This window comes from Microbacterium sp. M28 (genome assembly GCF_025836995.1).
GTDB lineage: Bacteria > Actinomycetota > Actinomycetes > Actinomycetales > Microbacteriaceae > Microbacterium.
In genome coordinates this window covers 394,579-509,921 of record NZ_CP107546.1, presented here as the reverse complement: position 1 = coordinate 509,921, position 115,343 = coordinate 394,579, and the positions used below count along the sequence as shown (strand labels likewise).

Here is a 115,343-nt window from a genome sequence, read left to right as displayed (position 1 = left end):
GTCTTCGATGACTCAGCGCACCCCGCAGATAATCTGTGAGTGTTGCTGTATATTTTTTATAGACCGATTCGAGATGATCTGCAAGCGCGAGTGAGGAAATTCTCAGCATGGACCAGCGAGACTCGAGCACCCCGCTGTACGGCATCGCCGTCGCGGCACAGCTGTCCGGCGTGCCGGAGGCCTCGCTCCGACTCTTCGAGGCCAAGGGACTGCTCACACCGTCCCGCAGCGACGGTGGCACCCGCCGGTACAGCGACGACGACGTCGAGCGGCTCCGCCGCGTCACCGACCTGCGCAGCGAGGGCGTCAACCTCGCCGGCATCCGTCGCGTGCTCGAACTCGAGGACGAGAACGCCAGTCTTCGGGACGAGCTCGACAGCGAACAGGACTCCGCACCGGGGGCTTGACCCGCCCTGCACTCCGGCGTAAGCCGGAAGCAGGAGAGACGGATGGAGAGGTTCACGGATCGGAAGGATGCCGGGCGGCGCCTGGCCGCGCGGCTGGCCGAGCACGACGGGGAAGACCCGATCGTCCTGGCGCTCCCCCGCGGCGGCGTCCCGGTCGCCGTCGAGATCGCCCGCGCACTGGACGCCGACCTGGACGTCCTCGTCGTGCGCAAGCTCGGGGTGCCCGGTCACGAGGAGGTCGCCATGGGCGCGGTCGGCGAGGACGGCACCTCCGTGCTCAATGAGGACGTGATCGGGATGGGCGCCATCCCCGCATCCGCCGTCACCGCTGCCCGCGAGCGGGAGGGTGCCGAGGTGACCCATCGCGTCGACCTGCTGCGCGAAGGACGTCCGGCTCCGGCGCTCGCCGGGAGGACGGCGATCATCGTCGATGACGGGATCGCGACCGGCGCGACGGCCAGAGCAGGATGCGCGATCGCGCGAGCGAGGGGCGCCGCCCGCGTCGTCCTCGCCGTGCCCGTCGCCCCGCCGGATGCCGTCACGCACGTCCCGGAGGCGGACGAGGTCATCTGCGTCCTCACGCCGGAATCGTTCATGGCCGTCGGCATGCACTACCTCGACTTCGCCCAGGTCTCCGACGAAGAGGTGATCGAACAGCTGCGGGCGTTCCGCGCCTGATCCCGGGAATATCCGCCCGCGGGCTCCGGTTGCATCCGGGGATGTCTGCTCACGCCGCCCCCGCCCTGTCCGTCCTCGACCTCGTGCCGGTGCGCACCGGGCAGACCAGCACGGAGGCGATCAGCGCCTCCCTCGATCTCGTCGGGATCGCCGACCGCCTCGGGTACCGCCGGTACTGGTTCGCCGAGCACCACAACATGCCGGCTGTGGCATCCACCACCCCACCGGTGCTGATCGCGGCGGCGGCCTCGCGTACGAAGACGCTGCGCCTCGGATCCGGCGGCGTCATGCTGCCGAACCACGCACCGCTGATCGTCGCGGAGCAGTTCGCTGCCCTCGAGGCCATCGCGCCGGGACGCATCGACCTCGGGCTCGGTCGCGCGCCGGGTAGCGACCCGGTGATCACGCAGCTGCTGCGCGGGTCGGGCACCACGAGCGACGTCGAGCAGTTCCCCCGGCACGTGCAGGACATCACGCTGCTGCTGTCCGGCGAGGGCGCGCAGGTGCAGTTCACCTCCGGCGGCGAGTACACCGTCCGCTCGACACCGGCCGCCACCGGTGTGCCCGAGGTCTGGCTGCTGGGCTCCAGCGACTACTCCGCGCAGCTTGCCGCCGCCCAGGGGCTCCCCTACGTGTTCGCCAACCATTTCTCCGGACAGGGTCTGGAGCGTGCACTCGACCTCTACCGTTCGGGATATCAGCCGAGCGAGGCCCACCCCGAGCCGCGGACGTTCCTCACCGTCAACGTGGTCGCCTCCCCGACGCAGGACGAGGCCGAAGCGCGCGCACTGCCGCAGCTGCGCATGATGTCGAGGCTGCGCCTGAACAAGCCGCTGACCGCGCTCGAGACGGTCGAGGAGGCGCTCGCCGCGGCATCCGACCCTGCGACCGAGCAGATCGTCCGGGCCGCCCGCGAGCGCTGGTTCGTCGGCACCGGCGAGTCCGTCGCATCCGAGATCGCCGCCTTCGCCTCGGCGCACGGCGTGGACGAGGTCATGCTCTCGCCCGTCGCCGGCGCCTACGACGCCGAGCCGAAGGATGCCGCCGCCGGCCGCGCCCAGACGCTCGAGCTCATCGCCGCCGCGCAGTAGCTCCGGTTCCGCAACCCCTGGCGCGCCTGCGAGACGAGGCGTACGGTCAGGAGCATCGGAAGAAGGGAGCGCCATGAGCACCACGAAGACACGCGCACTGTGGGTCGCCTACGGGACGAACGGCGTGTGCGGGAGCATCCGGCACGAGGACGAGGGATATGTCGTCGTGATGGCCGGAGCGGATGCCGTCACAGGGACGTACCCGAGCCTGGAATCCGCCAAGGGGGCGCTGCACTCGCACATGTCTCCTGGCAGCGCGTGGCCGCGCTTTCAGGAGCACTGAGTCGCAGCGAGAGGCAGGGCGTCGCGCGCCAGGGCGCGTGACCCCTACGCCTCCGGTTCGCCCGAGAGCAGTCCGCGCAGCCAGTCCCTGGCTTCGACGAAGATGTCGTCGGCGTAGCGGTTCGGGTACTGCACGATCTGCCGATCCGCGCGCGGATACGAGCCGAGGAACACCACGCGCGGACTGAACCGACGGATGCCGAGCAGGGCGTCGGCCATGCGCTCGTCCTGCACGTGACCGTCGGCGTCGATGACGAACCGGTAGCGGCCGAGTTCATCGCCGATCGGACGCGACTCGATCAGCGAGAGGTTGATGCCCCGGGTGGAGAACTGCTCGAGCATCTCCAGCAGCGATCCGGGGTGATCGTGCGGCAGCTCCACGATCAGCGAGGTCTTGTCGGCGCCGGTCGGGGAAGGAGGCGTCGTCGTCCGCGTCACGAGCACGAAGCGGGTGACCGCCTGGGTGTTGTCGCCGATCTCGGACGCCAGCACCTCGACGTCGTAGTGCTGCACGATGCCGGGGGCGGCGATCGCGGCCTGCGCCGGACTGGTCCCGTCGAGCACGCCGATCGCGGATGCCACGTTGCTGGCCGCGGGGACGTGCGAGTGACTCGGCAGATTCGCGCTCAGCCACCCGTGGCACTGCGCGTACGCGACCGGATGCGCGGCGATCACCTGCACGTCCTCCAGCTTCGTGCCGGGGGGAGCGACGAGGACGAAGTTCACCTTGACGAGGTACTCGCCGATGATGCGCAGGCCGGGGAGGGTGGCGAGGGCGTCCTGCGTCGTCGAGACGCCGCCCTCGATCGAGTTCTCGATCGCGATCATCGCGGCGTGACTGCGTCCCTCGAGCACATCCGCGAGGGCCTCTCCGACGTTGTGCACCGGTCGCCAGTGCTGTCCTCTGGCCTCGGCGACCTGGTCGAGAGCCGCCTCCGTGAAGGTGCCGGCAGGGCCGAGATAGCTGTAGGTGCGCCGTTCAGTCACGCGTTTCACCTTAGCCCTCCCCACTTCGCCGCGAAGGTGCACGCGCATCCGTTTTGGGGGCAGACTGGACATATGACGAGCCGTGCCGGCCTCCCCGCGGAGGAAAGTGACCTCATCGATGTCGACGCGCTGATCGCCGCGTACTACGACCGCCACCCGGATCCGTCCGATCCGGCGCAGCGCGTCGCCTTCGGCACGAGCGGGCACCGCGGGTCAGCGCTGACCGGCAGCTTCAACGAGAACCACATCCTGGCCACCACCCAGGCGATCGTCGACTACCGCACCGCTCAGGGGATCACCGGTCCGCTGTTCCTCGGCCGGGACACGCACGCCCTCTCGCTCCCCGCCGAACGCAGCGCGATCGAGGTGCTCGTCGCGAACGGCGTCGACGTCCGCGTGGATTCGCGCGACTCCTGGGTACCGACCCCCGCGCTCAGCCACGCGATCCTGACCCACAACCGCTCCCTGCTCGCGGACGACCCGGGACGCGCGGACGGCATCGTCGTCACTCCTTCGCACAACCCGCCGCGCGATGGCGGATTCAAGTACAACCCCCCGCATGGCGGCCCGGCGGACACGGACGCCACGGGGTGGATCGCCGATCGTGCGAACGCCCTGCTCGAGGCCGGCCTGGAGGGCGTGAAGTTCGAGCGGTTCGCCGACATCGACTGGGACGCCCTGCCCGGCTACGACTTCCGCGACGCGTACGTGCGCGACCTCGGCTCGATCATCGACGTCGACGCGATCAAGCGCGCCGGCGTCCGGATCGGCGCCGACCCGCTGGGCGGCGCCTCGGTGGACTACTGGGCGCACATCAAGGAGGTCTACGACCTCGACCTCACGGTCGTGAACCCCGAGGTCGACCCGACCTGGCGCTTCATGACCCTCGACTGGGACGAGAAGATCCGCATGGATCCGTCCTCGCCGTCCGCCATGGCGTCGCTGGTCGCTCGACGCGCGGACTTCGACGTGCTCACCGGGAACGACGCGGATGCCGATCGCCACGGCGTCGTGACGCCGGACGCTGGTCTGATGAACCCGAACCACTACCTCGCCGTCGCGATCGACTACCTGTTCTCGCACCGCGCCGAGTGGCCCAGGGACGCCGCGATCGGCAAGACGCTCGTGTCGTCCATGATCATCGACCGCGTCGCCGAGTCGCTCGGCCGCCGCCTGCTCGAGGTCCCGGTCGGCTTCAAGTGGTTCGTCCCCGGTCTGCTCGACGGCACCGTCGCGTTCGGCGGCGAGGAGTCCGCCGGAGCGTCGTTCCTGCGCAAGGACGGTTCGGTCTGGTCGACGGACAAGGATGGCATCCTGCTCTGCCTGCTCGCCGCCGAGATCATCGCCGTCACGGGCAAGAGCCCCTCGGAGCGCTACCGCGAGCTGGAGGAGGCGTTCGGTTCCTCCGCATACCAGCGCGTGGATGCCCCGGCGACGCCCGAGCAGAAGGCCGCGCTGGGCAAGCTGGCTCCGGATGCCGTGGCCACCGGGTCGCTCGCGGGCGAGCCGATCACGGCCAAGCTGTCGCACGCACCGGGCAACGGTGCCGCGATCGGCGGGCTGAAGGTGCAGACGGAGCATGCCTGGTTCGCGGCTCGCCCCTCAGGCACCGAGGACGTCTACAAGCTGTATGCCGAGAGCCTGCTCGGGCCGGAGCACCTCGCCCAGGTGCAGGAGGAGGCGCGCACTGTCGTGAGCGCGGCCCTGGAGGGCTGACGCCGCTCATTCGCGAGACGTGGGTTGTGGGGTGAGACTTACTTCGCCTGGCCAAGTCTCACCCCGCAAAGCGGGTCTCGCCGGCGCAGACGAACGAAGCGGGCGCGGGCAGCTCAGCGAACGTGGGCGCGGGCGAGCGCAGCTCCCGCGGCGCGCAGCCACGCGGCGGCGTCGGCCTGCGCGGCCTCGCCCGAGCCCGCGAGTTCTGTCAGCGACGCGGATGCCGCGAACGCGCCTGTGTCGGCATCCGAGGTGATACGGCCGGCGGCGAGCATGGCCGTGACCCCGGCATCAGCTGCGAGATCCGCGACGAACGACGGGACCTTGCCGTCACCGGACTGGCCGTCGAACGACCCCTCGCCGGTGATGACGACGTCCGCCTCGGCGATCGCGTCGGCCAGACCGATCAGCTCCGCCACAGCTCCGGCGCCGGGCGTCAGCGTCGCACCCCAGGCGACCAACGCGGCCCCGGCGCCCCCCGCGGCGCCCGCGCCCGGGTGCGCGGGGTCCAGTCGCAGCAACTCGGCCAGGCGCGCCAAAGCGGCATCCACGGTCCGGATGTCCTCCGGATCCGTCAGCCCCTTCTGCGGTCCGAACACCGCCGCAGCGCCTCTGTCACCGGTGAGCGGATTGGTCACGTCCGTGAGTACACGCACCTCCGGTGCACCCCAGAGACCGACCCTGTCGACCGAGACGACATCGCACAGCCCGGCGGCCCCCGGCGCGACGGGCTCGCCGTGCGCATCGAGGAAACGGGCGCCGAGCGCCGTGAGCAGTCCGATCCCGCCGTCGGTCGACGCGCTGGACCCGATGCCGAGCACGAGGCGCGAGACACCGGAATCCAGGGCTGCGGCGATCGCCTGCCCGAACCCGGTCGTGTCGGCATCCCACGGACGCAGTTCGTCAAGCAGCTCGATGCCCGACGTCGACGCCAGATCGACGACCGCGCTGCCTCGCGGGGCATCCGGTGTCGGAGGCAGCCACAGCCAGCTGCTCGTGATCGGCTCTCCGGCCGGGCCGTCGACGATCACCATGTGGCGTTCGGCCCCGTCGACGGCGGCCTCGAAGGCCGCGACAGTCCCCTCGCCGCCGTCGGCCATCGGCCGCAGCAGGAACTCTGCGTCGTGCTCGACCTCGGCCCACCCCTGCGCGAGGGATGCCGCGGCATCCGCCGCCGAGATGGAGCCCTTGAAGCTGTCAGGGGCGATGACGATGCGGCGGTTCATTTCTGGTCTCCCCAGGTGAGAGTGTCGTTCGCCACGACGGTGACGCTGTCAGGGTCGAGGTCGGATTCGTGCAAGGCCATGAGGAACTCGGCGGCGTAGCCCGCCGCGCGACTGGCCGTGAGGTATTCGGCCTCGTGCGCGGTCATGTCGTCCAGCGACCAGTCGTTCACGGTCAGCCGGACGACCGCGTGGGTCTGCCCGTCCGCCGTCGTCAGATCGACCTTCACCGAGTACAGGGTGTCGTCCAGGTCGGCGACACCGTCTCCTCCGGTGTCGTCCTGCGTGATGCGATCGATGAGCGGCACGAGGTCATCGAGCGCGTCCGCCACCGCGACCGGAGGTGTCACGTCCGAGACGACGCTGATCGAGTGGGGCACTGGATCGGCGTCCGACGGCGACCAGTGCACGTCCCAGCTCGTCGGCCCGAGCACGGGTTCCAGCGGCGGGCCGGCGATGACTTCGCGGATGCCGGTGACGCCCTCGGCCGTCGTCCCGTGCAGCAGGGGCGCGTCGAGGATCCAGTCGGCCTCGGCATCCTCATCCTCGGCCCGGAAGATCGAGATCCACCGGTCGCGCAGCATCCGCTCGGCCAGCACCGCCCAGCCCTGCGCGCTCACGCCGCTCCAGTCCTCGGCGTGGAGCGATGTCGGATGAACTGTTCGCACCTCCGTGATCGCGCAGCGCTCGCCGGTATCGGTCGTGTCTACCCGCGTGAGCACGTCGGTCAGTTCGTCGACGGAGATGTCCTCGCGCATCTGCAACCGCAGATCGCACTGCGGCGAGACGTTGATGTTCGGCTCTCTGACGTAGACGGTGACCTCACCGCTGTCGCCGACCAGGGCCTCGGCCTGCGGCACCGCCGACCAGGTGGCGATCCTCATCGGCGCGCAGGCGTTCGCCACGAGCACGATCGCTCCTGCGATGACGACCGCCGTGGTCGCGCCCACGATGGTCCGGCGCGTCCGTCGCCGGTACGCAGCAACGCCGCTCACGGCGTGCTCGCACGCACGACGACCTCCAGGTCGAGGGGCGGCTGCGTCCAGTCCTCATCCACCGTGGCGCGGAAGGCCTGATAGCCGACCTCGGTCAGCGGCACCCGCACGGTCGTGAGCGCAGGGCTCACATCGAGACTGACCGGCACGTCGTCGAAACCGCAGACGGCGATGTCGGCGCCGACCTCACGGCCCGCCGCGCGGATCGCCGACATCGCTCCGATCGCGACCACGTCGCTCATGCCGAACACCAGCGTCCCGGCATCGATGCCGTCGGCCAGGGCCTCGGCCATCGCCGTCGCGCCCGATTCGCGCGCGAAGCCCGAACGGTAGATGCGGTCTGCTGCTCCGCCGCCGGCCACGAATCCGGCCTGGAAACCCGCGATGCGATCGTCGGAGGTGCGGATGCCCTCGGCGCCCGCCAGCACCACGGCCCGGCGGTACCCGCGAGCGGCCATCGCCTCGCCGAGCATCCGGGCTCCCGCGACGTTGTCGATCTCCACGATCCGCTCGTCGGCGACGCTGCCGCCGAACGACACGACGCGGCCGCCGAGACGGGTGAATGCCTCGACCTCGTCGTGCATGGCGGTGTCCTCGGCGCCTCGCGACGCGGCGAGGATGAGGCCCTGCGGCCGCTGTCCCCTCAGCGCCCGGACGAGCCGCAGCTCGCGCTGGGCGTCGCGCTCGGTGACCGCGATCGTGACGATGAGCCCCTGCTCGTCTGCGCCGCGTGCGACGCCGGACGCGATGAGCCCGAAGTAGGGGTCGGCGATGTCCGCGACCAGCAACGCGATGACCGACGACGTCCCGCGGACGGTCGCCTGCGCGAGGATGTTCGTCGTGTAGCCGAGTTTCTCGGCCGCCAGACGCACCCGCTCGCGGTTCTCCTCCTTGACGTTGCGGATGGAGCCGTTCAGCGCGCGGGATGCCGTGGCCAGCGAGACGCCCGCCTCGCGGGCGACGTCATGCAGCGTGGCAGTGGCCCCGCGGCCCGGGCGCGCGGCCGGAGCGTCCTGAGCTGAGGTCATGACGTCGAGCCTAGTGTCCGCCGCGCGTTCACGACCCCGCAGAGAACGGCCGTTTCGGCCGAGGATCCGCCGCTCAGCACGCATGAGCGCGCTATCCATGAGGAGCCTCGAACCGGCCGCTCAGACGTCGTCACGGTAGCCTCTCAGCGCCGCGGCCTCACGCGCGAGCACGGCGGGGTCGTCGTCCGGCACGAACTCCAGCAACGCGTCCTGCGGCGGCGTCGGCGTCGCAGCTGCCGCGGCGAAGAGTTCTCGCCAGAGGCCGTCGCGCTCCGTCAGCGCCATCCGTTCCGTGCGCGGCCACCAGGAGAACACGTGCACGGCGCTCACCCGATCGGCGACCCTGCGGTACTCGGCGACCGCGACCTCGTCGGATGCCCCGACGGTCGGCTGCCAGTACGTCCGCAGCGCAGGGTGGCGCACGTCGTCGAGCACACTCAGAGTCGCCTCCGGGGTGTCGGCGAGAGTGCCGCCGTGGAACTCGAGCGCGAGTTCGAGCCGCCGTTCGGATGCCGCGATCGCCGCGTCGCGCAGTCGATCGATCGTGCGGGCCCTGTCGGTCGCGTCCGCCTCCGCTGAGCCGACGGACCCCGCCCAGACCCGGATGCGGCGGGCTCCGAGCTCGGCCGCGCTGTCCAGCGCCGGGCCGATGTCCTCGCCTTCGCCGGCGCGGAAGTAGGACCCGTACGAGGCGACGGCGAGTCCGGCATCCGCCGTCAGCGCCGCCACGTTCCGCGCCGCCACCGTATCGCCGGCCGGCACGTGGATGTCACCGCCCCACTCGATCGACTCGAGGCGCGCCTCGGCGGCGAGCGTCACGATCTGTGCGGCGCTCAGCCCGCGGAAGGTCACCGAGCACAGTCCGATTCGGATGGTCATGTCTCCAGCATCACAGGTGCGGGACGACGACGTCTTCGAAGGCCGCGGCGGTGCGCCGCACGACCTCGACCGGGTCCGTCGCCCAGACCTCCTCGTTGAAGATCTCCACCTCGATGTCCCCGGTGTACCCGGCATCCACGACGGCACGGGTCAACGAGCCGAAGTCGATCACACCGTCGCCCATGTAGTGCCGGCTCAGCAGCACATCGGCGGCGAGCGGGGTCTTCCAATCGCACACCTGGTACGTCGCGATTCGACCCTCGCGGCCCGCGCGCGCGATCTGGTCCAGCACCTGCGGGTCCCAGAAGATGTGGAACGTGTCGACCGTCGCACCGACCACGGCCGGGTCGAAGTCCGACGCGATGTCCAGCGCCTGACCCAGCGTCGACACCACGCACCGGTCGGTCGCATACATCGGATGCAGCGGCTCGATGGCGAGCGTCACTCCGGCGGCCGCGGCATCCGGAACCAGCTCGCCGATCGCGTCGCGCACCCGCTCACGAGCGCCGATGATGTCGCGCGACCCCTCCGGCAGACCGCCGGCGACGAGCACGAGGATCGAGGTCGACCCCTCAGCGCCGGCGGCGGCCAGCGTCGCGGTCTCCTCGATCGCACGGCGGTTGTCGTCCAGCGCCTGCGTGCGGGCAGGGCCGTCCGGCAGCGTGAAGAAGCCACCGCGGCAGTGCGTCGTGAACCGCAGACCCGAGTCGGTGAGCATCTCGGCGGCGGTCGCGAGACCGACCTCGGTCACCGGTTCGCGCCACAGACCGATCGCCTCGACACCGCCGGCGACCGTGGCGCTCAGCGCATCGGCCAGGTTCGCGTACTTGATCGTGGCCTGGTTGATCGACAGCTTCGGATGACTCATGCTTCCACCCCGTTCAGCCGCAGCATCCCGTGCCAGCGCTCGAGAGCGAGCTCGGGCTGCTCCAGCGCGAGCGACGCGTTGGCGAGTTCGACGATCCGCGAGAGGTGCGGAAGGCTTCGCGCCGAGTGCAGCCCGCCGACCATCTGGAACGCCGGCTGGTGGCCGTTGAGCCAGGAGAGGAAGGCGACACCCGTCTTGTAGTAGAACGTCGGCGCGGCGAACACCTGACGGCTGAGCTCCTCCGTGGGCCCGAGGATGCGCTCGTACGCGGCGCCGTCTCCGGCATCCAGTGCCTGGATGGCCGCCGACGCGACCGGCGTGATCGCGGCGAAGGCGCCCAGCAGGGCGTCCGAGTACGGCCGCTCGCCGACGCCCGAGTCTCCGATCAGCCCGACGTAGTTGAAGTCGTCGCCCGTGAACATCCGGACACCCTCCGGGAGCCGCTCGCGCACCGAGATCTCGCTCTCCGCATTGAGCAGGCTCATCTTGACGCCCGCGACCTTGCCCGGGTTCTCGGCGATGATGTCGAGCAGCGTCGACGACGCCGTCTGCCAGTCGTCGGCACCGAAGTAGCCGGCGAGCTCAGGGTCGAAGGCGGTGCCCAGCCAGTGCAGCACGACGGGAACCGTCGCGGACTGCAGCACCGACCGGTACACGCGACGGTAGTCCTCGGCCGACGTGGCGACCCGTGCGAGATGACGCGACGCCATCAGCACGGGGCCGGCACCCTGCTCCTCCGTGAAGTGCAGCTGCTCCTTGTACGCGTCGGTCACCTGATCGAGCGAGATGTGCGACTCGAGGATGTGGTCGGTGTTGACGCCGACCACGACCGAGCCGCCCTCCTCGCGGGCGACCTGGGCGCTGCGCGAGATGAGCTCACGGGTGGCCGCGGCATCCAGCCCCATGTTGCGCTGGGCCGTGTCCATCGCGTCCGCGACGCCGAGACCCCACGAGTACACGTTGCGGCGGAACGCCAGTGTGGAGTCCCAGTCGATGTCGGCCGGCTGGCCGGGGGTGTTGTCCCCCCAGACCACCGGGACGACGTGCGCAGCGGCATACGCGACGCGCGAGCGGAGCGGCGAGCCCGGACGCGTGTACGCGCCGGAGTCGTTCAGCGCGGCATCCGAGAGCTCTCCGGATGCCGAAAGCAGGCGAAGCGTCGACATCAGAGGGACAGGGGCTCGATGGCGATCTTGCGACCCTCGGCGCTGGACGCGAGGCCGGCCTCGGCGAACTGCACACCACGGGCGCCGGCGAGGAGGTCGTACTCGTACTCGGTGCCGAACACGTACGACTCCAGGTACTCCTCCCACTGCTGGCGGAAGCCGTTGAGGAACACGTCGTTCGTCGGCACGTTCTGCCAGTCGGCGTCGTAGTCGTGGCTGTCCTCGAGGTCGGGGTTCCAGACCGGCTTCGGTGTGGCGTTGCGCGGCTGGATCTTCGCCCCGAACAGGCCGACCACCGCCGAGCCGTGCGTGCCGTCGACCTGGAACTCGACCAATTCGTCGCGGTTCACCCGGACGGTCCACGACGAGTTGATCTCGGCGATGATGCCGCCCTCGAGCTCGAAGATGCCGTACGCGGCGTCCTCGGCCGTGGCGGTGTAGTGCTCGCCCTTCTCGTCCCAGCGGTCGGCGATGTGCACGGCCGCCTGCGCATAGACGCTCTTGACGTCGCCGAACAGGTTCTCGAGCACGTAGTTCCAGTGCGGGAACATGTCGGTGATGATGCCGCCGCCGTCCTCGGTGCGGTAGTTCCAGCTCGGACGCTGCGCCGGCTGCCAGTCGCCCTCGAAGACCCAGTAGCCGAACTCGCCGCGGACCGACAGGATGCGGCCGAAGAAGCCGGAGTCGATCAGACGCTTCAGCTTCTGCAGGCCGGGGAGGTAGAGCTTGTCGTGCACGACACCGGTCTTGACGCCGGCGGCCTGTGCGAGGCGGGCCAGCTCGAGCGCCTCCTCCAGCGACTCGGCGGTCGGCTTCTCGGTGTAGATGGCCTTGCCGGCGGCGATCGCCTTGCGGATGGCGGTGGCACGTGCCTTCGTGACGAGGAAGTCGGCGTAGATCTCCCACCGCGGGTCCGCCAGGGCCGCGTCGAGGTCGGTGGTGTAGTCCTCGATGCCGTGCTTGGCGGCGAGCTCGGCGAGCTTCTGCTCGCTGCGGCCGACGAGCATCGGCTTCACGGTGACGCGCGTGCCGTCGGACAGCTCGATGCCGCCCTGGTCGCGGATCGCGAGGATGGAGCGCACCAGGTGCTGCCGGTAGCCCATGCGTCCGGAGACGCCGTTCATGATGATCCCGATCTCGCGGGTCGTCGCCTGTGACATTGCTTTCCGTTCGTGAGGTCGGCATCCGAATCCGGATGCTGGGGTAAACGCTTTCCGTTAGTGTGCCATGCGACTCGCTTCCAACGCAAGCAGCGCACCGCCCCACCCGGGAACGGGTGGGGCGGTGCGCCTGTCCGACCGGAACTGTCGTCAGTGTTGGTGACCGATGTCGGGCGTCACCACGTTCTCACCGGGTGGGGCGAGGTGTCCGGCCTCGACCGAGGCGAGCGCCGGCGTCACGAGCGCCGAGGCCAGGATCGCGCCGACGATGATCTCCGCGACGCGCAGTCGACGAGGTCCTCCGGATCCCGCGTACGGTCCCCCGCCGGCCGGGCCCCGCAACCGGAGCGCGCAGGCCACAGCCGTCACGACGAGCAGCGCCACCGCCGGCGCCACCGCGAGGATTCCCATCCGGACCGGGTCCTGCGCGAACGCGGCGATCGCGAGCGCGGCACTCGCCATCGCGCCCGCGATACCGGCCTTCGGAACCACGACTCGTGCCCGGATCAGCGTCACGGTCCCCCAGGCGATGACCGCGGCCCCTGCCACGAGCAGCAGGATGGCCGTCGTCGCGAGCGCGGGGCCGCCGTCCGCCGCGGTCAGCGCTCCGGCCCCGAGCGCGACGAGGATCAGTCCACCACCCCACGCGGCGATGGAGGGCCAGACCGCCACCGCGTCACGGTGCGCATCGGCCTCCACCGCCGTGGGAGGGGTCATCGTCGAGTGATTCATGACGGGCCCGGTCAGGCGGCCCAGCCTGCCGAGGCCCGGTCGACCGAACGATCGGCGGCGATCCCGACGCCCAGCAGCACGATCGCGCTCGCGAGGTGCAGGAAGTGGTCGAACGTGTTCAGCGCCAGGATGTTGAGAGCCGTGCCGACGAGGAAGAACCCGACGATTCCGAGCAGCAGGTACGCCGCACCGATGATGATGTTCACGGTCTTGGCCGCCCGGACGGACACGAGCCCCGCGATCAGCAGCGCCCCGCCGATCAGCAGATGCGCCACGTTGTGCAGCGGGTTGACCATGAAGATCCCGAGGAGCATGCCTCCCTCGGTCGCGAGGAAACCCACACCTCCGGTGACGGCGAAGCCGAGGAGCCCGACGAGGATGTACACCGCGCCGAACACCGTGGCGACAAGACGGTTCGGGGACGAGCGCATGATTGACCTCCTTGTTCCTGTGCGGCCCGATGCCGCATCTACAGGATCTTCGGAGGCATCCGTCGAACGGATTGCCCGCCGTCCCCGCCGCCGTCTACCGCACGGTCACCGTGATCTCCTTCGAACTCGTCGTCCCGGCCGCGTTGGAGAACTCGGCGACGTAGGTGTGGGTCCCCGGCGCCCGTCCGGTCACGTGCGTGACGGCACGCTGCGCGTTCGGGGATGCCGCGGCGAGCGCCTGCTCGTCGATCATCACACCGTTCTCGAACAGTCGGTACGCCGTGGCGTTCGTGCCCCACCACAGGTTCGCGGTGACGGTGTAGTCGCCGTCCCTGTCGCGGTTGTCGTGCGACAGGACCGGCGTGGCCGGAGCGGCATCCCTCACCTTCACCGTGACCGATGTCGTGGCGGTCGTCCCGGCCGCGTTGACGAGCTCGCCGGTGTACACGTAGGTGCCGTTCTCCTTGCCCGCGACGTCGACCGTCGCCAGCTGCGCAGTGGGCGAGTTCGCGTCGAGCAGCTTCGTCGAGATCAGCTCCCCGTTCTCGTAGAGCCGGAACACCGCGCCGTTGACGCCGTGCCACAGGTTCATCGAGACGGTGTACTCGCCGTCACGCAGGCCGTCCTCGTAGCCGGAGTCGCTGGAGAGCACCCCTCGGCCCGGGGCCTTGGACGCGCCTTCATCGTCGAACACCAGCAGCTGCACGGATGCCGAGGACACGAGGCCGTCGTGATTGACCGCGTTCACGGTGAACGTGTGCGGACCGACGAGATCCGCGAGGTCGATCTGCTCGCCAGCGGCGACGGGTCGCCCGTCGAAGGCGATGTCGAGGTTGCGGACACCGGACTCGCCATCCGCCGCCGTGACGTCGACCGTGAAGGTCGACGTGCTCGCGAGCAGCGTCCCGTCGGCGGGGATCCCTGCGAGGACCGGTGCCGTCGTGTCCGAGGCGCCGGAGGGGTCGCCGGTCACCGCGATCTTCGGCGCAGCGGGCTGCTCCATCCCGTCGCCGAGGAAGAAGCTCGTCTGCGTCGGCTGGTTGTACCCGGTGTTCTGCCACGCGACCGACAGACGGTAGACCGGGTCGTGCATCAGCGTGCGGATGCGCAGGTCGGTCTCGTCGGTGGTCGAGTAGATCCGCAGCTCACTGGAGTCGGCGGACCGCCACGCGATCTCCTCCCGCCAGTCGCCGAACAGATCGGCCTGGATGTTGGGGTTGCCCTTCGTGCCGTTGTTGGAGCGCGCCCCTTCATCGGCGAGGATCACCTCGGACTCCCCGGTCTCCCAGTTCCACTTCGACACGGTCGGGTACCCGCGGTAGGCCGCCTGGTCGAAGGTGTGGTCGACGATCTCGCGCAGGGGATCCCCGTCGAACCAGGCGAGGAAGTTGGCCGCGGGGATCTGCTCCCCGATCAGCTCGCCGTCCGCGGACATCAGCTGGCCCACGGGCGAGTTCCACGCGGCATCCCCGCCGATCGCCCAGCCCTCGGCGCCCGCGTAGCGCGGGTCGATGTCGCCGGCGGCGGCCCGCCCGGTGTCCTTCACCGCCGGGATCGACCACAGCACGTCACCGGTGCGGGCATCTCGCATGGTGGCGCCGGCGTTCTGCGACGCGCCCATGTCCTCGTGCGCGGCGAAGACCTCGAGTCCTGCGTTCGAGGGGACGAGGTCGGACACGTGGATCGCGTCACCGTGTCCGAGTCCGGTCGAGTACAGCAGCGAGCCGTCGTCGTCGATCGTCGCCGAACCGAAGACGATCTCGTCCTTGGCGTCGCCGTCGACGTCGGCCACCGACAGGTTGTGGTTGCCCTGACCGTACAGCGCCTCGGCGCCCGCGTCGTTCGAGTCGAGCACCCACCGCTGGGTCAGCTCGGTTCCGTCGAAGTCGTACGCGGCGACGACCGCACGCGTGTAGTACCCGCGGCTGAAGATCGCGCTGGGGTGCTCGCCGTCCAGGTACGCGGTACCGGCGAGGAACCGGTCGACGCGGTTGCCGTAGGTGTCGCCCCAGGCGCCGACGTCGCCGCGCGGCGGCGTGTAGTCGACCGTGTCGATCGCCGCGCCCGTGGCACCGTCGAAGGCGGTGAGGTACTCGGGTCCGGTGAGCACGTACCCCGAGCTGTTGCGATGGTCGGCGCCCGCGGTGCCGATCGGCTGTCCTGCGCCGTCGATCGCGCCGTCCGCGGTCTTCATGATCACCTCGGCACGGCCGTCGCCGTCGTAGTCGAAGACCTGGAACTGCGTGTAGTGCGCCCCGGCGCGGATGTTGACGCCGCCGTCGATGCGCCACAGTCGCGTGCCGTCCAGCTCGTACGCGTCCAGGTACACGTTGCCGGTGTACCCGCCCTTCGAGTTGTCCTGCGCGTTGGACGGGTCCCACTTGACGATCAGCTCGTACTGGCCGTCGCCGTCCACGTCGCCGACGCTCGTGTCGTTGGCGTTGTAGGTGTACGGCTGCCCGTCCTTCGTGTAGGCGTCGGCCGGCTTGTCCAGCGGCACCGAACGGTACGCGCCGTCCTGCACGCCGAACTCCTCGGTCTCGGTGGTCTCGACCCCGTTCAGCACCTTCGTCACGAAGTACGCGGATGCCGCGGTGCCTGCGGCGTCGACGAAGTTCGTCGAGTCGGCGATCGGCTCGGCGGTGATGCGCTTGCCGTCGCGGTAGACGTGGAAGGCCACGTCGTCCGGGTCGGTGCCGAGCATGCGCCAGGACACCAGGTTTCCGGCATCGGTCGCCACGACGGCAGGTGCGCGATCCAGGTACTCGGCCTGACGCTGCAGCACCGTGACCGCGTCGGTCGCGAGCTGCTCCGACGCGTCTCCCGCGCCAGCGGCGTTCACCGCGACGGTCGTGTAGTAGTAGGGGATCGTGGTGAGGACGCCGGTGTCGGTGTACCGGCTGGTGTCGGCGATGCCGATCAGCTCTCCGCGCTCGCCGTCGACCTCCGAGCGGAAGACGAGGTAGTACTGCGCGCCGAGGGGCTCGGCCCAGGAGAACTCGATCGAGCGCTTCTCGATCGACTCGACGACGAGGTCCGTCGGTGCGGACGGCGCTGTCGCCTCCGGGTCGACGAGGGATGCCGTCACCGTGGTCGAGGGGACCGACTCGAGCTTCGTCTGGTCGACGGCCGTGACGTGATAGTCGTAGTCCAGTCCGACGCGCGCCGTGGTGTCGACGTACGCCGGCTCCGTGGTCGTTCCGACGGCCACCGGCACGGCGTCGAACGGCGACTGGCGGTAGACGTTCCAGGTGAGGCCCGGCTCGGCATCCCAGATGAGCGAGACGGCCGGCGCGTTCGGGTCGGCATCCACGTCGGCGACCTCGAGTCCGGTCGGGCCGAGCAGGATCGGAGTGACCTCGAGGCCGTTCAACCGGGTGCCTGCGGCCGCGCCGTACACCTCGACGCTCAGTTGTCCGTCCGTGACGAGGAACGGGCCGCGCAGAGTCGAGTTCACGCTGCCTCGGCCGGCGTTGCCGCTGCCGGCGTCCTTGCCCTCGACCCGGAAGCTGGTGCGGGTCGAGCCGATCCAGTCGCCCGAGTAGGTCTTGACCGAGTACGTGCCGTCCGGCACGTCGAGCGCGAACGTCGCGCTGTCTCCGGGGAGGACGAAGTCGCGCACGAGATCGTCGGATCCCTCCGCCGCGCCGCGGTCACGACCGGCTGCGGCGCCGGGGGCGACGACGAAGCCGTACCCGCGCTCCTCGCTGTACGTCAGATCGGGGGTGACCTCGGTGTACCCGGCCATGACCGGGTTGCCGGCGAGCTGGAAATCGTACTTGTACAGGGCCTGCTTCGTGGTGAACGTCACCACCGCGCTCGGCTCGGATTCTCCTCGACCGTTGACGGCGACGACGCGGTAGCGATATGCGGTGCCTTCGGCCAGGCCCTGCACGATCGAGCTGGTCTGGGTCACCATGCCCACCAGCGACCAGGCGAGATCGGGGTCGGTGACCGCCTGCCGGTAGATCTTGTAGATGTCGGCGGTCGGCGATGCGTCCCACTGCAGGGTCGCGCCTCCGTTGCTGATGGCTCCGGCGACCACGTTCTGCGGAGCCGAGGGCACCTCGGCGGGCGGCTGGATGTCGGCGACCTTCTCCGCCAGCGGGTCATCGAGCTGCGCGACCCCCTGCGCCACGAGTCGCGCCATCTGGATCGCGCCGTACTCCTGGAAGTGCGTGTCGTCGACGGTACCGGCGGGCCGGTTCGGGAACACGCCAGGGTCGACGTGCAGGAAGACCGCCTTGGCGGCATCCGGTCCGATCTCGTTCAGGTACGCCCGGCTTGATGCCGAGAGGTCGACGAGCGGCACGTCCTCCTCGACGGCGAGCTCCGTCATCTTGGCGACGTACTCCGGGAAGCTGACGTTGAACTCCCCCGTCTCCGCGTTGAAGGAGCGCCGAGACACCGGCGTCACGAGGATCGGAGTGGCCCCGCGCTGACGCGCACCCTCGACGTAGACGCGCAGATACTCCTTGTAATCGGCCGGGCTCGCGTAGCGGTCATCCACTCCCTGCGTGGCGTCGTTGTGCCCGAACTGGACCATCAGGTAGTCACCGGGACGGATGCTGCGCAGCACCTCGTCCAACCGGCCCTGCGTGATGAAGTTCTTCGAGGACCGACCGCCGATCGCGTGGTTGGCGAACGCGATGTCGTCGGCGAAGAACCGGTCGATCATCTGCCCCCAGCCGGCCTGCGGCGCGTACGCGATGGGGTCGTAGGTCTGCACGGTCGAATCGCCCGTGATGTACGCGGTGCCGATGGCGCCGGCGACGCGCGCCGGCAGGCGGGTGATGGTGAGGGCGTTCAGCGCCGCGGCATCCCCCGCGATCTGCAGGGTCAGCCGCCCGTCGACCAGAGCGATCGGGAAGGCCATCTCGAGGTACGAACCGGCCGCCTGCGGATTGGCCTGGACCTTGGCGATGCTCTCGGCCGTGATGGTCGTCGTGCTCGCCGCTTCGGCGTCGCCGGCGACGACCTGGACCGAGTAGTCGCCTGCTCCCAGGTCGATCTCGAACGTCGCGCCGGCCGCCGCGACGAAATCGCTGCGCAGCGGGTCGTCGCCGCCGCGGTCGATGTCAGGGGTCGCGGATGCCGGTGCGGTGGAGAATCCGTAGCCCCACGCCGCGTCGTACGCGGTCGCGGAGGTGACGGCGAGCGCACCGTCGGCGACCTGGCCCGCGCCGAAGTCGAACGTGACGACGTCGCCGGCGGGGATCGGAGCCGGTGCCGTGTAGATCGTCGAGACCACCGCGTCGGATGCCGGGGACGAGCCGACCTGGTTGCGGGCGGTCACCCGGTACGACCACGGCTGCGTCGTGTCCACGGCATCTGTGTAGCCGGGGGTCTCCAGCACGGCGAGTTCGGTGAAGGCGCCATCTGCGCCGGCGCGCTCGAGGACGTACGCGTCACCGTTCGCGACCGGAGACCACGCCAGCACGACGGCGTCGGCGGTGACCTGAGCGATCGTCAGGTCGGTCGGTGCCTCCGGGGCGACGAGCTCCGGGATAACCCCGGAGCGGACCTCGGCCGAGGGCGAGGAGACGCGGTCGTAGGCGCTCGCGGCCACGATCGCATAGGCGTACGAACCGCCCTGCACCACGGATGCATCGGTGTAAGTCGGCTCGGCGGACTCGCCGATCTGCGCGAACTCGCCGGTGGTGTCACCCTCGACGTCGGCGCGAAGCACGCGGTACTCGGCGGCGCCCTCTGCTGCCGACCAGGTCAGGTCGACTCCGTTCCACGCCACCTTCGCCGCGACGAGATCAGCCGGGGCATCCGGCGTGACAGGTGCCACGACCAGACCGTTGATGTAGGCGCCGAGCCCGGATCCGGTCACGCCGATCGTGAGCTGCCCGTCCGTCACCGTCACCGGGAACGTCGTGGTCAGGTTGGTGCCGCGCTCGGATGCCAGGCGCGTCTGGGCGACGCCCTCGAGCGTGAGGGTCGCGTTGGTTCCGGATGCCGAGCTGAGCCCGTCGCCGATCGTGACCGTCACCTCGTAGTCGCCCTCGGGAACGCCGTCCAGGGCGAAGCCCCAGTTCGTGCCCGCGATGAAGTCGTCCTCCATCGCACCGGCGGGCGAACCGTCGGTACTGCGGTCGCGATCGAACAGCGAGGCGCCGTCGGGGAGTGTGACGCCCCAGCCGGCCTCCGGCGTGTACAGCGAGCTCGTCAGCACCTGCTGGTGCCCCTCCGCGACTGGACTCGACGCGGTGCCGAAGTCGAAGCGCCAGGCACCATCCTCGTTCGGTGCGAGCACCGCGGCGGCGGCTGGAGCCGTGATGAGGGATCCCACGACCACGGTGGCGGCGATGATCCCGCCGACGCGGAGTCGAGTGGTCTTCGTGGCTGTGCCGGAAGGTTGCGGGGCTCGATGGGCGGGGATGGCGAACTCGTGGGGCACAGTTCTCTCCTGTTGACGGCGGTGGCAAAGGAAAACGTTGGAGAGGCGGGGGATGAATGTGCGGAAAGCGCATTCCAGCCGCTCGTCCGGCAGTCTTGCACGTGCCGCATCACCGTGGCAAGCAAAAGTGCGAAACGTTTTTGTCCGCGCGTCACGGATGCGCCTCCCTCCGAGGAAAGCGCATACCATTGCCAGAAGTGCAGGCGTCTAAGGGAGGGCGATGTGAAACGCGTGGGCATCCGGGATGTCGCCGAGCTCGCCGGGGTATCGATCAGCACCGTTTCGAATGCGCTGAATCGACCTGGACGCGTCAGCGACGAGCTGGCCGAGCGGGTCCGCGCCGCGAGTGATCGGCTCGGCTACGTCCCACTGCAGGCGGCGCAGCAGCTGCGCGTCGGTCGGAGCGGGCTGCTCGGGATGACCGTCATCAACATCGCCAACCCCTTCTTCGCCGACATGGTCGCCGGCGCGGAGGATGCCGCGGCCGCCGCCGGCCTGCGGATCCTCGTCGGCAATGCGAGCGACGACATCGCCAAGGAGCTCGACCACCTCGAGCTGTTCGAGCGGGTGCAGGTGGAGGGCGCGCTGGTGAGCCCGTTCGGCCCCGTGGATGCGTGGCAGGAGCGACTGCGCCGGCGCGGGGTGCCCGTCGTTCTCGTGGACGCGGTCGACGATTCCGGAGAGATCCCCTCGGTGTCCCTCGACGACGTCGCCGGCGGCCGACTCGCAGCCGAGCATCTGATCGCCACCGGGCGACGCCGACTGGCGTTCGTCGGCGCCCGCGAGGAGGTGCGGCAGGTCCGTGAGCGTCTCGCCGGTGCTCGGCTCGCCGTCGCCGAGCACCCAGGAACGACCATCGAGCCGATCTGGGCGACCATCACCACCATGCAGCGGGGCCTCGCGTTCGGTGACGAGATCGCCGCGCGGCGACCGGAGGACCGTCCCGACGGCATCGTCACCTCGAACGACCATCTCGCGGTCGGTCTGGTGCACCGGCTGATCGCCTCCGGCGTGCGCGTTCCGGAGGACGTGGCCGTCGTGGGGTACGACGACATCGAGTTCGCCGCGATCGCCCAGGTACCACTGACGTCGGTGCGGCAGCCCGCGCGCGAGATGGGTCGCGCCGCCGCCGAACTGCTGATCGCCCGCGTCAACGGCACGGAGGCCCCCGACCTCATGAGCGTGGTCTATCAGCCCGAGCTCGTGGTCCGCGGCTCGACCGCTCTCACCTCCGCTCGTTGACCCTCACTCAACGATCGAGGGGGCCGAAGGCCTCGGCGAGTCGATCCCACTCACCGGGGCGCAGCGGCACCACGACGCCGTGCTTCGTGTTCGCAGGCAGCACGAACTCGTCGCGCGGCACCGGCTGCCAGTCCCCCGCCGCGAGGTCGGTCGAGCGCAGTGCGATGTACCCCTGCGGCCAGTCCGAGTACTGATCGACCCAGAGGTACCAGCACCCCGCCTTCGCATCGAAGAAGATCAGCGGCGCCTCGACGTGCTCGTACAGATCGTCGGCGATGCGCGACGCGACCATCGTGAAGTCGGACGACATCGGCGACGAGCCATCCTCCTGGAACAGCCGCCGCTCATCGGTCGATTTCAGGAAACGATGCGTCCGCCCCTCGTGCTCGACCATCGTCAGGTCGATCACGCCATGCCCCGGTCCGAAGTCCGCGAGCACGAACGGCTCCGAGAACGAACGGAAGTCCGTCGTCCTCGCCGCCAGGATCCGCGGATACGAATCACGGGCGTGCGCGGCATCCGCCTCGTCGTACAGCGAGCTCGACCAGTACACCAGGAACTCGCCCGTCGCCGCGTCGTAGAGCGCCTCCGGTGCCCAGGCCATCCCTGCGGTGGGCGGCGCGACCTCGATCAGCCAGGGTTCGGACCACGTGACGAGATCGGTCGAACGCCAGATGACGAGCGACCTGCTGCCGTGCCGGGTCCACCCGTCCCAGTCGTGCTCCGCGCCTGTCCACACCCGCAGATCGGTCGCGATGATGAACGCCTCATCCTCCCCGCGCACGAGGTACGGGTCGCGGACGCCCGTCGTGCCGAGCGTCGACTCCAGCACGGCCTCTCCGCCGTTCGCACGCGTCCAGCGCAGCGGATCGTCGCGGACGCTCAGCGAGAAGTAGATCTTCTCGCCGTGGCCCTCGTGGTCCTCGACGAAGTGCACGAGCAGATACCCGTCAGGCATCGATCAGACTCCCGGTCGCGTACGCCGCCAGCATCCGGTCGCGCTCGACCGCGGAGATCGGCACGACGGTGCCGTGCCGCGGGCTGCGCGGAAGCTCTGCCGGCACCGATTCGAGGGTCCCGGCATCCAGGTCCGTGATACGGAAGGCGAGATAGCCCGCACCGCCGTGGTAGCCGGGCTGGTCGATGAACAGGTACCAGCATCCGTCGCGCTCGGAGCGGAAGGCCGTCGGCCCCTCACCCTCGGTGAAGGTGCCGCCCCACGGGTTGGGCTGCCCGAGTCCGAGCCTGTCGGCGATGCGCACCCACTCCGGCGCGTGCAGGTCGCGGCTGCGGTCCAGCACGGGGAGCATCGTCGCCTCGTCCTTCGTGAAGCGGTAGTACGCGCCCGCGTCCCGGACGATCGTCGAATCGATGAACCCCCGACCGGGGCCTCGCCGCTCGTCGATCCATGGGTGCGGCTCGCCGACCGTCACGAAGTCGCTCGTCGTCGCGAAGAACATCCGCTGGTACGAATCCTGGATGCGCCGGTCGACCGGTGCCAGCTCCGGCGGGTACAGCGCGGATGCCCAGAACACGAAGAACTCCTCGCGCTCGGCATCCCACACCGCCTCCGGAGCCCAGGCGTTTCCGGCATCCGGCGGCGCGACAGTCAGCCGACGCTGTTCGGACCACGTGACGAGGTCGGCCGATTCCCACACCATGATGTCGCGCGAGCCGGTCTGCTGCGCCGCGGCGAAGCCCTCCGGCCTGCCCTGGATGCGCAGGTCGGTCGCCATCAGGTACCAGCGGCCCTGCTGCGGATGCCGGACGAGATGCGGGTCTCGCAGACCGCGCTCCCCCATCACAGAACGGATCAGCGGCTCGCCGTCGCCCAGTTCGATCCAGTCCGCCAGCGGGTCGTCCCCAGCGGTCACCGCGAACCGGATCGCCTCGTCGTCCGCACCCGTCTCGCCGGTGAAGTAGACGAACAGGTAGGCCTCCTGCGTCACGCCAGCTCCAGCGACACCGTCACGTAGGAGTGCGCCGGCAGGTCGACCTCGAGTCCTCGCTCGTGGCGACGGATGCCGTCGTGCGCCGCGGGAGCCACGGCATCCGGATTCTGCGGAGTGTTGTGCTCGGCCGTGGATGCCGCCGTCAGCACCCGTGCACTGAAGCCGGCGACGTCGGCGCCACGCAGATCGAGCACGACCGTCCTCGCCTGCTCGGCGTCGAGGTTCGACAGCGAGACGAGGGCCGCGCCGTCCTTCGTGGATGCGGAGGCCGACAGCAGCGGCAGGTCGCGACCGTCCGAGGCGCGCGTGTCCGCGTCGACGACGTGGGCGGCGAGCGCCTGCGCGTCGTGGTGGCCGGTGTTCATGGCGAACACGTGGAACGTCGGGGTCTTCACCAGGGCGCCGGTGTCCGGGTCGGTCAGCAGCATCGCCTGCAGCACGTTCACCGTCTGGGCGATGTTGGCCATCACCAGGCGATCGGCGTGGCGGTGGAAGGCGTCGAAGTGCACGCTGGCGACCAGCGCGTCCCTGAGCGTGTTCTGCTGGTACAGGAACCCGGGGTTCGTGCCGGGCTCGACATCCCACCACGTACCCCACTCGTCCAGGACGAGGCCGACGCGCCGCCGCGGGTCGTGCCGGTCCATGACCGTGCTGTGCCGGGTGAGCAGTTCCTCGATGCGGTACGCACGGGACAGCGTGAGGTACCACTCGTCCTGGTCGAACTCGGTGGCTGAGCCCTTGCTCTCCCACGAGCCGCTCATCGTGTAGTAGTGCAGCGAGAGCGCCTGGTAGGGCGAGGAGCCCTGGCCGTCGCAGCCGAGGCATCCGAGCGCCTTCATCAGCACGTCGGTCCACTCGTAGTCATCGACGTTCGCACCTGCGGCGATCCGGTAGACGGTGTTGTCGCCGTGGTTGCGGACGTAGGTCGCGTACTGACGGGCGAGGTCCGCGTAGGTCTCGGCGCGCATGTTGCCACCACATCCCCACGCCTCGTTGCCGATGCCGAAGAAGGGCACCTTCCACGGCTCATCGCGACCGTTCTGGCGGCGAAGCGATGCCATCGGCGAGTCATCGGCGCGCGTGAGGTACTCGATCCATTCGCTCATCTCACGGACCGTGCCGGAGCCGACGTTGCCGTTCACGTACGCGTCGGCACCGAGCATCTCGCACAGCTGCATGAACTCGTGCGTGCCGAAGGAGTTGTCCTCGACGACGTCGCCCCAGTGCGAGTTGACCATCCGGGGGCGCTCGTCGCGCGGGCCGATGCCGTCGCGCCAGTGGTAGTCGTCGGCGAAGCATCCACCCGGCCAGCGCAGGTTCGGGATCTTCAACTCGCGCAGCGCCTCGACGACGTCGAGGCGGATGCCGCCCTCGTTCGGGATGTCGGATCCCTCGCCGACGAAGAAGCCGCCGTAGATGCACCGTCCGAGGTGCTCGGCGAAGTGGCCGTACAGGTGACGGCTGATCGTCGCGCCGGGAAGGTCGAGGTCGATGACGACACGGGTGCTGGGCATGATGTCCTCTCCGAGGAGTGGTTTCGGGGTCGGTCCCACGTGGGGCTCGTCCGGAATTGTAGCGATACAATTCCGTCGTGGGCAAGACCCGAGGGAGGATGGACGGATGACGACGATCCAGGACGTGGCCAAGGCCGCCGGCGTCTCGCCGATGACCGTGTCCAACGTCCTGAACGCCCATCCGCATGTGCGCGAGTCGACGCGGCAGAAGGTCCTCGCGGCCGTCGAGGAGCTCGATTACCGCGTCAACGCCGCCGCCCGGAACCTCCGCACCGGCCGGACCGGCACCCTGGGCCTTGCCGTCCCGAACATCGGCGATCACTACTTCGCCCGCCTCGCCGCCCTGGTGGCCACGATCGCCGGCGAGGAAGGGTATCGCGTCGAGATCGAGCACACGGACGCCGTGCGCGAGCGCGAACTCGAGGCGATGACACTGTCGCAGAACCGCATGCACGACGGCCTGCTGCTGTCGACCGTCGGACTGGGCCCTGCGGACAAGGGCCTGCTGCGTGTGGACTATCCGGTAGTGCTGCTCGGCGAGGGGATCTTCGACGGGCCACTCGATCACATCGCCATGCCGAACGTCGACGGCTCCTACGCGGCGACCGCGCACCTGATCGCGCAGGGCTCGCGCACCGTCGCGATCTTCGACGTCCGCTTCACCCTGTCTGATTCGGTGCGCGACCTGCGGCTCGAGGGGTACCAGCAGGCGCTCCGGGATGCCGGGATCACCCCCGACCCCCGACTCTTCTTCGACGTCGCGGACTTCACCATGCAGGAGGGGTACCGTGCGGCGCAGCGCGTCGCCGAATCCGGCGTCCCCGTCGACGGCGTGTTCTGCCCCACGGACGGCGTCGCGATCGGTGCGCTGCGGGGCTTCGCGGATGCCGGCATCCGCGTGCCGGAGGATGTCCGCGTGATCGGATTCGACGACCTGCCCGAGAGCGACTTCCTCTCACCGCGGCTCAGTTCGGTGTCGCCGGCGCACGAGGTCACCGCCCGCACGGCTGTGACGTTCCTGCTGGAACGGATCCGCGGCACGGCCCCCGCCGAGGCCCGCGAGTTCGTCACGCCGTTCGAACTGCGCGCCAGAGCCTCGACCGCCTGATCGCCGCTCGGATCGGAAGACGATTCACGGACCTGGTGATTTTCACGGATCGATCGGCCGGATTCGTCCGTGATTCGTCATCGCGTCCGCGATCCGTCACGGCCACTCGGCTTTACAACGTTGAATACCGTTATACGATCGAGCCTTGCGAAACGTTTTTATCTGAGCTAGATTCTCGGTAAGCGCTTTCCCGCACCACGGAGCGCGTGCACCACACCACCCGAGACGCTGAGGTTCCGCGGTCCGAACAGAGGCGTTCACAGAGAGGACAAAGATGTTCAACAAGAAGCGTGTGCTCGCAGTCGGCGCGTTCGCCGCCAGCGCTGCCATCGTCCTGGCCGGCTGCTCCAGCAGCGAGCCGGAGGCGGCAGCGACCTACGACCCCGATGAGAAGGTCACCCTGGACCTGGCGTTCTGGGGCAACGACGTCCGCGCCGAGCTGTACAACGAGGCGATCGACGCGTTCAACGAGGAGTACCCGAACATCACGGTGAACGTCTCCTTCCTGGCGTTCCCGGAGTTCTGGGAGAAGCGTCAGACCGAGGCAGCGGGCAAGAATCTGCCCGACGTGATGCAGTTCGACTACTCCTACCTGCGCCAGTACTCGCAGAACGGGCTGCTGCTCGATCTCGACCCCTACCTCGGCGACATCATCGAGACCGACCCGCTGCCGCAGAACATCCTCGACATCGGCGTCGTCGACGACACGACCTACGGCATCGCGACGTCCACGAACGCGTGGGGCCTGTTCACGAACCCCGTCCTGCTCGAGACCGCAGGCGTCGAGAACTTCGGCGGCGGGTCCTGGACGGACTACATCGACTGGATGGGTGAGGTCACCGACGCCTCGGGCGGCGCGTTCTGGGGCGGCGGCGACTACACCGGCCGCATCCAGAACTTCGAACTCCAGCTGCGCGCCGAAGGCGGAGAGCTGTTCACCGAGGACAGCGAAGCAGGATTCGACGAGGACCGGCTCACGAAGTTCTGGGAAGAGGGCCAGCCGATCCGCGACGGCATCGGGGTTCCGCAGCAGCGCGTCGAGGAGGTCCTCCCGAAGGGCGGCTTCGACAGCGCGCTGACGGCGAGCGAGCTGACCTGGGACAACTTCGGCGCCGGCTACCTGGCCGGCCTGGGCGAGGGCTACACCGAGCTGAACCTCATCGCTCCTCCGGTCACGGAAGAGGACGCGAAGGATCTCTACCTGAAGCCCTCGATGCTGCACACGATCGCGGCCAACACCGAGCACCCCGAGGCTGCGGCCACGCTGGTCAACTTCCTCGTGAACTCGCCGGAGTCCGGTGAGATCTTCGGCACCAACCGCGGCCTGCCGGCCTCCGAGACCGCGCTGGATGCCGCGGAGCTCGACCCGATCAGCCAGCAGATCAAGGACTACGAGGAGTCGATCGCGGACCGCCTCGGTGACGCACCGCCGGCACCGATCGTCGGCTACGGAACGCTCGAGGAGAAGTTCCGTCAGCTCGGCACCGAGCTGAACTTCGGCACGATCACGGTGGACGAGGCTGTCACGCAGTTCTTCGCCGAGATGGACGTCGTCCTCAACCAGTGATGAGCAGCCGGGGCGGGCATCGCGCCCGCCCCGGCCTCCCTCGAACCCCGAACCGAACCCGCATCGGAGTACCCGTGAGCACCACAGCCACCCGAGTCATCGTGACCGGTGAGAAGTCGTCGAGCCGGACCCTGTTCCGGCGAAGCCGCCCGGAGGAGGGCGATCGTCCTGGGCTCCGCCGAAAGGCGATGCGCGAGACGCTGGCCGGGTACGGGTTCCTGATTCCGTGGCTGGTCGGGTTCTTCGGGCTCACGTTGATCCCGATGGCGTACTCGCTGTACCTGTCGTTCACGAGTTACAACATCTTCTCCCCGCCGAAGTGGATCGGCTTCGACAACTACGTGCGGATGTTCACCAGCGATCCCGCGTTCATGCAGTCGGCGCAGATCACGCTGATCTACGTGCTCGTCGGGACGCCGATCACGCTGGCCGCGGCACTCGCGGTCGCGATGCTGCTGAACTACCGCGACAAGGGTGCCGGGTTCTTCCGCTCCGCGTTCTACGCCCCGTCGCTGATCGGCGGGTCGGTGTCGGTGGCGATCGTGTGGCGGGCGATGTTCGCCAACGACGGCCCTGTCGACAACTCGCTGTCCCTGTTCGGCATCGATCTGGGCGGATGGATCGGCAACCCCGACCTGGTGCTGCCGGCGATGATCCTGCTGGCGGTGTGGCAGTTCGGCGCGACGATGGTCATCTTCCTCGCGGGCCTCAAGCAGATCCCGAAGGAGCTGTACGAGGCGGCCGAGATGGACGGCGCCGGTGCCTGGCACCGGTTCCGTGCCGTGACGATGCCGATGCTGTCGCCGGTGATCTTCTTCAACCTGCTGCTGGGTCTGATCGGTGCGTTCCAGGTGTTCAGCTCGGCCTACATCATCTCCAACGGTTCGGGCGGACCGGCCGGTATGACGAACTTCATCACCCTGTACCTCTACAAGCGCGGATTCTCCGATGGCCAGATGGGCTACGCCGCAGCGATCGCCTGGGTGCTGCTGATCGTCGTCGCCATCATCGCCTTCATCCTCTTCCGCACTCAGCGCAGCTGGGTCCACTACGCCGGAGACAACCGATGAGCACTTCCCACACTGCCACCACGTCGGGCGCCGCCTCGACCCCCGTGTTCGCACAGCAGCAGGCCGCCCCGGCCGCCCCGACCCGCCGCAAGGTCGGACGCAAGACCTGGCAGACGATCATCTGGTTCGTCGCCCTCATCGCCCTGACCGCGATCGTGCTGTATCCGCTGGTGTGGCTGCTGTTCTCCACGTTCAAGCCCAACAGCGAGTTCGGCTCCAACATGGGTCTGCTCCCGAACGCGCCCACGATCGAGAACTATGCGAAGGTCATGGAGGGCATCGCCGGCGTTCCGATGTGGCGGTTCTTCCTGAACTCGTTCATCCTCGCCGCCGGCGCCGTGATCGGCACCGTGCTCTCCAGCGCCCTCGCCGCCTACGCGTTCGCCCGCATCCAGTTCAAGGGCCTCGGCATCCTGTTCGCCGCGATGATCGGCACCCTGCTGCTGCCGTTCCACGTCGTGATCATCCCGCAGTACATCATCTTCAACGAGCTCGACCTCGTCGACACGTTCTGGCCGCTGCTGCTGCCGAAGTTCCTCGCCACCGAGGCCTTCTTCGTGTTCCTGCTCGTCCAGTTCATGCGCCAGATGCCCCGCGACATGGATGAGGCAGCTCGCATCGACGGCGCCGGCCACATCCGCATCTTCTGGGCCATCATCCTCCCGCTGATCAAGCCCGCACTCATCACCTGCTCGATCTTCGCGTTCATCTGGGCCTGGAACGACTTCCTCGGCCCGCTGCTGTACCTGACCAGCCCCGAGAACTACCCCCTGCCCATCGCGCTGCGCCTGTACAACGACCAGACCTCCTCCAGCGACTACGGCGCCACCGTCACAGCATCATTCGTCGCCCTCCTCCCCGTCCTGGCGTTCTTCCTCGTCTTCCAGCGCTTCCTCGTCGACGGCGTCGCCACACAGGGCCTGAAGGGCTGACCCATGAACCGTTCGCAACTCCGCGCCGCACGACAGGCCGACGCCTCCGGCAGCGGCCCCACGCTCGACGACCGAGCCCCGGCCCGCTATCCGGGAGCGAAAGGCGCCTTCGCCCTGTTCGGCGAGGTGCTGTGGACCGGCCTGCTCATCACGATCGCCGGCCTGCCTGTCATCACCCTCCCCGCAGCCCTGGCCGCCGGCATCCGGCACCTGCGCCGCTACGTCAACGCCGAGGAATCGCACACGCGGACCTTCTGGCACGATTGGCGGCAGGCGCTCCTGCCCGGCGGACTCGTCGTCGGGGCGATCACCGGCGCCGCTGCGATCGTCCTCGCCGTCGACATCCTCGTCGCACAGTCCGGCATCCTCCCCGGCGGACAGGCCATCGCCCTCATCGGCTGGGCAGGGCTCCTCATCGGAGCCACCGCGCTGCTGATCACCGCGAGCGCCTGGACGCCCGAGACCGGATGGCGCACCGCCGCCAGCGGCATCCTGCGCACCGCCGCAGCCGACCCGGTCGGCGCCGTCTACCTCGCCGTCGCCGCCGTCCTCGCCGGCGTCCTGACCTGGATGCTCGTGCCGCTCATCCTCGCCGGCCTCGGCTGCGCCGCGTTCGCCGCCGTCGCGGTCCCCGCACGCCAGCGCCGCCACGCCTGATCCCCGACCTCACCGCAAGAACTGGAGCCGCTCGACGTGCTGTACGGAGCCGACTACAACCCCGACCAGTGGCCGGAACACGTCTGGGACGATGACGTCCGCCTCATGCAGGAGGCCGGCGTCAACATCGTGAGCCTCGGCATCTTCGCCTGGTCGCGCATCCAGCCGGCCGAGGGCGTGTGGGACTTCGCGTGGCTGGACACGGTGATCGACAAGCTGCACGCCGGCGGCATCAGGGTGAACCTGGCGACCGCCACCGCATCCCCTCCCCCGTGGGTGAGCGCGACCTACCCCGAGACCCTTCCGGTCGACGAGAACGGGGCGTCGTACTGGCCGGGCAGCCGACAGCACTTCGCGCCATCGTCGCCGACCTATCGGCGCCTGGCCGGCGAGCTCGTCCGGCGGCTCGCCGAGCGCTATGCGCAGCATCCGGCTGTCGTGATGTGGCACGTCGGCAACGAGTTCGGCTGCCACCTGTGGATGGACTTCTCGGATGCCGCGCGCGACGCGTACCGCGTCTGGCTGACCGCCCGGTACGGCACGATCGACGCACTGAACGCGGCCTGGGGCACGAGCTTCTGGTCGCAGGCGTACGGATCGTTCCACGAGATCTTCCCCCCTCGACTGGCGCCGTACAGCCACAATCCGTCGTCGATGCTGGACTGGCGCCGCTTCACCAGCGACATGCTGCTGGAGTGCTATCTCGCCGAGCGGGAGATCCTGCTCGCCGCCGGCGTCACCCAGCCGATCACGACGAACTTCATGGGTCCGTTCAAGCCGGCCGATTACCGTCGCTGGGCTCCGCACATGGACGTGATCGCCGACGACTGCTATCCCGATCCCGCCAATCCGAACCGCATCCGCGACGCCGCCTTCCAGCGGGACCTCGTCCGTTCGCTCAAGCCCGGTGTGCCGTGGATGCTCTGGGAGCAGGCGACGGATGCCGTCAGCTGGCGCCCGGGGAATCCGGGCAAGCGCGACGGAGCGCTCATGGCGGAGACCGCGCAGTCGATCGCCCGCGGCGCCGACGCGATCATGTTCTTCCAGTGGCGGCAGTCCCGCGCAGGCAGCGAGAAGTTCCACTCCGCGATGCTGCCTCACGCCGGAACGCAGACCCGCACCTGGAACGCCGTCACCGAGCTCGGTGCGCGGCTCGCCGCGCTCGGTGACCTGCCCGCACCAGGACGGGACGCGCAGGTCGCCCTCGTGTTCGACTGGGAGAACTGGTGGGCCGTCGAGGAGCGCGATCACCCGACCGAGATCGACTACCTCGCGCTGACGCTCGAGTGGTACGGCGCGTTCCACGACCGCGGCATCCAGGTCGACATCATCGCGCCGGAGGATGCCGGTGTCGGATACGACCTCGTGGTCGCCCCCGTGCTGTACCTGCTGCGCGAAGAGGGGGCGTCGGCGATCGCCCGCTTCGTCGAGGACGGGGGCACGCTCGTGACCGGGCCGTTCACCGACATCGTCGACGAGCACGACCAGTTCCGCGACGGTGGATTCCTGACGCTGCTCGGCGATGTCGTGGGGCTGCGCTTCGAGGACTTCGGCGCGCTGGCGGGCGAGTCGACCGGCGGGAACGGCGTCGGCGCGCTGAGCGCGGCGGCGACCCAGGCCGCACGTGCGGCTGCGGCCCGCGGCACGGTCCCGTTCTCGTTCGACGGCGCGACGTACGGCGGACGGCTGGTGGCCGAGGCGGTCCGACCGGCAGGCGCGTCGGTGCTCGGCACGTTCGAGTCCGGCCTGCAGTCCGGATCGGCCGCCCTCACCCGCAACCGGTTCGGTGCCGGCGAGGCCTGGTACCTGGCGACCCAGCCGGATGCCGAAGGCCTCGCCGCCGTCGTCGATGCTCTCGTGGCGGCATCCGGCGTCCGTCCGGTCGTCCCCGACGTGCCGGCCGGTGTGGAGGTCGCCAGGCGCGGCGAGCTCGTGACGATCATCAACCACGGCGATGACCCGGTCGAGGTCGCCGTCCGCGGCACGGATGCCGAGACCGGCGCCGCAGTCGAACGCGTGGCCCTCGACTCCCAGGGCGTCGCGTTCGTCCTCGTACCGATCGATGCGCCTGCCGCGCACACGGCCCCGCTCGCGGACGCCGTCGCCCTCTGATCCCCTCCGAAACACGACAGGAGCATTCCATGCCCGCACCCCGCCGTCTTCTCACCGCTGCCGCGCTGGCCACCGGCGCCGCGCTCGTCCTCGCCGGCTGCGGCAGCGGCGACTCCGGCTCGTCGGACGCGTATGACCCCGATGAGAAGGTCACGATCAACTACGCCTTCTGGGGCAACGACGACCGCGCGACCCGATACAACGACCTCATCGAGGCGTTCAACGAGGAGCACCCGAACATCACGGTGAACGTGTCGTTCACGGACTTCCCGAGCTTCTGGGAGAAGCGTCAGACCGAGGCCGCCGGCGGCGGCCTGCCGGATGTGTTCCAGTTCTCGGACAGCTACCTGCGCCAGTACGGCGAATCGGGCAACCTGCTCGACCTCGCCGAGGTGTCGGACTACATCGACATGTCCACGTTCGACGAGTCCCTGCTCGGCACCGGTGCCCTCGGCGACGTGCAGTACTCGCTGCCCACCGGATACAGCCTGTGGGCGAACTTCATCAACGACGACCTGCTGGCGTCCGCCGGTGTCGAGGCCCCGGAGCCAGGCACATCGTTCGAGGAGTTCGACGAGTGGATGGCGTCGGTCACCGACGCCACAGGCGGCACCGTCTACGGCGGCACGGACTACACGCAGCGCATCCAGCTGTTCGAGCTGCAGCTGCGCGCGAACGGCGAGAACCTGTACACCGAGGACGGTGAACTCGGATTCACCGAGGACGACCTCCGCGAGTTCTGGGAATCGGGCGACGCGATCCGCGAGGGCGTCACGGTTCCGCAGCAGCGCCTCGAGGAGCTCTCGCCGAAGTCCGGCTTCGGCGCCGCGATCACCGCGAGCGAGATGAGCTGGAGCAACTTCCTCGGCGGCTATCTCGCCGACTCCGGCTCCTCATCGATCTCGATGATCGCGCCGCCCACCGCGAAGGAGGGCTCGAAGGACCTGTATCGCCAGGCCGGGCTCCAGGTCGCGATCGCGGAGAACACCGAGCACCCCGAGGCGGCCGCGATCTTCCTGGACTTCGTGGTGAACAGCCCGGAGGCGGGCGAGATCTTCGGCACGACCCTCGGCTTCCCCGCTTCGTCGTCGAAGCTCGAGGGCACCGTCCTCGAAGGGGCGGACAAGCAGGTCGCCGACTACATCGAGGCCGCCGCCGACCGCATCGGCGACGCTCCGCCCGTCCCGGTCGTCGGCTACGGCTCGCTGGAGCAGACCTTCTGGGATCTCGGCAAGTCGATCGGCCTGGGCGCCATCTCGATCGATGACGCGGTGAAGCAGTTCTTCGCCGAGGCCGACGTCATCCTCGGGAGCTGAGCACCGCCACCCCTGTGATCGCGAGGGCAGTGACGCCGGGCCGCCGCGTGCGACCGTGCGTCACTGCCCTCTCGGCATCCCGCCCCGCGGAGAAGGAGCCCGTCATGACCGAACCGCTGCGCCTCGACGCCACCGGCCGAGCCCGCGACGAGCGGCGCCCTCGGATGGCGAACGCCGTCGACCATCGCGAAGGTCTCGGCCTGACCAGCCGTGCACTGCTGCGCGACGGCATACCGTGGATGCCGGTGTCCGGCGAGATGCACTACAGCCGAGTGCCGCGCGAGCGATGGACCGAACGGCTGCGACTCATGCGCGCCGGCGGTATCACGGTCGTGTCGACGTACGTGCTGTGGCTGCACCACGAACCCGTACGAGGCGAGGCGTCGTTCGACGGGAACCTCGACGTCGGCGCGTTCCTCGATGCGGCACGCGACGAGGGCCTCGAGGTCGTGCTGCGCATCGGCCCGTGGGCGCACGGCGAGGCGCGCAACGGCGGCTTCCCCGACTGGGTGCAGGCGGCGGATGTGCGCCACCGCACGGACGACCCCGCGTATCTCGCGCTCGTGGCTGAGTGGTTCCGGCGGCTCGGTGCTGCGCTGGACGGGAGGGCGAGACCCGACCGCCTGCTCGGCATCCAGCTCGACAACGAGCTCTACGACCAACCGGGACACCTGGTGACGCTCAAGCGCCTCGCGCGCGAAGCCGGCCTGTCCGCGCCGCTGTGGACGGCGACCGCATGGGGCGGCGCTCAGCTGCCGGACGACGAGGTGCTCCCGCTCTGGGGCGGATACGGCGACGGGTTCTGGGTGGACCCCGGCGAACCGTGGGATGACACCTTCCGTGCGCACTACTTCTTCTCCGATGAGTGGGACGACCCCGGTATCGGCGTCGACGTCCGCGGCGAGCAGGCGTCGCGCCGATCCGACGTGTCGCCGTGGTTCCCCGTCGCGACGTGCGAGCTGGCCGGCGGCATGGCCACGGCTTATCACCGCCGCCCGAAGCCCGCGGCGCTCGATGTGGCGGCCATCGCGCACGCCAAGCTCGGCAGCGGCTCGTCGTGGCAGGGCTACTACATGTACACCGGCGGCACGAACCCAGGACCCGGGCTCGAGGAGACCCAGGCGACCGGGTATCCGAACGACATGACGCGGATGAGTTACGACTTCCACGCCCCGATCGGTGAGGCGGGTCGCACCTCACCCAGCCACGCGGCGCTGCGCCTGCAGCACGCGTTCGCCGCCGCGTTCGGCGATCGATTGGCGACCGCCGAGGCCCATCTGCCCGACGTGCGCCCCGCCGACGTGCACGATGCCGAGACGCTGCGGTGGGCGGTGCGGGGCGGCTTCGTGTTCATCGGGTGGCACCAGCCGCACGTCCCGCTCGCGACGTCCGAGAGCGCGCGCTTCCAGGTCGAGACGGATGCCGGCACCATCGTCTTCCCCCGCACTCCCGTCGACGTGCCCGCAGGGACGCTCGCCCGCTGGCCGCTGGGTCTCGACGTCTCCGGGACCGAGATCGCATGGGCGACGGCATCCGCGCTGACCGTGCTGCCCGGAGACGTGCCCACGCTCGTCCTCGTCGAGGACGCCGGCATCCCGGTCGAGATCGCTCACGCCGGGACCGTGCATGCGATATCGCCAGGCGGTCCGGCGCTGCACGTCGGCGGGATCGACGTGCTCGTGCTGCCCGCCGCGGATGCCGCGCGCAGCTGGGTCGTCGAAGCCGGTGGTCGGCGCCTCCTGGTATCGGACGACGAACTCACCTGGGATGCGGCAGGCGACCTCTCGTCACGGACCGCGGACGCGGTTCCGGATGTCCGCGAATACGCGCGCGGCGGCTGGCGGACGCTCCAGTGGCAGCATGTCGAAGGAACGCCGGCGCGAGCATCGGTGTCGGTGCGCGAACGACGACCGTCCTCCATCCCGCCCGGCGACTACGGATCGCGCGCGGGTCGACAGGCGGCGCCGTCGGATGCCGAGTTCGATGCGCATGCCGCCGTGCATGCGGTCGACCTCCCTGCACAACTCGACGGCGACGCCGTGCTCACGGTGCGCTGGGCGGGCGACGTCGCCCAGGTGCGGGTGGACGGCAGAACCGCGACCGACCGGTTCTGGGACGAATCCGACCTGGTCGTCAACCTGCACGACGCCGGTGTCCGTCCATGGTCCACTGTCGAGCTGCACGTGCTCCCGCTGCGCCAGGACGCCGGTGTGCATCTGCCCGTCGACGCGGCCGATCGGCTCGCCGCGGCATCCGGGGCACTGTGCGCGGTCGACGCCGTGGAGCTGTCGCAACGGGCGCTGTGGCGCGAGATCCGCAGCTGAGCGGGTCGGTGGTGTCGGCCGCCTCAGCGCGGCGCGTGGCTCGCGCGCTCGATGAGAGCGGTCGGGATCACGCCGCCGGCGCCGGCATCCGCATCGCCCTCGATGTCCGCGACCAGCGCCTCGACGGCGCGGTGCGCGAGCGCCGTGAAGTCCTGCCGGATCGTCGTGAGCGGGGGGCGGTAGTTCGCGGCATCCGGCACGTCGTCGAACCCGATCACGGCGACGTCCTCGGGAACCCGCCTGCCGCCATCCGCGAGCGCACGCAGCAGTCCGAGTGCCATCTGGTCGTTCGCGCAGAAGATCGCGGATGCCGCGTCAAGCGCCCCGGCCGCCGCGTACCCCGAGTCGGCGGACCAGTCGCCGCGGACGACGCGCGACGGCCGGATGCCGGCAACGTCGAGCGTCTCGCGCCACCCGCGCTCGCGTTCGGCCGCCGCGAAGGAGTCCTCGGGGCCGGCCAGATGGTGCACGGTCGCGTGACCGAGTTCGAGCAGCCGCGTCGTCGCCAGCGCCGCGCCCCCGGCGTGGTCGCTGTGCACGACCCGCAGTTCCGTGTCGTCGGCCGCGTCGACGACGACCAGTCGTAGTGCCGTCGGACGTTCGGAGGCCGGCACGAGAGCGGATGCCTCGTTGAGCACGACCGCGCCGTCGACGCCCTGATCGGCGAGCCGCTGGAAGGCGCGGCTGACGCCGTCGGTGCCAGCGGCGGTGACGACGGTGAGCGCGTATCCGCGTTCCTCTGCCGCCTCGGCCGTCGCCTGCAGCATCCGGGAGTTGCCGACGGTGGCGAGCGTCGTCACGACGAGACCGATCGTCTGCGAGCGCCCGGTGCGCAGGGTGCGCGCGGCGAGATGCGGACGATAGCCGAGTTCCGCCATCGCGCGCTCGACGCGGGAGCGCGTGGCGGGGTCCACGCGAGGGCTGTCGTTGACGACGCGCGACACCGTCTGGCCGGAGACCCCGGCGAGCGCGGCGACCTGCGCCATCGAGACCCGCGCAGACGGGCCTGAGCCCCGGCGCGATCGGATCGGGTCGTGCTCCGTCACCGGCATCCTCCGTTCACAACTCCTGAATGTTGACGTTATCACCGGCCGCAGGGTACCGTGTTGACGTGAACATGCATGAATCTGCGGAGTTGCGGACGGCGGAAATCGGCGCTGGCGTCGTCAAGCACGCGACGACGCTCGCCGATGGCCGCGAACTCATCTACTTCGACGACCCGGGGACGACGCTCGGAGCAGACCGTGCGGTCGACGCCCGCGATCTCGCCGTGCGCCCCGAAACCGCCTCGATGCGCCTCGACGTGCTGACCGGTGACTGGATCACGGTCGCCGCGAACCGTCAGAACCGCGTGATGATGCCGTCGGCCGATGCCGACCCGCTCGCACCGCAGACCCCGGCCAACCCCTCCGAGATCCCGTCTCGGTACGACGTCGCCGTGTTCGAGAACCGCTCCCCCGCATTCGGTCCGGCGCTTCCGGATGGATTCGGCGGCGTGCCGGTGGCGGCGAACCCGCCGCGCGGCCTCGACGACCTCGCGGCGCTGGGCCTCGAGCGCACCCGCACGAGCGTCGGACGCTGCGAGGTCGTGTGCTTCAGCCCTGAGCACTCCGGGTCCTTCGGCACGCAGACCGTCACGCGAGCCCGCACCGTCATCGAGGCGTGGGCGGATCGCACCGCTGCGCTGTCGCAGATCCCCGGCATCGAGCAGGTCTTCCCGTTCGAGAACCGCGGCGAGGCGATCGGCGTGACGCTGCCGCATCCGCACGGCCAGATCTACGCGTACCCCTACGTCACCCCTCGGACCACCCGCCTGCTCGACAGCATCGACCGCACCGCACCCGATCTCTTCGCACGGATCCTGGACTCCGAGCAGAAGTCCGACCGCGTGGTGCTGCAGGGCGAGCACTGGACCGCGTTCGTGCCGTTCGCCGCCCGATGGCCCCTCGAGGTGCACCTCATGCCGCACCGGCATGTCGCCGACTTCGCCGAGACGACGGAGGCCGAGCGCGACGAGCTCGCCCCGCTGTATCTGCGCCTGCTCCGCGGCGTCGACGCGCTCTACGAGACCCCGACCCCGTACATCGCCGCGTGGCACCAGGCGCCGGTGCACGTCGGCCGCGACAGCGTGCGCCTGCATCTGCAGCTGACCAGCCCGCGTCGCGCCGCCGACAAGCTGAAGTTCCTCGCCGGCAGCGAATCGGCCATGTGGGCGTGGACCGCCGAGATCCCGCCCGAGAAGTCCGCCGAGCGCCTGCGCGAGGCCGTCGCCTCGGTCGCCGACCCCGCCTCCTGACTTCCCCTGCCACACCCCACCCGAGGACACCATGAGCACCGAAGCCATCGCCCGAGAGCTGTTCACCGCGCTGACCGGCCGTGAGCCGGACGGCGTCTGGTCGGCACCGGGCCGCGTCAACCTGATCGGCGAGCACACCGACTACAACGAGGGCTTCGTGCTGCCGTTCGCGATCCCGCACCGCACGGTCGCCGCCGTCGGCATCCGCGAAGACGACCGCGTGCGGGTCACGTCGACCTTCGCCGAGGAGCCGGTCGAGGTCGCGCTCACCGAGCTCGGCGAGCTGTTCCCGACGCCGACCGGGGCTGCACCCGCTGTTCCCGAGTGGGCCGCCTACCCGCTCGGCGTCGCCTGGGCGATGCAGGAGGCCGGTGCGACCGGCGTCGGAGCAGACGTCGCGATCGCCTCGGACGTTCCCGTCGGCGCCGGCCTGTCGTCCTCGGCCGCGATCGAGGGGGCCACGGCATCCGCGCTCAACGACCTGTGGGCAGCGGGCCTCGACAGGACGGCGCTCGCGCGGATCGGCCGTCGTGCCGAGAACGAGGCCGTGGGCGCGCCGACCGGGATCATGGATCAGATGGCCACGATGATCGGCGGCGTCGACACCGCGATCTTCCTGGACTGCCGCTCGCTCGAAGCGCAGCAGGTGCCCCTGGCGGTTGCGGAGGCGGGGCTCGCGATCCTCGTGATCGACACCCGCGTCAAGCACGCCCACTCGACCGGCGGATACCGCGAGCGTCGGGACGCGTGCGAGCGCGGAGCGGCGATCATGGGCGCCTCGTCGCTGCGCGACGTGTCGGTCGATGATCTGCCCCGTGCCGCCGAGCTCATGGACGATGTGACGTTCCGGCGCGTCCGCCACGTCGTGACCGAGAACCAGCGCGTGCTCGACACCGTCGCCGTGCTGCGCGCGGACGGGCCGCGTGCGATCGGCGACCTGCTCGTCGCCTCGCACACCTCGATGCGCGACGACTTCGAGATCTCGGTCGCCGAGCTCGACACGGCCGTCGAGGCGGCGCTGTCGGCAGGCGCGCTGGGTGCCCGCATGACCGGAGGCGGCTTCGGCGGCGCGGCCATCGCGCTGATCGAAGCGGATGCCACGGAGGCCGTTTCGGCGGCCGTGAACGACGCGTTCGCGGCCGCTGAATTCGAGGCGCCGCTGCTGTTCACCGTCACGCCGGCCGCCGGAGCCCGCCGCGACGCGTGACGCGGGTGTCGCGAGTGGTCGACTCCGCGCCTGAGACAATGGACGAGGCGCGCCCGCGCCGCGGAAGGAGCACCATGAGTTGGATCGTCACCGGCGGCGCCGGGTACATCGGATCGCACGTCGTCCGCGCCCTCGCGGATGCCGGGCTCGAACCGGTCATCCTCGACGACCTCTCCAGCGGTGCGGTCTCCTTCGCTCCTGACGGGGTTCCGTTCGTCGAGGGTTCGATCCTCGATCGCGCGCTCGTCGAGACGGCCCTTCGTGATCACGACGCCGAGGGCGTCATCCACGTCGCGGGCTACAAGTACGCCGGTGTCTCGGTCCAGCGTCCGCTGCACACGTACGCGCAGAACGTCGAGGGCACGCGCATCGTCCTCGAGGCGATGGCAGCGGCCGGCGTCTCGAACATCGTGTTCTCGTCGTCCGCCGCGGTCTACGGCACCCCCGATGTCGCGCTGGTCACCGAGGACACCGCGAAGGCGCCCGCCAGCCCGTACGGTGAGTCCAAGCTCATCGGGGAGTGGCTGCTGCGCGACCAGGCGACCGCCACCGCGGCATCCGACCACCCGCTGCGGCACACGTCGCTGCGCTACTTCAACGTCGTGGGCTCCGCGGACCCGACCGTGTACGACGTCAGCCCGCACAACCTGTTCCCGATCGTGTTCGAGAAGCTGATCGCGGGCGAGACGCCGCGCATCAACGGCGATGACTACGCGACCGAGGACGGCACGAACGTCCGCGACTACGTGCACGTCGGTGACATCGCCGCGGCACACGTCGCGGCCGCGAAGCGGCTGGCCGCCGGCGATCCGATCGAGCCCGCGTACAACCTCGGCTCGGGCGATGGTCTGAGCGTCAAGCAGATCATGGATGCCATGGCCCGCGTCACCGGCATCGACTTCACTCCCGAGATCGGCCCGCGCCGCGCCGGAGACCCCGACCGGATCGTCGCCGCCGGCGATCTCGCCGCCCGCGACCTTGACTGGAAGATGCGGTACACGGTCGACGAGATGGTGCGCACCGGCTGGGACGCCCGCCGCAACGCCGGCTGAGCGTCTCGCGGGTCCGAGTCTCATGGCGCGGGGAGGGCCGCCTCCGGCGCAAGATCCCGCGTCCGGATCGGATACAGCCAGAAGCACACCCAAGCCAGCGCGGTGAACCCCATCGGGACGACCGCCAGCATGATCCGGATGCCGCCGTCCACCGCTCCCGGCTGCGCGTCGCCCAGAGCCGCATCGAATCCGCTGGCGCCCAGCACCCAGGCGGCCACGACGGCCTGCAGCACGACCGAGCCGCGCACGACGAATCCGTTCACGCCGAAGTAGACGCCCTCACGGCGATGACCGGTGCGTGCGGCATCCGCGTCGATGATCTGCGACAGCACCACCTCGAGCAGTTGCAGCAGCCCTCCGACGCCGACACCGACGGCGATGCCGACCAGCGCGGCGCCGAGCACCGTGGCGGGAAGCAGGTAGCCCAGCACGGCGAGGCCGAGCACCGCGACGGCCCAGAGCAGTGCGGTCCGCGGGGTCGTCCGCCGGACCACGGCGCTCCACAGCACGATCGCGGGGATCGCGGTGGCGAAGATCGCGCCGAGCAGGATGCTGCCCTCGCCCTCGGCCGCATGCAGCGAGTAGCGCACGTAGAACGGGATCGCCGCGAGGATCACCGCGATCGCGGTCTGCACGCACAGCGACCCCAGCACGTACGGCACGAACGCGCGGTTGCCGAACGTGTACCGCAGTTGATCGCTCCACGTCATCGAGGTCTCGGCATCAGGCACCGCGCCACGGCGTTCGATCATTCCGCCGGCGAACGACCAGATCAGCATCACGAGGCACACCGCGCCCAGCGCGATCGCCATCCCCGGCCACCCGATCGCGTCGTACAGCAGCGGCGCACCGGCCGTCCCCAGCACCATCCCGACGATCGCGAAGATCTGCCGCGGCACGTTGCCCCTGGCGCGCTCCGCGGTGGTGCGGAAGATCTCGGGGAACAGCGCCGAGATGTTCAGCACCACGACCACGAAGGCGATGTCGTACACCGCGACCACGACGAGGAACCACGCGATCAGACCAGGGGCCGACAGCGACGGCGGCATCCAGACGAGCGCGAAGGCCACGACCAACGGCACGATCCCCAGGCCGATCCAGGGCACCCGCCGACCCCATGGCGTGCGGATCCGGTCCGAGAGCGCGCCGACGACGGGGTTGAGCAGGGCGTTCAGGATGCCGTGGGCGATCATCGTCGCCGCGACCCATCCGGCCGGCACCCCCAGCTGCGCCACGTAGAAGTAGACGACGAAGGCCGAGAACGTCTGCGCCATCAGCTGCGTCGGAAACCCGGAGGCGCCAAACGCGATGGTCTGCCGCCGGCCGGGCGCATCGCCCAGGCGACGGTCCCGCAGGCGGGTGACCATGCTCATCGCCGGTACCCCCTCCTCAGCGCGGTCCGCGTTGCAGGTCCCTCAGCGCGCGCCAGCCGACGCGCACGAGGCCTTCCTCGGCGATCGTAGCGGCGATGATCGGGTCAGTGAGCAGTCTGCGCTCGTATCCGCGCTTGGCCGCGCTGAAGTCGACGACCGAGCGCAGTTCCTGGTCGTCGACCATCGGATGCAGGAAGATCTCCGTGACGCCGGCGGGGACCGCCCGCAGCAGTGCGACGAACCCGTCGCGCACCCGCTCGTAGGTCTCCTCGTGCGGCGTCCCCTCCTGCGCCAGAGCGAAGGGATGCGTCCACGTGCGGTCCGGCAGCAGGATGCCGAGGGCATCCGCCGCGGCGGCGGCGCGGTCCAGCAGGGGCTGCAGCGCGGGGTCCAGCTCCGGCCCGTCGGCCACCCGCGGCAGTCGGAACGGGAGCCCGTGCCGCGCGGCCAGCGCGAACACCTCGCCGAGGAAGTCCCGGCCGGTCTCCAGCCCGTAGACCGAACCCATGTGGTTGTCGAGGTGGGTCACGTCCACGCCGGCATCCGACGCGGCCTGCAGCTGCGCGGCGAGCTCGGCTGCGACGTCTGCGGCATCCGCGTGCTCTTCGACCGCACGCGCCTCCGCCGGGAAGTGACCCGACGCATCGACGAGCGAGCTCGCGCTGCCGGTCAGCGGCCGCCACCGATAGTCGCTCCATTCGCTCGTGAGGACGAGATGCACCCCGATGTCGAGATCCGTGCGCCGCGTCGCGAAGGCGAGCGCCTCCGGCGCCCACGCGCACGGCATCATGATCGTCGTCGAGTCGAGGCGACCCGAATCGAGCAGGTCCATGATCGCGGTGTTGGCCGCGTGGCACATGCCGAAGTCGTCGGCGTTGAGGATGATCGCCCGTGCGCCGTCCGGCATCCCGAGGCGGGCGGTGAGATCCGAAGCCGTCGTCATCACCGCGTCCGATCCGAACCGGTGAGGATGCCGGTGAGGAGCATCTCGCGCAGCCCCGCCGTCGCCTCGCCGACGGCGCCGGTCAGCGTCGCCTCGCGTCCGAACGACGACACCAGGAAGGTCAGCGGCAGAAGGTGCTCGACCTCGTCGGCTGCCTGGCGGATGGCTTCGGAGAAGACCGGATGCGCGGCATCGCCCGCCAGGATGTACGCCGCAGGATCGATCACGAGCGTGATGCTTCCGGCGACGAGCACCACGCGCCTGGCGAGCTCGGCAGTCATCTCGATCGCGGATGCCTCACCCTCGAGCGCCGCGTCGAGATGGCTCCGCAGCGGGAGGTTCGGGTCGCGGCCGTTCGTCGCCGCGAGATCGGCGACGACGACCTCGTTCAGCACGGGGGCGCCGACCGGCAGCGAGGGCTGCGGCAGGTACATGACCTCGCCGGCGATGCCACCGGCACCGCGCTGCAGGGTGCCGTCGATCACGATGCCCGCGCCGAGGCCGTCGTCGACGGAGAGCAGGGCGAAGCTGTCGAGACCGGTCGCCACCGTACCGGACAGTTCGGCCATCGCGGCGAGATTGACGTCGTTCTCGAGACGGACCTCGCACCCCAGCCTGGCCTGCAGCGCGGATCGGAACGCGCCGCCGTCCGGGCCCTGGTCGTCGCGGATGCCGCCGTCCCTGCTGACGATGCCCGGCACTCCGACGACCGCGAGTCGCAACGGGCCCGCCGACGGCATAAGCACCGCGGTCAGCAGTTCTGTGAGGGTGTCGACCCGCTCGGTCAGGTCGCCGGACGGGTCGAAGGAGCTGCGGCGCTCCGCGAGAACGCGACCGGTCGGATCCAGGGTCGCCGCGTTGGCCGAGCGGTGGTCGATGTGCACCGCGACGGCGCACCCGAGCCCTGGGTGCAAGGCGACCCGCCCTGCTGCCGGGCCGCGCGTGACCTTGTCCACTCCAGCGGATGCCACGGCGCCGGCGTTCTCGAGCATCCGCAGGACCTGTGTGACGGCGGTGCGCGAGAGCCCGGTCTCCCCCATCAGCTCGGCACGGGTGAGGGGGCCGCGTCGGGCCAGGGCCTCCAGGATCGCTCGTGCGTTCAGGCTTCGCAGCAGGGTCTGCGCACCGGCGGGAGGTCGTGTCACGTGGCCACCTCATGCTTCGTCGGGATCGGCGTGGTCACCAGTGTCGCACTTCTCGACACATCGTGTCCTACGGATACTCTGACTCCATGACGCGATCCAGTACCGACGCGCCCGTCGTGCACACGGCATCCGGTCCGGTCCGCGGTTTCTGGCGGGATGCCGGTGCGCCCACCGCTTCGGCGGCGTTCCTGGGCATCCCGTTCGCTCAGCCGCCGACGGGGCCCCGACGCTTCGCGGCCCCAGTACCGCCGGAGCCGTGGAGCGAGGTGCGCGACGCGACCGCCTACGGAGCGACGGCCCTGCGCCGTGATCCGGGCGGAACGCTGATCCCCGAGCCGCCGGTGGTGGGGGACGCGACGCTCAACGTGAACGTGTTCACCCCGACGGTCGAGGACGACGACGCCCTGCCCGTACTCGTGTGGATCCACGGCGGCGGCTACACGGAAGGCTCCCCGGCGAGCCCCTGGTACGACGGCAGCCGCTTCAACCGCGACGGCGTCGTCACGGTCTCGCTGTCGTACCGGTTGGGCTTCGACGGATTCGGGCACATCGACGGCGCCCCGGACAACCGTGGCGTGCGGGACTGGATCGCCGGACTCGAGTGGGTGCGCGCGAACATCGCGGCGTTCGGCGGTGACCCGGAACGGGTGACGATCGCCGGCCAGTCCGCCGGCGGAGGCGCCGTGCTGACGCTGCTGAGCATGCCGTCGGCGCAGCACCTGTTCCATGGCGCGCTGGCCGTGTCCGCCGCGCTCGCCGACATCCCGGCGGACGTCGCGCGCGCCAGGGGCGAACGGCTGGCCGGCGTCCTCGAGATCGCGCCGACGCTCGAGGGCTTCCGCTCCGTGTCGGAGTCGCGGATCCTCAAGAATCAGTCCAAGGCGGTCGGCGGGCGGAAGGGGCTCGGCCTGCTCTCCGGCCTCATCGAGGACGGTCTGCCATGGGGACCGGTCATCGACGGGGAGCTCATCCCCCGCCCGACCGTCGACGCCCTGCGGGACGGAATCGGCTCCGACAAACCGCTTCTGCTCGGCGCCACGGACGACGAGTTCACGATGATCGCCGATCGTGCACCTCGCGCGCTGCGCGTGGTGCCGTCGTTCGCGCTGCTGCGGCCCGCGTTGCGCGACCGGGCGGTGCGGCGCGCATACCTGGCGGCGAACCGCCCCCAGCGCGCCAAGGGCTCGGCCGCGATGGTGGGCCGGTTCGTCACGGATCACGTGTTCCGCAGTCTGGTGGTCCGCGTCGCCGAGGCACGCAGGAACGCGGATGCCGAGACCTGGGTGTACGCGTTCAGCTGGGTGTCCCCGACCAAGGGTTGGGCGTGCCACTGCCTGGACGTCCCATTCTGGTTCGACGGCCTGGACCGCGAACGCGTCGCTGACCTCGCCGGTCCTCACCCGCCGCAGTCGCTCGCGGACGACATGCACGCGGCGGCGGTCGCGTTCGTCGGCGACGGCGCCCCCGGCTGGCCCGCGTGGCGGACCGAGCCGGGGACGGCGCGGGTGTTCGGCGGCGACGGCCTGCAGATCACGACGTCGGCCTACGACAACGCCCTCGCCCTGGTCTGAGACCTCGCCGGCATCAGCCGACGACGGCGATCTCGTTCGGCACCTCGGGCAGCTCACCCGACGCGATCTCCTCGCCCGTGTGCGGGTCGAGGGCGACGATCGTGCGGTTCGCGGAGTCCGTCACGTAGACGACGTCGCCGGTCGTGGCGATCGCGGGGTGCGGCTGCTGCCACTCGGTCGGGCTCTCCCAGGCTTCGATGGCGTCGTGGGATGCCGTGATCTCACCGGTCGCCGGATCGATGACGTGCAGGCGTCCGTCCGAGCCGATCATGACGGCGTCGCCGTCCTCGGTGCGGGTGACTCCGCGCCAGGTGTAGCTGATGCCCTCGGGCAGGGCGACCTTCTCCAGCGTCTTCGCCTCGGTGTCCACGAGCGCGAGGTTCGTCAGCAGGTAGCCCTCCGCATCCGGGTCGTCCTTGTAGTCCATCACGACCAGCGGGCTGTTCTCGGAGACGTACGCGTTGCCGATACGGCCGAACTCGTCCGGCGACGAGAGCTTGGTGATGGCTCCGTCGTGGAAGACGAGCGCGCCGTTCTCGCAGCCGAACACGACGGCCTCGTCCTGTGCCGTGCCCTCGCCGTGCACGTTGGGGCACTCGGCGCTCACGGCGATCTCCGCGCCCTCGGCGTCGACAGCGCGGATGCCGGAGCGACCGCTCGCGTCGCCGACGGTCGTGACGAAGGTCCCGTCCTCCAGCACCACGGAGACGCCGTGGTGGGCCTCGACGCCCTCGATCACCTCGGCATCCGGCAGCGCGCCGTCGACCTCGGCGAGCGCTGCGGTGTCGAAGACGGTCGTGTCGCTGGTGGCGTCGTCGTAGAGCACGGTCTTCCCGCCGTGACGGACCACGTGACCGGCGGCGCCCGCCTCGACGACGAGGTCGGTCAGCTCCGGCTCGCGCGTGTCGAGCAGCTGGAATCCTTCGGACGTCGTCACGAACACGTGACGGTCGTCGCCGGCCGGGTTCACCCGGACGAACTCCTCCGATGCGAAATCGTCGATCACCTCGAGGGTCTCGCCGTCGACGACGAGGACCCCGCCCTCGTACGCGACCGCGATGCGCGGCCCGGTGTCGGCGGCGCTGGTGCTGGTCGGCTGGTCGGCCGGGGTATCGGATGCCGGCTGGGCCGTGCATCCCGCCAGGAGAAGTGCCGCACCGGCCGCACCGGCGGCGAGGCGCACGGTTCGCTTGCGCTGTGTCATTCTGTTTCCTTTCGTCGCCCTCTCGGGCGTGTGGGTGCCCTCACGGGCGTGGGTCAGGGGCTCAAGCCCTCGGTGATGCGCGTCGTGTTGACGCGCATCATGTCCAGATACGTGTCGCCGGGCTCTCCTGGTGCGGCCAGCGACTCGGTGATGAGTTCGACGACGGCGACATCCCGGTCGGCCTCCTCCGCCAGCACCTGCACGAGCCGATCCGGTGACGACGACTCGGCGAAGATCGTTCGCACGCCCACCTGGTCGATCGCGTCGACCAGCTCCTGGAGGTCCGCGGCGCTGGGGGCCGCGAGGGTCGTCCCTCCGGGGATCGCCGCGCCGAGCAGCGTGACGTCGTAGCGGTGCGCCAGGTAGCCGAACACGTGGTGGTTGGTGACGAGCGCGCGATGTTCGGTGGGGACCGCCGCGAGCGCGGTCGCCATATCGTCATCGAGGTCGGAGAGCTCGGCGCGGTAGACATCCGCGGCGGAGCGCACCTCGTCGGCGCCGTCACCGGCGAGCTCGGCGAGTTCCGGCGCGAGGGCGTCCACGACGAGGATCATCTGGGCCGGATCCGTCCAGAAGTGGGGGTCCGGTCCTGCGCCGTCGGCGTACTCCAGCACGTCGACATGATCGCCGGCGACCACGACTTCGACCCCCTCGTCGGCCGCAGCGTCCACATGCTGGATGAGGCCTTCCTCGAGTCCGAGGCCGTTCGCCACGACGAGGTCGGCCGCCCGCATCCCGGCGGCCTGCTGGGCGGACAACTCGAAGGAGTGCGGGTCGGCGCCCGGCGCCATGAGGGTCACGACGTCGAGCCGGTCGCCCGCGATCTCGGTGACGACGTCGCCGAGGATGTTGGTGGTGACGTACACGGTCGGTCGGTCGGACGCCGCCGCACCGCAGCCGGTCACGCCGGCGAGCACACCGGCAGCAGCGACGACGACGGCGACACGGCGCAACGCGCTCATCGTCCCGTTCCCGCGAGGTGCAGTGGCGCGAATGCCGTGTCGAACGTCCTGGCGATGCGCGCGCCGTCGGCGGCGTCGATCTCCCACATCGTCTGCTCGAGCGGACCGTTGAGGTACGCCCGGTTCTGGTCGACGACGAATCGGACGGCATCGGCGGCTTCGGAGTCGGCGAGGGATGCCGCCACCAGCGACTCCGTGCGTGCGACGACTTCTCCGCCGGCGAGGACGAGCACGGCGCCGTCGGCGGTGAGCGCGAGCACGCGGCCGTCGGCGTCGTCGATCGCGACCGCGCGGACGATCGGCTCGCCGACATCCTGGAGGGTCCACGACCGCGCCCGGGTGTCGAGCACCCAGACACCCGTGCTCCCGGCGACCGCGGCCACGCGCGGTCGCCCTTCGCGCGCCGCGAACGCCGTGGCCGCCGGCGTCGCACCGTCCGGGTAGGCGATGCGCTCGACGGCGGCGGGGTCGCCGCTCGCGAACAGCACTGCGCCGTCCGCGCATCCGATGACCACTCCGACCACGGTCGTGATGGTCCCCGCGGCGCTCCCGCACGGGATGCTGTCGCCGCGAGTGCCGTCCGCCGCGACCACGCGCAGCGCACCCGTCGCGCCGCCATCGGCATCCCGTGCGGTCATGACCGCTCCGGTGGCCATCGGCACGACGAGTCCCGGGCCGTCTGCGGGGATCCGGAACGACTCCTCGAGGTGTCCTTCGGCGAGTGCGGGGGCGTCCAGGAGCACGGCTTCGTCGTCGAAGTGCACCCCGATGCCGACCTCGCCGGTGACGACGGTCGGCGTGCCCTGTCCGGAGATCTCGCCGAGTTCCTTGGCCGGAGCCTCGTAATAGTGGAAGTGATCGATGTGGCTCCACGTCCACACGCCACTGTCGATGACCGTGACCGACCCGTCGCGGATGCCGAACAGGTACCGCCCGTCGGTGACGACCTCGTCCACCGGGTCGATCTCGGCCAGCACGGATGTCTCCTCGTCGAGGAGGTCGAGGTGACGCACAGTGCCCTCGGCGTCGATCGTCGTGAGGTGCAGGGCCGGCTCCGCCAGTTCGTGGGCCCCCTCGATCTGACCGTGCCCGTCACCCTCAGCGGCTGTCGAGGACGTCGGTTCCGGCGCGGCAGGAGCTGTGCATCCCGAGAGCGCGAGCAGGAGGATGCCGGATGCGGCGGCGATACGGGTTCTCATGAGGTCCTTTCCGAGACGGCGTGGCGGTGCCCGACGGTGATGAGGCGGACGAGCCGGCGAAGAGCGGCGGAGACGGCCGCGGCGAGGATGGAGACGAAAGCGATCGTCGCGCCCGCCGCGGTGCCGGCGTACCAGGAGACGAGGAGACCGACGGCGACGGCCACGGCACCGATCGCGGCGGCGAGTGCCATCGTCGTGGGGATGCGGGCCGTCCACGGGCCGGCCGCGACAGCGGGGCCCAGCAGCATTCCCACGACGAGCAGCGATCCCACCGCCTGATACGCGGCGACGACGGCGAGCGTGATGAGGGCGACCAGCAGGACGTGGGCGAGCTTCGGGCGCAACCCCAGCAGCTGCGCCTGGCGCGGGTCGACCGTGAGAGCGACGAAGGCCCGGTGTCCGAGCATGGCGACGACCAGGGTGATGACCGCGACCGACGCCAGGGTCGCGACGTCCTGCCCCGATGCGGCGAGGATGTCGCCGAACAGGATGGCCGTCGCGTCGGTGGCGAAGCTTCGCGAAGCAGAGATGATGATGACCCCGAGCGCGAGGCTGGCGACGAACAGCAACCCGATGCTCGTGTCGGCCGACAGCCGCCCCCGGCGCTGCAGGAGGCCGATGCCGACGGACATGCCGGCGGCGCTGACGGCGGCGCCGAGAATGCCGGGGATGCCGATCAGGGTCGCCACCGCGATGCCGGGGAGCATGCCGTGCGCCATGGCTTCGCCGAGGAATGCCATGCCGCGCAGCACGACCCATGTGCCGACGACGCCGCAGATCAGAGCGACGAGGACGCCCGCGAGCAGGGCGCGCTGCACGAAAGCGATGGCGAAAGGGTCGAGAAGGGTCACGAGGAGCGACTGTAGCACTTATTGAGAACGATTTTCATTTGCAATAATGAAGGGATGTCGTCCGTTCCCGTGCTCCTGCCCACTACCCTCGTGCTGTCCGTGCGCGACGTCGCCGTCGGTCATGACGGGCATCCGGCGTTACGGGGAATCGACGTGGACGCGCACGCCGGGCGGCTACTGGTCGTCTCCGGACCCAACGGATCGGGCAAGTCGACGCTGCTGAGCGTGGCTGCCGGACTCCTCACACCGCAGAGCGGAACGGTCGAGGTCCGTCCTGGGACGCGAACGGCTCTCGTGCCGCAGTCGACGCCGTTGCCGGCGCACCTGCCGTTGACCGTGTTCGACCTCGTCGCGATGGGGACCTGGGCCCGATTGGGCTTCTGGCGGCCGGCGCGCAAGGCCGATCGCGCCGCGGTGACGGCTGCGATCGCGAAGGTCGGGCTCACCGGGCTGTCGCGGCGACGGATCGGCACGCTGTCCGGCGGCCAGCGTCAGCGTGCGCTGCTCGCGCAGGCGCTCGTGCAGCGTGCCGACCTCGTCCTGCTGGACGAGCCGATGGCGGCGCTGGACGCGCACTCGCGGACGGTCATCGCCGATGCGGTCGATCACCTCGTCGCGACCGGCGCGGCCGTGATCGCGGTGACGCACGACCCTGGGGAGTTCCACCGGATCGACGATCGGCTCGCTCTTGAGGACGGTCGGGTCGTCGAACTGCTCAGCGAGCGAACGCGGTGATCTCGGCGGACGGCATCCGGGCGCGCATCACCTGGATCGCTTCGGGGTTGTCGTCGACGAGCACGGCATCGCGTCCGAGCGCTGCCGCGACGGCACCGGTCGTGCCGCTGCCTGCGAAGAGGTCGAGCACGCGGTCGCCCGGTCGACTGGACGCCTGCACGATCCGCCGGAGGATCCCCTCCGGCTTCTGGGTCGGATAGCCGGTCTTCTCCCGCCCGGTGGTCGGCACGATCGTGTGCCACCATACATCGGTGGGCAGCTTGCCCCGCGCCGCCTTCTCGGGCGTCACGAGTCCGGGCGCCATGTATGGCTCGCGATCGACGGCATCCGAATCGAAGTAGTACGACCCAGGATCCTTCACGTACACCAGGATCGTGTCGTGCTTGGTCGGCCAGCGCTTGCGCGACTTCCCGCCGTAGTCGTACGCCCAGATGAGTTCGTTGAGGAAGCACTCGCGGCCGAACACGGCATCCATCATGACCTTGGCGTAGTGCGCTTCGCGATAGTCGAGGTGCAGGTACAGCGTGCCGTCCTCGGCGAGCAGCCGCCAGGCCTCCTCGAGCCGTGGCATGAGGAACGCGCCGTAGTCGTCGAAACGATCGTCGTAGGTGCGCAGCATCCCACGGACCCGCTCGTAGGCGTGGCCGTGGAAGCCGTGCCTGATCTCCTTCTCGGCGGCCTCGTCCTCGTCCGGTTGCTCGATGTCGAGCACCGGCTGCTCGGTGAACCGCCGAGACGTCACGACCTGCCGCTCCTGGGCTCGACCGGTGTTGAAGGGCGGGTCGAGATAGACCAGGGCGAAGGACGCCGTCGGCAGCGTCCTCGCCACGTCGAGGCTGTCTCCGTGGACGACCGACACGCTCCCCACCTCATCCGGATGCCGTGGAGCAGCGTCGGCCGAGAGGCTGCGCGTCCCGGGGTGTTCGGGAAACTCGAGCTGATCGTCGGAGGCGGGTGCGGGGATCACGGAACGCGGTGCAGCCATGCCTCGGTGGCGAACTTCGACTCGACGAGGGCCTCGGCATCCGCGTACTCGTCGGCCGTGATCGCACCGTCCTCGGCCTTGGTGAGCGAGCGGAAGGTGTCCTTGAAGCGTTCGATGATCTCGGAGCGGGAGAGCCCGGTCTGGCTGCGCAGCGGATCCACGCGCTTGGCCGCCGACGTCGTGCCCTTGTCACTGAGCTTCTCGCGGCCGATGCGCAGCACCTCGGTCATCATCTGACCGTCGATGTCGTACGACAGGGTCGCATGGTGCAGCACGCCGCCGTTGGCGAGGCGCTTCTGTGCGGCCCCGCCGATCTTGCCGGTGGGCGAGGCGATGTCGTTGAGCGGCTGGTAGGTCGCGTCGATGCCGAGCGACCGCAGCGCCTGCAGCACCCAGTCGTCGAGGAACGCGTACGAGTCGGCGAACGTCAGGCCCTGGACGAGGGATGCCGGGACGTAGAGCGAGTACGTGATGATCTGACCCGCCGCCATGAGCATCGCCCCTCCACCGGAGATGCGGCGGACAACGTCGAATCCGTGGCGGGCGGCACCCTCCGGGTCGACCTCGTTGCGGTACGACTGGAACGAGCCGATCACGACGGCGGATTCGTTCCACTCCCAGATGCGCAGGGTGGGGCGACGGCGGCCCTCGCCCACGCGGGAGGTGAGCACCTCGTCGAGAGCCAGGTTCATCCGAGGGGACACGGCCTTCTCGTGCACGATCGCCCAGTCGAAGTCCTGCCAGCCAGGGGCCGTCACGAGCGCGCGGCGGACGGCGGTTCCGACCGCTTCAGGAGTGAAGCCGAGCAGCTGGGCACCGTCCGGCAGCGCACCGCGGACCGCGGCGGCGATCGCCGTCGCATCCGATTCCGCCATCAGGCCGTTGACGGCCGCATTGATGTCGTCGAGAGCGGTGTCGGGCTCGAGGAAGAAGTCGCCGGCGAGCCGGAATCCGTCGATCCGCCCGTCCTTGACCTCGAGGTCGACGACGACGAGCTTTCCACCCGGGACCTTGTACTCACCATGCACGGTCTCAGCCTACGCCGGGCGGCGAGGAAGCGACCTCCTCGTCACCCGCCGGACGGCGAATCCGGGAAGTCGATGCCGCGGGCGCGTTCGAGCTCATCGAGGTTCGGGAGTTCGCGGAAAGCCTCCTCGCGCGTGAGCACCTTCGGATGACTGAACGCCCCGACCTCCCAGTAAGTGCCGCAAAAGCGGCACCGGCGAACCTCGGCCATGAACTCGTCGCTCTCGCCGATCGTCACCGCCCGCGCGTCGTCGGCGTAGGTGCGCCAGTAGCCGACGCAGATGTCGCATGCGCCGGGATACGGGTTCGCGTCTGTCATCACGCGCGAGCCTCGGCGAACCGGCGATCGTCGCGGACAGGGCCGATCTGAGTCACGGGCGCAGCTCTCAGCCTCGAGAGGGGATGTGCTTGTCGAGCCAGGCCAGCAGGTCGGCTCGCACCGCGCCCTGCTGCAGCTCGTTGAAGATCTCGTGGCGCGCGTCGGGGTAGACGAGCGTCGTGACGTCGGTGAGCCCTGACCTCTCGCGGTACTCGTCCGCCAGTCGGTGCACGCTCCGAGGTCCGCCGACCGCGTCGTCGCGTCCGACCATCAAGAGCATCGGAATGTCGCGACCGAGGTGCTTCTTGGGTCTGCCGTACAGTTTGAGCGCCTCGACCGGGCCGAACAGCTTCAGCAACGGCACGTTGGTCGTGAGCGGGTCCGCATCGAACTCTTCCCACACCGCGGCGTCCCGGCTGAGCCATTCGTAGCCGGTGGCGTTCTCACCCTCCCAGCGCGCGTTGAGCGGCGCGGCGTTCAGCATCAGCGGTGTGCGCAGCGCCGAACCGGAAAGCACGACGGCGTCCCACGCCTCCGGATGATCGTTCACGAGCATCTGGGCGAGGAACGATCCCCACGAATGCCCGAACAGCACGAGCGGCAGGTCGGGGTTCTCGTCGCGGATGATGCCGGTGAGCTGCCAGATCGCGTTCCTCGCCGCGTGCAGACCGCCCTTGCCCAGTCGGCCGAGCTTCGCTGCATCCCCGTGCTGGCGCATGCCGGTGCGACCGTGCCCCCGATGATCGTCGGCGTAGACCACGAAACCGGCGCGGTTCAAAGCGGAGATCAGCTCCCCGTACCGCCCGGCGTGCTCGCCGACGCCGTGCAGAAGCTGCACGACACCGCGCTGCTCCCCCTCGGCCGGATGGACGTCGTAGACGATCGCGATGCCGTGAGCATCCGTGAACTCGGCAGTGCGGAACGCGGCGTTGCGGGGGTCGGCCATGGCAGAGAGTCTACGGACGCGATCGGTCGGTGTCGTGCTCGTGTCGCGGACGTCAGAGTCCGAGCGCCGACCGCACGGCGAACGCGGCGTCGCGGTCGGTGACCTCGTATCCGCCGACGCCGTCGGACGCAGAGCCCATCCGGACGCCCCCCGATTCCGTCACCGTGCGCTTGGCCGAGAAATGCACGGCGTCGATGCCGGTCGCGGCGATCTCGACGACGGATGCCGCATCCACGCCGCTGCCGGCCATGATCTGGATGCCGCGGTCCGCCTCGTCGACCAGGCGACGCAGGACGTCGACGCCGTCGATCGCCGCCGACGCCCCGCCGGAGGTGAGGATCCGCGTGACGCCGAGCTCGCGTGCCGCGTGCAGGGTGGCGACAGGATCGGGCGTCACGTCGATCGCGCGATGCAGCGTCACCGGCGCACCTGCCGCGGCATCCACCAGGCGCGCCATCGCCTGCCGATCCAGTGCGCCTGCGGCGTCGAGGCAGCCGACCACGACGCCGTGCGCGCCGGCGGAGATCGCGAGACGCACGTCGCGCTCGATGACCGCGAGCTCATCCGCGTCGTAGTGGAACCCGCCGGCCCTCGGACGCACCAGGACGTGGATCTCGGGACCATCCGCACCCGCCTGCTCCCGTGCCAGCTCCAGCGCGGCAGGGGACGGCGTCAGTCCGCCGAGCGGAAGTCCCTGGGTGAGCTCGACGCGCGCGGCACCGACCTCTCGGGCGATGCGCACTCCGGCGGCATCCTGGACGGCGAGTTCGAGAGCGAGGGTCACGGCATCCATTCTCGCGTGCCGTCGCCTCGGCATGCGCACCCCGCGGCATCTCCCGCGCTGCGGGCGCGACCGCGCGGCTCGCGTTCGTTCTATATAACGTTGTAGAGCACGAAACGGGGACGTCCGAAAGGAACGGTTGTCGTCGCCCGCCTCCCGTGCTAATCTCGGGAAACCGGTTACCGAAGAAGCGTTTTCTCTCTGGTGACCAGAACCCGGAACTCGATGACGAGCGCAGGAAGAGGCCCCCGATGGTGACCGATCTCGCAGCGATGCGGACGCCGGCATGACCGTGCTGGAAGCCGCTCAGAGCACGCAGCCCGACGCGCCGGAAGCGCGCGACGCGCTGCCTCCGCTGCGCACCCGCCCGTGGTGGCAGGAGGTGTGGCGCCACAAGGCGCTGTACCTCATGGCACTGCCGGGCATCGTGTACTTCATCGTCTTCAAGTACGTGCCGATGGGCGGCCTGGTCATCGCGTTCCAGGACTACTCGCCGTTCCGCGGCATCGGGGGCAGCCCCTGGGTCGGATTCGAGCACTTCATCCGGTTCTTCACCGAAGACACGTTCATGATGCTGCTCACCAACACGGTGATCATCTCGGTGCTGCTGCTCGTGTTCGCCTTCCCCGTGCCGATCATCCTCGCTCTGCTGCTGAACGAGGTGCGCACGCGGGTGTTCCAGCGCAGCATCCAGACTGTCATCTACCTGCCGCACTTCATGTCGTGGGTCATCGTCGTCTCGCTGTTCTACGTGCTGCTCACCACCGACGGCGGCGGCATCAACAACCTCCTCGTCTCGTGGGGCTTCGATGAGGTCCCGTTCCTGACGGACCCGAACTGGCTGCGACCGCTCTACACGATCCAGGAGATCTGGAAGAGCGCCGGCTGGGGGACGATCATCTACCTCGCCGCCATGACGGCGGTCGACCTGCAGCTGTACGAAGCGGCTGAGATCGACGGCGCAGGCCGCTGGCGGCAGACCTGGCACATCACGCTGCCGGCGATCCGCCCCACCATCATCGTCATGTTCATCCTGTCGATCGGCGACTTCCTCGAGCTCGGATTCGAGCACATGTTCCTCATGCTGAACTCGCTCAACCGCGAGGTCGGCGAGATCTTCGACACCTACGTCTACACGGCAGGCATCCAGAACGGACAGCTCAGCTACGCCACAGCCGTCGGCCTCTTCAAGGGCCTGGTCGGGCTCGTCCTCGTGATCATGGCCAACCGGCTCGCGAAGAAGTTCGGCGAGGAAGGCGTGTTCTGATGTTCTCGTTCGAGGGCTTCGTGCGCATCAACACGTTCCTGCGCGGCGTGTACCGGATCGCCTACCTGAACCTGCTGTGGATCGCGACGACCGCGCTCGGTCTGGTCGTGTTCGGCATCGGCCCGGCCTCGTACGCCGTCGCGGCCTACATCGACCGGTGGTTCCGGTTCGGCGAGACGCCGCCGGTGACACGCGCCTTCATCGGGCATCTGCGCACCCACTACTGGCGTTCGGCGGCGATGGGCTGGATCCTCACGGCCGCGGCCGCCATCGTCATCACCAACATCTTCGCCGCGTCCACCTGGCTGCTGCAGTTCGGCAACGTCGTGGCCCTGGTCGTCATCGTGATCATCGCCGCCTATGTCTTCCCGGTGATGGCCGCGACCGACGTCCGAGGCATCCCCCGTCAGATCGCCGCCGCCCTCATGCTCGGCGTCGGCTCCCTGCACTGGACGATCGTCGCGGCCACCGCGGTCGGCGTCACGGCGTGGCTGCTGACGTCGTTCGCCCTCCCCCTGCTGGTGCTGTTCGGCATCGGCATCCCGGCGGCCGCCGTCGGCTTCGTCACGCGCATCGTGTTCCGACAGCTCACCGCGGATGCCGACGCCGCCGCCGCTCAGACCTCACCCCCCAGGGCTCGCGCGACCGCGCAGCCCCGTCTCCACCTTGCGAGAGGAACAACCGAATGAGGAACCACAGCAGGCTCGGAATCGCCGTCGCTTCCGTCGCCATCGCATCGCTCGCGCTGACCGCGTGCGGAGCATCCGGTGAACCCGCGAACAGCAACGAAGGCAGCGGTGAAGTCACCGTCCCGGAGAGCATCACCTGGATGGCGATGCTGCACACGCCCACCACGCCGGAAGCGGATGGCCCTGTCGCGACCGCGCTCGCGGAGTACACCGGCACGGAAGTCGACTTCCAGTGGGTGCCGGATGCCTCCAAGGACGAGAAGATCAACGCGGCCCTGGCGTCGGACACGCTCGCCGACATCACATCCCTGTCCAACATCACGAACACCTCGGTGCGCCAGGCGCTGAAGTCCGGGCAGTTCTGGGATGTGGAGCCGTACCTCAAGGACTACCCGAACCTGTCCAAGATCGACGAGAAGACGATCGCCTCCGCTCGCGTGGACGGCAAGCTGTACGGCGTACCCGTGCAGAAGCCGATCGCCCGCTACGGCATCCTGGTGCGTCAGGACTGGCTCGACAACCTCGGCCTCGAGGCGCCGCACACGATCGAAGAGCTCAGCGAGGTCGCGATCGCGTTCGCCAAGGACGACCCGGACGGCAACGGCCAGGACGACACGACCGGGTTCATCGACCGCCTGGAGAGCTTCAAACTCGGCTTCAAGATGCTGGCCGGCCACTTCGGCGCAGGCAACAACTTCGTCGTCGAGGACGACGAAGTCATTCCGACGTTCCAGACCGACGAATTCAAGGAGGCCATGGAGTGGTACCGCGGCCTCTACGAGCAGGGCGCGATCAACGGCGAGTTCGTCACGATGCAGAAGTCGAATCAGCAGGACGCCATCGCCCAGGGCAAGGGCGGCATCGTCGTGACCGGTCTGTTCGAGGCGAAGAACTACATGAACCTCGCGCTCAGCGCCGACCCGAACACTCCCATGAAGTGGGCGCTGATCAACGACATGACGTACGACGACGTCGAGCGGCGCACCCTGTCCGACACCAATGGTGGCTTCGGCGGCTGGCTGGCCATGTCGACCAGCGAGGTCAAGGACGAGGCCGAGCTCAAGGGCATCCTCGCGTTCATCGACAAGCTGCTCGATGAGGAGGCGTTCTCCCTGATGACCAACGGCATCGAGGACGAGCACTACACGATCGACAGCGACGACGTGGTGACGATCATCGATCAGCCCAAGTGGGAGCAGGAAGTGCAGCCGTACAACTCCTCGCGCCCGTCCGACATCGTGAAGACGTTCAAGAGCACCCAGCCGTACGTCGACGAGGCCAACGAGAAGATGGCCGAGAACGCCGAGTTCGCCGTCATCGACCCCTCGCTGCCGCTGTCGTCGGACGCATTCGACCAGAGCTGGTCGACGATCCAGCAGGCTGCGAACGACGCGTACAACAAGTACATGGTCGGACAGCTCGACATGGCCGGCTACGAGGACGCCATCGAGAAACTCGAAGGCCAGGGCCTCAGCACGATCATCGAAGAGCTCAGCGCTTCGTACGCGGAGAACAACTGAGATGCGCAACCGTTCCCGACTGACGCTCGCCACCGCTTCCGCCGCCGTCGTCGCACTCGCGCTCGTCGGATGCGGGGCGTCGGGCGACGCATCCGCCGACGGTGGCGGAGCCGCCGAGATCCCCGAAGAGATCTCCTGGATGGCGATCCTGCACACGCCGACGACTCCGGACGCGGACGGACCCATCCAGACCGCGCTGGAGGAGACCACCGGAGCCGAAATCGACTTCCAGTGGGTTCCTGCCGCCTCCGCCGACGAGAAGATCAACGCCGCACTCGCGTCGGACTCGCTCGCCGACATCACCTCGCTGACGAACATCACGAACACGTCGGTGCGCCAGGCGTTGAAATCCGGCCAGTTCTGGGACGTGGAGCCCTACCTCGACGATTACCCAAACCTGTCCAAGATCGACGATCAGACGCTCGCATCGGCTCGCGTCGACGGACACCTCTACGGTGTGCCGTTCCAGAAGCCGATCGCGCGGTACGGCGTGATCGTGCGGCAGGACTGGTTGGACAATCTCGGCCTGGAGGTCCCGCACACGATCGAAGAGCTCGGCGAGGTCGCTGTGGCCTTCGCGACGCAGGACCCCGACGGCAACGGCAAGGATGACACCACGGGATTCCTCGACCGCCTGGAGAGCTTCAAGCTCGGGTTCAAGAGCCTCGCCGGCTACTTCGGCGCAGGCAACAACTTCGTCGTCGAGGACGACGAAGTCATCCCGACCTTCCAGACCGACGAGTTCAAACAGGCCATGGAGTGGTACCGCGGCCTGTACGAGCAGGGCGCGGTCAACGGCGAGTTCGTCACGATGCAGAAGCAGAATCAGATCGACGCGATCGCGCAGGGCAAGGGCGGCATCGTCGTGACCGGCCTGTTCGAGCCGAAGGGCTACATGAACCTCGCGGTCAGCTCCGACCCGAACACGCCGATGTCGTGGGCGCTGATCAACGACATCACGTACGAGGACGTGCCGCGACGCATCCTGTCCGACACGAACGGCGGCTTCGGCGGCTGGCTGGCCATGTCGAAGAGCCAGGTCGAGACCGAGGACGAGCTGCGAGGCATGCTGGCCTTCATCGACAAGCTCCTCGACGAGGAGGCCTTCACGTTGATGACGAACGGCATCGAGGACGAGCACTACACCGTCGACGCAGACGGCGTCGTGACGATCGCCGACCAGCCGAAGTGGGAGCAGGAGGTGCAGCCGTACTCGTCGTCCCGCCCCAGCGACAACGTCGTCACGTTCAAGAGCTCGACGCCGTACGTCGACGAGGGCAACGAGAAGATCGAGGAGAACACGGAGTTCGCGGTGGTCGATCCCACGCTGCCGCTGTCGTCGGACGCGTTCGACCAGAGCTGGTCGACGATCCAGCAGGCTGCGAACGACGCCTACAACAAGTACATGGTCGGACAGCTCGAAATGGCCGGCTACGAGGACGCCATCGAGAAGCTCGAAGGCCAGGGCCTCAGCACGATCATCGAAGAGCTCAGCGCTTCATACGCGGAGAACAACTGAGATGAGCGGGACGACGCAGATGCAGAGCACACCCACCCGGATCGGGCCCGGCAACGCGAAGCGCACGACGCTCGCGCTGCAGGAAGCCATCGATCGGGCGGCGGATGCCGGCGGCGGACGTGTGACGATCACGTCCGGCGTGCACGAGACGGGCGCTCTGCGTCTGCGTTCCCGTGTCGAACTCCACCTGGAGGCGGGGGCGGTGCTGCGTTTCGTCGCAGACCCCGCCCTCTACCCTCCGGTCGGAGCGCGCTGGGAGGGCGCGGCGACGACGATCCACTCCCCCTGCATCTATGCCAGGGACGCGTCGGACATCGCGATCACCGGCCGCGGCGAGATCGACGGTGGCGGCGCCTGGTGGTGGGATGCCTTCCGCACCGGCTCCCTGTCGTTCCCGCGTCCCACGCTGATCGGCCTGCACGGCTGCTCGCGTGTCGAGATCACCGGCGTCACGCTGCGCGACTCGCCGGCGTGGACCGTGCATCCCCTGCTGTGCGAGGACGTGCGGATCTCCGGCATCCGCATCCTCAACCCCGCCGACTCCCCCAACACCGACGGCATCGATCCGGAGTCGTGCCGCAACGTGCGCATCAGCGACTGCCACATCGACGTCGGCGACGACTGCATCGCCATCAAGGCCGGCAGCGAGAAGTCGCTCGACCGCGTGCCGTGCGAGAACATCGCGATCACGAACTGCACGATGGTGCACGGCCACGGCGGCGTCGTGATCGGCAGCGAGATGTCCGGCGGCGTCCGCGGCGTCGTGATCTCCAACTGCGTGTTCCAGGGCACCGACCGGGGCATCCGCATCAAGTCGCGTCGCGGCCGAGGCGGCACCGTCTCCGACGTGCGCGTCTCCAACATCGTGATGGACGGCGTGATGTGCCCGCTGGTCATCAACCCCTTCTACTTCTGCGGGCCGGACGGCAAGGCGCCGATCGTGTCCGACCGAACCGCCCAGCCGGTGGATGCCGGAACACCGCGCTTCCGCGGCATCCATCTGGCCCATATCACCGCGACGAACGTCACCTCCTGCGCCGCCTGGGTCTCCGGCCTGCCCGAGGCGCCGATCGACGATCTCACGCTCGACGACTTCGTCGTCTCCTTCGCACCGGATGCCGTTCCCACCGTCCCCGCGATGGCCGACGGCGTCCCGGCGATGGCGTCGGCCGGGGTGCACGCGCAGTTCGCGACAGGCCTGCGCATCACCGGACTCCGCATCGACGGCGCTGTGGGCCCCGTCCTCGTGACCGACGGCACGGCGAGCCTGGAGACCCGAGGAGGTGCGCTGGTATGAGTGTCATGACCGAGTCGTCGAAGCCCCAGGATGCCCATGCCGCCGCCCCGTTCCGTCGCCGCGCCGAACTGATCATCGCGGCGATCGGCTTCGCCGCCGCCGCCGTCCTGCAGGGCGGTGTCGCGCTGGTGATCAACCGTGCGGACGCCGAGACGCTCGAGGAGTCCGTCCTTCCTGCCCTCAGCGCCGCCGGGCTCGACGTCCCCGCGGCCGATGCGCACACCGTGCTGAACACGCTCGCGGCGTGGTTCGGGTTCTCGCTCGTCGTCATCGCCCTGCTGTGCGCGGTCGGCTGGTTCTTCGCCACGTATCGGCCGCGTCGCCGCTCGACGGGCTGGTGGTTCGCCGGCGCGGGGCTGGCGTGCCTCATCGGCACGCAGCTCGTGCTGTATCCCGTCGCGTTCCTCTTCTTCCTCTCCGCAGCGCTGTTCGCGGTGCGCACGCCCACCCCTGGGAGCTCGAAATGACCAACACGGTACCCGTCTCCAGCGCGACGATCCCGATCCAGGTGCGCCGCGCCGCCCGCAACAAGCGCCGCGTCACGCCAGGTCGCCGGGCGTTCACGATCATCAATGCGATCGTCCTGATCGCCTTCGCCCTGATCTGCGTGCTGCCGTTCGTCAACGTGCTGGCGAGCTCGCTGGCAACGCCCGGAGAGCTGGCGACGCGTCCGTTCATCCTCTGGCCCGAGACCTTCAGCCTCGATGCCTATCGCTACATCCTGTCGACGCCGACGATCTTCCGCGCGCTCGGCGTCTCGGCGATCGTCACGATCGGCGGCACGTTCATCTCCCTCGTTCTCACCGCGTTCATGGCGTACGCGCTGTCGAAGAAGCACCTGAAGGGCCGCAGGGTCATCAACTTCCTGGTGCTGTTCACGATGCTGTTCGCGGGCGGGATGATCCCGACGTTCATCGTCGTCAAGAGCCTCGGCATGATCGACTCGCTGTGGTCGCTGATCATCCCGGTCGCCATCAACGCCTTCAACTTCGTCATCATGCGCAGCTTCTTCCAGGGGATCCCGGAGAGCCTGGAAGAAGCCGCGCGGATCGACGGCTGCAGCGAGTTCGGAGTCTTCTGGCGCATCGTGCTGCCGCTGTCTCTGGCCTCGATCGCGACGATCGGCCTGTTCTACGCGGTCTACTACTGGAACACCTACCAGAGCGCGATCCTGTACATCAACAGCTCGGAGCTGTGGCCCATGCAGGTGCTGCTGCGTCAGATCGTGATCGTGGCGAGCGGGTTGAACGCCAGCGAGTCGGCGGTCGACATCGTGCCGCCGGCGCAGTCGATCCGCATGGCCGTGATCTTCGTCGCGACGCTGCCGATGCTCCTCATCTACCCGTTCGTGCAGCGGTTCTTCGTCAAGGGCGCGCTGGTCGGCTCGGTCAAGGGCTGATCCTCCTGAGCGACGGGGCGTGAAGATCCCCTGGGTCGCAGATCCTGCGGGTTCGCAGGTTCGCGCCCCGTCTGGGTCGCAGATCCTGCCGCTTCGCGGGCCTCATAACGGCAGGATCTGCGACCTGGAATCCGCGACCGGCGTCAGTGCCGATAGCTGCCGCGGAACGTCCACGACGGGTCGATCGCAGGCCCGAATCCTTGACACATCACGGTGAGGATGCCGTCATCGTCGGCGACCAGCCGCAGGCGCACCGACGCGATGTCGTTCCCCACCGCGCTCAGTCTCACGTCGAGGACGCCGCGTTCGGTCCAGCCGGCCGTGATGACGGCGTCGCCCAACGGCGTCCGCGTCGTCATCGGCCGTTCCGTGTCGAAGACCAGTTCGTGCGCGGCATCCCATCGGACGCGGCCGCCCGCCGCGCCGACATCGACGGACATCGCTTCAGGGGCGTCCTCGCCGGTCATGAGTTCCACTTCGACGACCAACGACCTCGCGTTGCCGGGATGGCCGCCGGGCGCCGGCGGCGCGAGGGCGGGCGTGCTCACGGCATCCGCGTCACGGCCGTCCGCGCCGACGACATCCAGCGCACGAAGCAGCATGTCGACCAGCCGCTGATCGCCGCCGGTCAGCGTGGTGGTGTCCGCCGTCACGACGGCCGCGATCCGGCGTGCCGGGTCGCCGTAGACGATCTGACCGCCGAGCCCGAACATCATCCAGCCGCCGCCACCCGGAAGCCAGACCTGCCGCCCGTAGCCGGCACGCAACGGCGCTCCCCAGGTCTGCATCGCCGGTGAGCTGCGCCGCTCGAGCAGCCGCGCGACCGCACGCTCGGGAACGATGCGCTCTGCGCCCAGGCATCCGCCGGCGTTGAGCAGCTCCGCGATCGGGAGCAGATCGCCCGGCGCCATGATGAGGCCTGACCCGCCGTGGCTGATCCCCTCCGGGCCGGGCAGGAAGTGCGCGCCGGCGCCGACGCCGAGCGGGTCGAGCAGGCGAGGGCGCAGGTAATCGAGCACGGGCATCCCGGCGATGCGTTCGACCAGGGCGGCGAGCACGTACGAGGCGCTCGTGTCGTACGTGAACAGCGTGCCTGCGCGGTGCGTGGGCGGCACGCGGAAGTAGGAGTCGAACCAGCTGTCGGATGCCTCGACGTACGTCGTCCGGCTGTGCGGGCCGGTCATCGCGAGCATGTCGTCGATGCGGGTCTGCTCGAGCCAGGGGTGCACCGGACCCTGCTCGGGGAAGTACGCCGCGATGCCGTCGTCCAGATCGAGTCGTCCCTCTTCGGCGAGGAGCAGGACGGCGAGCCCGGTGAACGACTTCGACACGGAGTACATCCGGTGCGGGACGTCGAGTCCGAACGGCTCGATGCTGTCGCTCACGAGGGACTCACCCGCGACGCTGATCTGGACCGAGTGCAGTGCGATGTCCGCCGCCTGCGCTTCGGCGAACAGGGTTGTCAGGGTCTGTCTCACACGGCGTCCCCGACGCCGGCGAGGAGCTGCTCGGCGACCCCGGCCGGATCCACCGGCGAGCGCTCGAGGATCGCCACGGCGAGGTCGAGATGCAGCGTCTCCCCCCGGGGCAGCTCGCGGCGGCCCTCGACGGCGACCGCGGGCCCGAACCCGACGTATCCCTCGGCGCGGACGAACCAGGGCAGGCCGTTGGTGCTGGCGCCGACGAGCGATGCGTCCTCGGCGTCCAGACAGATCCAGGGCGAGAGCGATCCGTGCGCCGCGTCGACACCGCTGCCGTCCGCGGTGCGCACGCGCGCCTCGGGGAAGGGGGCGCGCCAGAACAGCCCGCCGTAGAAGGCGCCGGGTCGGCCGTTCGTCTGGGGGCTGCCGAAGCTGACGTCCTGCTCGGGCGCGGTGAGCCGCGAGGCCCAGACGACCTCCCAGACGCCGTCTCCAGGGCGGACCGTGATCGTGCGCTCCTCGTCGAGCAACGTCGCGCCGAGCGCATCCCGCCACACGACCTGTTCGACGATCGTCCCGTCGCGCACATCGCGGCTGGTCACCTGCTGCATGCCGTGGTTGTCGAGCATCAGGGAGCCCCGCTCGCGCACGTACGTGCGTCCGCCCCAGAAGCTCGTGCCGTTGACATCGGGCATCGCAGCGCTCACGCCGAGATGATGGCGGTGATCGCCCGGCTCGACCTGCGTGACCGCGACGCCGAGCGGTGTCGTCGCCGTCAGGAACGGACGCGGGGACAGGTCGTGATCGACGCCGATGCCGTCGTGATACTCGACGACCGCGCTCCCGAGGCGCATCAGCTCGATCGTCATGCGCGCGTCCTCGTGCTGGCGCGCGCCGCGAGCTCCGGCGAGAACATGATCGGCTCGCGCAGGGGATCCGCCGTCATCTCCGCTCGGAGCACGGTCCAGATCTGCTCGCCGATCTCACCGAGGCGCGACGTCATCGTCGTCAGCGAGGGGGACGAGTACCGCGCGAAGGGGATGTCGTCGAAGCCGGCGACTGAGACCTCGTCCGGCACCGCGACCCCTTCCTCGGACAGGCGTCCCAGCAGGCCGAGCGCCACGACGTCGTTGTACGCGATCACGGCGGTGGCCCCGGTGGCGCGCAGCGCTGGCCAGGCGTCGTATCCGTCCTCGAACGAGTGACCGCACGGCACGTCGATGATCTCGACGTCCGGTTCGCTCTCGCGGATCTCGGCGAGACCGCGCTCGCGCTCCCAGTTCGCACGCGCGTAGGCAGGGCCCGCGAGGAACGCGATCCGTCGGTGCCCCAGCGCGATGAGGTGGCGGGCGAGCACGATCACGCCCTCGTGATAGTCGATCAGCACGGAGCCGGCGTTCTTGCCCGTCGTGCGGTTGAACACCGCGACGGGGCCGATCCGCGGCAGCAGCTCGAGCAGGTCGGGCCGCGTCATGCGGGGGGAGAACAGCGCGACGGCATCCGTGCGGTCGCGCAGGTCGCGGGCGAGGTCCGGCTCGCCGTCGGCATCCTCGAACGAATCCGTGACCACGACGTGGTAGCCGTCGCGCGCCGCAGCCCTGTTGAAGCCGTGCAGGACCTGGTGGAACATCGGGTTCCCGAGATCGGGGACGAGCACGCCGACGGTCCTGCTCACCCCGAGCGAGAGCGAGCGCGCGGTCTGGCTCGGCGTGTAGCCGAGCTCGTCGATCACCTGCCGGACGCGCTGCGCGATCTCGGCGTTCACCGTCGGGATGCCGTTGAGCACGCGTGACACGGTCGCCTTCGACACCCCGGCCGCCTGAGCGATGTCGTTGATCGTCGTCTCGCGCGTGGGCGCTGTCCGCGCTCGTCGTGTGGCCATCGTCACCCATCCCCCATCGTGATGCCGAAGCCGCGGAACCGGGCGAGCGCGTCGCCTGCTCCGTGCCGCCCCGCTGCGAACAGCGAGACCGCCGCCCCGACCCAGTGCCCCTCGATCGCCTGGAACTGCGGATCGATGTCGATCCTCGCACCATCTGCCATCAGCGCGACGCGCACGCGCGCGTCGGCGTCGACATCCAGCATGACCGTCGCGGTCGCAGCGGAGACCGGCACCCGCAGATGCACGTGCTCCTCCTGGTCCTCGCGTCCGCGGACGGCGACGACGGCCTCGGCCCCGGCCTCGCCGATCCGCACCCCTGCCCAGACGTAGGCGTGACCGAGCACGGCGATGCCCGCCCGATCCCCCGGCCTCGCCGAGACGAGCTCGACGTCCACCCGGGATGCGGAGGGCTGGCCGGGCAGCGGCTGCGACAGGACACGGGGAAACGTGCGGACATTGCCCCCGTCCGCACTGCCGCGCAGCGTGAGCGCGTCCGATCGCCAGGCATCATGGCCGCGCCGCACCACGGCATCCGGATCCGGATCGGCCTCCCACTGCCAGCTCGCGCTCGGTGCACCGCCGGCGAAATCGTCCGAGCGCGCCAGCGTGCGGATGCCCTGACCGGTTCCCCGCGGGGACGGATGCTGCAGCACCGGCTGCGCCGGGCCACCGGCGACCGCCTGGCCCATCACAGGCCAGCCGTCCTCGCCCCACGCCATGGGCTGCAGGTGCAGCACCCTGCCGTACACGCCGCGGTCCTGGAAGTGCAGGAACCAGTCACCCCCGTCGCCGTCGTCGACCCAGGCTCCCTGATGCGGCCCGTTGACCGGGGTGTCGCCCTGCGCGAGCACGATGCGGTGCTCGTACGGACCGTAGGGATCGTCCGCGCGGAACACCGTCTGCCACCCGGTGGCCACACCGCCGGCCGGGGCGAAGATCCAGTACGCGCCGTCGCGCTGGTAGAACTTCGGCCCCTCGAGCGTGGTGAACCCGTCGAGGCGATCGCCGTCGATGACATCGACGGCGACGCCGCGCGTCTCGGTGAGGCGCTCGTCGACGGGGACGACCGTGAGCACGTTCTTGCGTCCGGAGCGCGAGCGCGCCCAGCCGTGCACGAGGTAGGTTCGGCCGTCCTCGTCCCAGAGCGGGCAGGGGTCGATCAGCCCGAGTCCGGCCAGGAGCAGGCGCGGCGGCGACCAGGGCCCTGCCGGGTCCTCGGCGGTCACGACGAAGATCCCCTGGTCGGGGTCGGGGTACACCACGAAGAAGGTCCCGTCGTGGTGCCGGATCGAAGGGGCCCACACGCCTCCCCCGTGCCGGGGCAGGGCGAACCAGGCCAAAGGTTCGTTGCGCTCGAGCGCGTAGGAGATGCGCGTCCAGTTCACGAGATCGTCGGAGGCGAAGATCGGCAATCCGGGCGCGCGATGGAAGCTCGATGCCACGAGGTAGAAGCGATCACCGACGCGGATGGCGTCAGGATCCGGCACATCGGCATCGATGATCGGATTGCGATACAGGCTCGCGTCTTCGACGAGTTTCATCTCCCTCACGGTAGTCGAGAAACCGGTTCCTGTCCAAGTCTCGCCGCCCTCGGCATCCGAAACTTAGTTAGACTACCTAAGTAATGCCTGCCTCCGACGAATCTCTGCACACCACCGCCACCGACTTGCGCATGGCCACCTTCCGGCTGGCCCGCCGTCTCCGACGCGAACGCGCAGACGACCACATCAGCGACGCGCACTTCGCCGTGCTCGCGAATCTGAAGATGAACGGGGCCCTCACGATCGGCGCTCTCGCGCAGCGCGAGCGGGTGACGGCCCCGACGATGTCCAGTACGGTCGCAGCCCTCGTAGAGGACGGATACGTGACCCGCGTGCAGGACGAGGACGACCGACGCCGCGTCCAGGTGGCGATCACGGATGCCGGCACGGATGTCGTGACCGAGACGGTGCGCAAACGCGATGCCGCGCTGTCGTCCGCGCTGGCGGAGCTGGACTTCACCGAGGCCGAGCTGGAGACGCTCCGAGAAGCGAGCGCCCTTATGCGGAAGGTGGCCGAGCGATGACCCGTTCGTCCTCGCGACGCGCCGCCGGCGCGTCGCGCCGAGCCTCCGGGCGCGGGGCCCCTGCGATGTTCCGGTCGTTCTCGACCTTCAACTACCGGGTCTGGTTCATCGGCGCGCTGGTGTCGAACGTCGGCGGCTGGATGCAGGCCACAGCACAGGACTGGGTCGTGCTGACCGAGCTGACCGACAACGACGCGACGGCCATGGGCGTGACCATGGCGCTGCAGTTCGGCCCTCCGCTCGTGCTCGTCAGCCTGACCGGATGGGCGGCCGACCGCTTCGACCGCCGCAAGCTCCTGCTCGTGACCCAGTCGACCCTCATGGTGCTCGCGCTCGGCGTCGCGGCGCTGCTGCTGACCGGGGTCATGACGCTGCCGCTCATGTTCCTGTTCGCGTTGGCCTTCGGCATCACCAACGCCTTCGATGCACCGGCGCGCCAGGCGTTCGTGTCGGACATGGTGTCGATCGACGACGCGTCCAACGCGGTCGCGCTCAACTCGGCGTCGTTCAACATGGCACGGCTCCTGGGGCCTGCGGTCGGCGGCCTCCTGATCGTCGCCGTCGGCACCGGCTGGGTGTTCGTCGCGAATGCGGTCACCTTCCTCGCCATGCTCATCGCACTGCTGCTGATGCGTTCGAGCGAGCTCCTGCCTCGGGCGAAGAGCCGCAAGGGCTCGGGTCTGGCCGAGGGCTTCCGCTACGCGTGGCGGCGGAGCGACCTCGCCGTGACCTTCGTGATGGTGTTCCTCATCGGTGCGTTCGGCATGAACTTCCCCATCTTCGCCTCGACCATGGCGCTCGAGTTCGGTCGGGAGGCTGACGGGTACGGTGTGCTCAGCTCTGTGCTGGCGATCGGATCGCTCACCGGCGCGCTGCTCGCGGCGAGGCGCGAGCGCGCGCGCATCCGTGTGTTCGTGATCGCCGCCGGCGGCTTCGGGGTCGTCTCGCTCATCTCGGCCGCGATGCCGACCTACTGGACGTACGCCGCGTCGCTCATGTTCGTCGGGTTCATGATCGTGACGATGATGACGACCGCGAACGGCTACGTCCAGACGACGACCGATCCGGCGCTGCGCGGCCGGGTGCTCGCGCTCTACATGGCGGTGATCATGGGGTCGACGCCCGTGGGCGCTCCCATCGCCGGGTGGGTCACGGACGTCTTCGGACCGCGAGCCGCGATCGCGGTCGGCGGTTTCGCCGGCATCCTCGCGATGATGATCGGCGTCGGATGGATGCTGGCCTCCGGACGCCTGCACCGCCGAGAGGACGCCCGCTTCCTGCTCACGCTCGATGAGACCCGGCCGCTGACCGTGGTCGGGCCCGACCCGACGGAGTTCAGCGACGAGGTCGCCGCGACGACGCCGATCCGGACGGAGCGCCGCTCCGCGTGACCGGCCGGCGAGAAACCATGCGGGGCGCGAGAAACACCTGCCGACGTGGTTTCTCGAGTACGAAGTGGTTTCTCGCCCGCCTCACGCGGGACGAGTCCTTACGATTCCGTGACCGGTGCCCCGTGCGCGTCTCGATGCTCGTAGCCTGAGCCTGTGACCGCCTCTTCCCGACCCCGCGCGATGATGGCCGCGATCGCCGGTATCGCGGCGGCGATCGTCGGCGTCGGGGTCGGCGAGCTCGCCGCCGCACTGTTCGCCGCGACCTCTGGTCCGTTCACCGTGGTCGGCGGGGCGCTGATCGACGCGGCTCCGACGTGGGCGAAGGACACCGCGATCGCGTGGTTCGGCACCGCCGACAAGGTCGCTCTGCTGATCGGGATCGGCCTCGTCCTGGTCGTGGCCGCCGCGGCACTCGGCCTGTGCGAGGCGAGATGGCGACGGTCCGGTGTGAGCACGTTCGTCGCGATCGGCGCCATCGTCGCCGCGATCGCCGTCACGCGATCGTCGGATGCCGGGATGCCGTCGTGGCTGCCCTCCCTGCTGGCCGGAGCGACCGGCGCCCTCGCCCTGCACCTGCTCGTCGGCGTCCTGGTCGGTCGCCCCGAAGCGGATGCCGCAGCGCACGCGGAGCTGCCGTCGCGGCGCCGCTTCCTCGCCTGGGCCGGCGGCACGGCCGCGCTCGGCATCGCGCTCACGATCGCCGGAACCGTCGCGCGCGCGGGCACCTCGGCGGTCACCACCGTGCGCGACGCGCTGCGCCTGCCGAAGCCCTCGGCCCCGGCGCCGGCTCCACCAGCCGGGGCGGTGCTCGATGTCCCCGGCATCACCCCGCTGATCACGCCGAACGCCGATTTCTACCGGATCGACACCGCCATCGTCGTGCCGACGGTCGATCCGGCATCCTGGCGACTGCGCATCCACGGGATGGTGGCGGAGGAGATCGAACTCACGTGGGACGAGCTGCTGGCTCTGCCGATGACGGAGACGACGGTGACGTTGTCGTGCGTATCGAACGAGGTCGGCGGAGACCTGATCGGCAACGCCGTGTGGCTCGGGCATCCGATCCGCGAGCTGCTCGCGCGCGCGCGTCCCACCGCTGATGCCGACATGGTGCTGTCGACGTCGGTCGACGGCTTCACCGCGAGCACTCCCCTGGAGGCGCTCACGGACGACCGCGATGCGCTGCTCGCGATCGGCATGAACGGAGAGCCGCTGCCACTCGCGCACGGCTTCCCCGTGCGCATGGTCGTACCTGGACTCTACGGCTACGTCTCCGCCACCAAGTGGGTCACGGATCTCGAAGTCACGCGCTTCGATCGGGACCGGGCGTACTGGACCGACCGCGGGTGGTCCGAGCGCGGTCCGATCAAGCTGCAGTCCCGCATCGACGTGCCACGGGCCGGGCGCGACGTCGCCGCCGGCGACAGCGTGATCGCCGGTGTCGCGTGGCAGCCGCACACCGGCGTCGCCGCCGTCGAAGTGCAGATCGACGACGGCGACTGGCGGCGGGCCGAGCTGGCTCCGGCCATCTCGGACGACACCTGGGTGCAGTGGCGGATGCCGTGGTCCGCCGAACCCGGCGACCACCGCATCCGGTGCCGCGCCGTCGGTGCCGACGGGGAGACGCAGACCGAGGCTTCCGCACCGCCGGCACCCGACGGGGCGACGGGGTGGCACACCGTCGCCATCAACGTCCGCTGACGCTCTCAGCTCATTCCTTCACGCTGCCGGAGGACAGCCCCGTCTGCCAATAGCGCTGCAGGAACAGGAACGCCACCACGAGCGGGAGGATCGAGACGAACGATCCGGTGATCACGGTCGAGAACACCGCCTGCGAACCGCCGCCGGCCGAGGCAGCCGCCTGGATCTGCGCGAGACCGACGGTGATCGGATACAGCTCCGAGGTGTTCAGCATGATCAGCGGCAGGAAGTAGTTGTTCCAGGTGCCGACGAGCGAGAAGAGGAAGACGGTCACCAGGCCAGGTCCGAGGAGCCGTAGCCCGATCTGCCAGAACGTGCGGAACTCGCCCGAGCCGTCGACGCGCGCGGCCTCGACGATGCTGTCCGGGATCGCATCGGCCGCGTACACGCGCATCAGGTAGACACCGAAAGGGCTGACGAGCGACGGGACGATGATGGCCCACGGCGTATCGGTGAGGTTCGCCGCGGAGAACAGCAGATACGTCGGCAGGGCCAGAGCGGTGAGCGGGATCATGACGGCACCGAGCGTGATGCTGAACAGCAGCTTCCCGCCGCGGAACTCGTACTTCGCGAACGCGTAGCCGGCCATCGCGGACAGCAGGGTCGCCCCGACGGCCGCGACGACCGCATACAGGATGGTGTTCAGGATCCACCTCAGGAAGATCCCGTCGCGCATCTCGAAGAGCTGGACGAGGTTGTCCCACAGCGAGAACTCCCCGCCGAACCACAGACCGAACGTCGAGAACAGGGCGGCGTTGTCCTTCGTGGACGAGACGATGAGCCACCACAGCGGCAGGACGAAGTAGAGCACGCACAGCCACAGCAGCACGGTCAGCAGCACGCTGCGGCGCTTCTGTGCGACGTAGGGACGCGGAGGCCGAGCACGGCGTCGGCGGCTGACCGATCCTGGTGCGACGACGGCGCGAGTGTCGAGATCGGTCATGAGAGCCTCCGCTCGCGCCGCTCACGGCGCTGTTCGCTGAGCTGGACGACGTACGACACGACGGCGATCACGATCCCGAGCAGGAAGGCGATGGCTGCGGCGTAGTTCAGCTCCTGATTGATGAACGCGAGGTTGTACGCGTAGTAGTTCGGGGTGAACGAGTTCGAGATCGCGTCGGGGGCGATCGTGTTGAGCAGGCTGGGCTCGTTGAAGAGCTGGAAGGAGCCGATGATGCTGAAGATGACCGTCAGCATGATGGCGGAGCGGATCGCGGGGATCTTGATGCTCCAGGCGACGCGGAACTGGCCCGCACCGTCGATCTCGGCCGCCTCGTACAGTTCTGCCGGGATCGCCCGCAGAGCCGCGTACATGATGATCATGTTGTAGCCGATGAACTCCCACGTGACGATGTTCATCATCGATCCGAGGATCGACCCCGGCGAGAGGAAGTCGGGGGTGCCGAAGCCCACGGCGCGCGCCACCTGCGCGATCGGCCCGAAGTCCGGGCCGTACAGGTAGCCCCACATCAGCGTCGCCACCACGGCCGGGACGGCGTACGGCATGAAGATCAGCAGCCGGATGCTGCGCGAACCGCGCGCCCGGCCGCTGTCCAGCGCGAGGGCGAAGAACAGGGCGAGGCCCAGCATGATCGGCACCTGCACGACGAGGAACAGCGCCACCCGCCCCAGGCTGGCCAGGAAATCCGGGTCGAGCAATGCCCTGGCGTAGTTGGCGAGCCCGGCGAACTGCTCACCTCCGATGAGCTTGCTCTCGAACAGGCTCAGGTAGCCCGAGTAGATGAGGGGGACGACGAGCATCGCGGTGAAGACGATGAAGAAGGGAAGGATGAACAGATAGGCGGCACGCTGCTGCTTGCGCTTGATGGTGCCGGTTCGGCGACGCTGCGCCACCGGCAAGGGGGACTGCGACATGACGGATCCTCTCGGAAGCTGGCGGCGGGGCACCGCGCGCGTCGCCGCGGCGGCGCCCCACCCGGTCTCACTCGACGGTGAAGCCCTGGTCCTCGGCGTACGTCACGAGATCGTCCTGCCACGCGTCGAGCGCAGCGGCGATGTCACCCTTGGCCGCGATGACCGTGCCGACGTTCTCCTCGTACGAGGCGTACGCGTAGTCCATGAACGGCAGCCACTGGAAGTCTGTATCGACCGTCTCGGAGATCTCCGCGAACAGCTTGTTGACCTGCTGCCCGCCGTAGAACTCCGACTCGAGGTCGACGAACTCCGGGTTCTCCAGTACCGAGATCTGCGGCGGGTAGAGGAACTGCTGCGTCGCGAACTGCATAGCCGACTCCTCGTCGTGGTTGAGGAACATCGCCAGCTCCGCAGCGGCGATCGGGTTCTTGCTCGTCGCGAGCACGGCGTCGGAGGATCCACCCCAGTTACCCGACGCGGAGGCGCCTTCCTCGATCTGCGGCAGCGGCGCCGCACGCCAGAGCCCCGAGGTGTTCTCGGCGGTTCCCTGCAGGAAGACCGGGCCCCACGCCGCGGTCAGCCAACCGGCGTACTTCCCGTTCGACAGGCCTTGATACCACTGGTCCGTGAAGTCGACGTCGGTGGCGACGAGGTCCTTCTGGATCAGCTCGGTCCAGTACGACGCGATCTCCTTCGCGCCTTCGTTGTTGACGTCGATCGAGACGGTCTCCTTCCCGTCGTAGCCGAACGGCTTGAGACCCGCCTGCCAGAAGAAGCCGATCATCTGGCCGGCCTGCGTGGCGCCGAGGTTTGAGATGTACGAACCGGTGGCGTCCTTCACCGCCTGCGCTGCCGTCGCATACTCCTCCCAGGTCGCGGGCGGCTCGGCGATCCCCGCCTGGCTCAGCAGGTCCTCCCGGTAGAGGTTTCCCATCGGCCCGACGTCCTGCGGGATCGACCAGACCTCATCGCCTGGTGAGACCTGATTCCACGCCCAGCCGACGTAGTCGTCGGCGAGCTCGTCGGCACCGTAGGGTGCGAGATCGAGCAGAGCCTCGGCGAGCACGAACGAGGGGATGTGCTGATATTCGATCTGCGCGACATCCGGCGCCCCCTCCCCGGCTTCGAGCGCACTGCGCAGCTTCTGATAGTGCGGGAGTCCCTGCCCGACGTTCTCGACCTTCACGTCGATCTCCGGGTACTTGGCCTCGAAGAGTGCGACCTCGTCCTCGATGTTCGGCACCCAGGTCCAGAAGGTCAGTTCGGTCGGGGTGCTGAGCGCCTCTTCGCGCTGCTCGTCCGTGATCGGTCCCGCGCTCTCCTGCTGCCCACCGGGAGTGCACCCGGCGAGGACGAGAGCGGTGAGGGCGGCGCCGGCGATGAGCGCCATGCGGCGATGTGCTGTGTTTCTCATATCCTTCTTCCTCTTCTTCGAGTGACGAGCGGGTGCGCGTCAGCGGTCCAACAGGATCAGGGATCCCCACGGGGCGATGGTCAGCTCGTCGGCGGCGCTGTGGACGGTGCCGTCGACGGCATCCTCCACATCGGATGCGAGGGCGATCGATGCCGCGGTCCAACTCCAGTTGAAGACGAACCAGGCGCGCTGTCCGCCCGGCAGCGTGCCGGAGCCGACCGTCACCGGAAGCGCGTGTTCGCTCGTGAGCCGGTCGGCGATCCGCTTCGGAACGGCCCACCGGATCAGGCTCGAGGCGAGTTCGTGGGATGGCACGGTGCCGACGGTGGTCACCCGGCCTCGACCATGCGGCTTCGTGACGATGGCCGGGAACGATCGGAACCGCGGATGGTCGTACCCGGCGACGACCTGGGCATTCTCGTCCGCGATCAGTCCGTCCGCCCAGAGCCGAGCCGTTCCCACAGGGCCCGGCAGTTCGGTCGTGCGCACCGGAACGTCGCGCTGCAGATTCGAGAACTCCTCGTACCGGACGCCGGCGGCTTCGACCAGCCGATCGGGCGCCTGCGCGATGCGGGCGCGCGCCTCCTCGTCGGCATACCCGGTGCGGATGCCGATCACCAGATGCCCTCCCGCGTCCGCATAGGCGGCCAGGAGATCGAGTTCCTCATCGGTGGCGACGTAGAAGGCGGGCGCGATGAGCACCCCGAAGCGTTCGGCCAGTGCGGCGGCTCCGATCCCGAGCGCCTGCGCAGGGTGCAGGATGCGCGTCTGCGCTCCGGCATCGATGACGCCCCGATGGAAGGCGTCGAAGATCCGGTGATACGCGGCTCGGTCGGCTCGCCCGTCGGCATCGGGGAACGGCGGACTGAACTCGAGCGCGTACCGGCTGTCGTTCGACCAGAGGATCGCGACGTCCGCATCAGGCTCGAACCCATCAAGCCGCGTGCCGACGGATCCGAGCGCTGCGCCCAGCGCTGCGACCTCACCGTAGATGCGCCCTGGCTCGAGGCTGTGCGGGAGGACGCCGCCCCAGTACGTCTCCGTGCCGTAGGGCAGCGTGTGCCAGTGCCAGTACTCGATCATCGCCGCGCCCCGTGAGATCAGCGCGAGCGCGGCCTGACGCAACTGCCCCGGATAGGGCGGCAGGTTGAACTCCGGGCCGCCGATGGACTGCGCATCCGTCTCCGTCACGAGGAAGCGCGACTGCTTGGAGGAGAACAGGCGATCCGCCTGTCGGAGCAGCCCGGCCACCCCTGACGTCGTCCACGGCGTCACCGGTTCGAGATCGAGCGTCGCGTCGAGGTGGTCCTGCATCGCGTAGTAGGGATTGCCGGCCGTGACGTCGAGTCCGCGCACCAGCTTCTCATCGTCGACGGCAGGGCGCGGATACGCGATGCACGTCGTCACGAACTGCTCCGGCCGGGCGTATTCGCGCACGATGTCGGCCTGCCAGGTGATGAACTCGGTGGTGAGATCGGCCTGATAGCGACGCCAGGCGAGGTCGTACTGCGGCAGCGTGTTGCCGTCAGGGGTCCACAACTCGGACCAGTCGGCGATGCGGTGAGACCAGTAGGTGAGACCCCACTCGCGGTTGAGCGTCTCGACGTCGCCGTACGTCGCCGCGAGGCGGCGAACGAATCGCCGAAAGGTTCCCCGGTTGTGCGGCAGCAGCATTCCCGGTTCGTTGTCCACCTGGTAGCCGATGACGGCCGGGTGCTCGGCATATCGGGCGATGACAGCGCGGATGACGCGTTCAGCGTGGAAGCGGAACGCGGGGTGCGAGTAGTCGACCTCCTGCCGAGCGCCCCACGCCATCGGCTCCCCCGTACGCACCTCGGCTGCGATCTCGGGGTACGCCTGCTGCAACCACGGCGGCACGGCGTAGGTCGGCGTCCCGATGATCACCGAGATCCCGCGCGCATGCGCTCCGTCCAGGACGGGCTGCAACCAGTCCAGGTCGAACTCGCCGTCCCGCGGCTCCCAGGTCGACCACACCGACTCCCCCACCCGGATGACCGTGAACCCGGCATCCTTCATGAGATCCAGGTCGGTTTCGGTGCGCTCCTCGCGGTGGTACTCCGCGTAGTACGCGGCTCCGAACAGGATGCCGCTGAATTCGGCGGCGTCTGCGGGGCGCTGGTGCTTCATCTGACGTACTCCGTTGTCTTCGTCGTGGGATGTTGTCGACAACATCCGGTGAGAGCTACTATGTTGTCGACCACATTGCTTTGTCAAGACCCGGTTTCGATTCGATCTGCAAAAGTTCATGAGAGACCAGACGACGGGAGCACTCATGACCGCCGGGAACCCCCGAGCCAAGCCGTCGACGATCTACGACGTCGCCGCCGCCGCCGGGGTGTCGCACCAGACGGTGACCCGCTTCCTGCGCGGCTACCCCGGCATCCGGCCGGAGACGCAGGCCAGGGTCGATCGCGCCATCGCGGAACTCGGTTATCGCCCCAACCTCACGGCGCGGAGCCTGAAATCCGGGCGCTCGCACCGCATCGGCGCCCTGACGCACGAGTTGTCACAGGTGGGACCCAGCCGCATCGCCGAGGGCGCCGCGGCCGCCGCGCGCGAAGCCGGCTACGTCCTCGATCTCGTGTCACTGGACATGCGCAATCCGCACGCGGTCGAGGAATCGCTCCAGCTGCTGACCCAGCAGGATCTCGCAGGCATCCTCGCACTCGGCTCGACCGACGAGATGTCGCAGGCCTTCGCCTCGACGAGGTTCCGCGTTCCGACGTACATCGACGTCGAATCCGACGACGCGCCTGACCAGCATCGCAATCGCCTCTCCACCGTCGGGGTACCGGCGCTCGTGGACCACCTCGTCGGCTTGGGCCACCGCCGGATCGCCCTGATCGCCGGACCCGACAACTGGTCGGCGTCCCGCAACCGCACCCGGGCGTTCCACGCGGCCCTGACTCGTCACGCTCTCGAGGCGGAGGCGGTCATCCAGGGGGATTGGTCCGCCCGTTCCGGCTATGCGGCCGTCGCGGAGGCCGCGGGGATCGGAGCCGCCACAGCGGTCGTCGCCGCGAACGACCAGACCGCGCTCGGCGCGATGCTCGCGTTGAAGGAGAGCGGGCGCCGAGTGCCGGAGGACGTGAGCGTGGTCGGCATCGACGACATCCCCGAGGCCCGTTTCTACGACCCGCCGCTGACCACGGTCCACAACCCGTTCGAGTTGCAGGGCCGAGCCGCGCTGCACCGGCTGCTCGCGCTCATCGACGCCGACCACGCGGTCGACCTCGACGTGCCGCTTCCGGAGCTGATCGTGCGGCGTTCATCCGGGCCGGCACCCGCCTCCGCCTGAGGTTGCTCCCCCGCGTGCAGGCCGACCTCGCTACCGTGGAGTCATGAGCGGACCGGAGAACGCGCAGAATCAGGATGTCTCGGCATCCTCCCTCCCGGACGAAGCGACGGCGAGGCGCAGATCGCTGCCTCCCGTGCAGCGCTGGGTGTTCTGGCCTGCGGCGGTGATCATCCTCGCCTTCGTCTCGTTCACCCTCATCGCCCCGCACCTCGCAGAGGAGATGTTCGGCGCCATCCAGAACACGATCGTCAACGCGTTCAACTGGTACTACGTGCTGATCGCTGCGCTGTTCGTCGCGTTCAGCCTGTTCATGGGCTTCAGCCGTTTCGGCGACATCAAGCTCGGTCGTGATGACGATGAGCCCGAGTTCTCTCTCATGAGCTGGTTCTCGCTGCTGTTCGCCGCCGGTATGGGCATCGGCCTGGTGTTCTACGGCGTCTCCGAGCCCCTCAGCCACTTCACGAATCCTCGCCCCGGCGTCGAGGGCACGCCGGAGCAGCTCGCCCAGGCCGCGCTCGGCCAGACCTATCTGCACTGGGGCGTGCACGCCTGGTCGATCTACGTCGTGATCGGACTCGCCCTGGCCTACGCCATCCATCGCCGGCGTCGGCCGATCTCCATCCGCTGGACGCTCGAGCCGTTGCTCGGCAAGCGCGTCGAAGGAGGCTGGGGCCATGCGATCGATGTCGTCGCGCTCGTCGGGACGCTGTTCGGCGTCGCCACCTCGCTCGGTCTCGGTGTGATCCAGATCAGCGCCGGCCTGTCATCCGCCGGCCTCGGCAAACCGGACGAGCCGACTCAGGTCGTCATCATCCTCGTCATCTCGGTGTTCGTGCTGGCATCGGTGTTGTCCGGGGTCACGAAGGGCATGAAGTGGCTGTCGAACATCAACCTGGTGATGGCCGGCCTGCTCGTGCTGTACCTGCTCGTGGTGGGCCAGACCGAGTTCCTGCTGCGCGAGTTCGTGCAGTCGATCGGCTATTACGTCCAGAACTTCGTGGGGCTGTCGTTCAACGTCAGCGCCTTCCAGGGCCAGGCCGGCGAGGAATGGCAGGCGGCGTGGACGTCGTTCTACTGGGGCTGGTGGATCTCGTGGGCACCGTTCGTGGGCATCTTCATCGCCCGGATCTCCAAGGGCCGCACCGTCCGCGAATTCGTCGCCGGCGTCATCCTCGTGCCGACGCTCCTGGGCATCCTGTGGTTCGCCGTGATGGGCGGATCGGCGCTCGCGATCGAATTGCAGTCGCCGGGGACGCTGACGAACGAGGACGGCTCGGTCGATCTGCAGGGCGCGCTGTTCGAGCTGTTCCAGCACATCCCAGGCACGGGCGTAGCCACGATCGGCGCCATCCTGCTCATCTCGATCTTCTTCATCACCTCGGCCGACTCAGGGGCGCTGGTCATGGGCATGATCGCGACCGGCGGGCAGCAGAATCCGAAGCGGTGGATCCGGGCGTTCTTCGTCGGTGTCACCGCAATCCTCGCGATCGCCCTGCTGCTCGCCGGCGGGCTGACCGCGCTGCAGACCGCGGCGATCACGATCGCCTTGCCGTTCAGCATCGTGATGCTGCTGATCTGCTGGGCCACCGCGATCGCGTTCATCCGGGAACGCCGTGCGTACGCCAGAGCCGAGCGCGCGCAGCTCATCGACAAGATCGGCGACTACTACGGGCTCGAGGTCGAATCCCGCGCCGAACAGGGAATCCTCGGGGCGCAGCCGCGCTGGCTGCGCCACCTGCAGCGCCGACTCGGGATGCCGGTGGCGCCGACCGTACCGGTTCGCATCCCGCACGAGCTGCTGGATGCCGAGAGCCATGCGGATGCAGGGCCGGCCGTCCTCGATGTGGACGAGCTCGTCTCGGACGATGAGCTGTCGTCGCACGACGATCAGGACATCCCCGAGCATGGCGAGGGAGGCGCGTCCCCGGTGCGCTGAGGTCGGGATTGTCAATGCCCTTCGTCGGGCCGTCGTCGATCCGTACGCTCACGGTATGGACCAGCACACCGGACGCACACCGCACCCCGAAGAGCCGGCGGAAGGGCCGGACATCGAAGAAGACGCGCCTCTCGGCGGCGATGAGACGACCGAGGAGCAGCTGACGGCCGACAACGCCGCCGAGGAGGACACTCTGCGCACGCTCGACCCCGACGACAACCCGGCTTGAGCGACCCCGTCGAACCATACCCGCTCGTTGAGCGACGAGCGAAGCGAGGAGACGAAACGCGTTACGGCCGAAGAACCTCAGCCACCTGGCGCGTTTCGACTCGCTCCGCTCGCTCAACGAACGATGAAGGGGACCCGCCACACCTCGCTCGTTGAGCGACGAGCGACGGGAACGCGAGTCAGCCCTCCAGAACGAGGCGCAGCTGTTCCAGCGCCCAGTCGATCTCCGTCGCGCGGATCACGAGCGGCGGTGCGATGCGGATCGTCTGCCCGTGCGTGTCCTTGACCAGCACGCCGCGCTCCATGAGCTTCTCGGCGATCTGTCGTCCGGTGCCCTTCGCCGGGTCGATGTCGACGCCTGCCCAGAGCCCCGCGGAGCGGACCGCGGTCACGCCCTGTCCGATGAGCTTCTCGAGTCCCACGGCCAGGTGGGCACCGAGAGCACGCGAGCGCTCCTGCACCTCGCCCGATTCGAGCATCTCGACGACCCGGAGGCCGACGGCCGCCGCGAGCGGGTTGCCGCCGAACGTCGACCCGTGCTCGCCCGGACGGATGACCCCGAGCACGTCACGGTTCCCGACAACCGCCGACACCGGCAGGATGCCGCCGCCGAGCGCCTTGCCGAGCAGGTACAGATCCGGCACGACATCCTCGCGATCGCATGCGAACGTCTCCCCGACACGGCCGAGGCCGGCCTGGATCTCGTCGGCGATGAACAGCACGTTGCGCTCGTTGCAGATCTCGCGAATGCGTCGGAGATAGCCCTCGGGCGGTATGACGACGCCCGCCTCGCCCTGGATGGGCTCGACGAGGACCGCCGCGGTGTCATCCGTGATCGCTGCTGCGACGGCATCCGCATCGCCGAACGGGACGATGTCGAAACCGGTCATGAACGGGCCGAACCCGCCTCGCGCGGACTCGTCGTCGCTGAAGCTCACGATCGTCGTGGTGCGACCGTGGAAGTTGCCGGCCGCGACGACGATGCGCGCGGCATCCGCGGGGATGCCCTTGACCCGGTAGCCCCACGCGCGGGCGACCTTGATGCCGGTCTCGACGGCTTCGGCGCCGGTGTTCATCGGCAGCACGAGCTCCTTGCCGCACAGACGCGCGAGCGCCTCGGCGAACGGCTCGAGCCGGTCGTTCATGAAGGCGCGGCTCGTCAGCGTCACTCGACCGAGCTGCTCGGTCACGGCCGCGACGAGCGCTGGGTGCCGGTGGCCGAAGTTCACGGCCGAGTACGCGGCGAGCAGATCGAGGTAGCGCTTGCCCTCGACATCCGTCACCCAGGCCCCCTCGCCACGGGCGATCGTGACGGGCAGCGGGTGGTAGTTCTCGGCGACGTGCGGCTCGAGTCCGCCGGCGACGTGCGTCTCGACGGCAGTCACTTCGCGCCTCGCAGCTCGAGCGTGCAGCACTTGATGCCTCCGCCGCCGAGCAGCAGCTCGGACAGGTCGACCATGATCGGGTTGTAGCCGCGCTCGCGCAGCTGCTTCTCGAACCCGGTCGCGCGCGGCGAGATGACGACGTTGTAGCCGTCGCTGGCCGAGTTCAGGCCGAACACGGCGCCGTCCTCGTCCGAGACGAGGATCGCCTCGGGGAAGCGCTCTTCGAGGATCGCGCGGCTCGCGTCGTCGAAGGCGCCGGGCAGGTAGGCGATGTTCGCCCGCTCCGGCCCGCCGTTCTCGGTGCCCTGCACCGGGTCGAGCACGGCGATCGCCGTGTCGAGGTGGTAGAAGCGCGGATCGACGAGGTTGAGCGAGACGACCTCGCGGCCGAACACGTCGCCGACCTCACGGTGGCTGTCGCCCGTGGAGCGGAAGCCGGTGCCGGCCAGGATCACGTCGCCGACGAGCAGGAAATCGCCCTCGCCCTCGTTGACCTCCTCCGGCATGACCGTGTCGAACCCGTTCGCGCGGAACCACTCAGCGAACGCGGGCGCCTCGCCCTGGCGCTCGACGAAGCGGAACTCCGGGACGTACGCGCGGCCGTCGATGAGGAAGCCGCCGTTGGCCGTGTAGACCATGTCGGGGTATCCGGGCAGCGGGTCGATCAGCTCGACCTCGTGACCGAGCTCGAGGTAGAGGTCATGCAGCTTCTGCCACTGCGCGACCGCCTTGGCCGTGTCGGTCGGCTTCGCCGGCTCCATCCACGGGTTGATCGTGTAGCTGACCGTGAAGTGCTCCGGGCGGCACATCAGGTAGCGGCGGCGGTGCGCGGTGCGGGTCGGGGCCGTGGCGGTGACGGTCTCGGGCGTCGACATGGTGCTCCTCAGGAAGAGATGCGGCGGACGCTGTCCAGGGGCCCGGCGGGCCTTCGACCCGGAGCTCAGTACGAGGCGGGGAAGATGCGACACGGGCACGCCAGATGCCATTGTGTCACCCACCGCTGAGAACGCGCCAGATTTCATCGCGATGCAGTGCCGGTGCGCTCACGCCCCGCGGACGACGACCTTGCCGATCGTGTGCCCCGCCTCGACATGCCCGAGGGCTGCGGGGGCATCCGCGAACGCGTACTCCTGCTCGATCACGGGGACGAGGTCGCCCTCGTCCACCAGTTCGAGGAGCTTGTGCAGGATCTCCGGATGCGCGGATGCCGCGAGCGGACGGATGCGCCGCCGCGATCCGATCGACAGGAGCGCCGCTGCCAGCATCCGTGGGATCGGGCCGAGAACGTGCCCGCCCTCGCCGCCGACGAGCACGATGCTTCCCCGCGGTTCGAGGAGTCGACGCAGATGGCGCAGCGGTGCCCGCCCCGCGATGTCGATCACGGCGTGGAAGGTTCCCGCCGGCAGCTCCGTGAGCGGAGCGCTGCGGTGGTCGAGGGTGCGCGTCGCACCGAGGCGGCGCACGAGCGCCGCGCTGCGTTGACCGCAGGATGCCCACACCTCGGCGCCGCGGAGGGCGGCCAGCTGCACCGCGAACGTGCCGACGCCGCCGGAGGCCCCGATGATCAGCACCCGCGGCTGTGCGTCGCCGTCGATGCCGATCTGCGCGGCATCCAGCGCTTGCCATGCCGTCCCCGCGGCGATCGGCAGGGAGGCGGCGTGCGCGGGCGCCACGCCGGGTGGGCGAGGGACCAGCCGGGCGGCGGGCGCCACCACGAACGTCGCGAGGCCGCCTCCAGCGGGGAGCTCGCCGACGACCTCCTCGCCGACCTCGACGCCGACGACGCCGGGGCCGACGGCGGTGGCGGTGCCGGCGATGTCCATCCCGCGCACCGGCTGCTTCGGCCGCCGCAGGCCGAACACGGGTCGGACCAGCAGCGGGTCGCCGTGCAGGATGTGCACGTCGCCGCCGTTGAGTGCGGTGGCGCGCACACGCACCACGACCTCATCGCGACCGGGGGTCGGGATCGGAAGCTGCACCGGAGCGGTTCCGGTGGCTGGCCCATAGGTCTCCCGGCGCCACGCTGTCATCGTCTCGGTCATGTCAGGCCTCCGGAGCGTGCTCGGGATAGTGGAAGAGCTCGTCGAGGCGCACGTCGAAGATGCGCGCGATCTGGAACGCGAGTTCGAGGGTCGGCGAGTACTTGCCCTGCTCGATCGCGATGAGAGTCTGGCGGGTCACGCCGACGCGCCGGGCGAGCTCGGCCTGGGTGAGCCCCGCCTGATCGCGCTGGGCGCGAATCGTGTTCGTGACGCGGGTCGGCTTGACCATCAGACGAGCCCCCGCCGGTACGCGATGACCCGCGCGACTCCGCCGACGATCGCGGACACCGCGAAGCCGGCGAACATCGTGTTGGCGATCCAGAAGACGTCGGCGCCGACCGCGCACAGCGCGATCACGCCGAGGCCGGCGATCACGAGGAAGGCCTGCTCGACCCGCGAGCCCATGTGTCCGATGTCACGGTCGCGGATGTCGGACTTCCCGACGCCGTCCGGGTCCTTCGCCCCTGCGAACAGACCCCACAGGATGCTGAGGAGGATGGTCGCGACGATGCTGATGCCGATCGTCCACAGCATGATCGGGAACCAGTCGACCTCCGTCAGAGGGCGGCCGCCCGCGCTCTGCAGCACGGCGATCACGTAACCGGTCATCGCGATGACGCTGACGACCAGGCCCGTCCAGGTGTTGCGCTCCTCGTAGACCACGACCGCCTCCTTGTGTAAAAGATTCTTTACACGCAAGGTACGCCCGCGGCATCCGGATGTCAAGAATTCTTTACACTTCCGCCGTTCGAATCGCTTTGTTCGCTCCGGAACAGCCGATTTCGAGCAGACATCGCTACTCGAACGTTTGGGACGGGCGGGTGGGGTCGGTGGCGGAGCGGCGGGCAGGTCAGATGACCTCGGCGCTCCAGTCGTCCGGCTGGCCGAAGCGGTGCGCCGTGATCGAGATCGACTGCTCGTGCAGGAACGTCAGCAACTCGATGCGGCCGGCCCCGGTGACCTCACCGTCGTAGACCGCGACGTCAGGGTCGCCGGAGATCGCCTCGGCGAGCACGCGGTGAAGATCGGCGACCGCGGCACGCGATCCGACCAGTCGCACGCGCGGCGGTCGCGGCGGCACCCCCGCTTCCGGAAGCTCGGTCGGCGAGACGCGCGACATCCGCTGCACCCACTCGTCATCCGATTCGACCGCGACCGCGGCTCCGAGCTCGGTGAGCGACCGGCGGACCTCGGCCGGCAGCCCCACGGGCGTGGAGACGAAGAAGCCGGCACCGCTGCGGATCGCCGCGACGATCACGCGCAGCAGCTCGTGCCACCCGGCATCCGCCGTCGCTCTGATCGACACGTCGACGGGCCGGTAGCGGAACAGGTTGCGTTCGACGCCGAGCCGCGAGACGTCGCGCACCTGACCGAATTCCCGGTCCCACGCGATCGCGTCCGAGAGGGCCGCGCGGCGCAGCCATTCGAACCGTTCGAAGTCCAGCGAGGGCTGCGCGGATTCGATGAGATCGGTGATCCGCGAATCCAGCCCTCGGAGGTGCAGCGTGCTCGACGCCGGACCGGTACCGCTCGCGCGCCAGGACCCGAGCGCGATCAGGTGGTTCGGTCCGCCCGCCTTGGCGCCAGGACCGACCGACGACCGCTTCCACCCGCCGAACGGCTGGCGCTGCACGATCGCGCCGGTGATGCCGCGGTTGACGTAGAGATTGCCGGCCTGCACGCGATCGAGCCAGAGCGCGAGGTCGTCAGGGTCGCGCGTGTGCAGACCGGCCGTGAGGCCGTACGCCACCTCGTTCTGCAGGTCGATCGCGCGCTCGAGATTCGGCGCGTGCATGACTCCGAGCACGGGTCCGAAGAACTCCTCGCGATGGAACCGTGACCCCGGCAGCACACCGGCACGGATGCCGGGACTCCACAACCGACCGCTGGTGTCCCCCGGCACCGGTGCCGGGCGGACGATCCAGTGCTCGTCCTGGTCGAGCTCGCTCAGCGCCCAGGCGAGCTTGCCGCGGGGCGGTTCGATCACGGGCCCGACGTCGACGCGCGGCTCGGCAGGCCAGCCGACGCGCAGCGATCTCGTCGCATCAGCGAGTTGCCGTGCGAAACGCTGCGAGCGGCCGATCGGACCGACCAGGATCGCGAGGGATGCCGCGGAGCACTTCTGCCCGGCGTGGAAGAACGCGCTCCGCACCAGATCGGCGACCGCGAGGTCGACGTCGGCGGACGACGCGATGACGATCGCGTTCTTCCCACTGGTCTCCGCATGCAGCGGCAGGTCGGGACGCCACGATCGGAACAGCTCTGCGGTGTCCCACGACCCGGTCAGGATGACCCTGTCGACGTCCGGGTGCGCGATCAGGGCCTGTCCGAGCGGGCCCTCCGGGACATCGGCGAGCGCGAGCACGTCCCGAGGGATGCCGGACTGCCAGAGCGCCTCGGCGATCACCGCGGCGCACCTCCGGGCCTGGGGTGCGGGCTTCAGGATGACGCCGGAACCTGCGGCGAGCGCGGCCAGCACTCCCCCGGCAGGGATGGCGAGCGGGAAGTTCCACGGCGGAGCGACGACCGTGACGCGAGAGGGGACGAACGTCGCCCCGGCGATCGCGTCCAGCTCGCGAGCCTTGGCGCCGTAGTAGCGCGCGAAGTCGACCGCCTCGCTGACCTCGATGTCTCCTTCGGCGAGCACTTTGCCCGCCTCGTCAGCTGCGATCTCGATGAGCTCGGCCCGCCGTGACTCCAGCGCGACGGCGGCCCGCATCAGGGCCTCGGCGCGCTCCGCGGCCGGCCGCGCGCCCCAGGCCGCGCCTGCGCGCCGCACCCCGGCGACGATGGCATCGACCTCCGCCTCGTCGGCGACTGCGGCTGCGCGCACAACGTCGATTCCCACGGTCGATCCGCCCACGCGCGCGCGGATGTCGCGCGCCCACTCGCGATTCGCCGCCAGCGACAGGTCGGTGTCGGGGGTGTTCGCGAACCCCGGAGCCCCGCCGGCATCCGGCGCCGTCTCGTGCTGCGAGTACACCGCCGTCTCCAGGAACGGATCATCCTCCGACCCGCGCGAGATCCCCAGCACGATGTTCGTCAGGTCGGTCTCGATCACCGGAGCGGGCGTCACGGTGCGGATGGATTCGTGCACCGGCGCTCGGCGATCCTGGGTGCGCCTGGGTGTCGCCCGCAGGGTGGGCTGCCCCGACCGGTCGAGGGCGTCGAGGAAGCGGTCCTGTTCGCGGACGAAGAGCCGCTCGTCCTCGGCGAGTTGGAATGCGGCGGACAGGAAGTTCTCCGCCGATGCGCTCTCCTCCAGGCGGCGTGCGAGGTAGCCGATGGCGACGTCGAACTCGTGCGGGTGCACCACGGGAACGTACAGCCTCACCGGTCCGACGTCCTTCGAGACGGCACGGCGGTGGCCCTCTGCCATGCCGAGCAGCATCTCGAATTCGACATCCGCGGCACGACCGTCCGACTCGTCCGCCGGGGTAGAGAGCCCGCGCGCGCCCGCGAGCAGGCGGGCGTACGCGATGTCGAAGAGATTGTGGCCGGCGACGCCCACGCGCACGGCCGCGACGTTGCCGGGTTGCAGCGCTTCATCGAGCAGGCGCAGATGATTCGCGTCGGTGTCGAGCTTCGTGTCGTACGCGGCCTGCGGCCACCCGTGCATCGCGGCGTCCACCCGCTCCATCGGCAGGTTCGCGCCCTTCACCAGCCGTACTTTGATGCGTGCTCCGCCGTGCGCGACGCGGTCGTGCGCCCAAGCGGTCAGCTCCCGCAGCGCCGACAGCGAGTCCGGCAGGTACGCCTGCAGGACGATGCCGGCTTCCAGCCGGGCGAGCCGCGGCTCCTCGAGGATGCGGGTGAACACTGCGATCGTGAGATCGAGGTCGCGGTACTCCTCCATGTCGAGGTTGATGAACACGCCGTGCTCGAGCGCGGTGAGGTACAGCGGCAGGAGACGTGCGGCCGCGGCATCCACCACTTCATCGAAAGACCAGGCGTCCGGCCTGCTGAGGATCGATGAGACCTTGACCGAGACGTAGTCGACGTCCGGGCGTCGGATGAGGTCGTGGATGCCGTCGAGCCGGCGTTTCGCCTCCGCTTCGCCGAGCACCGCCTCGCCGAGGAGGTTGATGTTGAGCGTCGCTCCGCTCTCGCGGATGCGTCCGATCTCGGCTCCCAGCTTCGCCGGTCGCGCGTCGACGATCAGATGGCCGACCATCTCTCGCAGTGCCCGACGGGCGAGCGGGACCGTCGGCGCGGGGAGGACCGGAGCGATCCCTCCGCCGACGCGGACCGCGCCTCGCAGGTACCAGGGCAGGAATTCGGGAACGTCGGGGGCGATCCGGCGCAGCTGTGCAGCGGCGGCGCTCAGGCTCTCCGGTCGGAGCACGCCGTCCACGAACCCGAGCGTGAAGGCGAGCCCTCGGTCGTCGCGCAGCACCTCGGCGAGTCGCTGGGCCGCCGGGTGCGGTTCGACGATCGCCGCCTCGGCGACCCAGCGCCGCACGAGCGCGACGGCGCGTTCGGCCAGCGGATCGGACGACACGGGTGAGACGACCATGTCCACAGCCTAGGAGCGCGGCTGCCGACTCCTGCTCAGGCACAGCGAAGGCCGCCGTGTCGGTGTCAGCTCTGGTCGGGGACCACCTGGACCGAGCTGTGGACGCCGGCGCTCGAGGAGTACGAGTCCTCGACGGCGATCGGGATGAGCACGGCGATGATCACGGTCACGACGGCGGCGATCAGGAACGACACCCCGGAGAGGATCAGACCCGTGATCGACAGCGGACGTCCCTGACTGCGGCGGACGCCGATGATCCCCACCACGATGCCGGCGATCGCGACGATCAGCCCGAGGAACGGGATCCACGCGGTCACGAAAGCCACGATCCCGAGGATCAGTGCCGTGATCGCGAGGCCGCCCGGTCCTGGTGCCGCCGCGGACGGCGGTCCGGCGTACGCGGACGGGGCGCCGTATCCGGGAGCGTAGGGCGCGGTGTTGCCGAGCTGCTGGTCTCCGGGGGCGCCGGTCGGCGGATAGACCACGGGAACGGTCGGGTCAGGGTAGCCGCCTCCGGCGGGCGAAGTACCCGGATAGCCGGCACCGGGACTCGGCAGATGCGGTGCGGGCGGCGGCACATCCTGCCGGCGCGGATCCGGAGTGCGGTCGGTGTTGTCGGTCATGGGATCTTCTCCGATTCAGCCGCGGGCCGGTGGCCAGGACAGGTCGAGCTCGCGCAGGACATATGGGGCGGAAACGGTGTCCGTGAGGAAATAGGCGTAGAACACCTCGGCGGCCTCATCCGCGGTGAACACCTCGTTCCGGAACACCTTCGTGCTGTGTCGCCCATCATCCCACCGGATGACCTCTGTGGGGTCTCCGGTCTGCTCACCGGGCTTGCCGACCGTGTACTGATGCGGCGTTCCGTCCGCATCGAGCGTGCGCACCTCGATCGTCAACGCCTCTGCGGAACCTGCGCACTGCATGGACTCGTCGGACAGCGGGATGTCATCCAGCAGGTCAGCGCCCTCCGGCGCACGCCACAGGCTGTAGGCCCAGAATGATGAGCCGTTCATGCGGTTCAGCGAGAAGCGGATCGCCTCCGGATACGGCCGCATCGTGTCGATGAGCGGCCCTCGGCTCACTCCGTTCGATTCCACGACATGCGTTCGTCGAGTCATTCCACCTTCTCCAAAATCACCTGAATGATCTCGCTGCGTTCACCATCGAGGATCGCGCCGGCGGGCCCGTTTCTACTAACGGTACCGTCGAACAAACGCTGTGCGGGGTCGCGGGTGGCTGTTCCGCTCTTGAGCGTCACGTCCGCGATCACCTTGATCTTCAACCCCAGTATCACGCCCGCTGCGATGTCCGTCGCTGCGGGCACAGGCTCCAGAAGGTCCAGCATCCGCTGCAGGTTCTGCGATCTGTTCGCGTTCCACGCGCTCACGAATGCGGGACCGGCCTGCCCGCGCATCGCTGCCGCCAGATCGCCGTTGACCTTCCTGTCGACGGCCTGGATCTTCCCCTCGAGTTCGCCCCGGAACGTCCCGATGATGTCTCCGCCACGGCGGAGTTCATCCTCGTCCACATCCGGCCACTCGAAACCGAGCTTCTCCATGATCCAGATCAGCTCATCCGGCAACATCATCCCCACGACACACGTCCGACCACCGAGAGCAGCCAGACGACGACGATCCGACCATGGGCAGCACTGCCCATGCAGCGTCGTTGTGTTTCACCGTGACCCGCCGGAACTCTAGGATGTTGCCGTGACTCGGTCGGGGGCAGCTCAGGGGGCGATCGACGGCGCGATCGCGGCCGCGACCTCGAGCGACCCCGAACAGCCCTCTCCCGCGTCGGCCGCGCCGCCGAAGAAGTGGGTCTCCGCCGTCACGTCCCGCGTCTCGACGAAGTGGATCGGCGGCGCAGCCACCGTGCTCATCCTCGGCGCCACCGCCGGCTTCGGCGGCCTCGGAGCGGTCCCCGAGCCGCCGCTGCCGGAGCTCGGCCCCGGCGACACGTTCACGGGCGCCGGCATGGAGATGACCCCGCAGCGCGCTGTCCTCATCGACGAACTCGGGGAAGCCGGCATCCGGGTGGAAGAGGGCCAACGCGTGCTCGCGGTGATCATGGACGTCACGAACATCGACGATGCCGCGCGCCCGTCGACGGGCGACGGCGGCATCACGGAGATCCGCATCGAAGGCGCCCCGGATGTCGCGCCGAGCGTCGCGCGCTATGACGACACGACGCTGAGTCCGTGGCTGCAGCCGGGGGTCACCGCTCCCCTGGTATTGGCGTGGGCTGTCCCTGCCGATGCGTTCGCCGAAGGAGACGATATCCGCGTCGCCCTGCACACCGCGACCGAGTTCACCGGCGAGTACTTCGTCTACGGCGACTACTGGGACGACGTCGAGGTCGCCGCCCACGCCTCGCTTCCGATCGAGGACGTCGGAGCGGGGGTGACCGAATGAATCGCGCGCTCCCGTGGCTGCTCACGGCTGCCCTCCTCGTCTCCGCCTGGCTGGTCGCACTCGTCACGCCGGATGACAGCGCATTCGTCGCCCCGTTCGTGGTCAGGACCTCGATCGGCGAAGAGGCCGTCGGCCGCGATCTCGCCCTGACGGTTCAGGACGTGCGCATGGCGGAGAGCATCTCGGCGCCGGGCGGTTGGACCGCCGAAGGCACCTGGTTGCTCGTCGACGTGGATGCCGAGGCCACCCTCGAGCAGTACGGGACGCTCCTCGGCGGCGCGACGCTGACTATCGGCGATCGCTCGTTCCGCGCGAGCGATCGTCCGGAGTCGATCTTCAAGACACGGCTGGTCACGGGCATCCCGAAGAGCGGCACGATCGCGTTCGAGCTCCCCGCGGATGCCCTGTCCGGCACCGGCATCCTGCAGCTGTCCTCCCAGGAGGACACCCGCGCGGACTCCGTCATCGAGCTCGAGATCGACCTCGACGCCCTGGACCCCGTTGCGGATGCGGAGATCCCGAAGACCGATTGGACGAACCCGTGAGCGGCTGGTGGCGACGCAACCGGATCGCGCTCGCCGCGCTCGCCGTCCTCCTGCCGATCACGGCTGCGACGTTGGTCGGTGTCGCGTGGGCGCGGTACTACGCGTACGAGCCGACCATCCCCCGCGACCCTGGCGCGGACGGCACGGTCGAGCTGGCCGACGCCGATTGGGGTCCGGTCAGAGCCAAGGACCTCACCGGCGGCGAAGGACTCATCGCCCCGGCCGACAGCAGGGTGATCGGCGTCGCCGTCCCGGTCGATCCGCGCGGTGAACCGCCGCGTTGCTCGTCCCCGACGCTCGTGGAGCAGAGCACCGGCCGCCGGTGGGAGCACATGACCTACGATCTGGGGTTCGAGTACTCGTCCGACGAGCACACCTTCTGCGCATCGCCGGAAGAGGACGAGGACGGCGAACCGCTCCCGCTCGGGCCGTACGAGATCGTCGTGGGTTACATCGTGCCCGAGGACGCGGAGGGACCGTTCTGGGTCGAGATCGCCGAGATCTCCTCGTTTCCGAGCTTCGTCAGGTTCTCCGTCGAACCCTGACCTCCCGTGGGAGTCGTCGCGGCGCGGACGTGCTGATACCGCCGCAGCGCGCCCAGCGAATCGTCGTACGCGCCGGCGACCACGCTGATGCGGATCGGCTCGACGATGACCGCGACGAACAGGACCAGCCCGTCACTGATCACCTGCCAGAAATCCGCGAGGGACTGCGGGCCGATCAGACGCGAGATCACGAGGTCCAGCGTCGTGTCGCCGGCCAGGACGATCGTGTACAGCAGGATGTACGTGCCGATGAGCACCGGTCCGGCACGCCACATGAGCACGATGGCGTCGATGATGGGCGTGAAGCGCGACGTGAACTCGGCGCCCAGCTGCCCCAGCATCCGACGCAGCAGGGACGGGACCCTGTCGACGTGGGTGCGCGCCCGCTTGTACAGCGCGATGTCGAGCTTCGGTTTCTCGGCCGCGATCGCCTGGCCGTAGATCACGCCGGCGATCGCGAGCCATGCCAGCGGCTCCACCGTGAGTCCGGCGAGCTGGCCGATGAACCACTCGACGCCGTCCCACACCCACGCGAGCGGCGTCAACTGCTCGCCGACCCAGTCGCGGAACTCCAGGGCCCATTGGATGCCGACGCGGGTGTCGACCCAGGCCTGCAGGCCTTCGAGCGCCCCCTTGATGACCATGATCGACAGGAGCACCCAGACGGCTTCGAGGTACACCGCGAGCACCGAGAACGGAGCCGGGAGCTTCTTCGGCCATTTCTTCCATGCCCACCGACCCGCGAACGCCACGACGATGAGCATTCCCGTCACGGCATCCAGCGTCAGATCCGTGCCGAGGGCACCGGTCGGCGCCTCGGAGCCGTCGACGATCGCACGCCACCCGATGTCGCTGCGCACCTGGAGCGCCCGGAAGTCGTACGCGATCACGTCGTCCTGCAGCATCCCCCAGGCCGCGTACACCGCGAAGAAGGGCAGGATGCTGGCGAGCAGCGTGTTCAGGAATGTCTGCCGTCGCTCGGCCGCAGCCTGCGGCACCGGGGCGATCGCCTGCAGCTCGCGCAGGCCGTCGCGGACCACGAGGAACATGGCGACGAAGGCGATCAGCCGCGCCAGGATCGCCAGCGGGAGCAGCAGCAGTCCACCGGTCGTGCTCCATGCGCCGACGTAGCCGGCGAGCTGGATGAGCCCGAAGTGAAGCAGATACCCGGCCAGGAACCACGCCACGAGCGCGGGCCAGTGCCCGGCGAGCACGCGCCCGGTCGAGGCGAGGAGGGTCAGCACGAAGCCACGTTAGCGCCCGATGCGAACGGCGGTCTACGACCAGACGCTCGGCGCCTCGGCGCGCGTGGACGGAAGGGCGGATGCCGCGGCCCATTCGTGGATCCACGGCTCGACATCCGGGATGCCCTCTGGGCGGCCGACCGCGGCGAAGAGCTCCTGATGCGAGAGCGTCCCGCCGCTTCTCTTGAGCATCCTGGCTCGGACGATCACCCGAGCATAGATCTCGCCGCCCACGACCGCACGATGCTCCATGTAGATCGCCTTGTCGTCGTGGCCGAGCAGGCGTGACTCGACGTCGAAGCGCTGCCACAGTTCGAGCGACTTGCGGAACGTCACCGTCTCGGACGACACGACCGCGTACCAGCCGTTGCGCTTCATGACCTCGCTCATGCCGGTGCGCACGAGCAGATCCCAGCGTCCGAGGTCGAACAGCGACAGGTAGCGGCCGTTGTTCATGTGCCGCAGCACGTCGATGTCCGTGGGCAGCGTGGTGAGTCGGATGCGACCGATCTCGGTCGGCGCGATGCGCCCTTCGCGCCGCGCACGACGCCGTGCGCTCCACATCACGAGCAGGGTCCGCCAGATCACGTTCACAAGGTGCGAGCGTACCGCCAACACCGGGGCTCTCTTCTACAGCCGGTAGATTTCCGGTTCCCCCGACCCGCGCGTAGAGTCACGGGCATGAGCGCCGAAGCCCAGCCAGAAGTCATCGTCCGTCCGGTCCGTGATGTGGATGCGGAGGCTCTGGGTCGTGTGCACGCACAGTGCTGGCACGAGACCTACGACCACCTGATCAGCAAGGCAGCACTCGAGAAGGTCTCACCGCGGCGCCTCGCCGAGCTGTGGACGCACTGGGCCATCCAGGGTCCCGAGTTCAAGATGAGCGCAGCGCTCGTCGACGGGGAGATCGTCGGTTTCGTCGGCTCCGGCCCTGCGCGAGACAAGGATGCTCCCGCGAACCGCGAACTCTACTTCATCTATCTCCTGGACGCCTGGCACTCCACCGGCCTCGGGCAGAAGCTGTTCGACGCCGCCGTGGAGAAGGACGAGCCGCTGTACCTGTGGGTCGCCGAGGACAATCCCCGCGCGCACCGCTTCTACACGCGCAACGGGTTCCACCTCGACGGTGCCACGCACACCGAGCCGTTCCTCGGCGAGACGCTGACCGAGGTCCGCTTCGTCCGCTGACCACCCGCGAGACTTACTTTGTGCGGTGACACTTGGCCCCACCGGCCAAGTCTCACCCCGCAAGGTAAGTCTCGCTGATCTCTCGTGGCGGGATGCCGGTGATCAGAGGCGTTCGATGATCGTGACGTTGGCGACCCCGCCGCCCTCGCACATCGTCTGCAGCCCGTAGCGGCCGCCGGTGCGCTCGAGCTCGTTGAGCATGGTCGCCATCAGCCGCGTGCCCGTCGCGCCGATCGGATGCCCCAGCGCGATCGCCCCGCCGTTCACGTTCACCTTCTCGACTGGAGCGCCGGTCTCGTGCATCCACGCCAGCACGACCGACGCGAACGCCTCGTTGACCTCGAACAGGTCGATGTCGTCGATGCTCATGCCGGCGCGCTCCAGCGCGTGCTTCGTGGCGGCGATGGGCGCGGTGAGCATGAAGACCGGGTCATCCCCGCGCACCGAGAGGTGATGGATGCGCGCTCGTGGAGTCAGACCATGGTCCTCGACGGCCCGCTCGCCGGCGATGAGCACGGCGCTCGATGCGTCGCTGATCTGCGAGGCGACCGCCGCGGTCAACCGGCCACCCGGGCGCAGCGGCTGCAGACCGGCCATGCGCTCGAGCGTGGTGTCGCGGCGGACGCCCTCATCCGCGGTCAGGCCGTTCAGCGCCACGATCTCGTGATCGAAGCGCCCGTCGTCCTGCGCGGCTGCCGCACGGCGGTGGCTCTCCAGCGCGAACTGCTCCATCTCCTCGCGCGTGATGCCCCACTTCTCGGCGATCAGTTCGGCGCCGACGAACTGCGAGATCTCGTGTCCGCCGTACCTCGCCTGCCACCCGGGTGATTCCGCGTACGGAGTCGAGAACCCGTACGCCTCACCCGCGGCGGCGGACGACAGGATCGGCAGCTGCGACATGTTCTGCAGGCCGCCGGCGATCACGAGGTCGGCCGTCCCGCTCATGACGGCCTGAGCGGCGAAGTGCACGGCCTGCTGGCTGGAGCCGCACTGCCGGTCGATCGTGACGCCAGGGACGTGCTCGGGGAACCCCGCCACCAGGACCGCGGTGCGCCCCACGTTGCCTGCTTGACCACCGATCGCGTCGATCGCGCCGATCATGACGTCATCGATCGCACCCGGGTCGATGCCGACGCGGTCCACGAGCGCCCGAAGGCTGTGCGCGCCGAGGTCGGCCGGGTGGATGCCGGAGAGCGAACCGCCCCGTCTGCCGACCGGCGACCGCACCGCGTCGACGATGTATGCCTCTGCCATGTTCTTCCTCCTCCGAGGTCGATTCAGCGCCCTGAGACGTTGCCGAAGCCCTTCGCGATCGGCGCGACGATCAGGGGCCGCGCGGCGACCCAGCCGATCGCGATGACGACGAGCGACGCGATGAACACCCATGCCCCGGTCCAGCTGACGAGGTCCTGCGACGCGTACATGTGGTTGAGGTTGCGCAGCGCCCCCGTCGCCATCACGAGGATCACGTGCACGACGATGAAGGCGATGAAGTACAGCATCACCGGGAAATGCACGGCGCGCGCCCACTCGACCGGATACGCGCGGTTGAGCTTCTCGGCATCCTTCGGCCAGATGCCGGACATCCGCACGCCCGTGATCGTGGCCAGCGGCGCGGCGACGAAGATCGTCGCGAAGTAGGCCAGCTGCTGCAGGCTGTTGTAGTTGGCCCAGCCGTTCTCGGTGGGCCAGTCCAGCGAGACGTACTGCAGGCCGGCCGACAGCGCGTTGGGGAAGACCTCCCAGCTCGTCGGGACGACCCGCACCCAGTGCCCGGTCGTGAACAGCAGCACGACGAAGATCACGCCGTTGACGAGCCAGAGCACGTCCAGCGCCTGGTGCAGCCAGAGGGTGAGGCTGATCTTGCTCTTCGGGTTGCGGCGGGAGGTCCAGAACACCGTCGGCCGCTTCTCGGCGCGCACCGTCAGTCCCGTGCGGATGATCAGCACCATCAGGAACACGTTGAAGAAGTGCTGCCAGCCGACCCAGCCGGGGATGCCGGGCTGCGTACCCTCGGGCAGGTGGTACTCACCGGGGAACGCCGCGAGGAAGTCCATCATCGCGGGCGTGCTGAGGATCGTCCGGACGAACGCGATCACGGCGATGCCGAGGATGCCGAGCCCTGCGAGGCCCAGGAGTCCCGCGATGGCCTGCGGCCACGTCGGACGCTTGCCGCCTTCGGATGCCGGCGCCGGCGCATGCCGCGGAGCGACGCCGTTCCAGACCGTGCGCGCCGCCGTGAGCGGGACGGAGACGTCGCGTGCGGCCGTCACCGCCCGGGGGGCCAACACGCCAAGTGTCGGACGTTCTGCGCCGATCGGTCCGGCATCCGGCGTGTCGGCCCCCGGAGTGGTGGAGGATGCGGCGAGCGGCTGGGCGGTCGAAGGCGCGCCGTCGGGCTCGGCGGCGGCGGATGGTGCTGGCGTCGCGGCGGACGGCGCTGCCGCCGCGGCGGACGGCGCGGCGACCGCGGTTCCCGCCGGCGGCCAGGGCTCGCCTCCGGGCGAGCGAGGGAGCCCCCGACGCAGCGTGGACCCCGCGGCATCCGCCGGTGTCGAGGCACCCGCGGTCGCCGCGAGCGTGGCGGCATCGTCGGCCGCTGCGACGTCGTGCGCGGGCGAGACGGGCGCCGCGGTGGGAGTCTCCGCAGGGGCCGCTGTCGTCGCCGACGTGCCGGACGGCGCAACCGCATCCGCCGCGCCACTTGCGGCAGCGGTCGGCGCACCGGCCGTGGCCGAACCGGCGGGAGGCCAGGGTTCACCACCGGGCGTGCGCGGCAGTCCGCGGCGCAGTGCGCGGGAGGCTGTGGGCGACGCCGAGGCGGCATCGCCGGCATCCGCCCGGGGGGCCGACACGCCACCCGTCGGACGTTCTTCCCCGGACGGTCCGACATCTGGCGTGTCGGCCCCCGAAACGGAGACCTCCGGCGCGACGCCCGCGGCCGGCACGGCACTCGCGACGGTCCCGGACCCTGCGGTCGACGCCGGCGTCGGCTCGTCGAACGACGCGTCGGCCGGAGGCCAGGGCTCTCCGCCCGGTTCACGAGGCAGTCCGCGGCGCAGCATCCGACTACTTCCCTCGCGCTTCGAGCGCCTCGATCACCTGCGGCACGACGGCGAACACGTCTCCGACGATGCCGAAGTCCGCGATCTCGAAGATCGGGGCGTCGCCGTCCTTATTGATCGCGACGATCGTCTTCGCGGTCTGCATGCCGGCACGGTGCTGGATCGCACCGGAGATGCCGAGCGCGATGTACAGCTGCGGCGACACCGAGACGCCGGTCTGTCCGACCTGGTGCGCATAGGGGATGTAGCCGGCGTCCACGGCCGCGCGCGACGCGCCGACGGCGGCACCGAGCGCGTCGGCCAGCTGCTCGACCAGCGCGAACTGGTCCTTCGAGCCGAGGCCGCGACCGCCGGACACGACGCGGGCGGCTCCGCGCAGGTCCGGTCGGGTGGATGCCTGTTCGACGGCCTTGATCGGTCCTGCCGTGGCAGCGGGGGAACCCGATGCCGTCACGGCGAGTTCTTCGACGGTCGGCGACGCGACGGCCTCCGCACGCGTGTCGACCGCGCCCTGACGCACCGTGATGACGGGCGCGCCGTAAGTCGGGGCCGAGTCCACGAGGTAGGCACCGCCGTACACGGAGTGGTGCGCCACGACGCCCTCGTCATCGCGGGACACCCCGATCGCATCGACCGAGAGCGCGTTCCTGGTGCGCACGGCGAGACGACCGGCGACATCGCGGCCCGTGATCGAGTTCGAGATGAGCACGGCATCCGGCGACACCCTGTCATATGCGGCCTGCAGGGCATCGACGATCGGGACGGTCAGCACGGCGTCGTCGACCGCGGCGGTCAGCACGACGGATGCCCCCGCAGCGGCCGCGGCGTCCACCGCGCTCTGCGAGCCACCGGGGACGAGCGCGATCGGGCTGCCGATCGTCGAGGCGGCACCGAGGAGCGCCGCCGTGCTGCCGGCGGCGTCGCCGGTCGGCGTGACATCGACGAGGACGAGGATCGGGTTCTCGGGGTAGCCCATGGTCACACCAGCCTGTTCTGCACGAGGAAGTCCACCAGCTGCGCTGCGGCATCCCCCTCATCGGTGATCTTGACGCCCGCTGCCCGCGGGGGCTTCTCGGCGACAGAGGTCATGATCGTCCGCGGCGCCGCACCCGGGTCGGCGGAGACGCCGAGGTCGGCGAGCGAGAGCACCTCGAGCGGCTTCTTCTTGGCCGCCATGATGCCCTTGAAGTTCGGGAAGCGGGCATCCGGCAGGGCCTCGGTGATCGAGATGACCGCCGGCAGGGGAGCCGAGACAGGCTGCGATCCGGCATCCGCTGCCCTCGTGCCGGAGACGGATTCCGCGGTGATCTCCACTGCGCTCAGCGCGGTCGCCTGCGCGAAGCCGAGGTGCTCGGCGAGCATCGCCGGGATGACACCGGCCGATCCGTCCGTCGACAGGTTGCCGGTGATGACCAGGTCGGGTGCGCCTCGGCGGATCGCCGCAGCCAGCACCTCGGCGGTGAGCCCCAGGTCGGCGCCGACGAGCTGCTCGTCTGCGATGTGGACGGCGGACCCGGCGCCGATCGCCAGCGCACGCCGGACGGATGCCGTCGACGACTCGGGAGCCATCGAGAGCGCGACGACCTCGGTGCCCTCGTTCCTGCCCGCGTAGCTCAGCGCGACCTCGAGCGCGCGTTCGGTGATCTCATCCAGGACGACGTCACCGGCCCCTCGGTCGGCAAGGCCCGTCTCCAGGTTCAGCTTGCGATCACCGTAGGTGTCCGGCACCTCTTTGACCAGGACGAAGATCTTCATCGATTGCTCCTCACGACACTCCGAGTCTAGTCCGGTGAAACTGAGTCTCACCGCCGACGACTGTCGACCGCTGCACGCCTCCGAGCGTAGCGCGCCGCACCGAAGGGGCGGCAGGGCCGAGTACCGTGGAAACGTGGCCCAGCACCGACCCCTGCCGATCGATCCGCTCGCCGAGGCGAAGCGGCAATGGCTCGCGCACGGATGGACGGATGCCGCCGAGGGCATGACCGTCGTCATCTCGGTCATGCGCGCGCAGCAGCTGCTCCTCGCGAGAGTCGATGCGGCTCTCAAACCGTTCGAGCTGTCGTTCGCCCGGTACGAGGTGCTGCGCCTGCTCGCGTTCAGCCGCCGCGGGCGCCTGCCGCTGTCGAGCGTCGTGTCGCGCCTGCAGGTGCATGCGACCACGGTCACGAGCACCGCGGAACGTCTCGTGCGCGACGGACTGATCGTCCGCGAGCCGCACCCGCATGACGGCAGGGCGGCGATGCTCGCGCTCACCGATGCCGGCCGCGCACTCGTGGAGCGGGCGACCACCGCGCTGAACTCCGAGGTCTTCTCGGATCCCGGCATCACCCCCGAGGATGCGGCCGATCTCGTCGGCATCGTCGCGCGCCTGCGCAAGGATGCCGGGGACTTCACCGATCCGCGCCCGCAACCCGACCCGCTGTGACGGGCGGTTTCGTCGTCGAACGCGTGATCCGCGCGACTCCCGAGCGGGTGTACGCGGCCTCCCTCGATCCGCAGCTGCACGTGCGAACCATGGCGAGATACGGCGAGACGATGGTCGCCGGGCCGGACGGCGGCGTGTTCGCAGAAGGCTCGACCGTGACGTGGCGTGCGCGGCACTTCGGCATCCCGTTCCGGCTGACATCCGAGGTGTGCGATCTCGACCCCGCGCATCGGTTCTGCGATCGGCAGATCGCCGGCCCCTTCGCCGAGTTCCATCACGAACACGAGTTCGAGAAGCACCCGGACGGCACGCTGATGCGCGACACCGTGACACTGCGCTCTCCGTTCGGGCCGATCGGCGCGCTGGTCGACCGGCTGTTCCTCCGGGACTACATGCGGCGGCTGATCGACGAACGAGGCGCGATCCTGGCCGCCGAACTCGAGCGCGCGTAATCTGTCGGGCATGACCGAACTCCGCATGAAGACCGTCCTCGAACCGCACGGACCGGCGGCCGCGATCGTCCTCACCGACGAGCAGGTCGCCGGATTCGGAGCGGGCAGGACGTTCCCCGTCGTCGTGACGATCGACGGCCGCAGCATCCGTCTGCGTCTGGCCAGGATGGGCGGGCTGAACATGATCGGCTTCAGCAAGGCCGCCAGAGCCGAGATGAGCCTCGAGATGGGACAGGAGGTCGAGGCCACGATCGCCGTCGACACCGCCGAGCGCGAGGTCGAGGTGCCTCCGGCGCTCGCCGAGGCTCTCGATGCGGATCCCTCGCTGCGCACCGCGTTCGACGCCCTCTCGTACTCGAAGCGCAAGGAGCACGCCAGACAGGTCGCCGACGCGAAGTCGGACGACACCCGCGCCCGCCGCATCGAGAAGGTGCTGGCCGCGCTGCGCGCCTGACGAGGACATCGCCGCGCGATCAGTTGTTCGTGAACCGCGGCGAGCGCTTCTCGCGGAAGGCGGACATGCCCTCCTTCTGATCCGCCGTGTCGAACAGCGCGGCGAACGCCTGCTTCTCGTGGGCCAGGCCGTCGGTCAGACTCGTCTCCATCGCCGCATCCAGTGCCGCCTTCGCCGCGTACAGGCTCGGCAGGGACTTGGACGCGATGGTCTCCGCCAGGGTCGACGCCTCGGCGAGCAGATCGGATGCCGCCACCACGCGTGAGACGAGCCCTGCACGCTCGGCCTCCTCTGCACCGATCAGCCGACCGGAGAGCACGAGCTCGGCGGCCTTGTAGTACCCGACGGCGCGGATCAGCCGCTGCGTGCCGCCCATACCGGGGATGACGCCCAGATTGATCTCGGGCTGGCCGAACTTCGCCGAGTCGGCGGCGAGGATGATGTCGCACATCATCGCCAGTTCGCACCCGCCGCCCAGAGCGAACCCGCTGACGGCGGCGATCACGGGCGTGCGGACCGCCGCGAAATCGTGCCAGACGCCGAAGTGGTCGGTGGCGAGCATCTCGGATGCCGTCATCGACTCCATCTCCTTGATGTCCGCCCCGGCGGCGAACGCCTTCTCGCTTCCGGTGACGACGATCGCACCGACCCCGTCGTCGGCGTCGAAGGCGACGGCTGCGGCTGTGACCTCGTCTGCGAGCCGGGCGTTCAGGGCGTTCAGGGCCTGCGGGCGGTTCAGCGTGATCCATCCGACGCGGCCGCGCTGTTCGACCAGGATCGTCTCGTACTCGCTCATGCGTGTCCTCTCCATCGGGATGCTCCCAGTATCCGCCCCGCTCACACGCGTCCTTCTCTGATCTCGGTGATGATGCCGGAGAAGTCGCGCGCCGCACCGTCACCCGCGGCGTAGGCGGCGTAGATCTCCTGCGCCAGTCTGCCCAGGCGCGCATCCGTGCCGGTCTGCTCGATCGCCTCGAGCGCGAGGCCGAGGTCCTTCGCCATCAGGGCACCGGCGAAGCCGGGCTGGTAGTCGCGATTGGCCGGGCTCGTCGGCACCGGCCCCGGAACCGGGCAGTTGGTGGACAGCGCCCAGCACTGGCCGGACGCGTTCGATGCCACCTCGTAGAGCGCGTCGTGGCTGAGGCCGAGCCGTTCGGCGAGCACGAACGCCTCGCCGACCACGATCTGCGACACCCCGAGGATCATGTTGTTGCAGACCTTCGCCGCCTGGCCGAGCCCTGGACCGCCGCAGCGCACGATGCGCTTGCCCATCGCCTCGAGGATCGGTTGCGCGGCGGCGAAGTCGCCCTCCGAACCGCCGACCATGAACGCCAGCGTCGCGTTCTCCGCGCCGACGACACCTCCGGAGACGGGGGCATCGACCTGGCGATGACCGGCGGCGGTCGCGAGCGCGTGCGCCTCCTGAGCGTCGGCGACGGCGATCGTGGACGACTCGATGAAGAGCGTGCCCGCGGGCGCCGCATCGAGCAGTCCTTCTCGGTAGGCCGAGAGCACGTGGGCACCGGCGGGGAACATCGTGATGACGACCTCGGCGGATGCCGCGGCATCCGCTCCGGTGTCGGCGATGGGGATGCCGCTCGCGGCCGCGGCATCCCTCGCCTGCGGCATCACGTCGAAGCCGGTGACGCCGTGCCCTGCGGCGACGAGGTTGTGGGCCATCGGCAGGCCCATGTGGCCGAGGCCGAGGAACGCGATTCTCACGACGCGACCTTGAGGGTCTCGCGTCCGACGATGAGCTGCATGATCTCGTTCGTCCCTTCCAGGATCTGATGCACGCGCAGGTCGCGCACCACCTTCTCGATGCCGTAGTCCTGCAGATAGCCGTACCCGCCGTGCAGCTGCAGCGCACGGTTGGCGACGTCGAATCCCGCGTCGGTCGCGAAGCGCTTGGCCATCGCGCAGCGCACAGACGCGTCCTCGTCGCCCGCGTCGACCGCGGCTGCGGCGTCCTGCACCATGAGCCGCGCGGCATGCAGCTGCGCCCGCATGTCGGCGATCGCGAACACGATGCTCTGCTTGTCGGCGAGCGGCTCGCCGAACGTGAACCTCTCGTGCACGTACTGGATCGCCTTGTCGAGCGCCCACTGCGCACCGCCGAGCGAACAGGCGGCGATGTTCAGCCGCCCGCCGTTGAGCGCCGACATCGCGATCTTGAAACCGCCGCCCTCGTCGCCGAGCCGGGCGGATGCCGGGACGCGCACCTCGTCGAGGATCACCTGCCTGGTCGGCTGGGCATGCCATCCCATCTTCTTCTCCGGCGCGCCGAAGCTCAGGCCGGCGGTGTCTCCAGCGACGAGGAAGGCGGTGATGCCGCGCGCACCCGCGTCACCGGTGCGCGCCATCACGACGTAGACCGCGGCTTCGCCTGCGCCGGAGATGAACTGCTTCACGCCGGTGAGCACGTATTCGTCGCCGTCGCGGATCGCGCTCGTGGCGATCGCCGCGGCATCCGATCCGGCACCCGGTTCGGTCAGGCAGTACCCGCCGAAACCGGTCATGCTCGTCAGGATCGGCAGCCAGTGCGATCGCTGCGCCTCGTCGCCGTAGCGATCGATCATGCCGACGACCATGTTGTGGATCGAGATGTAGGCGGCGACGGCGGGGTCGCCCTTCGCGAGCTCCTCGAAGATCGCGACGGTGTCGGTGCGCGAGAGCCCCGTGCCGCCGAAGTCCTCGCCGGCGTACACGCCGCCCAGCCCGAGCTCGCCCGCGTGCTGCAGGCTCTCCCGAGGGAAGATGTGCTTCTCGTCGCGTTCCTGAGCGAACGGCGCGAGTTCCGCCTCGGCGAACTCGCGGACCGCCTGCAGGATCGCCTGCCGTTCCTCGGTCGTGGTGGTGATGAGGGTCATCGGTGCTCCTTGTGGGATCAGCGGATGGGGATCAACGGGTGGTGGGCATGACGAAGTTGGCTCCCTCGCGGATACCGGCCGCCGGCCACCTGCTGGTGACGGTCTTGGTCTTCGTGTAGAAGCGGAAGGAGTCCGGGCCGTGCTGGTTCAGGTCGCCGAACCCGCTGCGCTTCCAGCCGCCGAACGTGTAGTAGCCGAGTGGCACCGGGATCGGCACGTTCACGCCGACCATCCCGACGTTCACGCGTGCGGCGAAATCACGAGCCGCGTCGCCGTCGCGGGTGAAGATCCCGACGCCGTTGCCGAACTCGTGGTCGGATGCCATCGCCAGCGCCTCCTCGTAGTCGTGCGCCCTGGCGATCACGAGCACAGGACCGAAGATCTCCTCGCGGTAGATCGACATGTCGGTGGTCACGTGGTCGAACAGCGTCGGCCCGAGGTAGAACCCCTCCTCGTACCCGTCGACGATCAGCCCGCGTCCGTCGGCGAGGAGAGTGGCCCCGGCATCCACACCCTGCTGGATGTAGTCGGTGACGCGCTCGACGGCGGCTCGTGTGATGAGCGGACCGTAGTCGACGCCCTCTGCGTCGGACGGCCCGATCCGCAGTTCGGCGACGCGCTCGGTGAGCTTGGCCGCGAGGGCGTCCGCGGTCGCCTCCCCCACCGGCACGGCGACCGAGATCGCCATGCACCGCTCGCCCGCCGATCCGTAACCGGAGCCGATCAGGGCATCGACGACCTGGTCGAGGTCGGCGTCGGGCATGACGACGAGGTGGTTCTTCGCACCGCCGAAGCACTGCGCGCGCTTGCCGTGCGCGGCAGCCGTCGCGTAGATGTACTCGGCGATCGGCGTGGAGCCGACGAAGCCGATCGCCTTGACGCGCTCGTCTTCCAGCAGGACGTCGACCGCCTCCTTGTCGCCGTGCACGACGTTGAGGATGCCGGCCGGCAGGCCGGCCTCCAGGAACAGTTCGGCGAGCCGAACCGGGACGGACGGGTCGCGCTCGCTCGGCTTGAGCACGAAGGCGTTGCCTGCGGCGATCGCCGGCCCGGCCTTCCACAGCGGGATCATCGCCGGGAAGTTGAACGGCGTGATGCCGGCGACGACGCCGAGCGGCTGGCGCAGGGAGTACACGTCGATTCCCGTGCCGGCCTCGGTCGAGTACTCGCCCTTGAGCAGGTGCGGCGCACCGGCCGCGAACTCGATGACGTCCAGACCGCGCTGGATATCGCCCTTGGCGTCGTCGAACGTCTTGCCGTGCTCGCTGGAGAGGAGCCGGGCGAGATCGTCCATGTCGCGGTGCACGAGGTCGAGGAAGCGCATCAGCACGCGCGCCCTCTTCTGCGGATTGGTCGCGGCCCATGCGGGCTGCGCGTCCTCCGCGTCGGCGATCACGCGGCGCACGTCGTCGGCGCTCGCGAGCGGCACCCGGGCCTGGACAGCGCCCGTGCTGGGGTTGAACACGTCCGCGAAGCGTCCGTCGTCCGGGGTCAGGAGCGATCCGCCTACGAAATGGGGGATGGTGCGAGTCATTGTGCAAAGTCCCTTCGTGCCGTCGTTGGCACAAGGAAAGCTTACTTTGCCCCTCACCCATTTACTAGGGCGTCCTAGTAGTTAGAGGTAGTCGTCGGGATGCAGCTGGCGGATCCCACGATTGTGCAGCAGGAACTGCGCGCGCAGCGGCACCTGGAGCGACGCGGCCTCATCGGCCATCGCACTCGCCCAGGCGCGGTCATCGTCGTCGAGAACACTCGAGCCGATCCGCTCCCACACGAGCACGACGCTCGCATTGCCCGTCAGCTCGAGAAGGAGGCCGCTGCGGTGCATGAGCACGTGCGCCTGGTCGACCAGACCGAGATCGTCGACCACCACCTCCTCGTGCGGGTCGGCGGGGACGTCGTCCATCGGCATGATCGGGTCGCCGAGGCGCCCGTGATCGTCGATGAACATCAGCCACATCTGGCGGCGGGTCGCGTGCCGCAGCAGCACCTGCAGCAGGTCGCGGAGGTTGTCGTCATGGTCGACGATCAGGTCTCTGAGTGTCGCGTTCGCATCGGTCATGAGGCGATGATCGCGTGGTGCCGCGCATCCCCTCCGCGGAATTCCGCGGGCTGTGGAGAATCTCACGGCCATCGCGCCGTTGTGCAGGGCGAGTGGTGTGCGGCCGTGGCGGAAACACATGCACGACCCAGGAACGGCCGCACGAACCGACATCGGTTTCGGGTCGTGCAGTCGCTCCCGGGTCGTGCGACGGCGCCTGAGTCGCGGCTACTGCGCGTCGACGAGCACCGCGACCGAGCGGGCGGGAACCGTGACGGTGCCGGAGGAGGCATCCCAGGTCGTCGCCTTCACGACGGCATCCGCGCCGTCGGCCTGGGCATCCGTCAGCGCGAAATCGCGGCCGGTCAGCGACGACACCGTCTGAGTCACCGCGTCGGGGGAGGCGTTGAACACGACCAGGGCACCAGCGAGCGCGGGGTCGGCGTCGGCGCCGATCAGATCGTCGATCAGCATCACGATGACGCCGGGAGCGGCATCCGCTCCGCCGTTCGGGAAGCTCACCTTCCGCTCGATCAGGTCGGCCGAGCCCAGTCGCAGCAGGTCGACCTCTTCCCGGATCCGGAGCAGATCCAGCGCGGACGCCTCGGCCGCCGCGATGTCCACGGCCGTCGGTTTCAGCGCGGGATCCGCCAGCAGCGGGGCCATGATCGGCCACTTCTCCTCGTTGTCCGCCGCCGGCGGCAACCCGGAGCCGAAGGTCGACTCCTGCCCCGTCCAGTCGATCCGGTTGAACCAGTCGCCCGAGTCGTAGCTGTTGCGATCCAGCGACTTCGACCGCAGCAGCTCGGTCCCGGCGTGCCAGAACGAGGGCGACTGCGAGAGCGTCACCGTCGCGAGCGACAGCGTGTTCATACGGACGCGGTCCGCCATCGGAGTGCCCGTCGGCAGCTTCAGCACCGAGAGGTCGTACAGCGTCTCGTTGTCGTGCGCGTCGACGTAGTTGATGACCTCGCCCGGTTCGTCCGCGTAGCCGGCCCGCGAGCCGCGGTAATCGATGTCGGCCCCAGCGGTCACGGCCCCGTCGCTGGTCGTGAACGCGAAGTCGCGCAGGTTCCCGGCCAGGCCGAGCTTCACCAGATCCGTCTCATGACCGAGGTCGGCGAGCGCCTGCTCGGTCGTGCCGTTGATCGGGTTCCCGTTCGGGTCGGTGCCCAGCCCGGTGCCGAAGCCCTGACGGAACGTGGACGACCCGTCGACCGGGCTGCCGCCGTGCACGGCATCCCGCAGCCGATCGTTGAACGTGCCGATGCCCGTGCCGCCGAGCTGGCCCTGCGTGGCCTGCTCGAACAGGGCGTTGTCCGCGACCTCGCCGAAGTTCCAGCCCTCGCCGTAGAGGTAGACGGCCGAACCGTCGACGCCGTCCTTCCTGACGGTCAGTTCGTCCAGCGCCTCTCGGACAGCCAGCATGTTGGCCGTGGAGTGGTGTCCCATCAGGTCGAATCGGAATCCGTCGACCTTGTAGTCCCGCGCCCAGGTCACGACCGATTCGACCATGAGCTTCTGTGCTGCCAGGTGCTCGGTCGCCACGTTCTGGCAGCACGTGCTCGTCTCGACCGAGCCGGCCGCGTTCAGGCGGTGGTAATAGCCGGGCACGACCCGGTCGAGCACGGAGGTGTCCGCCTGACCGGATGCCGCGGTGTGGTTGAACACCTCGTCCAGCACGACCTGCAGACCCATGTCATGCAGCGAACCGACCATGGTCCGGAACTCGCTCACGCGCTGCCCGCCGTCGGCGTCGACCGCGTAGGAGCCCTCGGGAACCGAGTAGTGGTACGGGTCGTAGCCCCAGTTGAAGCCGTCGGCACCGGCGACTGCGCCGACGCACGCCTGCTGCTCTGCGGATGCCGGGCCGAACGAGCCGAGGTCGCACGCCGGCACGGCCTGCGTCGAGCGGTTCTCGTCGATCGTGGCGATGTCGAATGACGGCAGCAGATGCACGGTGTTGATGCCGGCGTCCGCCAGCTCGCGCAACTGATCGGCGCCCGCGCTGTCCTCGGCGAAGGCGAGGTACGTACCGCGCTTATCCTCGGCCACCGTCGTGTCGCCGATCGAGAAGTCACGGATGTGCAGCTCGTAGATCGCACGATCCACGTCGCGCTCGACCTCCGGCGCCTCGGCCTTCTTCCAGATCTTCGGCTCCCACACCTTGTCGTCCAGGTCGACCGCGACGGACCGCTCCGAGTTCAATGTCAGCGCGGTCGAGTACGGGTCGGTGACCAGGTTGGTCTCGATCTTTCCCGTGCTCGGCGCATAGACGACGACCTCCCACAGGTACTCGTCGTTCTTGAGCCCCTTGTCGCCCTTGGCCTGCCACACGCCGGATGCCTCATCCCACGCCGCGTCGTGGCGAACCGGGTCGCCGGTGGCGCCCGCGTTCCAGGTCAGCAGGGTCACCTGCTGCGCAGTCGGAGCCCACAGCCGGAAGGTCGGCTTCTTGCCCTGGAACGTCACTCCGAGATCGACGTCGTCGAGCTCGGACGCGTACAGGTCATCCAGCACGCCGGGGATCTGCACGCCCGTGAACGCGGTGACCGCTCCGTCCGCGCCGCGCTGAGAGACGGCCAGCTGCGTGCGGACGAGAGCCGCGGCATCCGCATCGGAGATCCTCAAGGCGAGGAACCCGGCGAGCGCCGGGAAGCGCGAGAGCTGCTTCTCGGTCAGCGTGCCGTCGACCGTCAGCTCGATCGTCTCGCCGCCGGTGACCTGGCCGTCCGTCAGCGCGATCGAGGCGTCGGATGCCGAGTGCAGCGCGTACGCGGCTCTGTCGGTGGAGCCGAGGTTCGCCGGCCACGCGATGGTCGTCTCGTCGATCCAGTGCGCGCGCTGTTCACCGACGCCGGGGAGCTGCGGGTCGTCGCCGGTCACCTCGAGAACGTGAGTGGCGAGCGCGTAGCGGAAGGTCGTGACCTTGCCCTCGGTCGCGCTGAACGAGATGTTCGCGCCGTCTCGAGCGCCGTCGGCACCGTAGTTCTCCGCCCAGCTCAGACCATGGGCGACCTTCAGCTCGTACGCGCCGGTCGGCAGCGCGGAGGTCGAGAACTCGTACACGCCGTCGCGGTCGCCGTCGGCCAAGAGCGTGCCGAGGCAGTCCGGCGCCCAGTCCCCCGGGCACCCGAGCTCGGACTGCAGCGAACCCGGCAGCGTCACGATCGGCCCCTCGGCACTGGACTGCACGATGTTCGTGCGGGGGTCGAAGTAGAACGAGATCGGGCCGCCGACGTGAGCGATCGTGATGTTCGCACCGTCCGGAACGCCGTTCGCGCCGTAGTTGACGCTCCAGTTGCCGTTGATCGCCGCCTTGTACTCGTAGTCGCCCGCCGGCAGGTCGAAGGTCCCTGCCCAGACGCCGTCCGCGCGCAGAGCCAGTTTCGCCTTCTCGCAGCCCGGCTCCCAGTCCGCGGCGCAGCCCATCTCCGCGTTCAGGCTGCCGGCGACCGTGACGGAATCGAAGGTCGGCTGCGGCTCCTCGCCTTCGGCCAGGGTCACGGCATTGCCGACGGATGCGTACGTGGATGCCGCAGCGTGATGCCCTGCGGCATCCGTCGTCACCGCACGGTACTCCACGAGCGTCCCCTTCTTCAGGCCGCCGAGGTCGTGGAATACTCGCGGGTCGGTGTCCTCGGCGGTGCCGAGCGGGTGCCATTCGTCGGCGCCGGCCACGCGCCAGGAGAAGCTGGTCTGCGCCCACTGGTCGGCGATGTCGGCCACGACGGCGGCCTGGCCTTCGATACCGGCGCCTGCCGCGGGGACACTGAGGGTGATCGGCGCGGCTTCCGCCGGCGCGGTGACCGCGGCATCCGCCTTCCAGACGACGGCCGACAGTGCAGGCACCGTGATGCTCGTCGCAGCACCGGCGTCGGTCGTCAGCGCCTCGGCCTGCCCGTACAGCGGCGCGTACGACGCCTCGGCGGTCAGGGTGGTCAGCTCGACGCTCTGGTTCGTCGTGGCGTTGTTGACCGCCACGAGGTATTCGACCTTCTCCTCGGCATCCACTCGGGAGAAGGCGTAGACGCCGGGGCCGGATGTCGCGTGGCGCTCGATCTGTGCACCGTCGGTCAGTGCGGGATGCGCGGCGCGCAGCGTCGAGAGCTCCGCGATGTGCGCGTAGAGCGGCGCGTCGGTGCCGTAACGGTCGACCGAGCCGGCGTGCTCCCCCGTGATGAGATTCTGGTTCGCGTACTCGTCGACCTGCGTCGCGAACAGCGTCTGCCTGGCGTCCTTGTCGCCGCCCGGTCCGGTGAAGCCCTGCTCGTCGCCGTAGTACACGACCGGCTGGCCACGGGTGAGGAACATCAGCTCATGCGCGAGCTCGTCGCGCTCGAGCGGCGCATCGAGGTTGTCGACGAAGGATCCGATGCGACCCATGTCGTGGTTGCCGAGGAAGGTCGGCAGAGCCGTCGACGACGTGTCGGACGTCGTGTAGTAGTCGTCGCCGGCGAAGAGCGACTGCAACCCCTTGGCGGAGTTTCCGGCAGCGAAGCTCACGGCCTGCGACTGGAAGGTGAAGTCCAAGACCGAGTTCATGTCGGTCTTCCGCACGTAGGGCGAGAGCTTCGCCGGATCGGCGTCATAGACCTCGCCGAACATGAAGAAATCCTCGTTGCCCTGCGCGTGCGCGTAGTCGAGGACATCCTGGGACCACTGCTCCCAGAACTCGAAGTTCACGTGCTTGACGGTGTCGATGCGGAATCCGTCGATGCCGAGGTCGATCCAGTCCTGGTAGACCTCGACGAATCCGTTGACGACGGTGGGGTGTTCGGTCATCAGGTCGTCCAGGCCGTCGAAGTCGCCGTGCGTCACGGACTCCCCCGACCAGGTCGAGTTTCCGCGGTTGTGGTAGAGCGTCGGATCATTCAGCCAGGCCGGGACCTTGGCGTCCTCGTCTGTGACGACGGGCGTGTAAGGGAAGCTCGTGGCCGGGTCGAGGGCCGGGAAATCGGCGCTCCCCGCGACGTCGGCGGCGTCGAAGGCGGTGCCGGAGGCATCCGTGTAGGGACGGGTCGCCTGGTCGACGTAGCCGTAGGTCTTCTCGGCGTAGTCGATGACGTCGGCGGTGTGGTTGGTGATGATGTCGAAGTACACCTTGATGCCGCGGGCATGGGCGTCGGCGATCAGCGCCTCGAGCTCCGCGTTCGTCCCCAGGTGCGGGTCGATGCGGGTGAAGTCGGTGATCCAGTAGCCGTGGTAGCCGGCGCTGGCCGTGTCGCCCGCGCCCTGGACGGCCTTGTTGGCGAAGCTCGGAGTCAGCCAGATCGCCGTCGTGCCGAGCCCTTCGATGTAGTCGAGGTTCTGGTGCAGGCCGGCGATGTCGCCGCCCTGGTAGAAGCCCTTGTCCGTCGGGTCGTAGCCCGTGGTGAGGCGGTCGCCCTCGAGGCCTCCGGCGTCGTTCGACGGGTCGCCGTTCGCGAACCGGTCGGTCATCACGAAGTAGAACTGCTCGCCGTCGCCCGGCTGTCGCACGGGACTCGCGATGAGCGGCTCGTCTTCGGCCGCGAAGCCGCCGCGGACATCGACGACCTCGAGCCCGACCCGCTTGAGCGTGTCGTCGAACGTGAACCGCAGCGTCGACGGGCCGGCGATCGTGAGCGGGATGTTGTCGCCGCCGCCGTCGAGCCCGTACGCCTCGTCCCAGCCGTCGTCGAGCGCCACCTTGTACTCGTACGTGCCGGCGGGAACCTCGAACTCCGCACTGTAGATGCCGTCGGCTCCGGTGGGTGCGAGCTCGGTCTCGGCGCAGTCGGGCGCCCAGTCCGCCGCGCAGCCGAGCTCGGACTGGAGGTCGCCGACGAGGGCGACAGTCCGGTCGGCGGCGGATGCCGGGGCGAGGCCCGCTGCTGCGCTGATGCCGGTGGCGGCGAGCGTCGCTGCGACGAGAAGGGCGGTGCGGCGCTGGACGGTCTTCTTCGACACGAGAGTCTCCCTGCGGGACGGAGGGCACGGCGACGTGCCCGGGTGCTGTGGACCCGAAGCTAGCAGTCGCCCGGGAGATTCTGCAAGCGCTTCCAGCAGTGATCTCTTTGAACCAGTGGGAACTAACTGATCACCGGGGAGGATTTCGTAAGCGCTTCCAGACGCGGATCGCGAAGTTCGATCCGCGTTCACCTTTCGGACACCTCGGGCGATTACAACTGCTCTTGCGCGGAAGAATCAGACCGGAACGGGTAGTCAGGGACTTTCTGCGCCGCGGTGAGCCGATTGCTCCCGCCCGCGGTTTCCATACCGCGCGAGACCCCCGCCGAATCGGGTCGGCGGGGGTCTCCCCTTCCCCCTCGGCGTTCGGCATACACTCGTATGCGCCACAAGCATCCGAAACCCCGAGGACCCACCATGTCCGGCGAAGCCATCACCGTCTCCATCCGCCGCGAAGTCGACCCCGCTCACATCGCCGAGGCGACCGCCTGGGTGCAGACCGGCGTGAATCTCGCGAACCGGCACCCCGGCTTCCTCGGCTCCGGATGGATCAGAGCAGGCGAGAGTTCGCACGTCTGGTACATGCTCTACCGGTTCTCGAACGCCGAGACGCTCGAGGCCTGGGAGAACTCCGCCGAGCGCGCCCAGTGGCATTCGACCGGTCAGGGCCTCGTCCTCAGCGAACGCGCGAAGCGCCGCACCGGGATCGAGGGCTGGTTCGATGAACCGGCGACCGGCGCGGTCCCGCTTCCCGGCGATGCACAGCCCGACGCGTCGTCCCCGGTGCGGTGGAAGCAGGCCGTCACGATCTGGCTCGGGTTCTTCCCGGTCAACCTGCTCTTCACGTATCTCATGACCCCCGTGCCCGGCTTCGGCGAACTGCCGGTCTGGCTGCGCGTCCTGGTGACGACGCTCGTTCTGACCCCGGTCATGACGTACTGGGTGCTGCCGTGGGTGACCCGGTTGCTCAGGGGCTGGCTGTCCCGCTGATCATGTCCAGCCGACGACGCCCTGCCTCAGCGCGTCCTCGACGATGCGGGAGGCCTCGGCGGGCGCGCCGGGCCGTCGGACGAGGAACAGCGTGTTGATGGGTGGATCATCGGTCGCCACCAGCATCCGCAGGCGGCCGTCGGCGAGTTCGGATCGGATGAGGTAGGTCGGCAGCACCGTGACGCCGGCGCCGGCGACGGCCGCGGCGGCGAGCGCACGGAGATCGGGGGCGACGAGCGCCGGCTCGCGGTCCAGTCGCGCGCCGAACACGTGCCGCCAGTAGCGTCGCAGGATCGGCACGTCCTGCGCGTAGGCGAGCAGCGGGAGCTCCGACAGCGACTGCGTGCCACGCGCCGCGACATCCTCCGGGCCGACCCCCACGTCGCGACCCGCCACCAGTACGAACTCCTCGTCGACGAGGCCGACCGCAGGAAGGGATCGTCCTCGCGGGCGCACCGATGAGACGACGAGATCGAGTCGCCCCCCGCGCGCGGCGTCGAGGAGATCATCGGCGAGGCCGGTCGTCATGTGCACGCGCAGCCCCTCGGCGATCGCCGGCGCCAGAGCGGGCAGGAGGACGGATGCCGTGAACTCCGCCGCGGCACCGAGTCGGATGCTCTGCGGCCCACGGCCCGGCGCCCCACCGCCGACGGCCTCGACGAGACGGTCGAAGGGCTCGGCGATCCGCGTCGCCAGCAGGTCGGCGCGCGCCGTCGGGAGCATGCCTCTGGCGGTACGGACGAAGAGCATCTCGCCCTCGATGCGCTCGAGCGCCTGCAGATGCGCCGTGACCGTCGGCTGGGCCATCCCGAGCATCCGGGCTGCACCGGAGACCGATCCGGAGCGGTGCACGGCGAGGAAGGTCCGCCACAGGGGCAGGCTCTCCAGACCATCAGAATTCTGATCGCTCATATCGTGAATGTATCGGAATCCGGTGATTGTTGCCCCGGTTGTCCCGACTATCGCCCGCAGGCGGCATCCGCCGCTCGAAACAAGGAGACCGCATGTCCACCATTCTCTTCGTCGTGACCGGAGCCCGGACCTGGACGCTCACAGACGGCACCGAGCACCCGACCGGCTACTGGGCGGAGGAGCTGCTCGCGCCGCACCGTCTGCTGACCGAGGCCGGTCACGAGGTCGCCTTCGCCACGCCGAACGGCGTCGCCCCGATCGTCGACGCCGGAAGCCTGCAGGACGGAGATGCCGCCGCCATCGCCGCGATCGGCGGACTCGACGCCCCGCTCGTGCTTGCGGACATCGACGGCACCGATTATGACGCGGTCTACTACCCCGGCGGCCACGGTCCGATGCAGGACCTCGCGACCGATGCCACCTCCGGCGCGCTGATCGCCGCCACCATCGAAGCAGGGCGTCCCCTCGCCGCGGTCTGCCACGGGCTCGCGGCGCTGCTGCCGGCCCGTGCAGCGGACGGCACGCCCGTGGTCGCCGGACGGCGCATCACCGCCTTCACCGACGAGGAGGAGCGCCTGGGCGGACTCGCCGACCGCGCCCCGTTCCTGCTGGAGTCCGCGTTGCGTGCGCAGGGCGCCGACGTCGAGACCGCCGTGCCGTGGAGCGACCACGTCGTGGTCGACGGCGGGCTCATCACCGGCCAGAACCCGCAGTCGTCGGTGTCCGCGGCCCTGGCGCTGCTGGACGCCCTGGCCTGAGACGGGGAGGGCGGATGCCTCGGCATCCGCCCTGTGCCGTCACTCCCAGACGACCGCCGGGCTCTCGTCCGCGAAGTCGACCTTCGGCGAACCGAGGTAGCCGCCGAACCACACCTCGAACTCGGAGATCGCTCCGCCCTGATCGCCCTGCAGGGTCATGTCGACGTCGATCGTGTCGTAGCTGGTGACGATGGATCCGGAGGAGACCTCCGCCGTCAGGCTGTCGAGCGTCGCCTGACCTTCGGCGGTGAGGGTGCGCGTCACGGTCCCCTCGACCGGTGCGTGACCGTCGAGATCGATGTCGGTCAGGTCCATGCCGCACGGCGTCGTGAGCGTCTTCATCGCTACGCACTCCTCGACCGAGGCGCGCACGAGGGTGCGGAACTGCGCAGCACCCTCGTCCGTGAGCGTGGGACGCAGATCCCAGAGGACCTCGGCATCCGCATCGGACGCGACGACGAACGTCGTGGCGTCCCCCTCGATCGTGAACTGCTCCACGCCCACTGCGAGCTCGTACGTTCCGGGGAACACGTAGGCGGTCTCCGGCGCCTCCACGCCGTTGACCGTCAGGCCGAGACCTTCGAAACCGTAGAACCCGGCCACCGAGATCAGGCCGTCGGCGATCTGCCACTCGTCGTCACCGTACGAGTACACCTGGAAGTCCCGCGAGATCTGCTCCCCGCCGATCGTGAACGTGACCGGCACGGTGGCCTCGTACTCGTCGCTGTCGGTGACCTCTGTGACCTCGATGTCCTCGATCGCGCCCAGCTCGAGCGACGCGGCCAGCACGTCGTCGGTCAGCAGCGCCTCCTCCCCGTAGGGATCGACGTACTCGAGCGCCGCCTCCGCGTCGCCCTCCGAGAGCGCCGTGAGGTAGTTCTCCACGACGTCGGATGCCGTGACAGCCGGCCCGCGCAGTGCCGCCGGCACGATGATGGCCGCGGCGATGATGAGCACGACAGCGATCGCGCCGCCGATGATGCCGAACAGCGCCCCCTTGGACAGGCCCTTCTTCGGCGCGGGCGCCGCACCGGGGTAGCCCCCGTAAGGGGGAACGCCACCGGGGACGTTCGGGTCGTAGGCCGGAACGTTGGGGAAGGCCGGAACGATCGGGTCGGAGGCGGCACCCGGGTACGCGGCCGCACCGGCGTACGGCGGCAGGCCGTCCTGATACGGCTGCGGTGCCGGGGCACCACCCGGCGCCATGAAGGCCGGTTGCGCAGGCGCCGCGGGAGCCGACGGTTCGGTCGAGGCCGACGAGGTCACCGGGGAGAAGGCATGATCACCGGCATCCGGCGCAGGAGGTCCTGACGGGGCCGGGGCGGGCGTCGGGGTGGGTTGCGGATTCTCCGGCGTCTCGGTCACGACATCATCGTAGAGTGTGCGCTGCGCTCTTCGCCCGATACGCGTCTCGCAGGAGCTCCCCCGCCGGCTTGCCGTACGGACAGTAGTCGTCGTTCGAGCTCGCGTCCGACTCGGCGTACAGCACCGGCGGCCAGTCCCACAGCATGAATCCGCGCATCCACGGCCGCGCGTCGCAGGCTGCGAACATCGCGCGGTAGTACCTCAACTGCTCGTCGCCCGACGGCTCCCCGGGCAGGCTCCAGTCGTTCGGCCTGTCCGGAGAGCCGGTGCGCGACGGGCATCCGGCCTCCATGAAGAAGAACGGCTTTCCGGATGCATCGACCACCTTCTCGATGCGGTCCAGCTCGGCATCCCAGCGGTCGATCGGGTAGTAGCCGCTCGAGGTGATCACATCGACGGCATCCCACCAGGTGACGTGGTCCTCCTGGTACTTGTCGCAGTTGTAGGTGACGATTCCCGTGTAGACGTCGCGCACCGCGGCGATCAGTGCCCGCCACTCGTCTTCGCGGGCGTCCGCGCGCACCATCTCGCAGCCGATGCAGAGCATCTCGCAGCCCTCGGCCTCGGCGATCCGCGCCGCATGCAGGATGAACTCCGTGTAAGCGGCGAACCACTGCGTCCAGCTCGGCTCCCCGGGGACGTCCCAGTCGAAGAACCCGATATAGGCGCGCCATGTCCCGTCGCTCACGTTCACGACGGGCTTCAGGCACACCTTCAGCCCGTGCGCCTTGGCCTGGCGGATGGCACCGACGATCTCATCGTCGGTGACAGTCGGCGCCTGGTCCCACGGCATCTCCGTCGACTGCGCCGTGGCCTGCTCGACCGCGTAGGCCAGGG

100 protein-coding genes (1 of these 100 running past the window's edge) are annotated in these 115,343 nt (G+C 69.3%); 41 read left to right on the top strand and 59 right to left on the bottom strand.

What is annotated here, in order from left to right:
* Positions 1-107: 107 nt before the first annotated feature.
* From OED01_RS02390 to OED01_RS02375, 4 genes are all read left to right on the top strand, one after another.
* Positions 108-407 carry a MerR family transcriptional regulator gene (locus OED01_RS02390; protein ID WP_264156814.1) on the top strand — a complete coding sequence of 100 codons (300 nt, stop codon included), beginning with the start codon at positions 108-110 and terminating at the stop codon, positions 405-407.
* A 42-nt stretch (positions 408-449) separates the two neighbouring features.
* Complete coding sequence (locus tag OED01_RS02385; RefSeq protein ID WP_264156813.1) at positions 450-1,085, top strand: phosphoribosyltransferase; 636 nt, start codon at positions 450-452, stop codon at positions 1,083-1,085.
* 41 nt (positions 1,086-1,126) lie between these two features.
* A complete protein-coding gene (locus tag OED01_RS02380; RefSeq protein ID WP_264156812.1) occupies positions 1,127-2,176 on the top strand; it encodes an LLM class flavin-dependent oxidoreductase in 1,050 nt (349 codons plus the stop codon).
* Between the two features lie 73 nt (positions 2,177-2,249).
* A complete protein-coding gene (locus OED01_RS02375; RefSeq protein ID WP_264156811.1) occupies positions 2,250-2,459 on the top strand; it encodes a methyltransferase in 210 nt (69 codons plus the stop codon).
* Positions 2,460-2,503: 44 nt separating this feature from the next.
* On the opposite strand, the gene pheA is transcribed toward OED01_RS02375, so the two are convergent.
* Entirely contained in the window at positions 2,504-3,493 is a 990-nt protein-coding gene (pheA, locus tag OED01_RS02370; protein WP_264156810.1) for a prephenate dehydratase, read from the bottom strand.
* Positions 3,494-3,517: 24 nt separating this feature from the next.
* Between pheA and pgm the strand changes: the two genes are divergently transcribed.
* Positions 3,518-5,161 (top strand): phosphoglucomutase (alpha-D-glucose-1,6-bisphosphate-dependent), encoded by a 1,644-nt coding sequence (pgm, locus tag OED01_RS02365; RefSeq protein WP_264156809.1) that lies wholly within the window; start codon positions 3,518-3,520, stop codon positions 5,159-5,161.
* Between the two features lie 113 nt (positions 5,162-5,274).
* On the opposite strand, the gene OED01_RS02360 is transcribed toward pgm, so the two are convergent.
* The 10 genes from OED01_RS02360 to OED01_RS16365 all read right to left on the bottom strand — a co-directional run bounded on the left by OED01_RS02360 (position 5,275) and on the right by OED01_RS16365 (position 20,049).
* Positions 5,275-6,387, bottom strand: coding sequence for a glycerate kinase (locus tag OED01_RS02360; protein ID WP_264156808.1), 1,113 nt, complete (start codon positions 6,385-6,387; stop codon positions 5,275-5,277).
* Positions 6,384-7,379, bottom strand: a complete 996-nt coding sequence (locus OED01_RS02355; protein ID WP_264156807.1) for a hypothetical protein — start codon at positions 7,377-7,379, stop codon at positions 6,384-6,386. The genes OED01_RS02360 and OED01_RS02355 overlap by 4 nt, the downstream gene beginning before the upstream one ends.
* Positions 7,376-8,407, bottom strand: a complete 1,032-nt coding sequence (locus OED01_RS02350; RefSeq protein WP_264156806.1) for a LacI family DNA-binding transcriptional regulator — start codon at positions 8,405-8,407, stop codon at positions 7,376-7,378. The genes OED01_RS02355 and OED01_RS02350 overlap by 4 nt, the downstream gene beginning before the upstream one ends.
* A gap of 120 nt (positions 8,408-8,527) precedes the next feature.
* Positions 8,528-9,286 carry a sugar phosphate isomerase/epimerase family protein gene (locus tag OED01_RS02345; RefSeq protein ID WP_264156805.1) on the bottom strand — a complete coding sequence of 253 codons (759 nt, stop codon included), beginning with the start codon at positions 9,284-9,286 and terminating at the stop codon, positions 8,528-8,530.
* 10 nt (positions 9,287-9,296) lie between these two features.
* Complete coding sequence (locus OED01_RS02340) at positions 9,297-10,154, bottom strand: sugar phosphate isomerase/epimerase family protein (protein ID WP_264156804.1); 858 nt, start codon at positions 10,152-10,154, stop codon at positions 9,297-9,299.
* Positions 10,151-11,320 (bottom strand): dihydrodipicolinate synthase family protein, encoded by a 1,170-nt coding sequence (locus OED01_RS02335; protein WP_264156803.1) that lies wholly within the window; start codon positions 11,318-11,320, stop codon positions 10,151-10,153. Before OED01_RS02335 ends, OED01_RS02340 begins: the two co-directional genes overlap by 4 nt.
* On the bottom strand, positions 11,320-12,480 hold the full coding sequence (locus OED01_RS02330; protein ID WP_264156802.1) for a Gfo/Idh/MocA family protein: 1,161 nt from the start codon (positions 12,478-12,480) through the stop codon (positions 11,320-11,322). The genes OED01_RS02335 and OED01_RS02330 overlap by 1 nt, the downstream gene beginning before the upstream one ends.
* A 150-nt stretch (positions 12,481-12,630) precedes the next feature.
* A complete protein-coding gene (locus OED01_RS02325; protein ID WP_264156801.1) occupies positions 12,631-13,197 on the bottom strand; it encodes a hypothetical protein in 567 nt (188 codons plus the stop codon).
* Positions 13,198-13,223: 26 nt separating this feature from the next.
* Complete coding sequence (locus OED01_RS02320) at positions 13,224-13,643, bottom strand: DUF4383 domain-containing protein (protein ID WP_264156800.1); 420 nt, start codon at positions 13,641-13,643, stop codon at positions 13,224-13,226.
* A gap of 94 nt (positions 13,644-13,737) precedes the next feature.
* Positions 13,738-20,049, bottom strand: a complete 6,312-nt coding sequence (locus tag OED01_RS16365; RefSeq protein WP_318841119.1) for a rhamnogalacturonan lyase family protein — start codon at positions 20,047-20,049, stop codon at positions 13,738-13,740.
* Between the two features lie 222 nt (positions 20,050-20,271).
* Between OED01_RS16365 and OED01_RS02305 the strand changes: the two genes are divergently transcribed.
* Positions 20,272-21,291: a LacI family DNA-binding transcriptional regulator gene (locus tag OED01_RS02305; protein ID WP_264156799.1), complete on the top strand. Its 1,020-nt coding sequence runs from the start codon at positions 20,272-20,274 to the stop codon at positions 21,289-21,291.
* Between the two features lie 7 nt (positions 21,292-21,298).
* On the opposite strand, the gene OED01_RS02300 is transcribed toward OED01_RS02305, so the two are convergent.
* From OED01_RS02300 to OED01_RS02290, 3 genes are read right to left on the bottom strand one after another with little or no spacing between them, the layout of a single operon-like run.
* Positions 21,299-22,249 carry a glycoside hydrolase family 43 protein gene (locus OED01_RS02300; protein ID WP_264156798.1) on the bottom strand — a complete coding sequence of 317 codons (951 nt, stop codon included), beginning with the start codon at positions 22,247-22,249 and terminating at the stop codon, positions 21,299-21,301.
* Positions 22,242-23,240 (bottom strand): glycoside hydrolase family 43 protein, encoded by a 999-nt coding sequence (locus OED01_RS02295; protein WP_264156797.1) that lies wholly within the window; start codon positions 23,238-23,240, stop codon positions 22,242-22,244. Before OED01_RS02295 ends, OED01_RS02300 begins: the two co-directional genes overlap by 8 nt.
* On the bottom strand, positions 23,237-24,757 hold the full coding sequence (locus OED01_RS02290; RefSeq protein ID WP_264156796.1) for an alpha-N-arabinofuranosidase: 1,521 nt from the start codon (positions 24,755-24,757) through the stop codon (positions 23,237-23,239). The genes OED01_RS02295 and OED01_RS02290 overlap by 4 nt, the downstream gene beginning before the upstream one ends.
* A gap of 106 nt (positions 24,758-24,863) precedes the next feature.
* Here OED01_RS02290 and OED01_RS02285 point away from each other — a divergent pair, with 106 nt between their 5' ends.
* The 8 genes from OED01_RS02285 to OED01_RS02250 all read left to right on the top strand — a co-directional run bounded on the left by OED01_RS02285 (position 24,864) and on the right by OED01_RS02250 (position 35,843).
* Complete coding sequence (locus tag OED01_RS02285; RefSeq protein WP_264156795.1) at positions 24,864-25,865, top strand: LacI family DNA-binding transcriptional regulator; 1,002 nt, start codon at positions 24,864-24,866, stop codon at positions 25,863-25,865.
* Positions 25,866-26,139: 274 nt separating this feature from the next.
* The gene (locus OED01_RS02280) at positions 26,140-27,432 is read left to right on the top strand and encodes an ABC transporter substrate-binding protein (protein WP_264156794.1); all 1,293 of its coding nucleotides are present in this window, start codon (positions 26,140-26,142) and stop codon (positions 27,430-27,432) included.
* Between the two features lie 74 nt (positions 27,433-27,506).
* The gene (locus tag OED01_RS02275; protein ID WP_264156793.1) at positions 27,507-28,502 is read left to right on the top strand and encodes a carbohydrate ABC transporter permease; all 996 of its coding nucleotides are present in this window, start codon (positions 27,507-27,509) and stop codon (positions 28,500-28,502) included.
* Positions 28,499-29,434 carry a carbohydrate ABC transporter permease gene (locus OED01_RS02270; RefSeq protein WP_264156792.1) on the top strand — a complete coding sequence of 312 codons (936 nt, stop codon included), beginning with the start codon at positions 28,499-28,501 and terminating at the stop codon, positions 29,432-29,434. The genes OED01_RS02275 and OED01_RS02270 overlap by 4 nt, the downstream gene beginning before the upstream one ends.
* 3 nt (positions 29,435-29,437) lie before the next feature.
* Positions 29,438-30,091, top strand: a complete 654-nt coding sequence (locus tag OED01_RS02265; protein WP_264156791.1) for a YesL family protein — start codon at positions 29,438-29,440, stop codon at positions 30,089-30,091.
* A 36-nt stretch (positions 30,092-30,127) separates the two neighbouring features.
* Positions 30,128-32,203, top strand: a complete 2,076-nt coding sequence (locus OED01_RS02260) for a beta-galactosidase (RefSeq protein ID WP_264156790.1) — start codon at positions 30,128-30,130, stop codon at positions 32,201-32,203.
* A 29-nt stretch (positions 32,204-32,232) separates the two neighbouring features.
* Entirely contained in the window at positions 32,233-33,519 is a 1,287-nt protein-coding gene (locus tag OED01_RS02255) for an ABC transporter substrate-binding protein (protein ID WP_264156789.1), read from the top strand.
* 104 nt (positions 33,520-33,623) lie between these two features.
* The gene (locus tag OED01_RS02250) at positions 33,624-35,843 is read left to right on the top strand and encodes a beta-galactosidase (RefSeq protein ID WP_264156788.1); all 2,220 of its coding nucleotides are present in this window, start codon (positions 33,624-33,626) and stop codon (positions 35,841-35,843) included.
* 23 nt (positions 35,844-35,866) lie between these two features.
* Here OED01_RS02250 and OED01_RS02245 read toward each other — a convergent pair whose 3' ends face one another.
* The gene (locus OED01_RS02245; protein WP_264157901.1) at positions 35,867-36,829 is read right to left on the bottom strand and encodes a LacI family DNA-binding transcriptional regulator; all 963 of its coding nucleotides are present in this window, start codon (positions 36,827-36,829) and stop codon (positions 35,867-35,869) included.
* A 131-nt stretch (positions 36,830-36,960) separates the two neighbouring features.
* On the opposite strand from OED01_RS02245, the gene galT reads away from it, so the two are divergent.
* From galT to galE, 3 genes are all read left to right on the top strand, one after another.
* Entirely contained in the window at positions 36,961-38,139 is a 1,179-nt protein-coding gene (gene galT, locus OED01_RS02240; RefSeq protein WP_264157900.1) for a galactose-1-phosphate uridylyltransferase, read from the top strand.
* Positions 38,140-38,170: 31 nt separating this feature from the next.
* A complete protein-coding gene (gene galK, locus OED01_RS02235) occupies positions 38,171-39,346 on the top strand; it encodes a galactokinase (RefSeq protein ID WP_264156787.1) in 1,176 nt (391 codons plus the stop codon).
* A gap of 74 nt (positions 39,347-39,420) precedes the next feature.
* Positions 39,421-40,398, top strand: coding sequence for a UDP-glucose 4-epimerase GalE (gene galE, locus OED01_RS02230; RefSeq protein WP_264156786.1), 978 nt, complete (start codon positions 39,421-39,423; stop codon positions 40,396-40,398).
* A gap of 20 nt (positions 40,399-40,418) precedes the next feature.
* Here the strand turns inward: galE and OED01_RS02225 are convergent, their stop codons facing one another.
* Genes OED01_RS02225 through OED01_RS02215 form a run of 3 tightly spaced genes read right to left on the bottom strand, consistent with a single transcriptional unit; the run spans position 40,419 to position 43,859 of the window.
* Positions 40,419-41,771, bottom strand: coding sequence for an MFS transporter (locus OED01_RS02225; protein WP_264156785.1), 1,353 nt, complete (start codon positions 41,769-41,771; stop codon positions 40,419-40,421).
* 16 nt (positions 41,772-41,787) lie between these two features.
* The gene (locus OED01_RS02220) at positions 41,788-42,714 is read right to left on the bottom strand and encodes a ChbG/HpnK family deacetylase (RefSeq protein WP_264156784.1); all 927 of its coding nucleotides are present in this window, start codon (positions 42,712-42,714) and stop codon (positions 41,788-41,790) included.
* Positions 42,714-43,859, bottom strand: a complete 1,146-nt coding sequence (locus OED01_RS02215; RefSeq protein ID WP_264156783.1) for an ROK family transcriptional regulator — start codon at positions 43,857-43,859, stop codon at positions 42,714-42,716. The genes OED01_RS02220 and OED01_RS02215 overlap by 1 nt, the downstream gene beginning before the upstream one ends.
* 86 nt (positions 43,860-43,945) lie before the next feature.
* On the opposite strand from OED01_RS02215, the gene OED01_RS02210 reads away from it, so the two are divergent.
* The gene (locus OED01_RS02210) at positions 43,946-45,430 is read left to right on the top strand and encodes a carboxylesterase/lipase family protein (RefSeq protein WP_264156782.1); all 1,485 of its coding nucleotides are present in this window, start codon (positions 43,946-43,948) and stop codon (positions 45,428-45,430) included.
* A gap of 13 nt (positions 45,431-45,443) precedes the next feature.
* Here OED01_RS02210 and aztD read toward each other — a convergent pair whose 3' ends face one another.
* Genes aztD through aztB form a run of 4 tightly spaced genes read right to left on the bottom strand, consistent with a single transcriptional unit; the run spans position 45,444 to position 49,646 of the window.
* Positions 45,444-46,634, bottom strand: a complete 1,191-nt coding sequence (aztD, locus tag OED01_RS02205; RefSeq protein ID WP_264156781.1) for a zinc metallochaperone AztD — start codon at positions 46,632-46,634, stop codon at positions 45,444-45,446.
* Between the two features lie 53 nt (positions 46,635-46,687).
* Complete coding sequence (locus OED01_RS02200) at positions 46,688-47,596, bottom strand: metal ABC transporter substrate-binding protein (RefSeq protein WP_264156780.1); 909 nt, start codon at positions 47,594-47,596, stop codon at positions 46,688-46,690.
* Positions 47,593-48,795 carry a hypothetical protein gene (locus OED01_RS02195; protein WP_264156779.1) on the bottom strand — a complete coding sequence of 401 codons (1,203 nt, stop codon included), beginning with the start codon at positions 48,793-48,795 and terminating at the stop codon, positions 47,593-47,595. The genes OED01_RS02200 and OED01_RS02195 overlap by 4 nt, the downstream gene beginning before the upstream one ends.
* Positions 48,792-49,646: a zinc ABC transporter permease AztB gene (gene aztB / locus OED01_RS02190; RefSeq protein WP_264156778.1), complete on the bottom strand. Its 855-nt coding sequence runs from the start codon at positions 49,644-49,646 to the stop codon at positions 48,792-48,794. The genes OED01_RS02195 and aztB overlap by 4 nt, the downstream gene beginning before the upstream one ends.
* Positions 49,647-49,700: 54 nt before the next feature.
* On the opposite strand from aztB, the gene aztA reads away from it, so the two are divergent.
* A complete protein-coding gene (aztA, locus tag OED01_RS02185) occupies positions 49,701-50,381 on the top strand; it encodes a zinc ABC transporter ATP-binding protein AztA (RefSeq protein ID WP_264156777.1) in 681 nt (226 codons plus the stop codon).
* On the opposite strand, the gene OED01_RS02180 is transcribed toward aztA, so the two are convergent.
* The 5 genes from OED01_RS02180 to OED01_RS02160 form a co-directional block, all read right to left on the bottom strand.
* Positions 50,362-51,366: a DNA-methyltransferase gene (locus OED01_RS02180; protein WP_264156776.1), complete on the bottom strand. Its 1,005-nt coding sequence runs from the start codon at positions 51,364-51,366 to the stop codon at positions 50,362-50,364. The two genes, aztA and OED01_RS02180, sit on opposite strands and share 20 nt — an antisense overlap.
* Entirely contained in the window at positions 51,345-52,394 is a 1,050-nt protein-coding gene (locus tag OED01_RS02175) for a lipoate--protein ligase family protein (RefSeq protein ID WP_264156775.1), read from the bottom strand. Before OED01_RS02175 ends, OED01_RS02180 begins: the two co-directional genes overlap by 22 nt.
* Before the next feature lie 41 nt (positions 52,395-52,435).
* Positions 52,436-52,711, bottom strand: a complete 276-nt coding sequence (locus tag OED01_RS02170) for a hypothetical protein (protein ID WP_264156774.1) — start codon at positions 52,709-52,711, stop codon at positions 52,436-52,438.
* Between the two features lie 67 nt (positions 52,712-52,778).
* Positions 52,779-53,657, bottom strand: coding sequence for a lysophospholipase (locus OED01_RS02165; RefSeq protein ID WP_264156773.1), 879 nt, complete (start codon positions 53,655-53,657; stop codon positions 52,779-52,781).
* 52 nt (positions 53,658-53,709) lie between these two features.
* Complete coding sequence (locus tag OED01_RS02160; protein ID WP_264156772.1) at positions 53,710-54,450, bottom strand: copper homeostasis protein CutC; 741 nt, start codon at positions 54,448-54,450, stop codon at positions 53,710-53,712.
* A gap of 274 nt (positions 54,451-54,724) precedes the next feature.
* Between OED01_RS02160 and OED01_RS02155 the strand changes: the two genes are divergently transcribed.
* From OED01_RS02155 to OED01_RS02125, 7 genes are read left to right on the top strand one after another with little or no spacing between them, the layout of a single operon-like run.
* Positions 54,725-55,705 carry an ABC transporter permease gene (locus OED01_RS02155; RefSeq protein WP_264156771.1) on the top strand — a complete coding sequence of 327 codons (981 nt, stop codon included), beginning with the start codon at positions 54,725-54,727 and terminating at the stop codon, positions 55,703-55,705.
* Positions 55,705-56,394 carry a YesL family protein gene (locus OED01_RS02150; protein WP_264156770.1) on the top strand — a complete coding sequence of 230 codons (690 nt, stop codon included), beginning with the start codon at positions 55,705-55,707 and terminating at the stop codon, positions 56,392-56,394. Before OED01_RS02155 ends, OED01_RS02150 begins: the two co-directional genes overlap by 1 nt.
* Positions 56,391-57,914: an extracellular solute-binding protein gene (locus OED01_RS02145; protein WP_264156769.1), complete on the top strand. Its 1,524-nt coding sequence runs from the start codon at positions 56,391-56,393 to the stop codon at positions 57,912-57,914. The genes OED01_RS02150 and OED01_RS02145 overlap by 4 nt, the downstream gene beginning before the upstream one ends.
* A 1-nt stretch (position 57,915) precedes the next feature.
* Entirely contained in the window at positions 57,916-59,433 is a 1,518-nt protein-coding gene (locus OED01_RS02140; RefSeq protein WP_264156768.1) for an extracellular solute-binding protein, read from the top strand.
* A 1-nt stretch (position 59,434) separates the two neighbouring features.
* Entirely contained in the window at positions 59,435-60,730 is a 1,296-nt protein-coding gene (locus OED01_RS02135; protein WP_264156767.1) for a glycoside hydrolase family 28 protein, read from the top strand.
* On the top strand, positions 60,727-61,197 hold the full coding sequence (locus OED01_RS02130) for a hypothetical protein (RefSeq protein WP_264156766.1): 471 nt from the start codon (positions 60,727-60,729) through the stop codon (positions 61,195-61,197). Before OED01_RS02135 ends, OED01_RS02130 begins: the two co-directional genes overlap by 4 nt.
* Positions 61,194-62,129 (top strand): carbohydrate ABC transporter permease, encoded by a 936-nt coding sequence (locus OED01_RS02125; protein WP_264156765.1) that lies wholly within the window; start codon positions 61,194-61,196, stop codon positions 62,127-62,129. The genes OED01_RS02130 and OED01_RS02125 overlap by 4 nt, the downstream gene beginning before the upstream one ends.
* A 143-nt stretch (positions 62,130-62,272) precedes the next feature.
* Here the strand turns inward: OED01_RS02125 and OED01_RS02120 are convergent, their stop codons facing one another.
* The 4 genes from OED01_RS02120 to OED01_RS02105 are packed head-to-tail and all read right to left on the bottom strand — an operon-like array spanning position 62,273 to position 66,973.
* The gene (locus OED01_RS02120; RefSeq protein WP_264156764.1) at positions 62,273-63,607 is read right to left on the bottom strand and encodes a serine hydrolase domain-containing protein; all 1,335 of its coding nucleotides are present in this window, start codon (positions 63,605-63,607) and stop codon (positions 62,273-62,275) included.
* Positions 63,604-64,419, bottom strand: coding sequence for a DUF6807 domain-containing protein (locus OED01_RS02115; RefSeq protein ID WP_264156763.1), 816 nt, complete (start codon positions 64,417-64,419; stop codon positions 63,604-63,606). Before OED01_RS02115 ends, OED01_RS02120 begins: the two co-directional genes overlap by 4 nt.
* The gene (locus tag OED01_RS02110; RefSeq protein ID WP_264156762.1) at positions 64,416-65,432 is read right to left on the bottom strand and encodes a LacI family DNA-binding transcriptional regulator; all 1,017 of its coding nucleotides are present in this window, start codon (positions 65,430-65,432) and stop codon (positions 64,416-64,418) included. The genes OED01_RS02115 and OED01_RS02110 overlap by 4 nt, the downstream gene beginning before the upstream one ends.
* 2 nt (positions 65,433-65,434) lie before the next feature.
* Positions 65,435-66,973: a glycoside hydrolase family 43 protein gene (locus tag OED01_RS02105; RefSeq protein WP_264156761.1), complete on the bottom strand. Its 1,539-nt coding sequence runs from the start codon at positions 66,971-66,973 to the stop codon at positions 65,435-65,437.
* A gap of 83 nt (positions 66,974-67,056) precedes the next feature.
* Here OED01_RS02105 and OED01_RS02100 point away from each other — a divergent pair, with 83 nt between their 5' ends.
* The 3 genes from OED01_RS02100 to OED01_RS02090 all read left to right on the top strand — a co-directional run bounded on the left by OED01_RS02100 (position 67,057) and on the right by OED01_RS02090 (position 70,589).
* Positions 67,057-67,497, top strand: coding sequence for a MarR family winged helix-turn-helix transcriptional regulator (locus OED01_RS02100; RefSeq protein WP_264156760.1), 441 nt, complete (start codon positions 67,057-67,059; stop codon positions 67,495-67,497).
* Between the two features lie 65 nt (positions 67,498-67,562).
* The gene (locus tag OED01_RS02095; RefSeq protein WP_264157899.1) at positions 67,563-68,888 is read left to right on the top strand and encodes an MFS transporter; all 1,326 of its coding nucleotides are present in this window, start codon (positions 67,563-67,565) and stop codon (positions 68,886-68,888) included.
* 180 nt (positions 68,889-69,068) lie between these two features.
* Complete coding sequence (locus OED01_RS02090) at positions 69,069-70,589, top strand: molybdopterin-dependent oxidoreductase (protein WP_264157898.1); 1,521 nt, start codon at positions 69,069-69,071, stop codon at positions 70,587-70,589.
* A gap of 10 nt (positions 70,590-70,599) precedes the next feature.
* Here the strand turns inward: OED01_RS02090 and OED01_RS02085 are convergent, their stop codons facing one another.
* The 4 genes from OED01_RS02085 to OED01_RS02070 all read right to left on the bottom strand — a co-directional run bounded on the left by OED01_RS02085 (position 70,600) and on the right by OED01_RS02070 (position 76,026).
* Positions 70,600-71,532 (bottom strand): carbohydrate ABC transporter permease, encoded by a 933-nt coding sequence (locus OED01_RS02085; protein WP_264156759.1) that lies wholly within the window; start codon positions 71,530-71,532, stop codon positions 70,600-70,602.
* Positions 71,529-72,464 (bottom strand): carbohydrate ABC transporter permease, encoded by a 936-nt coding sequence (locus OED01_RS02080; protein WP_264156758.1) that lies wholly within the window; start codon positions 72,462-72,464, stop codon positions 71,529-71,531. The genes OED01_RS02085 and OED01_RS02080 overlap by 4 nt, the downstream gene beginning before the upstream one ends.
* A gap of 67 nt (positions 72,465-72,531) precedes the next feature.
* A complete protein-coding gene (locus tag OED01_RS02075; RefSeq protein WP_264156757.1) occupies positions 72,532-73,878 on the bottom strand; it encodes an ABC transporter substrate-binding protein in 1,347 nt (448 codons plus the stop codon).
* A gap of 39 nt (positions 73,879-73,917) precedes the next feature.
* The gene (locus OED01_RS02070; RefSeq protein ID WP_264156756.1) at positions 73,918-76,026 is read right to left on the bottom strand and encodes a beta-galactosidase; all 2,109 of its coding nucleotides are present in this window, start codon (positions 76,024-76,026) and stop codon (positions 73,918-73,920) included.
* A gap of 145 nt (positions 76,027-76,171) precedes the next feature.
* Between OED01_RS02070 and OED01_RS02065 the strand changes: the two genes are divergently transcribed.
* From OED01_RS02065 to OED01_RS02055, 3 genes are read left to right on the top strand one after another with little or no spacing between them, the layout of a single operon-like run.
* Positions 76,172-77,197, top strand: coding sequence for a LacI family DNA-binding transcriptional regulator (locus OED01_RS02065; protein WP_264156755.1), 1,026 nt, complete (start codon positions 76,172-76,174; stop codon positions 77,195-77,197).
* 43 nt (positions 77,198-77,240) lie between these two features.
* Positions 77,241-79,133 (top strand): BCCT family transporter, encoded by a 1,893-nt coding sequence (locus tag OED01_RS02060; RefSeq protein ID WP_264156754.1) that lies wholly within the window; start codon positions 77,241-77,243, stop codon positions 79,131-79,133.
* 55 nt (positions 79,134-79,188) lie between these two features.
* The gene (locus OED01_RS02055; RefSeq protein WP_264156753.1) at positions 79,189-79,362 is read left to right on the top strand and encodes a hypothetical protein; all 174 of its coding nucleotides are present in this window, start codon (positions 79,189-79,191) and stop codon (positions 79,360-79,362) included.
* Positions 79,363-79,540: 178 nt separating this feature from the next.
* On the opposite strand, the gene rocD is transcribed toward OED01_RS02055, so the two are convergent.
* The 9 genes from rocD to OED01_RS02010 form a co-directional block, all read right to left on the bottom strand.
* Positions 79,541-80,746 carry an ornithine--oxo-acid transaminase gene (rocD, locus tag OED01_RS02050; protein ID WP_264156752.1) on the bottom strand — a complete coding sequence of 402 codons (1,206 nt, stop codon included), beginning with the start codon at positions 80,744-80,746 and terminating at the stop codon, positions 79,541-79,543.
* Positions 80,743-81,621 (bottom strand): dimethylargininase, encoded by an 879-nt coding sequence (ddaH, locus tag OED01_RS02045; RefSeq protein ID WP_264156751.1) that lies wholly within the window; start codon positions 81,619-81,621, stop codon positions 80,743-80,745. Before ddaH ends, rocD begins: the two co-directional genes overlap by 4 nt.
* Before the next feature lie 168 nt (positions 81,622-81,789).
* Positions 81,790-82,788 carry an NAD(P)-dependent alcohol dehydrogenase gene (locus OED01_RS02040; RefSeq protein WP_264156750.1) on the bottom strand — a complete coding sequence of 333 codons (999 nt, stop codon included), beginning with the start codon at positions 82,786-82,788 and terminating at the stop codon, positions 81,790-81,792.
* Position 82,789: 1 nt separating this feature from the next.
* Complete coding sequence (locus tag OED01_RS02035) at positions 82,790-83,017, bottom strand: helix-turn-helix transcriptional regulator (protein WP_264156749.1); 228 nt, start codon at positions 83,015-83,017, stop codon at positions 82,790-82,792.
* Positions 83,017-83,451, bottom strand: coding sequence for a hypothetical protein (locus OED01_RS02030; protein WP_264156748.1), 435 nt, complete (start codon positions 83,449-83,451; stop codon positions 83,017-83,019). The genes OED01_RS02035 and OED01_RS02030 overlap by 1 nt, the downstream gene beginning before the upstream one ends.
* A 187-nt stretch (positions 83,452-83,638) precedes the next feature.
* On the bottom strand, positions 83,639-87,304 hold the full coding sequence (locus tag OED01_RS02025; RefSeq protein WP_264156747.1) for a bifunctional proline dehydrogenase/L-glutamate gamma-semialdehyde dehydrogenase: 3,666 nt from the start codon (positions 87,302-87,304) through the stop codon (positions 83,639-83,641).
* 65 nt (positions 87,305-87,369) lie between these two features.
* Positions 87,370-87,927: a CD20-like domain-containing protein gene (locus OED01_RS02020; RefSeq protein WP_264156746.1), complete on the bottom strand. Its 558-nt coding sequence runs from the start codon at positions 87,925-87,927 to the stop codon at positions 87,370-87,372.
* A 15-nt stretch (positions 87,928-87,942) separates the two neighbouring features.
* On the bottom strand, positions 87,943-88,425 hold the full coding sequence (locus OED01_RS02015; protein WP_264156745.1) for a hypothetical protein: 483 nt from the start codon (positions 88,423-88,425) through the stop codon (positions 87,943-87,945).
* Complete coding sequence (locus tag OED01_RS02010; protein ID WP_264156744.1) at positions 88,422-88,895, bottom strand: WXG100 family type VII secretion target; 474 nt, start codon at positions 88,893-88,895, stop codon at positions 88,422-88,424. Before OED01_RS02010 ends, OED01_RS02015 begins: the two co-directional genes overlap by 4 nt.
* A gap of 121 nt (positions 88,896-89,016) precedes the next feature.
* Between OED01_RS02010 and OED01_RS02005 the strand changes: the two genes are divergently transcribed.
* From OED01_RS02005 to OED01_RS01995, 3 genes are read left to right on the top strand one after another with little or no spacing between them, the layout of a single operon-like run.
* Complete coding sequence (locus OED01_RS02005) at positions 89,017-89,721, top strand: hypothetical protein (RefSeq protein WP_264156743.1); 705 nt, start codon at positions 89,017-89,019, stop codon at positions 89,719-89,721.
* The gene (locus OED01_RS02000) at positions 89,718-90,266 is read left to right on the top strand and encodes a DUF4352 domain-containing protein (RefSeq protein ID WP_264156742.1); all 549 of its coding nucleotides are present in this window, start codon (positions 89,718-89,720) and stop codon (positions 90,264-90,266) included. Before OED01_RS02005 ends, OED01_RS02000 begins: the two co-directional genes overlap by 4 nt.
* Positions 90,263-90,811 (top strand): hypothetical protein, encoded by a 549-nt coding sequence (locus OED01_RS01995; RefSeq protein ID WP_264156741.1) that lies wholly within the window; start codon positions 90,263-90,265, stop codon positions 90,809-90,811. Before OED01_RS02000 ends, OED01_RS01995 begins: the two co-directional genes overlap by 4 nt.
* Here OED01_RS01995 and OED01_RS01990 read toward each other — a convergent pair.
* Complete coding sequence (locus tag OED01_RS01990) at positions 90,715-92,055, bottom strand: hypothetical protein (RefSeq protein WP_264156740.1); 1,341 nt, start codon at positions 92,053-92,055, stop codon at positions 90,715-90,717. The genes OED01_RS01995 and OED01_RS01990 overlap by 97 nt on opposite strands.
* A gap of 33 nt (positions 92,056-92,088) precedes the next feature.
* On the bottom strand, positions 92,089-92,649 hold the full coding sequence (locus tag OED01_RS01985) for a thioesterase family protein (RefSeq protein WP_264156739.1): 561 nt from the start codon (positions 92,647-92,649) through the stop codon (positions 92,089-92,091).
* A gap of 87 nt (positions 92,650-92,736) precedes the next feature.
* On the opposite strand from OED01_RS01985, the gene OED01_RS01980 reads away from it, so the two are divergent.
* Complete coding sequence (locus tag OED01_RS01980) at positions 92,737-93,243, top strand: GNAT family N-acetyltransferase (protein ID WP_264156738.1); 507 nt, start codon at positions 92,737-92,739, stop codon at positions 93,241-93,243.
* Positions 93,244-93,345: 102 nt separating this feature from the next.
* Here OED01_RS01980 and OED01_RS01975 read toward each other — a convergent pair whose 3' ends face one another.
* From OED01_RS01975 to OED01_RS01960, 4 genes are all read right to left on the bottom strand, one after another.
* Positions 93,346-94,497, bottom strand: a complete 1,152-nt coding sequence (locus OED01_RS01975) for an acetyl-CoA C-acetyltransferase (protein WP_264156737.1) — start codon at positions 94,495-94,497, stop codon at positions 93,346-93,348.
* Positions 94,498-94,520: 23 nt separating this feature from the next.
* Positions 94,521-96,098 (bottom strand): cytochrome b/b6 domain-containing protein, encoded by a 1,578-nt coding sequence (locus OED01_RS01970; RefSeq protein WP_318841118.1) that lies wholly within the window; start codon positions 96,096-96,098, stop codon positions 94,521-94,523.
* Positions 96,099-96,312: 214 nt separating this feature from the next.
* On the bottom strand, positions 96,313-97,284 hold the full coding sequence (locus tag OED01_RS01965) for an electron transfer flavoprotein subunit alpha/FixB family protein (protein WP_264156735.1): 972 nt from the start codon (positions 97,282-97,284) through the stop codon (positions 96,313-96,315).
* Positions 97,285-97,286: 2 nt separating this feature from the next.
* On the bottom strand, positions 97,287-98,063 hold the full coding sequence (locus OED01_RS01960) for an electron transfer flavoprotein subunit beta/FixA family protein (protein ID WP_264156734.1): 777 nt from the start codon (positions 98,061-98,063) through the stop codon (positions 97,287-97,289).
* A 133-nt stretch (positions 98,064-98,196) separates the two neighbouring features.
* Here OED01_RS01960 and OED01_RS01955 point away from each other — a divergent pair, with 133 nt between their 5' ends.
* From OED01_RS01955 to OED01_RS01945, 3 genes are read left to right on the top strand one after another with little or no spacing between them, the layout of a single operon-like run.
* Positions 98,197-98,733, top strand: coding sequence for a MarR family winged helix-turn-helix transcriptional regulator (locus tag OED01_RS01955; RefSeq protein WP_264156733.1), 537 nt, complete (start codon positions 98,197-98,199; stop codon positions 98,731-98,733).
* Entirely contained in the window at positions 98,730-99,185 is a 456-nt protein-coding gene (locus tag OED01_RS01950) for an SRPBCC family protein (protein ID WP_264156732.1), read from the top strand. Before OED01_RS01955 ends, OED01_RS01950 begins: the two co-directional genes overlap by 4 nt.
* A gap of 10 nt (positions 99,186-99,195) precedes the next feature.
* On the top strand, positions 99,196-99,639 hold the full coding sequence (locus tag OED01_RS01945) for a YdeI/OmpD-associated family protein (protein WP_264156731.1): 444 nt from the start codon (positions 99,196-99,198) through the stop codon (positions 99,637-99,639).
* A 19-nt stretch (positions 99,640-99,658) separates the two neighbouring features.
* Here OED01_RS01945 and OED01_RS01940 read toward each other — a convergent pair whose 3' ends face one another.
* From OED01_RS01940 to pulA, 6 genes are all read right to left on the bottom strand, one after another.
* The gene (locus OED01_RS01940; RefSeq protein ID WP_264156730.1) at positions 99,659-100,435 is read right to left on the bottom strand and encodes an enoyl-CoA hydratase-related protein; all 777 of its coding nucleotides are present in this window, start codon (positions 100,433-100,435) and stop codon (positions 99,659-99,661) included.
* Positions 100,436-100,476: 41 nt separating this feature from the next.
* Positions 100,477-101,361, bottom strand: a complete 885-nt coding sequence (gene mmsB / locus OED01_RS01935) for a 3-hydroxyisobutyrate dehydrogenase (protein ID WP_264156729.1) — start codon at positions 101,359-101,361, stop codon at positions 100,477-100,479.
* On the bottom strand, positions 101,358-102,509 hold the full coding sequence (locus OED01_RS01930) for an acyl-CoA dehydrogenase family protein (RefSeq protein ID WP_264156728.1): 1,152 nt from the start codon (positions 102,507-102,509) through the stop codon (positions 101,358-101,360). Before OED01_RS01930 ends, mmsB begins: the two co-directional genes overlap by 4 nt.
* A gap of 31 nt (positions 102,510-102,540) precedes the next feature.
* Positions 102,541-104,043 carry a CoA-acylating methylmalonate-semialdehyde dehydrogenase gene (locus tag OED01_RS01925; protein ID WP_264156727.1) on the bottom strand — a complete coding sequence of 501 codons (1,503 nt, stop codon included), beginning with the start codon at positions 104,041-104,043 and terminating at the stop codon, positions 102,541-102,543.
* A gap of 81 nt (positions 104,044-104,124) precedes the next feature.
* Complete coding sequence (locus OED01_RS01920) at positions 104,125-104,571, bottom strand: hypothetical protein (protein WP_264156726.1); 447 nt, start codon at positions 104,569-104,571, stop codon at positions 104,125-104,127.
* A 207-nt stretch (positions 104,572-104,778) separates the two neighbouring features.
* Positions 104,779-110,481 carry a pullulanase-type alpha-1,6-glucosidase gene (gene pulA / locus OED01_RS01915; protein ID WP_264156725.1) on the bottom strand — a complete coding sequence of 1,901 codons (5,703 nt, stop codon included), beginning with the start codon at positions 110,479-110,481 and terminating at the stop codon, positions 104,779-104,781.
* A 417-nt stretch (positions 110,482-110,898) separates the two neighbouring features.
* Between pulA and OED01_RS01910 the strand changes: the two genes are divergently transcribed.
* Positions 110,899-111,471 (top strand): antibiotic biosynthesis monooxygenase, encoded by a 573-nt coding sequence (locus OED01_RS01910; protein ID WP_264156724.1) that lies wholly within the window; start codon positions 110,899-110,901, stop codon positions 111,469-111,471.
* Here the strand turns inward: OED01_RS01910 and OED01_RS01905 are convergent, their stop codons facing one another.
* Entirely contained in the window at positions 111,472-112,383 is a 912-nt protein-coding gene (locus OED01_RS01905; RefSeq protein WP_264156723.1) for a LysR family transcriptional regulator, read from the bottom strand.
* Positions 112,384-112,475: 92 nt separating this feature from the next.
* Here OED01_RS01905 and OED01_RS01900 point away from each other — a divergent pair, with 92 nt between their 5' ends.
* Positions 112,476-113,141: a type 1 glutamine amidotransferase domain-containing protein gene (locus OED01_RS01900; RefSeq protein WP_264156722.1), complete on the top strand. Its 666-nt coding sequence runs from the start codon at positions 112,476-112,478 to the stop codon at positions 113,139-113,141.
* Positions 113,142-113,180: 39 nt separating this feature from the next.
* Here OED01_RS01900 and OED01_RS01895 read toward each other — a convergent pair whose 3' ends face one another.
* Positions 113,181-114,506, bottom strand: coding sequence for a nuclear transport factor 2 family protein (locus OED01_RS01895; protein WP_264156721.1), 1,326 nt, complete (start codon positions 114,504-114,506; stop codon positions 113,181-113,183).
* A gap of 4 nt (positions 114,507-114,510) precedes the next feature.
* Positions 114,511-115,343: the 3' portion of a glycoside hydrolase family 113 gene (locus tag OED01_RS01890; protein WP_413231601.1), read on the bottom strand. It continues 142 nt past the right edge of the window; only the last 833 of its 975 coding nucleotides appear in the window; its start codon lies off the right edge, out of view; its stop codon occupies positions 114,511-114,513.

Bases quoted from the DNA above. Each gene is read 5' to 3' on its own strand.
- OED01_RS02220 (WP_264156784.1), bottom strand. From the start codon at position 42,714: ATGACGACGGCTTCGGATCTCACCGCCCGCCTCGGGATGCCGGACGGC.
- OED01_RS02180 (WP_264156776.1), bottom strand. From the start codon at position 51,366: ATGGCTGCACCGCGTTCCGTGATCCCCGCACCCGCCTCCGACGATCAG.
- pgm (WP_264156809.1), top strand. From the start codon at position 3,518: ATGACGAGCCGTGCCGGCCTCCCCGCGGAGGAAAGTGACCTCATCGAT.
- OED01_RS02270 (WP_264156792.1), top strand. From the start codon at position 28,499: ATGAGCACTTCCCACACTGCCACCACGTCGGGCGCCGCCTCGACCCCC.
- OED01_RS01980 (WP_264156738.1), top strand. From the start codon at position 92,737: ATGAGCGCCGAAGCCCAGCCAGAAGTCATCGTCCGTCCGGTCCGTGAT.
- OED01_RS01925 (WP_264156727.1), bottom strand. From the start codon at position 104,043: ATGACTCGCACCATCCCCCATTTCGTAGGCGGATCGCTCCTGACCCCG.
- OED01_RS02110 (WP_264156762.1), bottom strand. From the start codon at position 65,432: ATGGCCACACGACGAGCGCGGACAGCGCCCACGCGCGAGACGACGATC.
- OED01_RS02060 (WP_264156754.1), top strand. From the start codon at position 77,241: ATGAGCGGACCGGAGAACGCGCAGAATCAGGATGTCTCGGCATCCTCC.
- OED01_RS01930 (WP_264156728.1), bottom strand. From the start codon at position 102,509: ATGACCCTCATCACCACCACGACCGAGGAACGGCAGGCGATCCTGCAG.
- OED01_RS02145 (WP_264156769.1), top strand. From the start codon at position 56,391: ATGAGGAACCACAGCAGGCTCGGAATCGCCGTCGCTTCCGTCGCCATC.
- OED01_RS02010 (WP_264156744.1), bottom strand. From the start codon at position 88,895: ATGATGTTGCCGGATGAGCTGATCTGGATCATGGAGAAGCTCGGTTTC.
- aztA (WP_264156777.1), top strand. From the start codon at position 49,701: ATGTCGTCCGTTCCCGTGCTCCTGCCCACTACCCTCGTGCTGTCCGTG.
- OED01_RS02360 (WP_264156808.1), bottom strand. From the start codon at position 6,387: ATGAACCGCCGCATCGTCATCGCCCCTGACAGCTTCAAGGGCTCCATC.
- OED01_RS02375 (WP_264156811.1), top strand. From the start codon at position 2,250: ATGAGCACCACGAAGACACGCGCACTGTGGGTCGCCTACGGGACGAAC.
- galT (WP_264157900.1), top strand. From the start codon at position 36,961: ATGCATGAATCTGCGGAGTTGCGGACGGCGGAAATCGGCGCTGGCGTC.
- OED01_RS02200 (WP_264156780.1), bottom strand. From the start codon at position 47,596: ATGAGCGCGTTGCGCCGTGTCGCCGTCGTCGTCGCTGCTGCCGGTGTG.
- OED01_RS02140 (WP_264156768.1), top strand. From the start codon at position 57,916: ATGCGCAACCGTTCCCGACTGACGCTCGCCACCGCTTCCGCCGCCGTC.
- OED01_RS02085 (WP_264156759.1), bottom strand. From the start codon at position 71,532: ATGACCGATCTCGACACTCGCGCCGTCGTCGCACCAGGATCGGTCAGC.
- OED01_RS02035 (WP_264156749.1), bottom strand. From the start codon at position 83,017: ATGGTCAAGCCGACCCGCGTCACGAACACGATTCGCGCCCAGCGCGAT.
- OED01_RS02040 (WP_264156750.1), bottom strand. From the start codon at position 82,788: ATGACCGAGACGATGACAGCGTGGCGCCGGGAGACCTATGGGCCAGCC.
- ddaH (WP_264156751.1), bottom strand. From the start codon at position 81,621: ATGTCGACGCCCGAGACCGTCACCGCCACGGCCCCGACCCGCACCGCG.
- pheA (WP_264156810.1), bottom strand. From the start codon at position 3,493: ATGCGCGTGCACCTTCGCGGCGAAGTGGGGAGGGCTAAGGTGAAACGC.
- OED01_RS02340 (WP_264156804.1), bottom strand. From the start codon at position 10,154: ATGAGTCATCCGAAGCTGTCGATCAACCAGGCCACGATCAAGTACGCG.
- OED01_RS02265 (WP_264156791.1), top strand. From the start codon at position 29,438: ATGAACCGTTCGCAACTCCGCGCCGCACGACAGGCCGACGCCTCCGGC.
- OED01_RS02080 (WP_264156758.1), bottom strand. From the start codon at position 72,464: ATGTCGCAGTCCCCCTTGCCGGTGGCGCAGCGTCGCCGAACCGGCACC.
- OED01_RS02345 (WP_264156805.1), bottom strand. From the start codon at position 9,286: ATGACCATCCGAATCGGACTGTGCTCGGTGACCTTCCGCGGGCTGAGC.
- OED01_RS02330 (WP_264156802.1), bottom strand. From the start codon at position 12,480: ATGTCACAGGCGACGACCCGCGAGATCGGGATCATCATGAACGGCGTC.
- OED01_RS02255 (WP_264156789.1), top strand. From the start codon at position 32,233: ATGCCCGCACCCCGCCGTCTTCTCACCGCTGCCGCGCTGGCCACCGGC.
- OED01_RS02090 (WP_264157898.1), top strand. From the start codon at position 69,069: ATGATGGCCGCGATCGCCGGTATCGCGGCGGCGATCGTCGGCGTCGGG.
- OED01_RS02320 (WP_264156800.1), bottom strand. From the start codon at position 13,643: ATGCGCTCGTCCCCGAACCGTCTTGTCGCCACGGTGTTCGGCGCGGTG.
- OED01_RS01945 (WP_264156731.1), top strand. From the start codon at position 99,196: ATGACCGAACTCCGCATGAAGACCGTCCTCGAACCGCACGGACCGGCG.
- OED01_RS02055 (WP_264156753.1), top strand. From the start codon at position 79,189: ATGGACCAGCACACCGGACGCACACCGCACCCCGAAGAGCCGGCGGAA.
- galE (WP_264156786.1), top strand. From the start codon at position 39,421: ATGAGTTGGATCGTCACCGGCGGCGCCGGGTACATCGGATCGCACGTC.
- OED01_RS02390 (WP_264156814.1), top strand. From the start codon at position 108: ATGGACCAGCGAGACTCGAGCACCCCGCTGTACGGCATCGCCGTCGCG.
- OED01_RS02130 (WP_264156766.1), top strand. From the start codon at position 60,727: ATGAGTGTCATGACCGAGTCGTCGAAGCCCCAGGATGCCCATGCCGCC.
- OED01_RS02385 (WP_264156813.1), top strand. From the start codon at position 450: ATGGAGAGGTTCACGGATCGGAAGGATGCCGGGCGGCGCCTGGCCGCG.
- OED01_RS02025 (WP_264156747.1), bottom strand. From the start codon at position 87,304: ATGGTCGTCTCACCCGTGTCGTCCGATCCGCTGGCCGAACGCGCCGTC.
- OED01_RS02015 (WP_264156745.1), bottom strand. From the start codon at position 88,425: ATGACTCGACGAACGCATGTCGTGGAATCGAACGGAGTGAGCCGAGGG.
- OED01_RS02300 (WP_264156798.1), bottom strand. From the start codon at position 22,249: ATGCCTGACGGGTATCTGCTCGTGCACTTCGTCGAGGACCACGAGGGC.
- OED01_RS02245 (WP_264157901.1), bottom strand. From the start codon at position 36,829: ATGGCGCAGGTCGCCGCGCTCGCCGGGGTCTCCGGCCAGACGGTGTCG.
- OED01_RS02150 (WP_264156770.1), top strand. From the start codon at position 55,705: ATGTTCTCGTTCGAGGGCTTCGTGCGCATCAACACGTTCCTGCGCGGC.
- OED01_RS01900 (WP_264156722.1), top strand. From the start codon at position 112,476: ATGTCCACCATTCTCTTCGTCGTGACCGGAGCCCGGACCTGGACGCTC.
- OED01_RS01910 (WP_264156724.1), top strand. From the start codon at position 110,899: ATGTCCGGCGAAGCCATCACCGTCTCCATCCGCCGCGAAGTCGACCCC.
- OED01_RS02380 (WP_264156812.1), top strand. From the start codon at position 1,127: ATGTCTGCTCACGCCGCCCCCGCCCTGTCCGTCCTCGACCTCGTGCCG.
- OED01_RS02285 (WP_264156795.1), top strand. From the start codon at position 24,864: ATGACGACGATCCAGGACGTGGCCAAGGCCGCCGGCGTCTCGCCGATG.
- OED01_RS02155 (WP_264156771.1), top strand. From the start codon at position 54,725: ATGACCGTGCTGGAAGCCGCTCAGAGCACGCAGCCCGACGCGCCGGAA.
- OED01_RS01965 (WP_264156735.1), bottom strand. From the start codon at position 97,284: ATGGGCTACCCCGAGAACCCGATCCTCGTCCTCGTCGATGTCACGCCG.
- OED01_RS02335 (WP_264156803.1), bottom strand. From the start codon at position 11,320: ATGTCGACGCTTCGCCTGCTTTCGGCATCCGGAGAGCTCTCGGATGCC.
- OED01_RS01920 (WP_264156726.1), bottom strand. From the start codon at position 104,571: ATGACCGATGCGAACGCGACACTCAGAGACCTGATCGTCGACCATGAC.
- OED01_RS02115 (WP_264156763.1), bottom strand. From the start codon at position 64,419: ATGACGATCGAGCTGATGCGCCTCGGGAGCGCGGTCGTCGAGTATCAC.
- OED01_RS02100 (WP_264156760.1), top strand. From the start codon at position 67,057: ATGCCTGCCTCCGACGAATCTCTGCACACCACCGCCACCGACTTGCGC.
- OED01_RS02165 (WP_264156773.1), bottom strand. From the start codon at position 53,657: ATGGCCGACCCCCGCAACGCCGCGTTCCGCACTGCCGAGTTCACGGAT.
- OED01_RS01975 (WP_264156737.1), bottom strand. From the start codon at position 94,497: ATGGCAGAGGCATACATCGTCGACGCGGTGCGGTCGCCGGTCGGCAGA.
- OED01_RS02070 (WP_264156756.1), bottom strand. From the start codon at position 76,026: ATGAAGCACCAGCGCCCCGCAGACGCCGCCGAATTCAGCGGCATCCTG.
- OED01_RS02280 (WP_264156794.1), top strand. From the start codon at position 26,140: ATGTTCAACAAGAAGCGTGTGCTCGCAGTCGGCGCGTTCGCCGCCAGC.
- OED01_RS02325 (WP_264156801.1), bottom strand. From the start codon at position 13,197: ATGACCCCTCCCACGGCGGTGGAGGCCGATGCGCACCGTGACGCGGTG.
- OED01_RS02135 (WP_264156767.1), top strand. From the start codon at position 59,435: ATGAGCGGGACGACGCAGATGCAGAGCACACCCACCCGGATCGGGCCC.
- OED01_RS02195 (WP_264156779.1), bottom strand. From the start codon at position 48,795: ATGAGAACCCGTATCGCCGCCGCATCCGGCATCCTCCTGCTCGCGCTC.
- OED01_RS01940 (WP_264156730.1), bottom strand. From the start codon at position 100,435: ATGAGCGAGTACGAGACGATCCTGGTCGAACAGCGCGGCCGCGTCGGA.
- OED01_RS02125 (WP_264156765.1), top strand. From the start codon at position 61,194: ATGACCAACACGGTACCCGTCTCCAGCGCGACGATCCCGATCCAGGTG.
- OED01_RS02000 (WP_264156742.1), top strand. From the start codon at position 89,718: ATGAATCGCGCGCTCCCGTGGCTGCTCACGGCTGCCCTCCTCGTCTCC.
- OED01_RS02170 (WP_264156774.1), bottom strand. From the start codon at position 52,711: ATGACAGACGCGAACCCGTATCCCGGCGCATGCGACATCTGCGTCGGC.
- aztD (WP_264156781.1), bottom strand. From the start codon at position 46,634: ATGACACAGCGCAAGCGAACCGTGCGCCTCGCCGCCGGTGCGGCCGGT.
- OED01_RS02350 (WP_264156806.1), bottom strand. From the start codon at position 8,407: ATGACCTCAGCTCAGGACGCTCCGGCCGCGCGCCCGGGCCGCGGGGCC.
- OED01_RS02075 (WP_264156757.1), bottom strand. From the start codon at position 73,878: ATGAGAAACACAGCACATCGCCGCATGGCGCTCATCGCCGGCGCCGCC.
- OED01_RS02160 (WP_264156772.1), bottom strand. From the start codon at position 54,450: ATGGATGCCGTGACCCTCGCTCTCGAACTCGCCGTCCAGGATGCCGCC.
- OED01_RS02105 (WP_264156761.1), bottom strand. From the start codon at position 66,973: ATGAAACTCGTCGAAGACGCGAGCCTGTATCGCAATCCGATCATCGAT.
- OED01_RS02020 (WP_264156746.1), bottom strand. From the start codon at position 87,927: ATGACCGACAACACCGACCGCACTCCGGATCCGCGCCGGCAGGATGTG.
- OED01_RS01960 (WP_264156734.1), bottom strand. From the start codon at position 98,063: ATGAAGATCTTCGTCCTGGTCAAAGAGGTGCCGGACACCTACGGTGAT.
- OED01_RS01905 (WP_264156723.1), bottom strand. From the start codon at position 112,383: ATGAGCGATCAGAATTCTGATGGTCTGGAGAGCCTGCCCCTGTGGCGG.
- OED01_RS02290 (WP_264156796.1), bottom strand. From the start codon at position 24,757: ATGCCCAGCACCCGTGTCGTCATCGACCTCGACCTTCCCGGCGCGACG.
- OED01_RS02250 (WP_264156788.1), top strand. From the start codon at position 33,624: ATGACCGAACCGCTGCGCCTCGACGCCACCGGCCGAGCCCGCGACGAG.
- OED01_RS02210 (WP_264156782.1), top strand. From the start codon at position 43,946: ATGACGCGATCCAGTACCGACGCGCCCGTCGTGCACACGGCATCCGGT.
- OED01_RS02095 (WP_264157899.1), top strand. From the start codon at position 67,563: ATGTTCCGGTCGTTCTCGACCTTCAACTACCGGGTCTGGTTCATCGGC.
- OED01_RS02225 (WP_264156785.1), bottom strand. From the start codon at position 41,771: ATGAGCATGGTCACCCGCCTGCGGGACCGTCGCCTGGGCGATGCGCCC.
- OED01_RS02065 (WP_264156755.1), top strand. From the start codon at position 76,172: ATGACCGCCGGGAACCCCCGAGCCAAGCCGTCGACGATCTACGACGTC.
- galK (WP_264156787.1), top strand. From the start codon at position 38,171: ATGAGCACCGAAGCCATCGCCCGAGAGCTGTTCACCGCGCTGACCGGC.